The 98562-nt window shown below is 61.3% G+C and carries 81 protein-coding genes, 1 tRNA gene and 3 pseudogenes; 42 read left to right on the forward strand and 43 right to left on the reverse strand.

Annotated elements, in window-relative coordinates; genetic code table 11:
* A pseudogene (locus tag FJ949_RS30555) lies at nucleotides 1-225 on the forward strand (ISNCY family transposase); the annotation flags it as partial.
* 219 nt (nucleotides 226-444) lie between these two features.
* Here the strand turns inward: FJ949_RS30555 and FJ949_RS27765 are convergent.
* The 4 genes and pseudogenes from FJ949_RS27765 to istA form a co-directional block, all read right to left on the reverse strand.
* Nucleotides 445-1488, reverse strand: a complete 1044-nt coding sequence (locus FJ949_RS27765) for a sensor histidine kinase (protein ID WP_140500861.1) — start codon at nucleotides 1486-1488, stop codon at nucleotides 445-447.
* Complete coding sequence (locus FJ949_RS27770) at nucleotides 1485-2972, reverse strand: ATPase domain-containing protein (RefSeq protein ID WP_140500862.1); 1488 nt, start codon at nucleotides 2970-2972, stop codon at nucleotides 1485-1487. The genes FJ949_RS27765 and FJ949_RS27770 overlap by 4 nt, the downstream gene beginning before the upstream one ends.
* A 481-nt stretch (nucleotides 2973-3453) precedes the next feature.
* Nucleotides 3454-4266: an IS21-like element helper ATPase IstB gene (gene istB, locus FJ949_RS27780; protein WP_140500863.1), complete on the reverse strand. Its 813-nt coding sequence runs from the start codon at nucleotides 4264-4266 to the stop codon at nucleotides 3454-3456.
* A pseudogene (gene istA / locus FJ949_RS27785) lies at nucleotides 4256-5778 on the reverse strand (IS21 family transposase). Before istA ends, istB begins: the two are co-directional and overlap by 11 nt.
* Nucleotides 5779-5995: 217 nt before the next feature.
* On the opposite strand from istA, the gene FJ949_RS27790 reads away from it, so the two are divergent.
* The gene (locus tag FJ949_RS27790; RefSeq protein WP_140500864.1) at nucleotides 5996-6331 is read left to right on the forward strand and encodes a hypothetical protein; all 336 of its coding nucleotides are present in this window, start codon (nucleotides 5996-5998) and stop codon (nucleotides 6329-6331) included.
* A 90-nt stretch (nucleotides 6332-6421) separates the two neighbouring features.
* On the opposite strand, the gene FJ949_RS27795 is transcribed toward FJ949_RS27790, so the two are convergent.
* Both FJ949_RS27795 and FJ949_RS27800 read right to left on the reverse strand, forming a co-directional pair.
* Nucleotides 6422-7000: a hypothetical protein gene (locus tag FJ949_RS27795; RefSeq protein WP_140500865.1), complete on the reverse strand. Its 579-nt coding sequence runs from the start codon at nucleotides 6998-7000 to the stop codon at nucleotides 6422-6424.
* A gap of 276 nt (nucleotides 7001-7276) precedes the next feature.
* Entirely contained in the window at nucleotides 7277-8623 is a 1347-nt protein-coding gene (locus FJ949_RS27800; RefSeq protein WP_224646679.1) for a radical SAM protein, read from the reverse strand.
* Nucleotides 8624-8926: 303 nt separating this feature from the next.
* On the opposite strand from FJ949_RS27800, the gene FJ949_RS27805 reads away from it, so the two are divergent.
* Nucleotides 8927-12016, forward strand: a complete 3090-nt coding sequence (locus tag FJ949_RS27805; protein WP_181172176.1) for an adenylate/guanylate cyclase domain-containing protein — start codon at nucleotides 8927-8929, stop codon at nucleotides 12014-12016.
* Nucleotides 12017-12830: 814 nt separating this feature from the next.
* On the opposite strand, the gene trbI is transcribed toward FJ949_RS27805, so the two are convergent.
* From trbI to FJ949_RS30925, 3 genes are read right to left on the reverse strand one after another with little or no spacing between them, the layout of a single operon-like run.
* Nucleotides 12831-14153, reverse strand: coding sequence for an IncP-type conjugal transfer protein TrbI (trbI, locus tag FJ949_RS27815; protein ID WP_140500867.1), 1323 nt, complete (start codon nucleotides 14151-14153; stop codon nucleotides 12831-12833).
* Nucleotides 14154-14165: 12 nt separating this feature from the next.
* On the reverse strand, nucleotides 14166-14630 hold the full coding sequence (trbH, locus tag FJ949_RS27820) for a conjugal transfer protein TrbH (protein WP_140500868.1): 465 nt from the start codon (nucleotides 14628-14630) through the stop codon (nucleotides 14166-14168).
* Between the two features lie 2 nt (nucleotides 14631-14632).
* Entirely contained in the window at nucleotides 14633-15346 is a 714-nt protein-coding gene (locus FJ949_RS30925) for a TrbG/VirB9 family P-type conjugative transfer protein (protein ID WP_246680045.1), read from the reverse strand.
* On the opposite strand from FJ949_RS30925, the gene FJ949_RS27830 reads away from it, so the two are divergent.
* Nucleotides 15266-15775 carry a GGDEF domain-containing protein gene (locus FJ949_RS27830; RefSeq protein ID WP_246680047.1) on the forward strand — a complete coding sequence of 170 codons (510 nt, stop codon included), beginning with the start codon at nucleotides 15266-15268 and terminating at the stop codon, nucleotides 15773-15775. The genes FJ949_RS30925 and FJ949_RS27830 overlap by 81 nt on opposite strands.
* Nucleotides 15776-15809: 34 nt before the next feature.
* Here the strand turns inward: FJ949_RS27830 and FJ949_RS27835 are convergent, their stop codons facing one another.
* The 7 genes from FJ949_RS27835 to FJ949_RS27865 form a co-directional block, all read right to left on the reverse strand.
* On the reverse strand, nucleotides 15810-16688 hold the full coding sequence (locus FJ949_RS27835) for a 3-hydroxybutyryl-CoA dehydrogenase (RefSeq protein ID WP_140500869.1): 879 nt from the start codon (nucleotides 16686-16688) through the stop codon (nucleotides 15810-15812).
* A gap of 119 nt (nucleotides 16689-16807) precedes the next feature.
* Nucleotides 16808-17737, reverse strand: coding sequence for an electron transfer flavoprotein subunit alpha/FixB family protein (locus FJ949_RS27840; RefSeq protein ID WP_140500870.1), 930 nt, complete (start codon nucleotides 17735-17737; stop codon nucleotides 16808-16810).
* Between the two features lie 20 nt (nucleotides 17738-17757).
* Nucleotides 17758-18507 (reverse strand): electron transfer flavoprotein subunit beta/FixA family protein, encoded by a 750-nt coding sequence (locus tag FJ949_RS27845; protein WP_140500871.1) that lies wholly within the window; start codon nucleotides 18505-18507, stop codon nucleotides 17758-17760.
* 190 nt (nucleotides 18508-18697) lie between these two features.
* On the reverse strand, nucleotides 18698-19498 hold the full coding sequence (locus FJ949_RS27850; protein ID WP_140500872.1) for a rhomboid family intramembrane serine protease: 801 nt from the start codon (nucleotides 19496-19498) through the stop codon (nucleotides 18698-18700).
* 31 nt (nucleotides 19499-19529) lie between these two features.
* Nucleotides 19530-20111 (reverse strand): cob(I)yrinic acid a,c-diamide adenosyltransferase, encoded by a 582-nt coding sequence (locus tag FJ949_RS27855; protein ID WP_140500873.1) that lies wholly within the window; start codon nucleotides 20109-20111, stop codon nucleotides 19530-19532.
* A gap of 25 nt (nucleotides 20112-20136) precedes the next feature.
* Nucleotides 20137-20328 carry a twin transmembrane helix small protein gene (locus tag FJ949_RS27860; protein ID WP_140500874.1) on the reverse strand — a complete coding sequence of 64 codons (192 nt, stop codon included), beginning with the start codon at nucleotides 20326-20328 and terminating at the stop codon, nucleotides 20137-20139.
* A 24-nt stretch (nucleotides 20329-20352) separates the two neighbouring features.
* The gene (locus FJ949_RS27865; protein ID WP_140500875.1) at nucleotides 20353-21219 is read right to left on the reverse strand and encodes an SDR family oxidoreductase; all 867 of its coding nucleotides are present in this window, start codon (nucleotides 21217-21219) and stop codon (nucleotides 20353-20355) included.
* 58 nt (nucleotides 21220-21277) lie between these two features.
* Between FJ949_RS27865 and FJ949_RS27870 the strand changes: the two genes are divergently transcribed.
* Nucleotides 21278-22129 carry a YihY/virulence factor BrkB family protein gene (locus FJ949_RS27870; RefSeq protein WP_140500876.1) on the forward strand — a complete coding sequence of 284 codons (852 nt, stop codon included), beginning with the start codon at nucleotides 21278-21280 and terminating at the stop codon, nucleotides 22127-22129.
* Between the two features lie 97 nt (nucleotides 22130-22226).
* On the opposite strand, the gene FJ949_RS27875 is transcribed toward FJ949_RS27870, so the two are convergent.
* Both FJ949_RS27875 and gluQRS read right to left on the reverse strand, forming a co-directional pair.
* Nucleotides 22227-23123, reverse strand: coding sequence for a DMT family transporter (locus tag FJ949_RS27875; RefSeq protein WP_140500877.1), 897 nt, complete (start codon nucleotides 23121-23123; stop codon nucleotides 22227-22229).
* A gap of 150 nt (nucleotides 23124-23273) precedes the next feature.
* Nucleotides 23274-24143, reverse strand: coding sequence for a tRNA glutamyl-Q(34) synthetase GluQRS (gene gluQRS / locus FJ949_RS27880; RefSeq protein ID WP_140500878.1), 870 nt, complete (start codon nucleotides 24141-24143; stop codon nucleotides 23274-23276).
* A gap of 74 nt (nucleotides 24144-24217) precedes the next feature.
* Here gluQRS and FJ949_RS27885 point away from each other — a divergent pair, with 74 nt between their 5' ends.
* Nucleotides 24218-24859: a DNA-3-methyladenine glycosylase gene (locus tag FJ949_RS27885; RefSeq protein WP_140500879.1), complete on the forward strand. Its 642-nt coding sequence runs from the start codon at nucleotides 24218-24220 to the stop codon at nucleotides 24857-24859.
* A 130-nt stretch (nucleotides 24860-24989) separates the two neighbouring features.
* A complete protein-coding gene (locus FJ949_RS27890; RefSeq protein ID WP_023677956.1) occupies nucleotides 24990-25547 on the forward strand; it encodes an HNH endonuclease in 558 nt (185 codons plus the stop codon).
* Nucleotides 25548-25911: 364 nt separating this feature from the next.
* On the opposite strand, the gene FJ949_RS27900 is transcribed toward FJ949_RS27890, so the two are convergent.
* The gene (locus FJ949_RS27900) at nucleotides 25912-26430 is read right to left on the reverse strand and encodes a disulfide bond formation protein B (protein WP_140500880.1); all 519 of its coding nucleotides are present in this window, start codon (nucleotides 26428-26430) and stop codon (nucleotides 25912-25914) included.
* 84 nt (nucleotides 26431-26514) lie between these two features.
* A complete protein-coding gene (locus tag FJ949_RS27905; protein WP_140500881.1) occupies nucleotides 26515-27102 on the reverse strand; it encodes a YqaA family protein in 588 nt (195 codons plus the stop codon).
* A gap of 327 nt (nucleotides 27103-27429) precedes the next feature.
* Here FJ949_RS27905 and FJ949_RS27910 point away from each other — a divergent pair.
* Nucleotides 27430-27514, forward strand: a tRNA-Leu gene (locus tag FJ949_RS27910).
* 6 nt (nucleotides 27515-27520) lie between these two features.
* On the opposite strand, the gene FJ949_RS27915 is transcribed toward FJ949_RS27910, so the two are convergent.
* The 3 genes from FJ949_RS27915 to FJ949_RS27925 form a co-directional block, all read right to left on the reverse strand.
* Nucleotides 27521-28678: a tyrosine-type recombinase/integrase gene (locus tag FJ949_RS27915; protein ID WP_140500882.1), complete on the reverse strand. Its 1158-nt coding sequence runs from the start codon at nucleotides 28676-28678 to the stop codon at nucleotides 27521-27523.
* A 793-nt stretch (nucleotides 28679-29471) separates the two neighbouring features.
* Entirely contained in the window at nucleotides 29472-30158 is a 687-nt protein-coding gene (locus FJ949_RS27920) for a hypothetical protein (protein ID WP_140500883.1), read from the reverse strand.
* 65 nt (nucleotides 30159-30223) lie between these two features.
* Nucleotides 30224-30442, reverse strand: a complete 219-nt coding sequence (locus FJ949_RS27925; protein WP_140500884.1) for a hypothetical protein — start codon at nucleotides 30440-30442, stop codon at nucleotides 30224-30226.
* Nucleotides 30443-30578: 136 nt separating this feature from the next.
* Between FJ949_RS27925 and FJ949_RS27930 the strand changes: the two genes are divergently transcribed.
* Nucleotides 30579-30800: a DUF6471 domain-containing protein gene (locus FJ949_RS27930; protein WP_140500885.1), complete on the forward strand. Its 222-nt coding sequence runs from the start codon at nucleotides 30579-30581 to the stop codon at nucleotides 30798-30800.
* Nucleotides 30801-31476: 676 nt separating this feature from the next.
* Nucleotides 31477-31917, forward strand: coding sequence for a hypothetical protein (locus FJ949_RS27935; protein WP_140500886.1), 441 nt, complete (start codon nucleotides 31477-31479; stop codon nucleotides 31915-31917).
* A gap of 69 nt (nucleotides 31918-31986) precedes the next feature.
* On the opposite strand, the gene FJ949_RS27940 is transcribed toward FJ949_RS27935, so the two are convergent.
* The gene (locus tag FJ949_RS27940) at nucleotides 31987-34428 is read right to left on the reverse strand and encodes a phage/plasmid primase, P4 family (RefSeq protein WP_140500887.1); all 2442 of its coding nucleotides are present in this window, start codon (nucleotides 34426-34428) and stop codon (nucleotides 31987-31989) included.
* Between the two features lie 322 nt (nucleotides 34429-34750).
* On the opposite strand from FJ949_RS27940, the gene FJ949_RS27945 reads away from it, so the two are divergent.
* Nucleotides 34751-35455, forward strand: coding sequence for a hypothetical protein (locus FJ949_RS27945; RefSeq protein ID WP_140500888.1), 705 nt, complete (start codon nucleotides 34751-34753; stop codon nucleotides 35453-35455).
* Nucleotides 35456-35987: 532 nt separating this feature from the next.
* Here FJ949_RS27945 and FJ949_RS27950 read toward each other — a convergent pair.
* On the reverse strand, nucleotides 35988-36431 hold the full coding sequence (locus FJ949_RS27950) for a very short patch repair endonuclease (RefSeq protein ID WP_140500889.1): 444 nt from the start codon (nucleotides 36429-36431) through the stop codon (nucleotides 35988-35990).
* Nucleotides 36432-36495: 64 nt separating this feature from the next.
* Between FJ949_RS27950 and FJ949_RS27955 the strand changes: the two genes are divergently transcribed.
* A complete protein-coding gene (locus FJ949_RS27955) occupies nucleotides 36496-38064 on the forward strand; it encodes a DNA cytosine methyltransferase (RefSeq protein WP_140500890.1) in 1569 nt (522 codons plus the stop codon).
* On the opposite strand, the gene FJ949_RS27960 is transcribed toward FJ949_RS27955, so the two are convergent.
* From FJ949_RS27960 to FJ949_RS27985, 6 genes are all read right to left on the reverse strand, one after another.
* Nucleotides 38061-39761, reverse strand: coding sequence for an AIPR family protein (locus FJ949_RS27960; RefSeq protein WP_224647066.1), 1701 nt, complete (start codon nucleotides 39759-39761; stop codon nucleotides 38061-38063). The two genes, FJ949_RS27955 and FJ949_RS27960, sit on opposite strands and share 4 nt — an antisense overlap.
* Nucleotides 39762-39883: 122 nt before the next feature.
* Nucleotides 39884-40888 (reverse strand): PD-(D/E)XK motif protein, encoded by a 1005-nt coding sequence (locus FJ949_RS27965; RefSeq protein ID WP_140500892.1) that lies wholly within the window; start codon nucleotides 40886-40888, stop codon nucleotides 39884-39886.
* The gene (locus FJ949_RS27970) at nucleotides 40872-43724 is read right to left on the reverse strand and encodes a Z1 domain-containing protein (RefSeq protein ID WP_140500893.1); all 2853 of its coding nucleotides are present in this window, start codon (nucleotides 43722-43724) and stop codon (nucleotides 40872-40874) included. Before FJ949_RS27970 ends, FJ949_RS27965 begins: the two co-directional genes overlap by 17 nt.
* A complete protein-coding gene (locus FJ949_RS27975; protein WP_140500894.1) occupies nucleotides 43721-45220 on the reverse strand; it encodes an ATP-binding protein in 1500 nt (499 codons plus the stop codon). Before FJ949_RS27975 ends, FJ949_RS27970 begins: the two co-directional genes overlap by 4 nt.
* Before the next feature lie 2 nt (nucleotides 45221-45222).
* Nucleotides 45223-47265 (reverse strand): sigma-70 family RNA polymerase sigma factor, encoded by a 2043-nt coding sequence (locus FJ949_RS27980; RefSeq protein WP_181173166.1) that lies wholly within the window; start codon nucleotides 47263-47265, stop codon nucleotides 45223-45225.
* Between the two features lie 425 nt (nucleotides 47266-47690).
* A complete protein-coding gene (locus tag FJ949_RS27985) occupies nucleotides 47691-48227 on the reverse strand; it encodes a hypothetical protein (RefSeq protein WP_140500896.1) in 537 nt (178 codons plus the stop codon).
* Between the two features lie 411 nt (nucleotides 48228-48638).
* Between FJ949_RS27985 and FJ949_RS27990 the strand changes: the two genes are divergently transcribed.
* The 4 genes from FJ949_RS27990 (at nucleotide 48639) to FJ949_RS28005 (ending at nucleotide 54214) form a co-directional block, all read left to right on the forward strand.
* Nucleotides 48639-49763, forward strand: a complete 1125-nt coding sequence (locus FJ949_RS27990; RefSeq protein ID WP_181173167.1) for a hypothetical protein — start codon at nucleotides 48639-48641, stop codon at nucleotides 49761-49763.
* A gap of 30 nt (nucleotides 49764-49793) precedes the next feature.
* Complete coding sequence (locus tag FJ949_RS27995; RefSeq protein ID WP_140500897.1) at nucleotides 49794-52418, forward strand: AAA family ATPase; 2625 nt, start codon at nucleotides 49794-49796, stop codon at nucleotides 52416-52418.
* Nucleotides 52419-52716: 298 nt separating this feature from the next.
* The gene (locus FJ949_RS28000) at nucleotides 52717-53316 is read left to right on the forward strand and encodes a caspase family protein (protein ID WP_181173169.1); all 600 of its coding nucleotides are present in this window, start codon (nucleotides 52717-52719) and stop codon (nucleotides 53314-53316) included.
* Nucleotides 53317-54004: 688 nt separating this feature from the next.
* A complete protein-coding gene (locus FJ949_RS28005) occupies nucleotides 54005-54214 on the forward strand; it encodes a hypothetical protein (protein WP_140500898.1) in 210 nt (69 codons plus the stop codon).
* Nucleotides 54215-54399: 185 nt separating this feature from the next.
* Here FJ949_RS28005 and FJ949_RS28010 read toward each other — a convergent pair whose 3' ends face one another.
* Entirely contained in the window at nucleotides 54400-54603 is a 204-nt protein-coding gene (locus FJ949_RS28010) for a hypothetical protein (protein ID WP_140500899.1), read from the reverse strand.
* Between the two features lie 335 nt (nucleotides 54604-54938).
* Between FJ949_RS28010 and FJ949_RS28015 the strand changes: the two genes are divergently transcribed.
* A complete protein-coding gene (locus FJ949_RS28015) occupies nucleotides 54939-55172 on the forward strand; it encodes a polymerase (RefSeq protein ID WP_140500900.1) in 234 nt (77 codons plus the stop codon).
* Nucleotides 55173-55749: 577 nt separating this feature from the next.
* Here FJ949_RS28015 and FJ949_RS28020 read toward each other — a convergent pair.
* Together FJ949_RS28020 and FJ949_RS28025 are read right to left on the reverse strand one after the other, a co-directional pair.
* Complete coding sequence (locus FJ949_RS28020; protein ID WP_140500901.1) at nucleotides 55750-57030, reverse strand: GNAT family N-acetyltransferase; 1281 nt, start codon at nucleotides 57028-57030, stop codon at nucleotides 55750-55752.
* The gene (locus FJ949_RS28025; RefSeq protein ID WP_140500902.1) at nucleotides 57030-58430 is read right to left on the reverse strand and encodes a lipopolysaccharide biosynthesis protein; all 1401 of its coding nucleotides are present in this window, start codon (nucleotides 58428-58430) and stop codon (nucleotides 57030-57032) included. Before FJ949_RS28025 ends, FJ949_RS28020 begins: the two co-directional genes overlap by 1 nt.
* 337 nt (nucleotides 58431-58767) lie before the next feature.
* Here FJ949_RS28025 and FJ949_RS28030 point away from each other — a divergent pair, with 337 nt between their 5' ends.
* The 3 genes from FJ949_RS28030 (at nucleotide 58768) to FJ949_RS28040 (ending at nucleotide 62696) form a co-directional block, all read left to right on the forward strand.
* Nucleotides 58768-62013 (forward strand): type ISP restriction/modification enzyme, encoded by a 3246-nt coding sequence (locus FJ949_RS28030; protein WP_181172174.1) that lies wholly within the window; start codon nucleotides 58768-58770, stop codon nucleotides 62011-62013.
* Nucleotides 62014-62077: 64 nt separating this feature from the next.
* A complete protein-coding gene (locus FJ949_RS28035) occupies nucleotides 62078-62368 on the forward strand; it encodes a hypothetical protein (protein WP_140500904.1) in 291 nt (96 codons plus the stop codon).
* A 43-nt stretch (nucleotides 62369-62411) separates the two neighbouring features.
* Nucleotides 62412-62696, forward strand: coding sequence for a hypothetical protein (locus FJ949_RS28040; RefSeq protein ID WP_140500905.1), 285 nt, complete (start codon nucleotides 62412-62414; stop codon nucleotides 62694-62696).
* 329 nt (nucleotides 62697-63025) lie between these two features.
* Here FJ949_RS28040 and FJ949_RS28050 read toward each other — a convergent pair whose 3' ends face one another.
* Together FJ949_RS28050 and FJ949_RS28060 are read right to left on the reverse strand one after the other, a co-directional pair.
* On the reverse strand, nucleotides 63026-63523 hold the full coding sequence (locus tag FJ949_RS28050) for a hypothetical protein (RefSeq protein ID WP_140500907.1): 498 nt from the start codon (nucleotides 63521-63523) through the stop codon (nucleotides 63026-63028).
* A 418-nt stretch (nucleotides 63524-63941) separates the two neighbouring features.
* A complete protein-coding gene (locus FJ949_RS28060) occupies nucleotides 63942-64214 on the reverse strand; it encodes a DUF4242 domain-containing protein (protein ID WP_140500909.1) in 273 nt (90 codons plus the stop codon).
* A 215-nt stretch (nucleotides 64215-64429) separates the two neighbouring features.
* Here FJ949_RS28060 and FJ949_RS28065 point away from each other — a divergent pair, with 215 nt between their 5' ends.
* Nucleotides 64430-67015, forward strand: a complete 2586-nt coding sequence (locus FJ949_RS28065; RefSeq protein WP_140500959.1) for an AAA family ATPase — start codon at nucleotides 64430-64432, stop codon at nucleotides 67013-67015.
* Between the two features lie 58 nt (nucleotides 67016-67073).
* Here the strand turns inward: FJ949_RS28065 and secA are convergent, their stop codons facing one another.
* The gene (gene secA / locus FJ949_RS28070; RefSeq protein ID WP_140500910.1) at nucleotides 67074-69806 is read right to left on the reverse strand and encodes a preprotein translocase subunit SecA; all 2733 of its coding nucleotides are present in this window, start codon (nucleotides 69804-69806) and stop codon (nucleotides 67074-67076) included.
* A gap of 259 nt (nucleotides 69807-70065) precedes the next feature.
* Here secA and FJ949_RS28075 point away from each other — a divergent pair, with 259 nt between their 5' ends.
* Nucleotides 70066-70983: a peptidylprolyl isomerase gene (locus FJ949_RS28075; protein ID WP_140500911.1), complete on the forward strand. Its 918-nt coding sequence runs from the start codon at nucleotides 70066-70068 to the stop codon at nucleotides 70981-70983.
* A 64-nt stretch (nucleotides 70984-71047) separates the two neighbouring features.
* Here FJ949_RS28075 and FJ949_RS28080 read toward each other — a convergent pair whose 3' ends face one another.
* Nucleotides 71048-71647, reverse strand: coding sequence for a TetR/AcrR family transcriptional regulator (locus tag FJ949_RS28080; protein WP_140500912.1), 600 nt, complete (start codon nucleotides 71645-71647; stop codon nucleotides 71048-71050).
* Between the two features lie 386 nt (nucleotides 71648-72033).
* Here FJ949_RS28080 and argJ point away from each other — a divergent pair, with 386 nt between their 5' ends.
* From argJ to FJ949_RS28105, 5 genes are all read left to right on the forward strand, one after another.
* Nucleotides 72034-73275, forward strand: a complete 1242-nt coding sequence (gene argJ, locus FJ949_RS28085) for a bifunctional glutamate N-acetyltransferase/amino-acid acetyltransferase ArgJ (RefSeq protein WP_140500913.1) — start codon at nucleotides 72034-72036, stop codon at nucleotides 73273-73275.
* Nucleotides 73276-73304: 29 nt separating this feature from the next.
* Entirely contained in the window at nucleotides 73305-74057 is a 753-nt protein-coding gene (locus FJ949_RS28090) for a GNAT family N-acetyltransferase (RefSeq protein WP_140500961.1), read from the forward strand.
* Nucleotides 74058-74065: 8 nt separating this feature from the next.
* Nucleotides 74066-74488 (forward strand): (deoxy)nucleoside triphosphate pyrophosphohydrolase, encoded by a 423-nt coding sequence (locus FJ949_RS28095; protein ID WP_140500914.1) that lies wholly within the window; start codon nucleotides 74066-74068, stop codon nucleotides 74486-74488.
* A 145-nt stretch (nucleotides 74489-74633) separates the two neighbouring features.
* A complete protein-coding gene (locus FJ949_RS28100; protein WP_140500915.1) occupies nucleotides 74634-74948 on the forward strand; it encodes a hypothetical protein in 315 nt (104 codons plus the stop codon).
* A gap of 109 nt (nucleotides 74949-75057) precedes the next feature.
* Complete coding sequence (locus FJ949_RS28105; RefSeq protein ID WP_140500916.1) at nucleotides 75058-75237, forward strand: Flp family type IVb pilin; 180 nt, start codon at nucleotides 75058-75060, stop codon at nucleotides 75235-75237.
* A 27-nt stretch (nucleotides 75238-75264) separates the two neighbouring features.
* Here FJ949_RS28105 and FJ949_RS28110 read toward each other — a convergent pair whose 3' ends face one another.
* Nucleotides 75265-76137 carry a methyltransferase domain-containing protein gene (locus FJ949_RS28110; RefSeq protein WP_140500917.1) on the reverse strand — a complete coding sequence of 291 codons (873 nt, stop codon included), beginning with the start codon at nucleotides 76135-76137 and terminating at the stop codon, nucleotides 75265-75267.
* Between the two features lie 66 nt (nucleotides 76138-76203).
* Here FJ949_RS28110 and FJ949_RS28115 point away from each other — a divergent pair, with 66 nt between their 5' ends.
* The 4 genes from FJ949_RS28115 to FJ949_RS28130 are packed head-to-tail and all read left to right on the forward strand — an operon-like array spanning nucleotide 76204 to nucleotide 78594.
* The gene (locus FJ949_RS28115) at nucleotides 76204-77004 is read left to right on the forward strand and encodes a ComF family protein (RefSeq protein WP_140500963.1); all 801 of its coding nucleotides are present in this window, start codon (nucleotides 76204-76206) and stop codon (nucleotides 77002-77004) included.
* A gap of 27 nt (nucleotides 77005-77031) precedes the next feature.
* A complete protein-coding gene (gene grxC, locus FJ949_RS28120; protein WP_140500918.1) occupies nucleotides 77032-77301 on the forward strand; it encodes a glutaredoxin 3 in 270 nt (89 codons plus the stop codon).
* 10 nt (nucleotides 77302-77311) lie between these two features.
* Entirely contained in the window at nucleotides 77312-78172 is an 861-nt protein-coding gene (locus FJ949_RS28125) for a carbon-nitrogen hydrolase family protein (protein ID WP_140500919.1), read from the forward strand.
* Nucleotides 78169-78594 carry a DUF1178 family protein gene (locus FJ949_RS28130; protein WP_140500920.1) on the forward strand — a complete coding sequence of 142 codons (426 nt, stop codon included), beginning with the start codon at nucleotides 78169-78171 and terminating at the stop codon, nucleotides 78592-78594. Before FJ949_RS28125 ends, FJ949_RS28130 begins: the two co-directional genes overlap by 4 nt.
* Nucleotides 78595-78598: 4 nt before the next feature.
* Here the strand turns inward: FJ949_RS28130 and FJ949_RS28135 are convergent, their stop codons facing one another.
* On the reverse strand, nucleotides 78599-79084 hold the full coding sequence (locus tag FJ949_RS28135; protein WP_140500921.1) for a MarR family transcriptional regulator: 486 nt from the start codon (nucleotides 79082-79084) through the stop codon (nucleotides 78599-78601).
* A gap of 98 nt (nucleotides 79085-79182) precedes the next feature.
* Here FJ949_RS28135 and FJ949_RS28140 point away from each other — a divergent pair, with 98 nt between their 5' ends.
* Nucleotides 79183-80097 (forward strand): DMT family transporter, encoded by a 915-nt coding sequence (locus FJ949_RS28140; protein ID WP_140500922.1) that lies wholly within the window; start codon nucleotides 79183-79185, stop codon nucleotides 80095-80097.
* 6 nt (nucleotides 80098-80103) lie between these two features.
* Here the strand turns inward: FJ949_RS28140 and ubiG are convergent, their stop codons facing one another.
* A complete protein-coding gene (ubiG, locus tag FJ949_RS28145; RefSeq protein ID WP_140500923.1) occupies nucleotides 80104-80853 on the reverse strand; it encodes a bifunctional 2-polyprenyl-6-hydroxyphenol methylase/3-demethylubiquinol 3-O-methyltransferase UbiG in 750 nt (249 codons plus the stop codon).
* Between the two features lie 256 nt (nucleotides 80854-81109).
* On the opposite strand from ubiG, the pseudogene FJ949_RS28150 reads away from it, so the two are divergent.
* The 9 genes and pseudogenes from FJ949_RS28150 to FJ949_RS28190 all read left to right on the forward strand — a co-directional run.
* Nucleotides 81110-81637 (forward strand): annotated as a pseudogene (locus tag FJ949_RS28150) (putative glycolipid-binding domain-containing protein); the annotation flags it as partial.
* Nucleotides 81638-81845: 208 nt separating this feature from the next.
* Nucleotides 81846-83099 carry an aspartate kinase gene (locus FJ949_RS28155; protein WP_140500924.1) on the forward strand — a complete coding sequence of 418 codons (1254 nt, stop codon included), beginning with the start codon at nucleotides 81846-81848 and terminating at the stop codon, nucleotides 83097-83099.
* A gap of 80 nt (nucleotides 83100-83179) precedes the next feature.
* Nucleotides 83180-85450, forward strand: coding sequence for a phosphoenolpyruvate--protein phosphotransferase (ptsP, locus tag FJ949_RS28160; protein WP_140500925.1), 2271 nt, complete (start codon nucleotides 83180-83182; stop codon nucleotides 85448-85450).
* A 10-nt stretch (nucleotides 85451-85460) separates the two neighbouring features.
* Nucleotides 85461-86540 (forward strand): peptide chain release factor 1, encoded by a 1080-nt coding sequence (gene prfA, locus FJ949_RS28165; protein WP_140500926.1) that lies wholly within the window; start codon nucleotides 85461-85463, stop codon nucleotides 86538-86540.
* Nucleotides 86533-87405: a peptide chain release factor N(5)-glutamine methyltransferase gene (gene prmC, locus FJ949_RS28170; RefSeq protein ID WP_140500927.1), complete on the forward strand. Its 873-nt coding sequence runs from the start codon at nucleotides 86533-86535 to the stop codon at nucleotides 87403-87405. The genes prfA and prmC overlap by 8 nt, the downstream gene beginning before the upstream one ends.
* 304 nt (nucleotides 87406-87709) lie before the next feature.
* Entirely contained in the window at nucleotides 87710-88651 is a 942-nt protein-coding gene (locus FJ949_RS28175; RefSeq protein WP_140500936.1) for a DUF4167 domain-containing protein, read from the forward strand.
* 219 nt (nucleotides 88652-88870) lie between these two features.
* Nucleotides 88871-91477 (forward strand): ATP-dependent chaperone ClpB, encoded by a 2607-nt coding sequence (gene clpB, locus FJ949_RS28180; protein WP_140500939.1) that lies wholly within the window; start codon nucleotides 88871-88873, stop codon nucleotides 91475-91477.
* Between the two features lie 61 nt (nucleotides 91478-91538).
* Nucleotides 91539-91898 carry an MmcQ/YjbR family DNA-binding protein gene (locus FJ949_RS28185; protein ID WP_140500941.1) on the forward strand — a complete coding sequence of 120 codons (360 nt, stop codon included), beginning with the start codon at nucleotides 91539-91541 and terminating at the stop codon, nucleotides 91896-91898.
* Nucleotides 91899-92154: 256 nt separating this feature from the next.
* Nucleotides 92155-93642, forward strand: coding sequence for a L,D-transpeptidase family protein (locus FJ949_RS28190; protein ID WP_140500943.1), 1488 nt, complete (start codon nucleotides 92155-92157; stop codon nucleotides 93640-93642).
* A 113-nt stretch (nucleotides 93643-93755) separates the two neighbouring features.
* On the opposite strand, the gene FJ949_RS28195 is transcribed toward FJ949_RS28190, so the two are convergent.
* On the reverse strand, nucleotides 93756-94388 hold the full coding sequence (locus FJ949_RS28195; protein WP_140500945.1) for a TMEM175 family protein: 633 nt from the start codon (nucleotides 94386-94388) through the stop codon (nucleotides 93756-93758).
* Nucleotides 94389-94570: 182 nt separating this feature from the next.
* Between FJ949_RS28195 and FJ949_RS28200 the strand changes: the two genes are divergently transcribed.
* Entirely contained in the window at nucleotides 94571-96124 is a 1554-nt protein-coding gene (locus FJ949_RS28200; RefSeq protein ID WP_140500947.1) for an MFS transporter, read from the forward strand.
* A 17-nt stretch (nucleotides 96125-96141) separates the two neighbouring features.
* Here the strand turns inward: FJ949_RS28200 and FJ949_RS28205 are convergent, their stop codons facing one another.
* Complete coding sequence (locus FJ949_RS28205; protein ID WP_181168324.1) at nucleotides 96142-98112, reverse strand: M23 family metallopeptidase; 1971 nt, start codon at nucleotides 98110-98112, stop codon at nucleotides 96142-96144.
* Nucleotides 98113-98562: the final 450 nt, after the last annotated feature.

A 98562-nucleotide genomic window follows, 5' to 3' on the forward strand; every position in this document is an offset into this window, starting at 1 on the left:
CGGCAAATACGTCGATATCTACGAGTTCGCCGACGGTCGGCTGGACGTTCGGTGGAGAGCGTGTTCCCTGCCCCACATCGTCTTCGACAAGGAGCAGCGCGTCACGCACACGGCGATCACCGAGAACAAGCGGCTCGGCGAAGTGCTGACCTGGATCAAGGCTCAGCAGGACGAGGCGCGGCCTCCGCCGAAGATCAAGACAACAGCGACCAGAGCGCCTACAAAGCGCCCGGCATGTTCCATGGCTGCGCCGGACCTGTGCGGCCGATTACCGCCTTGTGGAAGCCTAGGCCAAACCCGGCTGGGTTCAGCGGCCCCGATGAGGCTGCCCTTCTGATTACCGCTTCGAATGATGATCGACGATAAAGGTGTCCGCCGGATTTCTCACTAAACATCGCACCTCTGGCGCCTTTATAGATTGCCGGTCCAAACTAATAAGTCGGATTAGGCGTAAGAAGGCACCAGCCGGGTGTCGCGCAGTGGCAGAGCCAGCGTGAAGCGCAGGCCTTCTTGGCGATAATGAAGTTCCACCTGAGCATCGCATTGCAAGGGTACAACCTTTTCGAGCAGCGCTGTCCCAAACCCTCGCCGCTTCGGCGCCTCGACCCTTGGCCCGTTGCTTTCCTGCCAGCTGAGGCTGAGCATGTGCTTGTCCCCGGTGTCGGCTACTGACCAATGAACATCAAGTTGCCCTCGAGGGTGCGACAAGGCGCCAAACTTGGAAGAATTGGAGGCAAGTTCATGAAAGGCCATGCCAATGGGGACGGCGATATCAGCGATCAACGGTACGCTAGGGCCCTCGATCCTAATGCGCGGGCTGTCGCGCGTTTCGTAATGGTCCAACTCCCCCTTGAGGAGGTTATGCAGAAAGGCCGTCTGCCAATAGTCATCCGTCAACATCGAGTGCGTTTCCGCCAGCGAAACGATCCTGGCTGAAAAGTCCTTCACGAACTCCTCAACGGTCCCGCTCGACTTGGCCGTAGCGCCCATCATGGCCCGAACGTTCGCGAGCGTATTTTTGACGCGATGATGCAATTCGCGGATCAACAGGTTCTGCCGTTGACTCACCTCCTGTTTCTGTTCGATGTAGGATCTTACCTCAAGCTGGCGGGAGCGGGCGCGCAACGCAGAGCGGACTGAATTGGCGAGGCTCGATGCCAGAAATGGCCTTTCGAGAACGACAAGATAACGATCGAGGAACGAAAGCCGTTTATCAAATTCGGTTCCTCGCATGGTCAGAAGCACAATCGGAAAATCTGACCATGCTGGCTGGTTCTGCAGCCACACCGCAAACCGGCTACGGTCGCAATTGATCAGGGCCTCCTCCGCAACAACGAGGCACTGAGCATGGTCCAGGAGCAACATCGCGTCCTCCAGATTTGAGCAGATACTTGAATCGATCCCACTGGCCGCCAGGATAGAGGCCGCAATCCGGGCGTCCCGTCCCGTAGGCAAAAGCAGAAGAACGTTGGGCTCGCTCATGATCAAGACGACCCTTGGTCGAGAAGATCGCCCCGCTTGCCGTCAAAAAATGGCACGCCGGTCAGAATGCCTCGAAAATCCTGAAGTGGCTCACTCACAGCCAGCCCATCGGTGCGGATGCTAAATTCACGGATCGTGTCTTCATGCTGGCCGACACGCTTTTTGACCACCGAGATAGCTCGCCTAAGGCGCCCGGCACTTTCGAAGAAGCGCAACAGCATGACGGAATCGCAGAGATATGTCACATCGACCGGGACTTCTATCTGGCCGACCAAGCCATGGTTGGCCAGAACCAGGATGGTCACCACCCCCTTATGGTTGAGGTAGGTGAGTATCTCATGCATCTGAAGCACAAGATGCTGCTCTTCCGACATCGCGTTCAAGTAGCCGGTGAGACTATCGATGACGACCATTCTGGCATTAAGGCGCTCGATCGCGAACTGTATGCGTCCCGAAAGTTCACCGGGCGACAGCTCGGCTGGATCGATCTGTTCCAGCAAAAGCGCCCCATCCTCAACAAACTTCTGGAGACTCATACCGAGACTTGAAGCTCGGGCCATGAAAATTCGCTTCGTCTCATCGAAAAGAAGCACCAAGGCCGTCTCTCCGCGTTGCAGTGCGGCATGACAATAAGCGCAAGCGATCGTCGACTTCCCGACGCCCGATGGCCCGATGAGCAACGTGCTCGTGCCGCGCTGCAATCCTCCACCGGCCAAGACATCAATCGAGGTGTTACTTAGTGCTGGGCGGGCGTCCTCGACAACATTGTGCTCGGCAGCAACGAGCCGCGGAAAGACGGTTACCCCTCCCGGCCTGATGACGAAATCATGGTATCCACCACGAATTTGTACTCCTCGCATCTTGATAACTCGCAAGCGGCGTCGTTCGCCGCCATAAACCGGCGACAACTGCTCCAGTCTAATGACGCCATGGCTGATTGAATGCAAGTTGAGGTCGTCGTGCTCGGCAGTCAGGTCATCGAGCAAGAGAACAGTGGCGTTGTGAAGGAGGAAAAAGCTCTTAAGCGCCAGCACTTGTCTGCGATAGCGGAGCGAACCTTGAGACAACAGACGAATTTCAGATAAGGAGTCGAACACTACCCGATTTGGCTTCGCGCGCTCGATCTCGGCCAGTGCCGCTTGCACGGTCTCACCGAGCTCAAGGTCGGAGGAATGGACCAAGGTCTGCAGCTGCGACGGATCAAGGCTCAGTTCAGGCGGGACCAATTCCAGGATCTCTATGCCGTCCAGGCAAAACCCATGCCTGCTTGCCACCGAGAGCAACTCGCGCTTGCTCTCGGATAGGGTGATATAGAGGCATTTCTCTCCAGTCCGGGCTCCCTCGATCAGAAACTGCAAGCCGAGAGTGGTCTTGCCGGATCCAGGCTTGCCCTCAACCAGGTGGGATCGAAACTTAGCGTACCCGCCTCTAAGCACGTAGTCCAAACCTTCGACCCCCGAAGCAATCGGTGACGCGTCGTCCTTTTCCACGTGGGCCCCCTTGCTTTGGCGACACGGTAACGGACGCGGTCTGCAATGGTTCCGGAGTGATGCTGCGCGCCGTTGCACGTCTCCTGGTGGCGTCAGCCGAAATGAGCTGCGCAACCTCGTACTCGGTTCGCGTAAGGCAAGCGGCGGCAGGGAAAGCCTTGCTGTCCAGACGTGCCTGCGTTCATCCTCGACATCGAATGGTGCGCATGAAGTGCGCCGGATGACGCCTTCACCGTCAATGCCGATACGATTGGCCTGATACAATCAAGGAAGTCGGCCCGGGAGCCACTTCTGCGCACCGCGCACACGCTCGCCCGCTACGAGAACGCCTTCTTCAAGCGGCTGGTCTCCGACTGGTCCTACTTCGAGAATTGGCAGGACAAAGGCAGCCCCGACGCAAGCGCTTCAGCTTCGAGCGGACCAAATATTGTTGATTTCCACCGAGAACTGACCCGGCATTTTCACCGAGAAGTGACCCGTCTCATGTATGTTTCGGTTCGGTGTTGACGGTCAAGGTTCTGGCTTTCTCCTTTGCTTTTTTGGGCTCGTGGGCTGAGCTGTTCTTGAACCGGAAGCTGTCGTTTCCGGTTTCGAGGATGTGGCAATGATGGGTTAGTCGGTCGAGGAGCGCCGTTGTCATCTTGGCATCGCCGAAGACACTGGCCCACTCACTGAAGCTGAGGTTTGTGGTGATGACGACGCTGGTGCGTTCGTAGAGCTTGCTCAGCAGATGGAATAGCAGAGCCCCGCCTGACGCGCTGAACGGCAGATAGCCGAGCTCATCCAGGATTACGAGATCGGAGTGCACGAGGCGATTGGCGATCTGGCCCGATCTTCCCTGTGCCTTTTCCTGTTCAAGCGCATTGACCAGCTCGACAGTCGAGAAGAAGCGAACCCGCTTATGATGATGCTCGATGGCCTGGACACCCAGCGCGGTCGCAATATGGGTTTTGCCTGTGCCAGGGCCGCCGACGAGCACGACATTGTTGGCTTCATCGACGAACTCGCAACGATGAAGTTGCCGCACCAGTGCCTCGTTTATCTCGCTGCTGGCGAAGTCAAAGCCATTGAGATCGCGATAGGCTGGAAAGCGTGCGGTCTTGAGCTGGTAGGCTGTCGATCTGACCTCTCGTTCCGCCGTCTCGGCCTTCAGCAGTTGCAACAGGATCGGAATAGCGGCTTCAAATGCAGGCGCTCCCTGTTCGGTGAGTTCGCCGACAGCCTGCGCCATGCCGTGCATCTTCAGGCTCCGGAGCATGATGACGATTGCGCCGCTGGCAGGGTTATGACGCATGGCGCACCTCCGCGGCCTTCCTCAAAGCATCGTAGCGTTCGACGTTGGCTTTCGGCTCATTGGTGAGCGTCAAAGCCTGAGGAGCACTGATGGTCGGGGGCGTGAGCGATTTGCCGTCGACGAGTCGATGGAGAAGGTTCAGCACATGTGTTTTGGTTGGAACGCCGGCTTCCAACGCCGTCTCCACGGCCAGGAGCACAGCCTGCTCGTCGTGTTGGAGGACAAGTGCCAGGATGTCGACCATCTCCCGATCACCGCCCTGCTTCTTGAGCAAATGTTGCTGTAAATTCCTGAATGCATCGGGAAGTTCAGCAAACGGTGCTCCGTTGCGTAGGGCGCCTGGCTTGCGTTGAACGACAGCGAGATAGTGCCGCCAGTCATAGACCGTCTGTCCTGGTCGATCATGCGAGCGATCGATGATGCGGCGATGCTCACAGACAATCAGACCCTCCGCGGCGACAACGACACGATCCGGATAGACCCGAAGGCTTACGGGCCGATTGGCAAAGGACGCCGGCACGCTGTAGCGGTTACGTTCTAAATGCACGAGACAGGTCGGGGTAACCCGCTTGGTATATTCGACAAAGCCGTCGAAGAGACGTGATGTCGGCATGAGAGCCTGGGCTTCCTCTGCCCAGATATCGTGCCGCGCATTTTTCCATGCGGCGTCTTGTGCCAAAACTCCTTGCATCGAAGCTCCAGCCAGTCGTTCAGGGCTTCCAATGATGGAAAGCGCGGCATGGGTTGCCACAGTCGATGACGCGCATCCTGAACGTTCTTCTCGACCTGTCCCTTCTCCCAGCCAGACGCTGGATTGCAGAACTCAGGTTCGTAGAGATAATGGCTGGCCATGGCCATGAAGCGGACATTGACGTCGCGCTCCTTGCCGCGCCCGACCTTGTCGATCGCGGTCCGCATATTGTCGTAGATGCCGCGCCGGGGAACGCCGCCAAATACACGGAAGGCATGATTGTGGGCGTCAAACAACATCTCGTGCGTCTGCAGGAGATAGGCGCGAACGATGAAGGCGCGGCTGTAACTCAGCTTCGTATGGGCCACCTGCAACTTGGTGCGCTCATTGCCGATGATCGCCCAGTCCTTGGACCAATCGAACTGGAATGCCTCGCCAGGCTCGAACGTCAGAGGCACGAAGGTGCCGCGTCCAGAGGTCTGCTGCTCTCTCTGCAGATCCGCCTTCCACTCCCGGGCGAAAGCAGCAACACGACCGTAAGACCCCTCATAGCCAAGGCTCAGCAGATCGGCATGAAGCTGTTTCATCGTGCGTTTCTGTTTGCGGTTCTTTTTGGCTTCCGTTCTCAGCCAAGCCGACAAACGGTCGGCAAAAGCATCAAGTTTGCTCGGCCGATCCGGCACCTTGAATTTCGGTTCGACGCCATCAGAGCGCAGATATTTGCGAATGGTATTCCGGGACAGGCCGGTCCTGCGGCAAATCTCCCGGATCGATAGATGCTCTCGAAAATGCCAGCGCCGGATTACGCTCAATAACGCCATGTCGATCACTCCAAAGCCCCCGCTAACGTGCAGGGATGGTTCAAACATGGGTCAATTCTCGGTGGAAATATCCTGTGTTGCCGGGTCAGTTCTCCGTGGCAATCAACAGGCGGGGTTCTTCAGCAGAATCCATTCTTCGTTCCCCCAGATCAGTTTCTGGCCGAGCTCCAGGCCCGCAGGACACCCGTGTAACGGCGTAGATCTTGGGGAGTGGATGTTGGACAAGTTGGATCAACTTGATGACCGCGAGCTGCGGGCATTGCGCCGCGCTCTGGGCGACATGGCGGCGCTGTCTTCTCTTCCGGCAATGTGGGTCAACGCCGACGAGGAGCGGATTGCGACGAACCTCGCCGATGCTCTGGTGCAGGTGCTTGATCTGGATGGCGTGCGGGTGTCCTTTCGCACCGAGCAGGGCGAAAGCCGCGAAGTCAGCCGGTTTCCCCAGGGTCAGCCTGTGGATCTGGTTCATCTCCTCCAGACAAGTCCGAATCTTGTCGGGTGCGCCAATAATTCAACAGATCATAAATTAACAACGACAATCCGATCAGATTGATCTATTTTCGTTGCAGGCATGTTTCTGGCGTAACGGAGCGACGCTCGTGGCATCAATTCGCAAGCGCGGAAGCAACTACCATTCCGTGATCTATTTTTTACTTCTCGGTCGTTTTCGCGCCTGTGCCGGTGCGACCAGTCCCATACCGACCACCGGATTCTCTTTAGCGTAATCTTCAAGCTTCTTGGCAGTACTCAAGGACGCAGGCTGGTATTTGAACTCGCTCCGGGATGAATCTTTCGACCAGTAAGTTCGAAGCTTTGTGATCGCTTCAGAAAGGTTAGGCGACTTTCGTATGGCGTCATTCAGACCAGCTATCGCCGATTCTGAATCATATGCCCAAAAGGTCCTGTAATGATATCGGTGACCAATTGACCAATACGTTCCCAAGTACCTCGCACCCTCAACCTTCTCCACGTTTTGCCGAATAAAAGCCTCGTTGTCTTCAAGGAATTGATGGAATGTCGGTACATCCTGGTAGGGGATGCCAAATGTCCACTCAATTAGAATACAACCCAGGGCGTACGAGATTTCCGGCTCGCACGGTGTCAACGGCAGAACCCCATGCGTGCGAACTTCGGCGACGAGTGGCTGAACCGCCGGTGGCGGTGCAATGCCTTGCCGACGTACCAAACGCTTGACCTGTTCGATAGTCGGATTGCGTGCCACTAGCCAGTCCTCCTGATCGCTGAATGGTTTCTTCTGCGGCACATTCAAGCCGGTTCGACAAGCTCTATGACGCCCTGCTGAATGAGATCCTCAATGCCCCGCCGCAGTTCAAGCCGTGCCACTTCGCGCGAGCGCGAAGGTTCAATTGTAGCAAAATAGCGACGTTCCAGCGACCTCCAATTTCGCCCGTCGCACAATTCCATTATAAGCCACGCAGACGCATTGAGGGTGTATAGCCTCGGGTTATCTGGCGTGAACACGATGCATACGCCCATCTCATCGACGGGGCGAATCCGCAGGTTTGCGACCTTTCGAAAGGAGACGCGACGGTAAGACACGTAAGTCGACTCCGTCATTCATTGTCGAGCAGAACGGATCAGGTGCCGCCCAACGACCATGAAAGGCATAGGCGGCCGAGCGGCAACCTCCGCGCGTTCCTTCAGTGGTGTCGCAGTCCGGGCACGACTTTTCGACCACACCGGAGCGCAGCTCTCGGTATAGGGAATGCTGCCAAGTGTCGAGGAACGGCACTTCGCGAATGTTGCCGTAATCGACGTACTCGCGCAGATAAGCGCAACCAATTGATCGGCCGAATGGATCTACCGCAGCAGCCTGCCAGCAGCAATTCCGGTCATTGGGATGCCACGACTTCATCACGGTAAGCTCAGGTGGTGGTGTAAGCGAGTTGAGCACAGCCATCTGCTCTTGCAGGGACATCGCCAACTCATCCCAGCGGGACTTAGCTCGTCCCAGAGGATAGAGGCGCAGAATTCCTGCGCGGGGAACGCCGAGCTCGTGTGCAAGCTCCAAATACTCTTGCAGTTCGTGCATATTTCTCCGGTTCAGGATCGTGAGCACATCAGTATCGATGCCAGCCTCGAGCAGGTAGCGAACCGCTTCGCAGGCTTTCTGGAAGCTCCCGCTAACTCCGGTGAAATAATCGTGCGTCTCGGCTCTCGCTCCCATCAGGTCAATGAGCACACGTCCTATGCCAATCTGCTTTAGGCGATGCGCCATCTCGCGATTGATGAGGGTTCCGTTGCTCCGCAACATGGTCATCATGCGGCGAGCGCAGTGTGCCAAAATTTGAAGAAAATCTTCCCGGAAAAGAGGTTCCCCACCTTCGAAATAAACGGAAATAAAATTATTGTTGACCAAGTAATCGAGAAATCCCAACCATTGATCAGTAGCGACTTCAGCAGACGCTTCGCAGGCCTGGCAATCCGCATAACAGTGCTTACACTCGAGATTGCACGTCTGAGTTATCGACAGTGTTATGCTTAGCGGTGATTTCAGGAAAGGTTGCAAGCTCACGTCCTCCTCAGCAAGAGTAGCACCTCTCATTGGGAAATCCAATGCGCTGCCGGCAAGCGCTCTGACGGGCAACCCTGGAGACAGCGCCTCGTTTTGCGTCAATCGGTGCACCGAGCCTGGTTTCGGCTCGGAGTATGGTCCGAAATTCTTGGGGTCGAGCCAGCCTTCGTAAGGAGCATGACGGAGGCAACGCAGCGGAAAACCCAGGGTGGCCTCGGGTCGTTCCAAGGCCAGCAGACCTGCGTCGTGCCATAGGGCTGAACCAGGATAGACGGTGCTGACGGCAGGTCGCGCGGGAGAAGTCGCCACGCAATTCCACGACGTAGAAGATCGCGTTGATGATTTCACGCGGCGACCAGGCGCGTGGTCGCGCGCGTTCGCACGGTTCGGCATAAACGGCTCGGTCAGAGTCCATTCGGAGTTTCTAACGTAAGCCACCGCGGCTATGATGTCGCCGGATCCACATCGTGGCTCCAAGAAAGCTTTGACAACCTTTGGAGTCGCACGAACCCCGGCCACAAACCCATTTCTCGGGACGGGCACTCACAGGTTTACAAGCTGGAGACGCTCCATATGCGATGTCCTCGGTGTCGGTTCGAGAACGGAGTTGGTATGCGGTTCTGCGGCAACTGCGGAGCACCGCTGACGAACGCACCTTCGCCTCTGTCCGACGACGCCGCACTCGCCTCCGCAGAGCGCAGGCAGATCACTGTCGTGTTTTGCGACATCGTCGGGTCAACTGCCTTATCGGAGCAACTCGACCCCGAGGATCTCCGCGACCTTTTTGCTACCTATCGATCCACTTGCGATGAGGTGGTCCGCCATTGCGGAGGGTGGATAGCTTCATACTTCGGGGACGGTCTTCTCATTTACTTCGGCTATCCCGGTGCAGGCGACGACGATCCGGTAATGGCTGTGCGCGCTGCGATTGAAATCATCTCGCGTTTCCAGCAACGTAGCGCTGAAATGGTCGATTGCGCTGGTGCCAGCTTGCAGGTTCGCATCGGCATCCATACCGGATTGGTGGTTGCTGGCGACCTCCCCAGCGGTTCTGACCGGGAGATCTACTCTATCGTCGGCGAGACTCCCAATGTGGCAGCTCGTCTGCAAGCGATCGCTGCGCCCCAGACGGTACTCATCAGCGATGCCACATACGCCCTGGTCAAGCATCGATTTGAATGTCGCGCCTTAGGAGAGCGCCATCTCAAAGGTATTTCGCGTCCGATACGGGTCTATGTACCGTTGGCTGAATCAGCCTTCACGTGGCAGGACGCATTTGCACTTCGGAACCTTACTCCGCTCGTTGGACGCACACGCGAGCTGGCACACCTCAGAGAGGGTTGGGAGCGCGTACTGCAGGGCAAGGGTCAAGTGGCGTTGATTTGCGGCGACCCGGGAATTGGCAAATCACGCCTCGTACACGCTTTTCACGCCAGCATAGCCGACGACCATTCCATGCTTGCGTGTAACTGCGTGCCGCATTCGTCCGACAGCGCGTTCCTCCCGATTATTGATTTGCTGCATCGGCATCTTGCAATTACCTCGTCGGATGGCGCGGCCGAAAGACTGGCGAAACTTGAAATGTCGCTAAAGCAGTCGCCATTTCGGGAAGAGGCGCTGCCCCTGATTGCTTCTCTGCTATCGCTCCCGGCTCCTGCAGGACTGGACACGACCAATCTGCCGCCTCAAAGGCGGCGGGAGAGGACGATTGAAATTCTGCTGACCTGGTTGCTTCGAGAGACGGAGCGTCGCCCGCTTATTTTTGTCGTAGAGGACCTCCATTGGGCCGATCCCTCAACGCTCGACGTCATCAAGCAACTTCTTCAGCTTGTTCCAACCGCGAAGTTATTTCTCCTCCTGACGTTTCGCCAGGAGTTCGTGCAGCCTTGGATTGATCCTTCGCACGCGATGCGATTTACGCTTTCGCGCCTCTCCTCTGGTGACACCAACGAAATTATTGCCAACCTGACCAAGGGCACCGAGTTATCACCGGCGTTGCGCAGCCAGCTGATTGAACGGGCCGACGGTGTGCCGCTATTCGTGGAGGAATTAACGAAGACCGTTATCGAATCTGCGCAGGTCGGCGGTAGCGCGAAGGCTCCGGCCCCCCTCGACGAGGCTGCTATCCCTGTAACATTGCGCGACTCCCTGATGGCCCGACTGGATCGGCTGAATTCCATCAAAGCGACCGCGCAGATCGCAGCAACTCTTGGCCGCGAGTTTCCGTTCGAGTTGTTGAAGGCAGTCACGTTGGCGTCTGAGACAGAGCTGCTGAGCGCTCTATCCCAGCTGGTCGACCGTCAGATTCTGTTACAGCGTGGTATTGCTCCGCACGCTTCATATTCTTTCAAACATGCACTCATTCAGGAGGCAGCCTATCAATCCCTGCTTCGAAGCTCTCGGCGCCACTACCATCTGCGGGCCGCCGAGGCGCTGGTTGTCCGGTTCCCGGATTTGGCCGAGCGGCAACCAGAGCTGATAGCTGAGCATCTCAACGTTGCGGGGGATACAGAGCGAGCTATCAACTACTGGCAAACAGCCGGCGAACGAGCGCTGAGCCGCTATACAAACCCCGAGGCCGAAGCTCACTTCCGAAAAGCATTGGCTGCGATCATGAGCCTTCCTTCATCGCATCAGCGCCAGCAACAGGAGACTTCGCTCTTGATCGGGCTTGGCACTGCGCTGACCTCGATCAGGGGTTGGGCCGCTTCGGAGGCTGAGCACATCTACGCCAGGGCGCGCTTTCTGTGCCAGACGATCGGAGACACCCCACAGCTCGCGGCTGCCCTCCGAGGTTTGCAGTCGTACTATCAGGTGCGAGGACCTGTTCAGGTGGCTCGAGAAATCGGTGAGCAACTCCTCGAAGTGGCGGACCGGGGTGATGATCGGTCAATCCGAGTCGAAGCGCGACGTGCTCTCGGCTGGTGTCTCTTCTGCCTCGGGGAATTCCCCGCAAGCAGAAGGCAGCTCGAGGCCGCGCTCGGCGGATACGATCGAGCATCGTCGCGCCGAAATATCCTGACATACGGATCCGATGCAGGTGTTGCTGGCCTTGCCAATCTTGCTTGGCTCGAATGGTGCGCGGGTAGCTCCGAGTACGCAGTTGAGCGAAGTCGCGAAGCAATCCGTCTGGCAGAAACGCTCGCGCATCCGCTCAGCCTCACCTACGCACTCTGCATGTCGGCGGCCGTCCATCAAGGCCTCGGTCAGCCAGGAATAGCTGAGGAGCTTGCTGCGAGCACCGTTGCGATAGCTACCGAGAATAGCCTTTTGTACTGGATGTCCTGGGGCACCATTATTCGGGGCTGGGCGGTTGCCGAACAAGGCTCAACTGATGCGGGGATCAATATGTTGAACGAGGGAATCGAGGCGTACGCCGCGACAGGCGCGAAGCTGTTTCGCGGCTATGCGCTTGGCCTGCTCGCCGACGCCTGCGGTAAAGCAGGGAAGCCGCGTGAGGGGCTCCGCCATGTCAACGAAGCGGTCGTCAGCAGCACGGCCGTGAACGTGCACTTCTTCGACGCGGAACTCCACCGGATCAAAGCGGCTCTTCTTCTACAGTCGGGAAGCACTCGCAGGGCAGCCACTGAGGCGCTTGAACTCTCGGTAGAGACTGCTCGAAACCAGGGTGCGAAGATGCTCGAGCTTCGCGCCCTGAACGATCTGGAACAATTGCGCGGCCGAGCCGGTCCGTCCGCCTGACGATCGGACCGCGATCGCGACATTGCTGCCAGACCGCCCTGGTGTCAGCAACGCAGCCGGAAGCGCTGTATGTCCTCGGTCGTCGCGGTGTCGGGAGTCTGGCCAAGGAACGCGGCAAAGCGACGAACATGCCGAACTGGTAGTGCTGCGTATGCGGTCCCAGGCCCCGCATCAGCATGTCTTGCTGCATTCGCTGGCGAAGCGGCGTGATCGGAGCATCGGTCGACAAGGTAGCCATGACAAGTTCCTCTCGTTGAAGGGAACTCCATGGTCAGATCGCAGGCTTTAACTGCTCAAGGCCTATGAATACGCGTCATCTCAGAACCACGCGACTCTCCCGCGAAGCGGGTTCGTGCATGAGGCGCAAAGTTGCCGTTCGAGAGGCCAGGAGCGAGGCTGAATTTAGTATACCAACATATGCCCTACGCTTCGGTGGACTTCCTCCCTACCCTTCCGATTCTGTGGCGCTTCCGCATTGCGGTGCGCGAGGTCTGGAGGATCAAATTGATCGCGAAGCCTATCAGAGATTTTTGCGACCGGATTCATAAAATCCAAGGGGTTCGAGTCCGCGTTTTGGGCCTGCTCGGAAAAACTTAATAATGTCAACGGTTTAATTGAGTATTATGGTGGGCCCGGAGGGACTCGAACCCCGATCAGGCTAGATCTCGAAAATTGCATCCCTATTCACCGCTGACGTTTCCTTTGGCACCTCGTCCGCTCTGGCTGTGAAACCGCCAACCTCGATCTTAGCCGCCGGGGAGGTGTGTTCCTCCCTTCGTTTGTCGTCTTCTTCGGTCGACCCGACGCTTGTGGTTCAGGATGAATAAGCACGAGGGAAGACGATGTCCTGATCGACCAGAATGTTGAACTTATAGCCAGGCCGGATTTCGAGCGTTGGCTGCACGTCGATGTTCTTCGAAATTGTCCGCTCGGCAACGCGGCCGAAGGTTTCGGCGAAAGATCGCCTTGCCGAATTTTCGGCACTGTTTTCGGAGCCGAGTGAATTGCGATCTTCCGGTATCGCCATGTCTACGCCGGCACCGATCGCCGCGATCAGGATCGCAGACCCGAATATTCTGGGATAGTGATTGTTCACTCTGTCCTTGAAACCGCCATAGCCTTGGCCATCCGTGCCGGCCATGCCTCCGATCTGCAGGGTCGCACCGTTCGGGAAAATGATGTCGGTCCAGACGACAAGCACGCGGCGCTGACCGAAGGTGACGCTCGAATCGTACCTGCCGAAGAGCTTCGCGCCTTGGGGAACGAGCAAATGGTGTCCAGTGGCGCTGTCGAAGACGTTCTGAGAGACCTGTGCTGTAATGCGGCCTGGCAGGTCAGAATTCACACCTGTTATCAGCGTCGCGGGAATGACCGACCCCCGTTTGAGTTCATACGGCGACAATTGGGGAACGAGACGGTTAGGTAGGTAGCCGAGATCCTTAATATCCTGATTGAAGAAGCCGGCTTTATCCCCTTGCCGGTTCCCGTCGGATCCGGCCTGGCCGGCCAGCCCAGCGCGCATCGCCGCGGCGTAAAGGTCAGGCGCCCCGGGTCGCGATGAATTTGCGCTGCCGCTATCGGGAGCGCTGCCTTTGTCGCCATCCAGCTTACTTTGATCGCCGATGCCGACGCTGATCGGGGAATCGTACGCTGCGTCATTCGCCTGAACCCGGGCCATCCGCTGGCGATGCCGCTCGCGCAGATATTGCTCTTCCTGTTCACGCTGGAGGCGCGCGCGCCAGATGCGTTCCGGCTCGACCGCCGGTTCCGGCACGGCGGTGGATTGACTTGTCGTGGGTGCCGGCTTGAACGGATTGGCTGGAAGCGGCGCGGCGGTCGCCGGTGGCGGTGACGGTCGAAACAGGGAGGGTTCGACGGGCGCTTCGATGACGCCGTCCGACACGCCGCGCTTGAGTTGGTCGGCGAAGTCGCGCGCGGGCGGAGAGTTCGAAGCCGAGCCGATGCCGTCACCGCCGCGAAAATACAGGCCGCGTTGCGACAATCCGTAGATGATGACGCCGAAGAACAAGATCGCGAGCGCAATTGCTGCGATGACCGGCAACCTGTTGAGGCGGCGAATGCGGGGAGCGCCATCACCGTCGCCGGATGGCTTTGTTGAAATATCGAGTGAGGACATTCGCGCCTCCTCTCAGCCGCGCCGCATGATGGACAGCGGGCTCGAAGGGGTCGCGCCTGATTTCGTGACCGCATAAGCCCTGCCAAGATCAATGGTCGATGTCGACAGACGGGCGAGCACGCTGCCTTCGAAACTGTCCACGACATAGGCGAGATGGATGAGCTTGCTGCCGTGCGTCTTCTGATCTGCCATCGCCACTGCGTAGCCCGAGCTCTGCAAGGATAATTTCATGGCCTCGCCGAAGGGCGAACCATCGGACTTGAGGACAATGGTTCCGGTGCCGGGTCCGACGACGTCGGCGAGCTTGCTCACCATGTCACCGGCGATCGCGTTGGCAGCCGTTGAAGAGAGCTCCGCCTTGTCGACGCTTGCCGTGAGATCGCCCTCGCCCGGGGTCTGGCAAGCAGTGGCGCAGGCGCACATTACGGAAACGGCCGTAATGCGGGCGAGTGGTGCTAACGATCGAAAGCTGGCCATGGTCACCCTCCCCTCTTGATGGTGATCTTCTCCTGCTTCCAGCCGACGCCAGAAACGAGAACCGCGCGGTCCACCATGTAGTCGACGATCATCATCGTGCCTTTCACCCGATAGTTGACGATCCGGTTCTCGCCACCCGAGACGACGAACAGAACCGGCGCGTCCTGCCCGGCAAAAGAAGACGGGAACTGGATGTAGGTCTTGGTTCCATCCGAATAGACGCGTGTCGGCTTCCAGCGAGCGCGGCCGCTCGTCCGATAGCCAAAGTTTAGATTTTCGGCGGGCACGCCGGCGCCCGGGATCGTGGTCGCTTCCATCCGCGCGTTAATCTCGGCGAACTTCTGATTGACCTCGTCCGGATATTCGAACCCGACGCGGGCCATGTATTGTGTTTGATGGGACTTGAGCTGGATATGATGGCCGATGACCAGAACAGCCGCGCCGTCCTCATCCGGCGCGACGAGACGCGCTGCAGCATCCGGCAGGTCGTGTCGCCGATCATGAACGAACGCAACGAATTCTGCGGACTGGTCATCGTCTTCCAGGACTTCACCGATGCGCGCGCGCTGCAGCGCCAGCTTGCCCACGCCGCCGCGCATGATGCGCTGACCGGCCTTGCCAACCGCGCGAGTTTCATCCGCGCCATGGAAGAACTGGTCGATCAGGCCCGCAAGGAGGGGATCGGACATCAGTTCATGTTCATCGACCTCGATCATTTCAAACTGGTCAACGACACAGGCGGCCACGCGGCGGGAGACGCATTGCTCAAGCGCGTTGCCGAGGCCGTGCATGGCGTGCTTGGTCCGCAGGACATGGTCGCGCGTCTGGGCGGCGACGAATTCGCGGTCATTCTGAAGTCGGGCTCGGCCGCCGGGGCCAGAATCGCGGCGCGATCCATCATCGATGCGATACAGGGCCTCGACTTCACCTGGGAAGGCCGTCCCCATTCGATCGGCGCCAGCATCGGACTGGCTCCTATCAACGCAGATTGCGGCGCGGTCGACGAGATCATCGCCAGGGCAGACGCCGCCTGCTACGTGGCCAAGGCTGCCGGTCGCGGATGCGTGTCCATGGCGCCGGAGACCGATGCGAAGGACGACAGGGTCGAAATCGAGACGCCCACGCCCCTGGCCGCCGCGTCGTAAACCCGCGCGGCCAGGCCGTGATCAGTCTGGCGGGTCAGCGTGTCGGAACCGGATGCTCGCCGCGATAATCGTAGAAGCCGCGGCCGGTCTTGCGGCCGAGCCAGCCGGCCTCGACATATTTGACCAGCAACGGGCAGGGGCGGTACTTCGAATCCGACAGGCCGTCATGCAGCACCTGCATGATCGACAGGCAGGTGTCCAGGCCGATGAAATCGGCCAGCTGCAGCGGCCCCATCGGATGGTTGGCGCCGAGCCGCATGGCGGTGTCGATCGCATCGACCGTGCCGACGCCTTCATAAAGCGTGTAAATCGCTTCGTTGATCATCGGCAAAAGGATGCGGTTCACGATGAAGGCCGGAAAATCCTCCGAGACCGTGATCGTCTTGTCGAGCTGCTTCACATAGGTCTTCGCCGCCTCGAAGGTCTGGTCCTCGGTGGCGATGCCGCGCACCAGTTCGACCAGCTTCATCAGGGGAACCGGATTCATGAAGTGGATGCCGATGAAGCGCTCGGGGCGGTCAGTCTGCGCGGCTAGCCGCGTGATCGAGATCGACGAGGTATTGGTCGCCAGTATGGCTTCGGGATTGAGCTGCGGACAAAGCTGGGCGTAGATCTTGCGCTTGACCGTCTCGTCCTCGGTCGCTGCCTCGATGACCAGGTCGGCACCGGCGAGATCGGCCATGGATGGCGCCGCCGCGATGCGCGCCATCGCCTGGTTGCGGAGCTTCTCGTCGAGCTTGCCGGACCCCACCTGGCGGGCCATGTTGCCGCTGACAGTGGCGATGCCCTTCTCGATACGGTCGGGCGATATATCGTAGATCAGCACCTTGTAGCCCGAAAGTGCGGAGACATGGGCGATGCCGCCGCCCATCTGGCCCGCGCCGATGATGCCGATCGTTTCGATCTTGCTCATTACACCGATCCCGTCGAAAAAGGCCTTTGCGGCCTGCTTTTTGTGCGGTGCAAACTAAAAGGGTGGGGCGACTTCGTCTACCCCACCCCTCACAATTTAATACGCTTTGCGGCAGGGCGTCAAAGCGCCTTCTGCAACTCCGGCAGGACAACGAACAGATCGCCGACGAGGCCATAGTCGGCAACCTGGAAGATCGGCGCTTCCTCGTCCTTGTTGATGGCGACGATGACCTTCGAATCCTTCATGCCGGCGAGGTGCTGGATGGCGCCGGAGATGCCGACGGCGATGTAGAGGTCGGGGGCGACGACCTTGCCGGTCTGGCCGACCTGCCAGTCATTCGGCGCATAACCGGCATCGACGGCGGCGCGGGATGCGCCGACGGCAGCGCCGAGCTTGTCGGCGACCGGCAGGATGACCTCCTGGAACTTCTCCGAGGAGCCGAGCGCGCGGCCGCCCGAGATGATGATCTTGGCCGAGGTCAGTTCCGGACGATCGGTCTCCGACAGCTTGTTCTCGACGAAGGAGGAGAGGTCAGGATTGGCCGCAGCGCTGACGGTTTCGACAGCGGCCGAACCGCCCTCGGGCGCCGCCTGGAAGGAGGCGGTGCGCACGGTAATGACCTTCTTGGCATCGGTCGACTGTACCGTCTGGATGGCGTTGCCGGCATAGATCGGCCGCTTGAAGGTGTCCGGCGAGACCACTTCGATGATCTCGGAGACCTGCGCCACGTCGAGCAAAGCGGCCACGCGCGGCGCGACGTTCTTGCCCGACGAGGTTGCCGGCGCGACGATGGTGTCATAGGAGCCGGCCAGCGACACGACGAGCGCCGCGGTCGGCTCGGCGAGACGCTCGGCAAGCTCGTCGGCTTCGGCCAGCAGCACCTTGCTCACGCCCTTCAGCTTGGCGGCGGCGTCGGCTGCGCCCTTGGCGCCCTTGCCGGCCACCAGCACATGCACGTCCGAGCCGATCTGCAGCGCGGCCGACAGCGCCTTGGCGGTCTGGTCGGAAAGGGTAGCGTTGTCGTGTTCGGCGATGAGGAGAATGGTCATTTTATCTGTTCCTTCCGATCTCAGAGCACGCCGGCTTCGTTCTTCAGCTTGTCGATGAGCTCGGCGACGCTCTTGACCTTGACGCCCGCCTTGCGGCCGCCCGGCTCTTCGGTCTTGATGACCTTCAGCCGCGGCTTGACGTCGGCGCCGTAGTCGGCCGGGCTCTTCTCGTCGAGCGGCTTCTTCTTGGCCTTCATGATGTTGGGCAGCGATGCATAGCGCGGCTGGTTGAGGCGAAGGTCGGCAGTGACGATCGCCGGCATCTTCAGCTCAACCGTCTGCAAGCCGCCGTCGACCTCGCGCGTCACCCTGGCCTTGTCGCCGTCGAGCACCACCTTGGAAGCAAACGTGCCCTGCGCCCAGCCGAGAAGGGCTGCGAGCATCTGGCCGGTCTGGTTGGAATCATCGTCGATCGCCTGCTTGCCGAGGATGACAAGGCCGGGCTGCTCGGCCTCGACCACGCCCTTCAGCACCTTGGCGACGCCCAGTGGCTCTGTCTGCTCGTCGGTCTTGACCAGGATGGCGCGGTCGGCGCCCATTGCGAGCGCGGTGCGAAGCGTCTCCTGCGCCTGCTGCGGGCCGATCGACACGACGATGATCTCTTCGGCCTTGCCGGCTTCCTTGAGCCGGATCGCCTCTTCGACCGCGATCTCGTCGAACGGGTTCATCGCCATCTTGACGTTGGCCAATTCCACCGCCGAACCGTCAGCCTTGACGCGAACCTTCACATTCGCATCCACAACCCGCTTCACGGGCACAAGGATCTTCATTTTCCTGTCACCTCTCTTGAGATAGTTGGGGCGCGCTATACCAGCGTGAACCCTGTCAGAGTTGTCGAAAGCCGACATTCCGGATGGAAATTCTGCTCTTCAACCGCCAAAGGCGGGCGGAAACGCTTCCGTAGTTGCGGCGAACCCGCACGTCAATATGCCACGGCGTCGGGCAATTCACTCAATCGGTTCAGTCGGGGCCGGGGGCACTTCCCCGACCCCAGCGTGGCACGGGCTGCGCGGCAATCGGCTCGTTTACGGCCGGATCTACGGCGATGGCGGGCTGGTCGGCGGGTGCGGCCTCTTCGTCCGCGCCCGCAAAAAGCGGCACGCCGCGGCTGCGCAGCACGAGCACCAGCACGGCGCCGGCGATGATGCCGCCTATGTGGCAGGCCCAGGAAATCTGGTCCTCGCCACCGGCGGCGAACATGACGATCTGGAACAGCACCCACAGGAGGAGCGGGATGAAGGCCGGGATGCGCAGCGGAATGCGGGCAAAGGCCAGCACCCAGACCTTCACCCTGGGATAGAGGATCAGGTAAGCGACGACCACGCCGGCGATGGCGCCGGAGGCGCCGATCAGCGGCACCTGCGAGTCCCACGCGATGAGGCCCTGGAAGGCGGCTCCGGCGATGGCGCACAGGAGGTAGAAGATGAGATAGCGGATATGGCCGAGCGCGTCCTCGACATTGTCGCCGAACACCCACAGGAACAGCATGTTGCCGCCAAGGTGGAAAATGTCGGCATGCAGGAATGAGTAGGTGAGATAGCTCAGGCTTTCGGGAATGACGATAAAGCGCGGGTCGAGCTCTGCCGTGTCATGCACCACGGAGGGGATGAAGCCGAGGCCGAGCACGGCGGCATTGGTGAAATTCTCGCCCCCGAGCGCGGTGGCGCAATAGACCAGTGCGTTGGCCAGGATCAGGGCGATCGTCACATATTGCAGCCTGATGTGCCGCAGCCTGTTGGTGTCGTAGAGCGGGATGAACATAGGTGCCTGGCCTCTCCCGCCTTGGCATAGTTCAGCGGTTCTTGCCAGGAACCCATAACACGTCGGCATTTCCATTGTCATTGACCGCCCTGGCGGCGACGAACAGGAAATCGGAGACGCGGTTGATGTATTTCAGCCCGTCGCGGTTGACGTGCTCACCAGGATGCTGTGCGAGCGCCACCATCAGCCGCTCGGCCCGCCGCGCCACCGTTCGGGCGAGATGGAGCGCAGCGGCGGCCGGCGTGCCGCCGTTCAGCACGAAGGATTTGAGCGGCTGGAGGTCGTTGTTGAGGAGATCGATGTCGTGTTCGACGCGCTCGGTCTGCGCGGCAATGATGCGCAGCGGCTCGTAGCCGAGCGGCTTGCCGTCGTCGGGCACGGCCAGATCGGCGCCGAGGTCGAAGAGATCGTTCTGGATGCGGGCAAGCATGGCGTCAATCGCGGGGTGGCTTGGGGCGGTGTGAACACGAGCCATGCCAATGCAGGCGTTGGCTTCGTCGACAGTGCCGTAGGCGTCCACCCTGAGATCGGACTTCAGCCGCCGCTCACCCGTGCCGAGCCCGGTGGTGCCGTTGTCGCCGGTGCGGGTGTAGATCTTGTTAAGCTTGACCACGTCGCCTCCCGAACGGCCGGCGTCCTCATTTGCGGGTGAAATACACCGCCAGCAGGATCAGCGCCAGCGCCACGGCCTGCAGCACGACGCGCGTCTGCATCAGCTTGTTGGAGGTCATGCCGGAACCGCCGCGCATCATGTTGATCAGACCCCGGACCAGCACGATCACCACGGCGACCATGACCAGGATGGCAAGGATGTTGAAGACGGATGCCATTTGCGTTTCCAGTCCTTTTCTTGTTCAGGCGCGTTTGGCGAGCAGGCGGTGAAGCATCGATGCCGGAAGGATGCGTTTGAGCGTGGCGCCGACCTTGGCGGGCACTGTTACCACATAGTGCGGGCGCGGGCGCCGCGACAGAAGTGCATGGCGAAGCGCCTTGTGGACCACTTCCGGCCCGGGCTTCAGCGCCGATTGGCTGCCGCCGGTGCGCATCCGTTCCAACTGCGCCTCATAGTCCGCGCGATGCACGGAATTCTCATGGTCGATATTCCTGAGAAACCAGGCGAGTCCGTTGCTGGCGATCTTCGATTTCACCGGCCCCGGCTCGATCAGCGAGACATGCACGCCGCTGCCGGCCAGTTCCTGGCGCTGACAGAGCATCAGCGCCTCCAAAGCGTGTTTGGATGCCGAATAGGCGCCGCGAAAACGTACCGGCACCAGGCCAAGGATCGACGAGCAATGAACGATCCGGCCACCGCCCTGGCGGCGCATCACAGGCACCACCCGGCCGGTCAGGTCGTGCCAGCCGAAGAAATTGGCCTCGAACTGCTCCCGCAAGGCGGCCACCGGCAGATCCTCGACCGCGCCCGCTTGCGCATAGGCGCCGTTGTTGAACAGAGCATCGATCCTGCCGCCGGTCCGCTCCAGCACTGAAGCCGCAAGCGCTCCGATGGAGGCAGGTTCGCGATAGTCGAGATAGAACGCCTCGATTCCCTCTTTTTCCAGGGCCGCGATGTCTTCGGGCTTGCGCGCCGTGGCGAACACCCGCCAGCCTTCCGCCTTGAGCGCCCGCGCGCAATAAGCGCCTATGCCGGACGACGCGCCGGTGACGATGATGACGCGCAACGCGCGTGCCGACGGATTCGTCTTATGACCAAGGGTTGCCATTTGCCGCATTCCCTTCCCATATTCGCGGCGTCGAGACAATCGAAGGGGAGCGCGGTTCTTGTTGCGGAATATCGTCGCCCTGCGCCGCGTGCTCTACGACGCGATCGGTCATTTCAACACCGATGACGGCTGGGCGATGGCCAGCCATCTGGCAATCACCTCGCTGATGGCGCTGTTTCCGTTCCTGATCTTCGCCACCACGCTGGCGAGCTTCCTCGGCGCGCAAGCCTTCGCCGACACGGCCGTGCACCTGGTCTTCGACACCTGGCCGGAACAAATCGCCAAACCGATCGCGCGAGAGGTGCTGAACGTGCTCACCGTGCGACGATCGGATCTGCTCACCTACGGCGTGCTGCTGGCCGCCTATTTCGCCTCGAACGGCATCGAGGCGCTGCGCACCTCGCTCAACCGGGCCTATCGCGTCACCGAGACGCGCGGCATCATCTATCGCCGCGTGCAGAGCATCTTCTTCGTGCTGATCGCCACGGCAGGCTTCCTGGCGATCAGCGTGCTCCTGGTCTTCGCGCCATTGCTGGCGCGGCTGGCCGAGGCGCATTTCGAGTGGATAAAACCCTATACGGGCACCATCACGCTGTGGCGCTACGTCATCGCCTCGACCGTCATCGTCGGCGGTCTGTTTTCAGTGCATTACTGGCTGCCGGCCGGCAAGCGCCGTTTCGTCTCGCTGATCCCCGGCATCGTCTTCACGCTCGCCGCATGGCTGATCGGCTCGACCATTTTCGCCACCTATCTCGACCATTTCTCGTCCTATGTGACGACCTATGCCGGGCTTGCCTCGATCATGATCGCGGTGGTCTTTCTCTACATCGTGTCCGCGATCTTCATTCTCGGCGGCGAACTCAACGCAGCAATCAGCCGCTATCTCGAGGCACGCGCGCGGGTGGGATGACCGGCTGAATTGAAGAACTGGAGAATTGGAGAATTGGAGAATTGGAGAATTGAAGAAGAAGCCCCCAGCGCCAGATGGCACCATTTTCCTCAATTCCTCAATTCCTCATTTCTACAATTCTTCCCTTGGTCTGCCGCACCGTTGCCAGACCGACACCGAAGGTCGTGATCGCCATGCCGGCAATCTGAAGCGCGTTGAGCTGCTCGTCGAACAAGGCCCAGGCGATGACGGCCGTCACCGCCGGCACCAGATAGAACAGCGAAGCGACCTTCGACATCTCGCCGTCGCGGATCATCACCATCAGAAGGAAGATGGCGCCGATCGACAGCACCAGCACCAGCCAGGCCATGGCGAAGATCAATTCGCCGTTGATGACGACCGTGTGGGTCTCGAAGGCCAGTGAAGCCACGATCATCACCGAAGCGCCGCCGACATATTGCCACATGGTCGCGGCGACGAGGTCGCCGCCGGAAGCAAAACGCTTCTGCCATATCGTGCCGGCGCTCATGCCGAGCACCGAGACGAGCGAGGCTGTCAACGTGGCTGACGTCACGCCGCCGCCGAGCGCGCCGAGCTTTGGCCAGAGCACGATGACGACGCCGGCCAGGCCGACCGCGAGGCCGGCCCAATGGCGCGGCAGGATCGCCTCGCCGAGAAACTTGCCGGCGAGCACCGCCGTGATCAGCGGCTGCAGGCCGACAATCAGCGCCGACAGCCCGGCGGGCATGCCCCTGTGGATAGCCCAGAAGACCGCGCCGAGATAGACGCCATGCATCAGAATGCCGGCCCCGGTGGCGTGCAATGCCTCTTCGCGGGAGGCTCTCTTGGAGCCAAGCACGACCACCAGGCCGGCGAACAACGCCGCCGCCAGGACGAAGCGCGCAGCCAGGAACGTAAACGGTTCGGCCCACGGCATGGCATAGCGGGCGCCGATGAAGCCGGTCGCCCACAGGACGACGAAAGTGGCGGGGATGAGCCGCTTGACGCTGTGCATTTTCCGGGGACCGCGCTTGATGAGAATTGAGCCGTGGCGAAGCTCTAGTCCGGTTCAAGCCGGCGCGCAAAACGAAACGATTGATCCATGCATCACCGGAATTCAACCGGCCGCCTTTTCTGCAAGCTGTCTCTTCGGCCTTCGCCTGCGTCAGAGACCGACCATCCGCCTGACATCGTGAGCCGACACGCCCGCTTCGCGCAAGACGGCAAGGCCGGTGTCCTTCAGGCTTTTCGACAGCTTGCGCCCGTCGGGTCCCAGGATCAGCCGGTGATGGAAATAGGCTGGCTGCGGCAGGCCAAGCAGTTCCTGAAGCAGCCGCTGTACCCCGGTGGCGGAATAAAGATCCTGGCCGCGCACGACATGGCTGACGCCCTGCAGCGCATCGTCGACGACGACGGCGAGATGATAGCTGGTCGGGATTTCGCGGCGCGCCACGATCACGTCGCCCCAATCGCGCGGGCGGGCCTCGACGACGCGCGTCGCGGAAAGCGATTCGTCTGAAAATTCATTCCATGACAAATCCTTGCCGACGCGTGCCATCGCCGCATCGACATCCAGCCGCCAGGCGAAGGGAGCGCCCTCGGCAATGCGGCGCCGGCGTTCCTTCGCCGGCAGAGCCTTGTCGACGGCGGGATAGACCGGCACGCCGTCGGGATCGCGCGGCCAGTCGCGCTTTTCGCTCTCGGTGATGAAAGCCCGGATCTCGCTTCTGCTCATGAAGGCGGGATAGACAAGGTCCTCCCGGATCAGCCGGTCAAGCACCGTCTCATAACAGGCGAAGTGCTCGGATTGCCGTCGTACAGGCTGTTCCCAGGCAAGACCGAGCCATTTCAGGTCGGCAAAGATGCCCGCCTCGAATTCCGGCGAGCAGCGCGTGGTGTCGATATCCTCGATGCGCAGCAGCAGGCGGCCGCCGACCGCTCGCGCCAGTTTCTGGTTGAGCAGCGCCGAAAAGGCATGGCCGAGATGCAGTTCGCCATTGGGACTGGGCGCGAAACGGAATGTCAGGAGTGTCATCTCTTGAGCGGCAATCGGGTTGTGCGGCGGTTTTGCCAATTGCTACCGTGCGGCCGGTTCAGGAACAAGAAAGCATGCAACGTATCGCCACATTGGACGACATCGCCCGGGGGCTCGACGCGCTTTGCGCGATCGACCCAAGGCTGGAGAAGATCCGCGGCATGGCGGGCGAGGTGCCGCTACGGCTTTCCCAACCGGGATTCTTGAGCCTTGCCTCGATCATCGTCTCGCAGCAGGTGTCGCGCGCCAGCGCCGATGCGATCTTCGGCCGGCTGACGAAACTGGTCGACCCGCTGACGCCGCTGGCGATCCTTGCCGCCGGCGAGGATATGTTTCGCGAGGCGGGCCTGTCGCGACCCAAGCAACGCGGCCTCCTCGCCGCCGCCCAGGCGGTGGCGGACGGCCTCGATCTTCATCATTTGTGTTCGCTTGACGCCGGCGAGGCAATCACGACCATGACGGCGGTGCCCGGTATCGGTCCGTGGACGGCACAGGTGTATCTGCTGTTCGCCGCAGGCCATCCCGACATCTTCCCGGCGCGCGATGTCGCGCTCCAGACCGCCGTCGGCCATGCGCTCGGCATCGACCCGCGTCCGCAGGAGAAAACACTGATCCAACTCGCCGAATCATGGAGCCCATGGAGAGGTGTCGCATCGCGGCTTTTCTGGTCCTATTATCGCGAATTGAAGGGCAGGGATGCCGCACCCCCGGCCTGAAAACGCGAAAAAGCATCAAAATCTCGTTTTTTTGTGCCTTCGGACGCGTGACAATCCGCTTCACATCCCTGTCATGTCGGGCTTACAGTATCCGCGCCATTCAGGTTAGAGAACCAAGGAGGCCAACGACGTGACGGTTGCCGTATCTCCGGATGGGCTTCCAGCGCTGGTGCTGAATGCGGATTACCGTCCGCTCAGCTATTACCCCCTGTCGCTCTGGTCGTGGCAGGACGCCATCAAGGCGGTGTTCCTCGAACGGGTGAACATCGTCGCCGAATACGAGCACGCGGTGTCCTCGCCGACCTTCTCGATGAAGCTGCCGAGCGTCGTCAGCCTGAAGGCCTATGTGAAGCCGTCGCGGCATCCCGCCTTCACACGCTTCAATGTCTTCCTGCGTGACCGCTTCCAGTGCCAATATTGCGGCACGCCCGACGATCTGACCTTCGATCACGTCATCCCCCGCCACCGCGGGGGTGCTACGACGTGGGAGAATGTCGTCGCCGCCTGTTCCCCCTGCAATCTCAGGAAAGGCGGCATGATGCCGGCGCATGCCAAGATGTGGCCGTTGCAGAAGCCCTACCAGCCGACGGTGCACGACCTGCACAATAATGGCCGTCTGTTCCCGCCCAACCATCTGCATGAAAGCTGGATGGATTATCTGTACTGGGATGTCGAACTCGAACCCTGAGAGCGTCCGACAATTCGGAACGCCGGCCGTCTGAAGCGATTGTCTCCATGATAGTCTGACATACCCTGATATCGGACCAGCTCGGCCGCGCTCACTTATCAGCGGCTTCGCGTTTTGAGGACCGGCTTCCTCCACTCCGTCGCTGCTTCGCAGCGCCACCTCTCCCCCCTCCGGAGGGAGAGGAAAGGAGCCTGAGGCAATAGGTTCGCGCCATTCCTCTCCCCCGTCGATCGGGGGAGAGGTGGCTCGGCGGAGCCGAGACGGAGTGGGGGTCGACCTGGCTCGGACGTCGAAAGCCGCGCTATCCGACTCGGCCCGCCGGATTTCTGCTCGAACTCTTGTCGTGCCGTTCGGTTGAACGGACTCAGTCGCGCGAAAGCGCGCTGCGGAAGGCGATGGCCGCTAGGACAAGGCTGGCGATGGCGTTCCAGCCGGCGAGCGACAGGCCGAGAATGCGAAGCGCGGCCTTGTCGCAGGACGGGGGCACGAATTTGTCGAGCGCGTCGAGCACGCCTTTGCCGCCGGTGTCGACCGGGCCTCCGCCCGCGGTGCAATCGGCCGGGCCCTGCCACCAGGCCCACTCCACGCCGGCGTGATAGATGCCGAGATACAGCCCATAGAGCATCAGCAGGCCGCCGATGGCCAGCAAGCCGCGCACCACCCATGCCGGCGCGTGCAGCGCCGATGCAAGCAGCGCCAGCAGCATCAGCGGCACGCCGATATAGTAGGGCGTGCGCTGTTCCAGGCAGAGATGGCAAGGGATGTAGCCGCCAATGTACTGGAAGGCGAGCGCGGAGCCGACAGTGGCGGCCATGGCTACGGCAAGGAACAGGGCCGTCATGGTCCGCTGGCGTCCGGTGTTGGCAGTCATGGTCGCAGTCATGGGGTCTTTCGTCCGTTATGTTCGCCGCTCGCCCGGTCTTGTGGTCCATGTCGCCACGCCGCCGCGCGGTTTGGGCGACATGAATCAGAAGGCGTATTTGACCAGGATATAGAGCAAAATCAGGGCGGCTGCCGCCGCACCCGCGATCAGGCCGAGGCGCTTTTCGATGAACTCGCGGATCGGCTCGCCATAGCGGCGCAGCAGCCAGGCCAGAAGCAGGAAGCGCCCGCCGCGCGCCACGATTGCCAGTGCGATGAACAGCAAAAGATTGACGCCGATGACCCCCGAAAGGATCGTCACCACCTTGATCGGCGGCAGATGGGCGGCGCCCGAGGTGATCAGCATCAAGATGATGAAGCCGATGCCCGAAGAGACGCGCAGCGCCTCGAACTCGTCATACTTGCCGTAGAATTCGAGGATGGGCCGCGCCAGCGCGTCGTAGGCGTAGTGGCCGATGAACCAGCCGGCGATGCCGCCCAGCACGGAGGCGACGGTGGCGATCAGCGCATAGCGATAGGCGCGATCAGGCCGCGACAGTGCCATCGGCAGATAGAGCACGTCGGCCGGCACCAGGAACACGGAACTCTCGACGAAGGCGATGAAGGCCAGCCACCATTCAGCGGATTTGCGCGCCGCCAGCGACAAGGTCCAGTCGTACAGTCCGCGAAGCATCGGCTCTCCTAATGTCGTAAATGCCTACCGCACGGCGCCCACATGCACGGCGTGGCCGGCACAAGGGCAGGCAGAAAACCAGGGGCATGGATGAAACAGGTGCATGCGTGAAACCAAGACCCGAAGCGCGCCGCGTTCCTTCTTCCGGACGCCAGGCGCTTCGACACGACGCCTGTCTAGAAAGATTTTCCGCGCCGCACAATGGCAGTGCCCGCAGGAAACCGAAAGGGGCGGTTTGGTCGCGGCTCCGCAGGCTATCGGCAACAGGCCAGTTGACGAACAGGCCTCCAACCGTATAGTCCGCGCCATCCAGGCCGCCCGGCCTGAGCCCCTATGGCGGAATTGGTAGACGCGCTCGACTCAAAATCGAGTTCCGCAAGGAGTGCTGGTTCGATCCCGGCTAGGGGCACCACCACCTTCATTCAGGTGTTGAATTTCCGAGCTTTTTCCTAATTTTCGTCCCACCCTTTGTCATCGACTTTTTCGGTGGGACAATTTTGTCCTGATTTTGTTCCGGAATGACCAAGAGATGGGCGGCATGTCCAGCCATCCGGCGGCGTTGGGCTTTCCTCGTGTAGTGCGTCGTTTGCTGCTTGGTGGTCCATCCGAAGATCGCCATGAGCTGCTCGTCCGTTGCGCCGTTCTCGGCTGCCATAGTGGCTCCTGCCTTCCGTAGGCCGTGGAGCGTACAATGTGGAAGCTCTGCTTGATCGCACCAGTCTCGCATCTTGTTGCCCAGCGAATTAACCGTGAACGGCGTTCCCCACTCTGAGACCAGGAAGGTTAGGTCGCCGCAGGCAGTAGCGTCGATCGTCGCCTGCAACCTCGGAAGCAGGGGAAGTTCCACTTCCACACCTGACGATCTGCTGGTCTTCTGGGGACGGATGTGCAGCCATCCATTCGTCACGTGTTGGCGTCCAAGGATCGCAAGATCCTGACGACGGAGGCCTGTGAACAAACCCAAATGCAGTGCCAGACGTGCCTTGCTGCCAAGGGGATGGCGTGCTTCGAACTGGCGCACTTCCTCGACGGACCATGTATGAAATCCGTCACCCGACCTGAGGCGCTTGATGCCGAGTGCTGGATTGGTCTTGACGATGTCGTTCTCGACTGCCCAGCCGTACATCGCCGAGATGACCTTGACGACCTCGTTTTGCGCGCCCGGCGTCGAACGAAGATCGTCACGAATTTCAAGAACGTGGCGCCGCTCCAGGAGGTCGAAGGGGAGTGCGCCCCTTTTGCTGCCACTCTTATGCTCGCTGTTACAGATCTCATCGAGAACCGATGAACGTCGGGCCAGAATTTTGGGGGAAAGCCTTACTCGTCGCTTGTACTCCTGACACAGCCAGCGGAAGGACCTCTGGGAGACCGGTTCATGTCGATCCAGAGTGCTGCCGGTCTTGGGGGGTGAGTACGGGACGTTAAGCCGAGCGCAAGCCACCTCGGCCTCAAACTCCTGCGTCCCTGGCCTTTCGCGGAGTCGAATTTTCGAGCGACCATGGGTGCGAAAATACAGCCGCACGTTTCCGTGCCGGTCACGATCGTGGGAAACGCCTTTAGGTAATTTTCTCGGCATTAATTCCAAGGGTTGTTGGACGGCGAAGATGGCCCCGTTCTGCTACTCTCGCCGCGATGAGGAATTGCCCTGAAGGCGCTTACAACCTCCTCCACGTCCCAAAGAAGGCGTGAAGCAAGCGGCCGGGGCTCCGGCATTTGGCCGGCGGTGACTAGTTGAGTGAACAGTGAGGTGCCGATCCCGATGAGCGCGGCAGCTTGATCAAGGTTGACCCCAACAGGTGCGAGGTTGTCTGGCAGTCGGCTTGACGGTCGTTTCATTCGGTGCGGGCTCAATCATGTGGAACGCCCTCGATCTAATTCCGCCCGTGTCTTGGTTCTATGGGTCATCTGCGTGGTACTCTAGGGGAAGTTCCTTTTGCCAGCCGGAGGGGCTTGCTGCGGCGAGTGCTATTACCCAAAAAGGCAAATTTTTATGCAGGCCGAGGATAGGTCTATTCCCGCCGCAACCCGGCCCTTCTTCCCCAAAAAAGGTGTACTCCTTCCGCTCGCCGGCCCGAGGCGCGCGGATGATCGAAAGATCCGCGGCCGAGCCGGTTCCAAAAAATCCCAGCCGGCGGCCGAGCAGCAGGACGGAAATGCTGGCCGAAGGCCGCGCCGCCGATCTTCGAGGCTGCAGCTGGACAGCTTGGCCATCACAGCGGCGCCTCTTAGCGACGTAGGCATATGGAGGTACCGCTGCCATCAGCTGACGCGACGATTGCAGCAAGAACTGTAGGCGATCATGGGCGCTGAGGATGGCCATCGGAGATCATCGATGCTTGGGAGGCGAAGAGGTAGAGAGCGTGCGTGGATCATTCGGGATCCTCAGGATCAAACTTCGCCATCCGCTCAACAGCGTCCCGCAGCCTCGCCTCCGTCCGGCGACGACGGTCTTGGGTTATCTCCTGCAAGCGCTCCGGCGGGACGGTTGGGACGAAGTCGACCGACGACAGGCGATCCTGGTCATAGGTGAACTGGAGCTTCACGGCTCCGACCAGTGTCACGTGCTGGGCTAGCTGGGCTGCGAGATCATTGAGCCGAGCAGCGTGGGCGTAGAGCAGAGCAATGGCTGACGGCGACTGCCGAAGGACGGCCGAGCTGGCCATCGTCGCATAGCCCTTCCACCACATCAGCTCCCCCAGGCTCCGCCATGGAACAGCACCGTATGTCCGGGCCGCGTCCACGTATCTGGCTAGGAAGTCCTCGTCGAAGACGATTTCGTGGTCACCTCGCGCCCACCCGATCTCCGCATTGCCCTTTTGATTGATGCGAACGTCCAGAAACGCCCGCGGTTTCCTGTTCTCGTTGCGTACGGCAACGCTCCAGTTGCGCGAGTCGACCAGGATGGCAACGTGCTCCTTGTTGAGCCCGCAGTCATAGGCTTCGTCTTCCAGCATCGATGCCAGCTCCTCGCTTGATCTGGCTGTTCCGGCGTGGCGCTCACGGGCCAGGGCCAGATACTTCGAACTCGGGATGGATAGGTCGAAAGGCTCGGTCATCTTTTTGAAAGTCCTGTGGAGGATGCTGGTTGGCCGCCGTGAAATCCGGCTGTCGGGTTGCTATGTTAGGAACGAGTCATTCGCTCGAAGCGGCCCATGACATGATGGTAGACCTCAGGAGCTTCATGGCCCGCGTCCTTCATCAGGGTAGCGGCCTGTCGCAACGTCTCGATGGTCGGCTTAAGGGCGTGGAAGTCCTCATCCTCGTAGTGGAGGTCCAGCTCCGAGGAGAGTTCGCGCAGGAGGTCGGTCAGCACCTTTGCTGTTGTCTGGTCGAGGGTCATGTAGCGGGTTTCCTAAATTGGCTGAGTGGTCTCTAATATATCTTATTCAGTGTTAAATCTATTGTTGGAGATAGATAAATATGAAGCGTCGCAGCACAATAGGTCGACCAAAATTTATTTCTCGGAGTCTGTCCCAATGACCAAGGCCGAATGGGAGCTGCTGCTCAGCGGGATCGTGAAGGCCGAGCTCAAGCTGCGGGGGCTCAGCTACGCCGATCTGGTCGAAAAGCTGGCCGCCATAGGGGTGGACGAAAAAGAGGTCAACATCGCCAACAAGCTCGCACGTGGAAGTTTCACCGCGATCTGGTTTGCTCAGTGCCTCACCGCGATCGGTTCGCAGAGGCTGAAGCTCGACTAACACGTTGGCGCGCCTGCGCCCGCGCCTCGTCACGAGACCTGGACGCCAAGATCTTCGCGTGGATCAACAGTCCAGATCAGATCAGATCAGGTTCTGGCGCTGGCGGCGACTACGTTGAGACGGTCTCCACTTCCAATCGGAACGTTGCCAGAGCATCATTGGCCTCCGGGCCGCTCCAACCGCTGGTCGGAGTCTGTCGGCCGCCGACGGCGCTAGCGCCTTCACCTGTTCAAGCTCGGCTCCGGTGAGGACCATCAAACGGGTCGTCTCGAAGACTTAGCCGGATCGGGCGGTGGCGCGGGCGGGAGACCGACATTCGGCACTCCGCCAATTTTTCTTCTCGCGTGCGCGTGTGGCGGCTCTGGGGGACCACTCTCGTCCATATGCCCGAGAGGACGACCGAAACCTGCGGCCGGTCGATCGGGTCGGGAAGCCGGCCGGACCAAGGGCTAACAGCCTTGGATCAGAATGCCGTACGTCGAGTGACGTCCAACTTTTCACTCTCTTCTTTTCCACCTTGGTGGGGGATAAAGGGGGTACCAATTCTTGCTGGTTCAGGACTGACAGAAGCAGGAGATACTATAGGATAAAAGTCGCTGTAGTGATTTCAAAAACGGCCTCGCCGGTGGCCCCCAAACACCCCACATGACGGAGACGTTAAACTGCAGAGTGACAAATGGCCCGTCCCAAAGTACCGCTTTCCGTTCGCGTCAGCCGCCTGTCCCGTCTCGTTGGCGGCCACCTGATCTGGGGCGGCCGTTTCAAAAAGGGGCGACCATATCTTAAGGGTGTCGGCAACCCAGTGCGGGTCGCCCTGAGTCTTGTTGATCATCGCGGCTTCCAGGTCCGGAACAACTGCGGCCTGGAGGCGTGCATCGAGCCGCGCCATTACCGGGTGATCGAGGAGAGTTCGTTTAGGTACCACGACAGACCGAAGTCGTCCTGGTGCGACCCGCGGGTGAGGTCGGACAATTTCAGCGACCGAGAGCTAGAAATGATTGAGCTTGAGGTGCAGAGCTTGATCGACGGCGAGGTAACCGAGGACGACGTGATCGCCGTAACATCCAACGCCGAGATGCTGGACGAAATCCTCCGTCGGGCTCGCGCCGCAGCGTAATCGGGTTCCCCTTCCGCCATCTCCGTGCCCGGGGAGGCGCGGATACATCCGCGCCTGCCCTCGGTGTGGTTACCGTGTCGACGACATGACGGTGACGTAGTTGTACACGAAGTCGACGCCACCGTTCCGCGGCTCCCGAACTACCTCGAACTTGAAGGCCTCCGCCAGCCCCCGCATCGCACTGTGGAATTTGGTCGGCGACACCCTCCTGACGCCACCTGCGATCGCGCAGAAGTTCAAGTATTCGTCATAGAGCGCGTACCCCGACGTACGCGCCTTTGAAGCGTGAACACCCTCGTGCTGCAGCTTCCCGACCCGCAGTCGATGACCCCGGGACAAGAAATAGTGGACGGAGCTGTTTTGGTTCGCCATATCTTCGATCACCATCAGGTGGCTGGCGGGGATCGTGTAATCCTTGTTCTTCTTCAGCCGCGAAAGCCCCTGAAGAGCCCAAGCGACGATCTGCTCGCGCTCGGCGGCCAAGATGATCTGGTCGATGTCGATGACCTTCTTCGCGGCTGGGATCCTGCGCGAGAACTCGATGAACAGCCAGCGACGATTGAAGCCATCCGAGGCGTCCCTGCTCTTGGGCACGTGGTTTGATGCGAACCACTGGGCGGCCTTGGAGTGGAAGTCGAACGGCGCCTGGTTCTTGTGCTGGGCAGTCATCGACTCCCCGCACACGATCTGCTTGAAGGTCTCGCCCGCGATCTCACGCTTCTCGGAGATCTCGCCCGCGAAGTTGACCAGCTTATCGGCCATTTGAGCCGGCAGGAACTTGTCGTCCCATTCGGTTGGCGGGATCGACGAGAAGCTGCCGTGGGGCACAAGACCCTTAAGGATTTCCAGGATGCGCGACTTACCGCTGTGAGCTGCGCCAAAGAGGCAGAATGCACGCTGATAGCTGGGAGCCATGCCCATCAGGGTGACCGCCATGGCCTCTTGGAGTGCCATGGCCTTGTCCTCACGGTCGACGTCTTGCCCCCAGCAATCGTCAAGCATCTGGAGAAACTGCGGGCAGCGGCTGTCTTCCTGGTAACGGTAGGGCAACACGTAGGTGCAACCGTAGTCCGGCGAGTGCTTCTTGAGCTCCAGGTCGGTGGTCAGGAAGCCGTTGGCGAAGTTCACGCCGGGCATGGCGATCGTGTGCAGCGGGCGGGCGAGCAAGTTGCCCATCAACGCGACGATCTGGGTGAGGTCACTATAGCGCCTGCAGGCCGGCAAATGGCGATACTCTTCGGCCAGATGATTGACGAAGATCCTCTTTTCGACGGTTTCCCAAGCCGCGCCCTTCCACTGCCAGAACTGGCCCCTGTGAAACCTGATATCACCGAAGACCTCCAGGTCCTTGATCGCCGCCTTGGCGATCTCGGAGTGGTCGGTGCCCATGATGTCGCCGGCGCGCAGCTTCTGAAGCTCCTTGCGCAGCGTGGTGACCGTCAGGGTGCCCTTGGACTGCGAGACGATGAACTTGAGGATGCGCTCCTCGTCGATGTTGCCCAAGTCGTGGCTGCGGGCGATGCGATCGAGCGAGAACTCAATGGCGCGTGTCCAGCCGGCGGTGTCAGGCGTGACATGCCGCTCGAACTCGCTGACCAGATGGGCAACGATTCGCTCGGCGTCCCACGCCTCGTTCTCGTCGGTGAAGACGAGGCCCAGCTTCTCCTTATCGTCGATCGTGAGCCCGTCGTCCCAGCCTTGGGGGAGGGCCTTCCGCTTGTTGCCAAGCACATCACGCAGCAGGAAGTCGACGACCTTGGTCTGCGCCTTACCGACGTCAACCTCATCACCGGCCACCTTCTCCGTGTAGCTCTCGACCCAGGCCTTCATCTCACCCATGGCCTCGACCAGGGTGCGCTCGCCACGGGTCACGGCGCGGGCCAGCAGGCCGGCGTTGTAGACTAGCGCGTTGTCGCGCGCGCCGGCCGGAACGAACGACGTGATCTTGGTGTTGCCCGAGGACGAGAGCTCGAAGCCCTCGGCCTTGAGCGCCTCGCGGAGCATGCTTTCGACATTCTTTGGGAGGGCAGGGAGCGACCCCATGATCTCAGGCAGATCGCAGTTCGCGGTATAGGCCTTGCCTGTATCCGGGTGGATCGACGGCGGAAGCACGATCTGAGTGCCTTTCGAGAGGCATTCCAGAAGCATTTGGCCCTTCGAGTCCTTGATACGGAACGTCCGTTCACCCTCGAAGCGGTAGGCCAGGACTGCACCCTTGCGGCCGACGCGGCGCCAGGGAGACTTGGGAAGAAGCTGCTCGACGATGCGCTGAACGCGAGGATCCTCGCTGTCGATGTCGATCGCGACGACGCCGGAGGCGGCTCCCATAGGCAAGCCGATATTGCCATTGGCCTTCTGCCGCAACCAGTCATGCTGCTCGCGCTCGGTCGGCATACGATCTGCGAAAACCTGCCAGGCGTCGATCCACGGGTTCTTGAAGCCGGCCCGGAGAGGAATCGCGGGCTTGCCAAGGGCCCAATATTTCGGCGCTTCGTCGAAGAAAACTGTCACTCGTAACCTCGTTTGAAAATCCTAGGTGGCGCAGAGGCTGATCCTGTTGGTCGTGCTTCTTCTCCGACGGGTTCAGGGCTGGCCTGAGTTAAGAGCCGGACGGAGAATAAGCATCCTGAGCGACAGGAGGCCTCGCTGTGAGGCCACATATCTGGATGCGATCGCTTTGATTTCCAACTGTATTACTATAGGGTAAGACAATATCGCTATTACTATAGGGTAAGTGAGTCTTTACTCTAGAAACGCTTGTGGGGCGGCTCCATCTCACGTCGCGAAGCCGGCGCAATGGCGCATCGGCGCTTGAGATGGAAAGGTCTACCAATTGAAGCTTTTTGAACGCCTAGAGAAGGCAGCTAATGGTCTGGCAGACGCTTGGGATGCAGATCTGCTTTACATTAACGCAGAAATCGACCGGTATGCGCTTGATCGTGTGATCATGGAGACTGAAGTCCGGAAAAATCCGGCGCCACACTTGTTCATTTTCCTCACTACCATGGGAGGGAATGCCGAAATCGCCTACAAAATCATGCGGTATTTGATGGGCAAGTACCGGGATGCGACCGGCATCTTCGCCTTGGGCCCATGCAAGGGTGCTGGAACTCTGATGTGCGCAGGTGCAAGCGAAATCTGGGTCGGGAAGTCGAGTGAGTTCGGCCCTCTAGACCCTGCCTCGACGTTGGTTGCAAATGCTCCATCAGTCCACGTGGCTGAGAGCGCACTCAAGGCATATGCTGAAAGGCTGGACATGTATCTTCCCACTCTCCGGAAGGCGCATGATTTCGACGCCTTGGAGCGGTTGGTTTCCGGCTATCCGACCTCTGACTTCATCATCGACTGCGAAGAGATCTCGACCCTGTTTAGCAGGGTGTACCATGTTGATGTTGAGTACGCGGAAGATAGAGAACACGACCTCCACAAAGTGGTTCAGTTCGTCCAGCATCATACAGCACACCCTAACTCGGCCGCGTTTGGACAGGATGCGGACGTCTTCTACCTGAACGGCGAATACAATTTGGGAAACGAATAAGCGATAGACGGCTCGCGAAGGGGAGAGCTTTTGATAACGCCGTGCCGAGCTCCAAGCTTGGGGAAGGGTCTTCCTGCGGCGCCGGCCCCCTCCCAGTCCGGTCGGTCGGCGGTTGCTGCGATCGGCCTCTGCAGGTTGTTATCGCGGTGCCGTCGAATGGATCAGGCTAGGCTCGTCGGCCGCGTATCAGGCTCGGAAGGGAGAGGAAAAGCTTCGCCACGCGTCGCTGAAGGAGTTCAGCGAGAAACTTAGTTGGCCCGCATTTCCGGAAATCTCCACAGGTGACCAAAATGGTTACAGGGAAGGTGGGGGCGATACAACCGCCCCAGCCCGTCCGTGCCAGCAAGGTAGATAGGGTCTGCGGCGCGTTCTCAGGGGTGAAGAGTAGAACTGGGGAGACTAGTCGAGGGAGGAGGGCGATAGCCGCCCAGCAGCAGCCCGACCATCGCGAGACCATCTCCAAGGTTCTTCTTCGACTCTCGGCCAAGGCACGAGGTCTGCCGAACGTGTGAGCGTGAAACTTTGCGCTGCTCTAGCCTACTTCCAGCCACGGTTCGTGCGATCCTAACCAACCCCAAATCCGGTCCGCTACTTCTACGACTTGGTTCCGCGTCTTTAGGGCGCACTCCCAGACGGTGGCAACACGCCAACCGGCATCAAGCAGTGCCTGTTCGACATGCCTGTCGCGTGCGATATTGGCCGTAAACTTCTGCTCCCAGAATTCTCGCCTGGTCGAGGGCGTTGTGGAGTAGCGGCACCCCTCATGCCGATGCCAAAAGCATCCGTGAACGAACACGGCAGCATGAAACTTCGGAAAGACCAGATCGGGTCGACCAATTAAGTTTTTCGCGTGAAGCCGATATCGGAGGCCTCGTGCGTGAAGGGCCGCTCGAAGCTCCTTCTCCGGTTTGGTGTTGCTTCCCCTGATCCCCGACATCATCCGGGATCTGGTCGCCTTGTCCACTATGTCGGCCACGTGCCACCTGGTTTCGAACTGCACAAGTGATATATGTGCAAATCAATCTGATCGAGAGTCGATTTTGGCGCGTACCTTTGGAATCGTCGACCTGTTCGCTGGCCCTGGCGGCCTTGGAGAAGGCTTTGCATCCTATGAGGAGGCCGGACGCACTCCATTTCACATCGGCATTTCCATAGAGAAGGAAGGTTCGGCCCACCGCACCTTGCGCTTGCGGGCGTTCCTTCGAGAGTTTCGTTCCCAACATGGCCGACTGCCTCGCGAATTCATTGACCTTCATGCCGGCCTATCGAATGAACCCGACTGGGAACAGGTCGATCCTGCCGCGTTCAAGAAGGCGACCGAGGAAGCCCGTCGTCTCGAACTCGGCACTGACCACGCGACCGTTGCGATTGACAAAGCCATTGGCAAGCTGCGTTCGAATTTCGACGACACCATTCTGATCGGTGGACCACCCTGCCAGGCGTACTCTCTTGTCGGCCGCTCTCGATCCAGAGGAAAGGCGAACTATGTCCCTGAAAAGGACGCCCGCCACTACCTGTTTCGAGAATACATTCGAGTTTTAGAACGCCTTCGGCCCGCAGTTTTTATTATGGAAAACGTCAAGGGCATGCTCTCTTCCACGGTGGAAAGCAGGCTGGTATTCGAGATGCTCATTGAGGACCTCTCGTCGCTTGGTGCACATGGGACGGCTCGCTACGAACTCAGGGCAATTCGGGTTGCCGATGGCGTTGCGCGTCTGGAGGAGGCGAGCCGCCCGGCCGACTTCATCGTGAGAGCGGAGGCTTTCGGAGTGCCGCAGAATCGCCACCGTGTAATTATCGTTGGCGTGCGGTCCGACCAGATTTCCGGAACAGTGGGCACCGCCATCGCTCTACCCCGACCACGGACAGTAAGCGATGCAATTGGCAACCTGCCGGCGCTGCGCAGCGGAGTCAGCCGTGAAGACGGTGTTGAGGCTTGGTTATCCACTGTCATAGCCGCTGCGTCGTCCCTCTCGAACGATGTCGGCGGCTCGTCGGATCTGGGTCGATTGCTCGGCGAAGTAGCCGAACGCCTGCCGGGCAGCAAGGCCATTAGTCGCTCGGCAAAGTCATTGCCGGCCGGTTACGGCCAATCGAACGACGAGCTCTCCCGATGGATCGAGCGACCTGAGCTTTTGGCTCTTGCTCAGCATGATACCCGTGGACATATGCGATCCGATTTGGGGCGTTATCTCTTTGCTGCGGCCTATGGCCAGCTGCACGGCAGGAGCCCGAAGGCCGAGGGGTTCCCGATCAGCTTGGTGCCTAACCACAAGAACTGGCACACGGGTGTCTTTTCCGACCGCTTCCGTGTCCAGATCGCCGGCGAACCATCGACCACGGTCACCAGCCACATCTCAAAGGACGGGCATTACTTCATCCACCCGGACCCGCTCCAGTGCCGCAGCCTGACTGTACGGGAAGCTGCTCGCTTGCAGACATTCCCGGACGACTACCTGTTCATGGGCAACAGGACGCAACAGTATGTCCAAGTCGGCAATGCTGTGCCCCCATTTCTAGCCCGACAGATCGCCAAATTGATCCACTCGGCACTCGATAAGAGCGCGTCCAAGAACCAAGATGTCCGTGAGGAGATCCTTGCCGTCTAAACACCAGGCGTCTGGCGCTGACTCAGCTCGGGGATGCCTTTGCCGGGGTCGGCAAACGTCGCCACGCGGATTTGATCCCAAACGGTGGATCGCTTTGCCACTTCTGAGATCTGCTGCCCTGGAGCAACCCTGTCGAATTCCGCATTGATCGTAACGGACCATTCCCAAAGCAGTTCGCGAAAGGGCTTGGATACGTCTTGCTTCAGCCAGATCTGCTCCAGATCTAACCGGTCGCCAAGTCGGTCACCGACGACCGAAAGCACGTAGGTCGCGATGTTGACCCATCCTTGCCGGAAGATCTCCTTGGCTTCCTTTGTTTTGATCATCTGCTCCACCGCCTTGTACAGAATGACCTTGGCGATCAGTCCCTTGTACCAATTGGCGTCAATTGGGTTCGGTACCAACGACGGATTTTCATCCAACGCAGACATGAAGGCAGCGAAATTCTTCTCACCGGCTGCTGCCACCTGCGAGGGTTTGCCTCGCCAAGCCTCATGATACTTGGCGACATCGGTCTTGCTGAGCTTGCGCTTGGGCGCGATGATTTCCTGCAGCTTTTTCCGCTTAGCCGGTGTCGTTCCATCGCGCAGGAGCATGACATTGTACGCGCCTGCAGCCCGTTCATAGAACCAGCGCGTGGAGCCATCCGGGCACCAAGTGTCGTTAGCCAGCTTCTCAAGCTGGACATGGAATGGCCGATTGGCGGACAGGTCCGAGAGCTTGACCGCATTCTGGCTATTGGCGAATTTCGAGACGTTGCTGATTAGCTTCTCACGCGCGTCGTCGTTGCTGCCTTTTAGAATGATGATCTTCGCGGGAATCATAACGTGGCTGAGATCGAGGGTCTTGTCATCACGGGATGCGAAATAGATCGAAGAGGTGGTCTGACCGCCGTTGACGATCTGCAAGCCCTTCAGGAATGATAGCCCACGACCTCCATCCGCCGTCTTTTCGAAATCCGCCTCATCGCAGACAAGCACGAGACCATTGTTGAACGCCAAGAAGTGCTCTGGCTCCCTTCGCAAGGTCTCTATGATTCCCTTGTTCACGGTCTTCTTCGCCCCAAGGAACGTCCGCACATTTGCTTCTAGCAACTGCGACCCAAACTTGAGGTAGAGGTCGCGGATGACAACACCGGGGATCGCCGTCAGCACGTACTCATAGTCGGCGTCGGGGTCAGGTACGTGGACGCACGGCAGCGCATGACCAATCGATTGGACAAGGCTCAGGGCTAGCTCATCACGCGGCTTTCCATCGGTGTGCCTGAACAGGCGTTCGATATCCATCGCCTCGATGGACACCATCTTGCCTTGCACTTCCTTGCTCGCAAACCGTTTGCTCTTGGTGAGACCATCCGTCATCACGAAAACCCGGAGGCGGTCAAGACCATGCCAGCGGCTGCTGATGGTACTCACCAAGTTCCTGACGGGATGCGTCGGGTCGATTTTGGCTTCAAGGTTACCGCTCGCCGCCTTGAGCAGAAACTTCACGCCCTCGCCGGCAGTGGCTGCGGCCTCAGCATCCTTCAACTCGTTCAGAATATCGGTGCCGAAGTAGTGGGTAACGAAAAGATCCAAGGCTGTCTCGTCCGAGGAGAGAGCGTAACCCGTGATTCTGAGCTTGGCGTTCCCGATTGTCCCGTTCCAGTGACAGATCGTCGGGCTTTCGCTAATGCCAACCTGTGAGATGTGTTCCATCACCATCTCCGCGAAGATAAGTTCTTCGGATGGAAACGGCCCCTCATCGGAGGCCACTCGCTCTGCGACCGTCGCAAGTATGTCGGATCGGTAGTCTCGATGAAAATTGTCTAAGCTCAATGTCAGCTCAATTCAAAAGCGTTGAGAACGTCAGAAAACGCCAGCGCGGGCACGTTCAATGCGTCGAGGTCGAGCACATAGGCTGCGGACCTGATTGCAGCGGGAAGATTGGCTCTCCGCAGTCTGGGCATGTCATCGGTCGCCAGGAAAGCGCCGACTTCCTTTAGGGCCAACACTCGCCCGTAGTGCTGCGCATGCTCGTCGAGATAGCCAAGGATCAAGAGAAGAGCATCAAAGGTACGGCGATGACCGGTTTCTATCAAGCGGTCCCTGAGCCGTTTAACCACGTCCACGAGCGACTGACCATCGTCGCGTTCCTCGAACCGCAGAGCACCCAGAATGAGCGGTGTCCTGTCAGTATCTAGCTGCTCGATGCTGTTGATGCGAGCCAGAAAGCCACCACCACCCGCAGTGCTCTTCACCTCGAGCGCACCACCACGGATATGGAAGTCCTGTGCCGCACGCATCGGACCCAGCCAACAGTGCAAGGCGTCTTGTCCCAAGGAGGAATCCAACAGCCTGTTCAGCATCCAGAGCTCGCCCATCAAGCCGACCTGAGCCTCAGGGGATAGGGGACGGTGACGGCGCGCCATGAACGCCTGCCACTCGGTCACTCTGTCGATGAAGGCGTCCACCACGGTCTCGGCGTTGCCGCCAGCAGTCCTCTCAAGAGCGCGCAAAACATTGACGGCCATTGCCGCAAATATGTCAGGTGCGCCTTCCGCACGACGAACGAGGGCAATTGCAGTGCGGCCAGAGAAAGCGGCCCTGTCTGTGACAAGCACCACGTCGAAACCGGCGCCTTCAGGGAGGCGTGCCGAGTCGATCGGCCAAGACCTTGGGAATGCCACGATCAGTGCTTCGCGGCCCGCAGGAAAATAGCAGCCCGCTTCAATCGACACCTCTCCAAGCGATGTCATGTGGACAAAGCGCCAGTCCTCGTTCGACTCCTGTTTCGCCAACGCACGCCACGATTTGGCGAGTCCCTCCTCAGTCCACCCAAGCATTCACTTCCCCCCAAAGAACGCTGTTTCCGACGTATCTAGAGTTCGATACTCGCCGTTCGGATACACTGGAGGGGAAGCTTATTGCCCAACCGACCACTGGAGCGGCACCCTTGAGAGCATCGACCCCTGATTCTTCTGGATCGAGCAGGTACAGCATCAATAGACCGCGGTCTCTCCGCGGCGGCACGCCCATCTCCGGATATCCGTCGCCCAACACGCGGCGAATCTCAGGGCCTCTTGGCTCCTTGGGCGGTTCCTTTCCCTCGTTCCGTTCGGCGTCTCCCTTGCGCCAAGTCTCCTGACTTCGCGCCAAGGCTCCCTTCCATTGCGCCTCGGAGAGGTCGATAGCTTGGTCACGCGGTGAGATCAACACCTTGATGGAGTACCTATCCTGATGATCGACCGTTCTTTTGCGATCCAGCATGGTAATGGGGTGCCCGGCGATTGTTTTGATCGCGTCACCCTCCTTGCCGATCAAGGCAACGGTCCATCTGATTAACTCGCCGTCCTTGTTCATTTCTTCGATAAAGTCGGCGATGAGAGGGCTCATGATACGAAAGCTGGCACTATGCGTCTGGTACTGCCGGAGGAAGGTGATCACCTCCAGCGACGCGGCAGCTCGCCAAAGGTGACCGTTCCATCGTTGGCCTTCAGGCTTGTAGGCCTGCTGGTCCAAGTCGATAGGTGCGCCAAGCCTAGATAAGAACCGTTCGGTTGCATCGAAATTCGCTTGGACCTCGGGCTTGGTATTCGGGAAGACGATCGTCTGGAGAAGATCACCTGCATAAGTGAGCTGCATCGCCTTCGCGTTTCGCATCTTGGCGCGCGAAGTGATGGTGAGGACCGAATGCGACCGGACTCGTAAGCCGAACTGTTTCGGCGTCGAACCGGCCGCGACCATGTTGTCGAACTCCTGACGCAGTTCCTCCGCCGCGTCTGCAATATGTCCGAACCACTCGATCATCTCGTGGGAAGTGTACAGTCGGCAGATGTCCAGATATCCGTCGCGATAACCAAACCAGCGACCCATCTGCATCAAGGTATCGTACATCCTTGCAGTTCGCAGGAAATAGCTAGTACAAAGACCTTCGAGGGTTAGGCCGCGAGCCAGCTTGTCGCCGCCGACCGCGATTACCTTGAGACCGGTGGCCTCGTTGTCTACATAGTCGAGCGCGTCCTTGGCTGTTCCGTTGATCTCCCGAACACGTATGTCGGAGATGACATCCGGTAGGATCGACCGAACCTCATCCCAGCTGAAGTCCTTCAGTACCTCGCCTTCCACAAGAGCGGTTCGGATGGCGATCATCCCCGGCAGGAATACTTCCGTGTACTCACGACGCATCAGCTCCTCAACCGACGCTAGATCGATGGACCGAGAGTAGCGTCCCTTGAGATCCTGAACGTACGAGGCGACCTGGCTCACGACCGTTGCCTGAATAGCGGTGAATCGGCTGACATGGATCAGCATGGAGGAATGCTTTTTCCCCTGACCTCTCAACTTTCGGACCGCGCAAGCGTAGACAAATGAGCGGACTGCTTCCGCCAATGAATCGGGTATCCGGTCCTCACCGTTCCATCTGGGGCGCCAATGGCTTTTGTGCCTTTGTGGCATCCATGGAAGGTATTCGTCGGCTTTGAGGGGACGGATCAGAGGCAGATTCTCCGGCGTGCTGGACGCGGAGCCGAAGACGCGCCCAGGGCCGACATAGTTCGATGGGGCAGCCAGATTGGTGATGAAGGCAGCTGGAAAAAGGTCCGGCCCATGCTCGTCCGTTTCGCCCCGGTCATGAATGAAGATATTAGCGAACGGAGTGGCGGTGTACCCCACGTAAGCCTTGCGCGAGAAGTGATGCAGAACAGACCGTATCAGTCGATTTATCGTCGTCGGCTGATGTTCGACATCGGGGTTCCCGAACTCGTCGACCACGTCCTCACCCGTGTCAACGGATCCATGGTCGGATTCATCGTCGATCACCAACAGCGGCAGGTTCGTAACCAGTTTGCGGCCGGTCACAGGATCGGTGTGGTTGGCGACACGGTTCCTGATCCAGTGCAGTAGTCGTTCGAGGACGGTCTTGTTCTTCTTGATCACGAAAAGCCACGGGCGCTGCTCCGGGCTAACATTCATCCGAGCCGCCAGCTGCGTATTGAAGTCGCCGCTATCGCTTCGGTTGGTGGCAGCATTGGGACGAATCGAGCTGTCGGCATCGATCAAACCAACGCCTACGGCTGGTAGCTCGTCGCCATCAGAGATCGTTGCGAACCCGAGGAAACCCTCGTCAAGCCGGATCTGAGTCTGCGACCGCAGGTTATTGTGCAGGCCGGCAAGCACGATGATAATCTTGTAACCAGCATCGGCCGCCTTGCAGATCAGCCCCGTGTAGTTCCCGGTCTTCCCGGATTGCACATGCCCGACCACGAGACCACGACGATCCCAAGCCCCCTCGCGTCGAGGGTCCTCGAGCTGGCTGAGTACTTCATCGGTCGCCACATCTAGGGCGTCGAGCGCCGTCCATGGTAGCCGGCTCTCCATGTACTCCGAATAGCGCCGCCAATACGACCAGCCCTTCTTACGGTCGGATGTCAGCCAAGGCATATGATCCTCGCCGCTCGACAGCGTGGCATTTTCACCGACCGTTCGGCTGGATCGACGGATCAGCTCGTCCACCAGGGCGTCGCGATCGATCTCCTCAAAGTCCTCGCCGGCCACGAGTTCCAGTTTCTTCAACTCCCGCTCGATCATCTCCGGGGTTATGGCTGATTGCTCTCGCTCGGAAGCTCGGCGCAACATGTTCTGAGCCATCGAAAGGATGGAATCGAATGCCTTCTGGTTCATGCAATATCCATAAGAGTGAGTGATGAAATGAGTTCAGGGAAGCGCTCGAAGCCGGTGCTTCGACGAAGGCGTTGCCGTGCTTCCTCCTCGCTTAATCCGCTGTAGCGGACCAAGGCATCGAACATGGAGCCAAGGGTTTCTCTGACCTCTTCCGTCGGAGCCTCGGCGAAGCCTGTCCGCGGCGTCTCCTTGTCCTCAGCGGTATCCAGCCAAATGCGCTGGACCGGAACTGTTTCCTCGATCAGGCGGAGCATCGCCACGATGTCAGGCCTGAGCGGACCGGCGCGATCAAGGATCGAGGCGATCAGATCGTTATCCCGAGCAATGCGATACGATGTGCCGTTCGCGGAACGTCTGACTTGCCATGCGTCCTTTACGCCGTCCGAGCGGCCGCCAGAGGCCGATGAAACATGTCCACGGTGGGCAAACACCGTTCGGGCACTCTCCCTCGTCTCTGTAGCCAGTCGGCGAAGCTGATCGCGCAGGCGAACGGGTGGATTCGCTGCGGACTTCAGGACGTTGATCTTCCAATCGCTGTCGACGCTGTTGGGGATATCGAGTCGAATGCGGGCAAGCCGATGAGGTTCATCTCGAACCCATGGACGGCCATTGTCACCAAGTCCGAGCCAGCCTCCAGCCATCAGCAGGCGCTTGTTGCGATAGACATAGAAGCCTTGCTGCAGCGTCCACCCACTGGGACCTGCGGCCTTCTCCTGCTCCGCAGGCCTGAGCATGTCCCTGTGCGGAAGGACATGGCACTGCACGAAGGTCCCCGGTGAATGCAGGATTCGAAATTCAACGCTTTCCCAAGCCTTGGCTGGGTGTCCGGTCAGGAATGGGTCCCACGGCTGGACTGCCTTGGCGTTCAGCGTCAGCCGCATGGGCGCCCCCGGCCCTTCCAAGAGCCGGTGAAACGTCATGGCAATATGGACCTCGACAAGATCGATCAGTTCGATCATGTCAGCCGCCGCGAAGCCGTCAGTGACGACACGATCGAGATCTTCCCAGAGAACGATCGTCCCCTGCTCCATATCGTCGAGCGGCTTTAGCAATGCTTCCGACCCGGGCGCCGGCCCTTCGAATAGCGGCCAAGGTAGTTGTTCCTGGTCGAGCAGGTTCAAATCCCACCGCAGACAGACTATCCGACCGTTCCTGCGACGACTGGCGACCGTGAGCCGGCGAGCCTGCGAAAAGCTTGCAGTCTTAAGCCCAAGTCCGAACCGCCCAAGGTCGGATTTGGCTCGTTCAGCACGTGGATCTTTAGCACCTAGACGCATACCGGCTTCGAGAGCCTCATCATCCATACCTAAGCCGTTGTCGGTGATACGTATCCAGCTTTGCGGGCCCTGCCACTCAAATTGAATGTCCACTTTGCTGGCTGACGCCGCGATAGAGTTGTCGATCAGATCAGCAAGCGCCGTTGATGGCGTGTATCCCAAGCCGCGGAGCGACTCGAACATCGCGCCAGCGTGCGGCGGAATGTTGCGAACACCCACCGTCATGCTCCCACGAGCGAGCGGAGGCGCCTTACGCGCGCGGAATTGGACAGCTTGCGCAAGGCTTTTGCCTCGATCTGCCGAATGCGTTCTCTCGTGACGCCATAGATCTGCCCGACCTCCTCAAGCGTCATTTCCCCTGCCTCATCAAAACCGAATCGCTTTCGAATGATGTCCGCCTCTCTGTCATGCAGTTCGCCTAGCGCTTCGCTCACGACGGTCGCTGTGTCCAGTTCTTCCACCCGAGCCTCTTGGTCCGCAGGGACAGAGAGCCACTCAAGCCCGAGTTCGTCCCAGTCGACTTGCACTCGAGGCGTTTCCAAAAGTTTCTCAACGTGCTGGCGCCTCCACTCACGATCAAAGGCAATTTCTTCGCTTGTTGGAGTTCGTCCAAGAACCAGCTCAAGCCGATCGTGAGTCTCATCCAATGCGGCAAGATCGGAATGCCGGTGGACTGGGATGGGTATCATCGCCCGTTCGTCGGCCCTCCAGCGAGTCACCGTCTGCCGCATCCAGTTGCTGGCGTACAAGGAGAAAGGTGTGCCCCTATCGGGATCAAAGCGGCGAGTGGCTTTCTGCAAGCCGGTGAAGGCCACTTGGAAAACGTCCTCCAGATCCTCGCCGTCTTCGGCATGTCTTGAAGCAAAGCGCCGCGCGTAAGGAAGATGCGCCATGAGCAAGCGCGCCGTCTTGCTATCCATCTCGGCAATGAGTTCGTTCATAGCGCTCGCTGCGTCATGCTGCCCTGGCTGTTCTGACAGGTATTTGCCGATCGCCTTGAAGAATATCGCACTCAGATCGAGGCGTTCGAGTCCCTGAATGGCGACGCGTCTTCGTTTGCCTTCGATAGCCGAGCTTCCGCTGGCGACAACACGGAGGGTGTCGGCAACTTCACGGAGTACCATGCTACCGGGGTCGTTTTCGCGCTCGGGAAACACGGCCAGCAACGTAAGGTATTCGGGCCGCTGCTGCCCGGCCAAGACCATCTCAACGAACCGCAGGATTGCGCCGACGGCTTCCTCATTGGAGACCAGCGCTAGATGCAAGCTTCCCTTCGTTTGGAGCATGGGAGCTATCAGTGCTGCTTGATCAGCGCGATCCATGTGGAAACGACCACTTCCTGGCAGCCGTGTGTGGCGGGTAAGGGTGACCTCCAATGCTTCCGCCAAATCGTCCCCATCGACCGCAACCGGCGCATTCCAAAGGCCTAGATCGTCATCGTCGACCTGCTGAAGGCCGGCAAAATCCAGTATGCCTGCTATGTTTCTCCATAAATCGCCTCTGTCCGCATTACCACGGCATGCCGAGATCAAAGCCTCGAGGTCCGACTGAGGTATGCGGCGATATTCAATCGCCTCTGACGCCCATGCCTCGACATAGGCAGAGTCGACGGACATCCTTGTCCCGACAGAGAGGGTCGCTGTCTTGTTCGACTTACGACCGCGACTCTTGGTAACCAAGAACTCGTCGTCGGCAGCAACGTTTGGCAGCGCAACAACAGTTGAACCTATTCCCTCTCCTGTGACGGGGGTCGCGGAGAGATCGAGATGCCAGTCAGGGGCTCCATTGACCGGTTCAGGCTTAAACGGACTGAAAGCCGCCTGCTTGTTGTCGGAAAAGCCGGGGGGGTCCGGCGTCCGATATGCTTCCGGGTCTGCTTCCGCTTCAAATGACAGATCGTATCCCATATAGTCGGCAACTGCGGTCGCGGATGGCGATGATACGACCGTCGCGGGCGTCTCATGGATCGTATTGCCGGTGTCGATTTCTAGGGCACGCAGAAGCTGCGACAGCCCGATATGACCTTCGACCGCAGCAACTTCTGCAGCAGTTTCGCCGAAAACGTTTCTCAGGTTTGGATCAGCGCCGTGTCGGATGAGCAGGTCGCAAAGAGCGAGTTTGCCGCAGCGAGCAGCAATATGGAGTGGTGTTTCGCTTTTACCATCCAGGGCGTGGAGTCTGGCAGAGCAAGCAAATTCTCGAATCTCCGACACTTGGGCGTCCGTGAGTAAACGGACCTCCGCAGCGTCGAGCGGCCGAAGCATTGCCAGGGTATCACCTCCCCTAGGAGATACCTCTCTGTTCATCAGTCCATACCCTGCAGGCAGGCCGTTGCGGTTCCAATGTTGGAAAGCTTCGACGTACCCCCCAAGAAAGCGTTGCAGTCAAAAACATATAATATTTGCGCCTCAGCGCCGGCATAGTGCTGCACGGCCACAGTGAGGACACGAATACGAGTTCCACGCAATATACGAAGTGCAATGGCATAGGGGAAACGTTGCCATTGTCAATTGATTGGGCCACCTTCCACGCGCATCGACTCAAAGCTGGTGACCCGGTTTTCGGCCCGAGGGGAGCCGTCCGAAGAGCGCCTCATGCCAGCCGTTCAGCGGACTCTCGCTAAGCCCCATGCGCGGACATCAGAGTTAGGGGCGGAGTTGCACCTTCGCCCACCAAAGAACCCCCTTGTTCAGCCGATGTTGGGTTCGGTGACGATTCTGGCCAGATTAAAATTCAACGATGCCGCGTAGCTCACCACATCTGGGCGGGTTGTGGGATTGAGGGGGTAGAATTCGTTTTGGGTGGGATTTCCAGCGAGCATTCGCGGCACCTCATGCCAGCTGGTGAGGTCTGTTCGCATCATGTAATCGGGACCCTTTTGATGGATCGTAGCGTTGTCGTCACGAACAAACAGCACCGCAACGGCACCATACCTTGGAGTAGTCACGTCGATCAGGTTGCCATGGAGATCTTCCCAGACACTATGATGTTCGGCCACGACTATGGATTGGGAGCTTGGGTCGTCGAATCGCCAGATGGCCCAACCATGCACGCGCTTTCCACCATGGACAATTGCGTGGTGCTTTGCCGAAATATGGCATTGCTGAGCACCATAGCCATGGTCTTCATAGGGCACCAAGAAGGGGCTACCCGTGAGATTGTTGATGCTGAGCAAAGTGGCAACCTCTTGCTCGGCAGCGGCTGGCACAATTCCGACGGGGCTCATTTCAGTCGCTTCACCTCTATTCGCACACGACATCCGCAGCATAAGGCTTGCCGGCCCCAGGGCACACAAGCCGCCATTCACTGCGCTCCGATCCAAGGTTTTGAAACCGTCGAGAGGGGCGGACTAACGCCGCCGCATATCGATCTTATCAAAACGCATCAACCTACCCGCACTTTCTGGTAGTACATAGGATTCTTGCGCGCCAAACCGAAGAGTAGCATTCGCCAATCGCCCTTTACCACCGTCGGCAAGGTATGACGAAGATATCAACTTGTGTAAGCATAGTTGGGACCACAACGTCATAGGCGAGTCGAAGTGACACTTATTTCTAGGTTTTTAGGCACTACAACTACAATCCTCCCTTCGCGCCCGCGCCTTTGAACATGATGATGTAAAGCGAGCGCTGGCCTTATGACGAGAACCTTCCTTCACAGCTTTGACCCGCCATCGGCCAGTCCGCTGGCCGGCGCAAGCGTCGACCTCGACGTGGCGGACATTGAGGATGCCGGTATCCGCGAGGTGCTTCAGACCCCCGGCGCTGCCTATGGCGCGTGGTCCATTCTCGACGCGCTCCTGTCGCCGACCGGCGTGGGAACGCCGTTTATTTTCCGTGAGCCCCTCGGCCAGGCGCGCGAGGTGAAGGTCGCCCTGTCAGGTCTCTTCGGGCGCTTCGTAGCCCGCGCCTATCTCGAGCGATATTTCAACCTCTCGATCTTCGCGCATCTCGGCAGCCAGACGATTGATCTCGACCGACGAAGGAAGATCAAAATCAAGCGGTTGTCGCGCGGCGATCTGCCCGACTGGATCGCCTGTGCATCCGATCTGTCGTCTCTTACGGTGGCCGAGGCCAAGGGCTGTCATGATCCCGGTGGACCAGCCAAAGCTTTGAGGCGGGCTTGGGCGCAAGCCGGCCGGATTGACGTGATCGCCCAAGGCCGCAAAGTCACGGTCAAGCGCATCGCCATCGCCACTCGGTGGGGCATGGCAGTCGCCGGCCCGGCCGACGCCCACCTCTCAGTCAAGGATCCGCTCGACGAGGGCGAGCCCATCGAGAAGGACGAAAAGGATGCGCTCTTCATCGGTATGCTTCGGCTTCACATCGCCAACCTGATCCGGCCGCTTGGCCACGCCGAACTCGCGGCCGCGCTCTACCGCCTGACCCAGCAGCCATTCGCGCGTAGACTTCAAGGTGATCTGGACCTGGCACGAGCGGTGCTCGACGCCGCCCCGGCAGGGGAAATGGACAAGACTGACACGATGGGCGGGTTGGTCGGCGGGATCGTCACCCGCGCCGGCCCAGTGATCGAAGCGGGCGTCACACCCAGCGATCAGGAAGCGCTTGCGCGCCTCAATCTGCGGCCAGTGTTTGTCGGCATCGAGCGCGAGCTTATCCGCGCCGCCATCGATGCGGAGCCGCAGGCGGTGCGGACGCGGCTGACCCAATCGGTGCGTTCCGACGACTTCGCACGGCCCGATCGCGCGGGCGGCTGGATCGTGCCGCTCGGGGAAGAGCGGCACATCATCGGAGGGACCTGACCACCGGGCGACAGGGTATGAAGGCGGAACATGGACACACAGGATGGTGATCTTTCCAACGAAGCAGCGGCCCTTGCCGACATCCTCAGATGGTCGGCGGACATCCCTGCTTGGCAACGCGATGCCCTGCGGCGGCTGTGTGGCCAAGCCAAGCTAGAGCCAGCCGATCTGACGTCGCTCGTGGCAATCTGCAAAGCCGTAGAAAAAGACGTGCCGCTTGACGCGACCCACGTCCGAGATCCCGCCGCCAGCCATGCCGTCGTTAGTCTCGGGGCGCTCCACGGCTTGTCCAACGTCAACGCGCTCGCTCCGGGCGAACGACTGTCTTTCGGGAGGACCGGGCTCACGGTCATCTACGGTGACAATGGCGCAGGCAAATCCGGCTATGCCCGCGTCCTAAAGCAACTCTGCCGGGCGCGCTCGCCCAAGGGTGACGAGATCCTGCCCAACATCTACTCTGCCGCCTCCGGCACGCCGTCTGCCAATGTGGAATTCTATATCGGCGGCCAGAAGCGAAACGCCTCCTGGACACAAGGCAATACCACCGACGCAATGCTCTCTGCGGTCAGCGTCTTCGATTCACGCACCGCCAACGTTCATGTCGAGAACACTAATGATCTCGCCTATACGCCCCTGCCTTTACGCATCCTCGCCGGCCTCGCCCAAGCCTGCCAGGACGTGAAGGCCAAGCTGGCCGCCGAGATCAAAGCCTTGCAAGAACAGACGCCGGCCATTCTCTCCAAGCCTGAATGCAAACCTGAGACCGAGGTCGGCAAGCTGGTCGCGGCCCTCTCGGGCAAGACCGAGCCGGAAATCGTCGAGAAACTCTCTGGTCTGAACGCCGAGAAGGAAGCCCAGCTTCAGACCCTCGTAACGGATCTCGCCAGCAATCCGACGCGCACAGTGCGCCAGCTCCAGGCGCATGAGTCCCGGCTCAAGACCGCCATCGATCAGCTCGAGCGGTTGGCGGCGATCGTGACCGAGGAACCGCGGACCCGGCTGCGCGATGCCCATGCGCGCCTTAGCACCGCACGCAGGGCCGCCGCAGCCGCTTCCGCGAACCTCTTCGCAGACGAGCCGTTGCCCGACATCGGCTCGGACGTGTGGAAGTCGCTCTGGGAGGCAGCCCGAGACTACTCCCGCGCGTCAGCCTATCCCGACAAGAACTTTCCTGTCACCGACGCCGAATCGAATTGCGTCCTGTGTCAGCAGCCGCTCAGCGAGGAAGCCTCGAAGCGCTTGACTAGCTTCGAGGCCTTTGTTCAGGACGAGAGCAAGCGTCGAGAGGAAGAAGCAGAGACCGCCTATATCGAGGCCTTGCAGGAGGTCGCCTCGCAGGCCATCGCGATGAAGGACTGTCCGGCCATCGTCACGCTGATCCGGGATGATCTCGGGCAGGAAAAGCTCGCCACATCGGTTCGTCGCGAGATTCTCGTACTGGCTTGGCACCTGCGCGCTATCCTGCGGACCCACCGTCTTGAAACCGTGCCGGCCCTGCCACCGGCCGTCCCGGTGATGCTCGATCCCCTGCGAACGGCCCTTGCCGGCTTGACGACGCGCATTGAAGCGTTGCGGTCGGAGGCGAATTCGCCCCTGAGGACCGCGCTTGTCGCCGAACGGGACGGACTCGCCGATCGCAAATGGCTGGGCGTGGTACAGACAGACGTCCTCGCCCACATCACACGCCTCACGGCCATCGAGGCCCTCGAAAAGGCGAGCAAAGACACGATCACCAACAAGATTACTACCCAGAGCGCCCGGATTGCGCAGGCCCTAGTCACCAATCGGTTGCGCGGGCGTTTCGCCATCGAGGTGGATAAGCTTGGCGTCGCTGGGCTCGCCATCGAACTCCAGCAGGCGAAAACAACTGCCGGCGTACCGTTCTTCCAGGTTCGGCTGATCAACAAGCCGAGCGAGCCGGTTGGCAAGGTGCTTAGCGAGGGCGAACACCGCTGCGTTGCGCTTGCCGCATTCCTGGCCGAACTCTCAACGATCGATGCACAGTCAGCGATCGTGTTCGACGATCCTGTCTCCTCGCTCGACCACATGCATCGCGACCGTGTCGCCGCGCGACTGGCGGAAGCCGGTCAGACCGGCCAAGTCATCGTCTTCACCCACGACATGGCGTTCCTCCTGCTGCTGGACGAAGCATGCCGCGCGACCAAGAATCGTGAGGCGACGCCCGTCACTTATCGCCTTATCAGCCGCGGCGGCGAAAACTCCGGCTTCTGCCATCAGGATCCGCCCGCTAGCGTCATGCCGCTCGATAAAGTGCTCGAAGGCATGAAAGCGCACCTAGCCAACGTAAAGATCCACCATGAGAGCGGCGATCAAGCCAAGTGGCTGCGCGAGGTGACCTCCTTCCAAGACCAGTTGCGCACGACGTGGGAGCGCGCCGTCGAGGAAGTGGTCGGGCCGGTGATCCGCCGACTGTCGCGCAAGGTCAATACGACCGGCCTCATCAAGCTGACGGTCCTTACCGACAGCGATTGCGCGGCCATGCGCGAGGCCTTCGGCCGGTGCTCGGCGCTGCTCCACAGCCAACCCGGCGAGATCAACCCACGGCTGCCGGCTCCGAACATCATTCGGGCAGAGATCGAGGCGCTCGAGATGTGGATTGTAGATATTCGGACTCGGCAGGAGAAGGCGGCATGACGAACTTCGCGGCGATGCGCCTTCTCCCCGAGCGACGGCCCCCACCGGTCGATTCGACCCTGTTAGCGCGCCAGCGTTTCGACAATAATCTCGCACGTCGACCGCAGCGGCGGCGGCACGAGCTGCAGTTGGGCCCAATACAGTCGGCGTGTCAGATCATGCCGATCTCAGAAACGCTATCATTCTAGCCCGGGCGCCCGCGACCTAGCCCGGGCGCCCGCGACTTCGGCTCCCAAGTTCCACCCGCGCGAGATCGTGGTAAACGGGAGGGGAGGATCGTTATGCTTAGGGAGAGAACATGCTGCGCACCAGACCTGACGTCTTCATAATCGAGAGCCTCGATCCCGACGATGAAGGGAACGGTCGGTTCGAGGGCAGCATCATCTCAAACATGCTGCGCCTCCACGGCAAGGAGCCGAAATACCGATACGTCCGCACCCGCGAAGAATTCGAGGACGCGGTCGACGAATTCGGTCGCTCTCGTTACCGTTACCTGCACATATCGGCCCACGGGGATCCCGAGGGAATGTGCACGACGAACCAAGAGCCGATCGATTACGACGAATTAGCCGATCTGCTGAAGCCGCATTTCAAGAACAAGCGCCTGTTTCTCTCGGCCTGCTCGATGGTCCATCAGGAGATGGCGGGCTACCTAATCCCCAAGACCGAGTGCTTCTCCGTGATAGGCCCGATCGACGACATCGAGTTCCACAAGGCCGCGATCTTCTGGGCCTCGCTTTATCACCTGTTGTTCTTCAAGGACTCAGAGAAAATCAATCGAGCCCGACTGAGGGACACGCTGTCGAAGACAGCCGACCTGTTCGAGGTGAACATGAAGTTCTTCTACAAGACCGACGATGGCTTCGCCGAGGACGTCGTGCTCACCGCCAGCAGCTAGGAGCGCGACCGTGGGTCAAGTGGCACACCGTGCCGGCACTGGCGGATGATCGAGGCCGTCTCGGCGACCGACGAGGGGTGGGCGGCGCGACTTGAGCATCCCTTGTCGGGCAGAATGGCAGCAATCTAACCGTTGCTGCCTGATAGCAGCCTGTCAGCATACTACCCCTTTAAACCATTCCGATGCTGTGATGTTTGCAGCGGCGCGGTTGAACTTTCGACTTAGGCTAGCCGATCGATCGCTATCGATTGGTCTCGGTCAGGCATCGAAGACGTTCTGTCTTGGCTCGGTTTTGGTGAGACAACCTCGACGGAAAAGATAAGGATCGTGATAGGCCTACTCTGTCCCACTTCCAAAATTGAGCGTTGAAAACGTTCAAATCTTGCTTCCCGGCTAGGGGCACCATTTCAGTCGCCGCTTCGATACGTCTGCCGCTAATTCCCGATCGGCGTTTCGGCAAATGCGGATATGGTGTTCGAGTTTGTCGTGCGCCGTTTAAAGCCGATATCGCAAGAGCGACATCCGGGAGCGGCTCGGCAGGGTGCAGGACGGCCTGTCCAATGCGGTAGCCGCTTTCACGCTTCAGGACCTATGTTGGCCGCCTGACCGTTCCTCGGTGTGGATATATCAGGCCTTGAGATTGCCCCTTGCATCAGTTGTTGCTTATTTATCTGAAAGGGAGGAACTCATGCCGATTCGTCAGAAAGCTCAGGAGGCTGGCGTCTTCGATTCCTCCGAAGTGGCCCTGCTTGGCCGCGTGTTCGACAGGCTGAAGCTCGACGCCCGATCGGCCCAGCAACGCGAAGCGATTTCATCCCGCATAATCGCGAATTACATGGCCGGGATCAGGGACGAAGACGAATTGGTTTCGGCATCCAGACAGCCGCTGGGACGCTAGCGCAATTCTGGTGCAAGTCGGGTCAAAACGGTTTCATCGACGAGCTTCGGAATCCACGTGAAAACAAACGGTTAGGGTGAGCCGGCGGTTCCATCAACGCCGAACCGCGCCAATGGGTCGGCTTAGACACCGGCCATAGTCGCAAGAAACGCCACTCGTGCCGTCCCATCCGACGACATCCGGGTTCAACAAGGAAATCCCGCGAAGCTGAATTCGGCGACCGTGCCGTCCTCCGATCTGGTGACCCGAACGAACAGCGCACCTGGAATGCGGGGTTGCATCGGATGACCGGTTGCCCGTCTGGCAGCCCCTGCGGGACTTGAAGCCGCCACCTCGTGCGTGCCGATAATTCTCTCGCCCAGGATTTCCTCCACCTTGTAGCTGGTCATTTTCCCTGTTGGGCGACGATCTTGACTATCGACAGAAGGAGCCCGGCCTGCTTTTGGCGGTAGGTTCGGCACTTGGCGAGCAGGCCGGGCTGTGCTCCCGGCTGTCAGGTACCTTGGTGGAGGGCTTAGCCGGTGCGAAAGGCAGACTGTCTCCTTCTCCTCGGACCCGCAATTGGGACTGAAGTCCGAAGCATCGACGCATTGGTCCTAAACCCTGAACATAAGCCGCCGTTCCTCATTGGCGTGGAAGCCGTCGAGTAAAGTCCCTTCATCGACGGTCCCTGGACGCCCGCCGTTGCTGCGAGCGGCGGGTGTCCGACTTCGGGGAGAAAGACATGCAGCTTGGCGAGATCATCGCGAACACCTTCGCCGTCCTGCTGCTGATTTGTTTTCTCGCGATCGTGTTCTTCCTGTTTGGAAAGCCGCTGTGGCCGGACCACTATGCTCGCATGTCGATTATTCTCCCGGTCGACGCGATGACCACGGCTTCGGTGAGACGGACCGGCGCGCATCCTCACCTGCCGGACACTTTCGACATGGCGCTCGCTCGCCCAAGACCGTCCCCGTAGGGCTCCGTGGCGGGCTTCTACGCGTCCAGGATTCTGGCGCCGGCAGCTTTCCCATTGGCGGCTCCCCCGCTGGTTCCGGCAGGTGGATTTCTCGCGTTCAGCGCCTGTTCCTCGCAATCCGCGCGCCACCGCCGAAAGCGACGGGGAAGAATGAGGACGAGTGGCTCAAGTTAGATCTGGTCGGCCGTTTCAAGTTCCTGAAGAGCAATGAAGATTAGCCTCATGCTCGCTGCCGGATTTCGTGAAGGCGGACCAAAGTCCCAGGGTCTGGTCCCAAAGGTCTTATGTTACCACTTAAGTTCCGTGAATGTCCTTTATATGTTCGAATGAATTAGCTAATTCTGATGTCCGCCACGAGGAAAAGTGCTGAAGAAAAACGGATGCGCCGCCGGCAAGCGACATGAATTATACCCAAAATCGTATCACCTTTGTCGCGCTTTGTTGAAAGATTGTGACTGTTGCTCAAGCAGGCGCTGGCGAATAAACGCTATCAATACAGTGACTGTTTATCTCATGAAGCAACCAAATGCTCAGGCTTGAAGCAAGCATCCACGCGCTCCAGAAGATGCGAGCGCGTCTATCGTCTCTTGAGCAGGCTCTTCATCCGGTTGCGCAGCAGGCGGGCCATGTTGCGGGTCTCCCGGTAGAGATGCAGTTGCGAGGCCGCCTGGCGGGCGAGACGGTCGGCGTCCGGCGTCAGGCCGATCACCAGCGTGCCCATCGGCTTGCGCTCGGTCCACAGCCTGCTCATCACCGGATGGTCGGGCACGGCACAGGAATCGGTCATCATGATGTTGGGGTCGTCGAGATGCTGCCTGGTCACCTCGATCATCAGCAGCGTGCCTGGCGAATAGCCGGCCAGAGTTTCGTCGTAGGCCGTCTTCCAGGTGTAGGCAACGCCGGCTTCGACGAAGACGATCAGGCACGCAATGGTGCGGCCGTCGAGCGTCAGCGAATGGATGCGGCACAGGTCCTGCTCGGCCAGCCTGTGCACGGCCTCGCGGGCGAAGGCGGCGCGGTAGCGGTCGATCGCCATGGCCGTGCGCTCGCGGCCCTTCCAGCCGGCCGCCTCCAGCGTCAGGAAGCTCTCGATGGCGTGACGGATCTCGTCGGGGCCGCGCGCCACGACATGTTCAAGCTTGCCGAGGTCGCCCAGCCGCCGCTTGAGGCGGCGGAACTCGCGGTAATGGTGCGTGCGCAGCGAAGCCTTCAGATAGTCCTCGGCGTCGCGTTCGCTCTCGAGCAGCGGACGCTGGGCGTGACCGGTGGTGACCAACATCAGGCCACGCGTTTCGGCCACAGTGGCAACCAGGCTCGCCACCGCGCCGTCGAGCCTGATGTCGGGCAGGACGAACACTTTCGGCAGCTTCAGATGCGGGCGCGACAGCATGGAGAAGAAATCCTCGAGGACACCGACCGGATCGTCGCGGTCGACCAGCGGGGTGCCGAGCGGGCCGAACGGGCTCGACCATGTGCGCATGACCGGAACCCCGAGCGGCACCACCGGCCGCTCCACCGAGAACGGCACCAGAAGGCGTAGCCGGTTGCGGTATTCATCGCCGTCACGGATGACGGCCAGACGCACCTCGCGGTCTTCCAGCCGGGGCATTGCGGGCGCGAGGAAACGCGGGTTGAAGAAGACGTTGGGCTCGATGGTGCGGGCGCACAGATAATCCAGCTCCTCGACGAGGTCGAACCCGGCCGACGCCGGATAGATGGCCAGTTTCCGCTCGGGCCGGTTGTTGGCGAGGATCTCGATATGGGCCGGGTCGGTGTCGCGCCCCAGTCCGGCAAGGCCGGACACCATGGCGCCGGCGGGGCCGCCGCTGGTTTCCTCGAGCAAGGGGATGGCGGCCATCACGCGGCTCCTTTGAATGGCACGAAGATCGCCATGACGATGCCGAGCTTGCGCCAGACCGTGAAGGACAGCGCGCCGGCCTCGAAGATCATGGCGAAGGCGGTGGCCATTGCGGCGCCCCACAGGCCGAAGAGCGGGATCAGCACCACGTTCAGGCCAATGTTGAAGGCCAGCGTCATGGCATAGACGGCGGCGCAGACATTCTGGTTGCCGCTCATGGTGAGCAGGCTTTCGCACGGGCCCACGGCGGCGCGCGCCACGACGCCGAAGACGAGCAGGAACAGAAGCGGATAACCCGATGTGAATTCGGGACCGAACAGCATCAGCATCGGTTTGCCAAGCGCCAGCACCAGCAGCGCCATGGCGAGCGATGGCCAGAAGGTCCACGACACCGTCTCGCGGGCGAAGGCGGCGAGCTTTTCCGGCTCGCCATGGGTGAACTGGGCATAGCGCTGAGCGACGCCTGCCTTGACGGCGAAGTAGACGAAATGCACCAGCGCCAGTGTCTTGACCGTGGCGAAATAGACGGCGACGTCGTTGGGGTCCATATAGGCGCCGACCATCAGCACGTCGGCATTGGTGAGCAGGAAAAAGAAGCTTTCGACCAGGAAGATCGGCAGCGAGACAATGAACCATTGTGCGAAATGCACCTTCATCGGCCCGGCCGGAATCTGCTTTTCCATGCGCCGGGTGACGCCGATAAGCTGGGCGAGCGTGGTGACGTAAGTGGCGGCGATCGAGGCGAAGATCGCGGTCTTCGCGTCGGGCGCGTAGCCGGCGAAAAGCATCAGCGCCATGAACAGCAGGATCAGCACGGGCCGTATCAGATAGGTCGGCGCCAGGGCGAACAGCGCCCAGCTGTTCGCCCTGGCCTGGCCTTGCAGCAGATCCGACAGCGCTATCATCGGCAGGCAGATGACGCCGAGGATGAACGGCAGGACATAGTAGTTTTCAGTCCATGACGAAGCGAGCCACACGCCGAGCGCGCCGAGCCCGGCGATGACCGTCGAAGCGATCAGGACGAACAGGCGGCTGGCCACGACGATACCGCGCAACTCGTCGATGAGGCCGCGCTCGCGGTATTCGGGAATGAAGCGGATGACCGAGGTGTGGAAGCCGAGGCAGGCGAGATTGCCGACGATGACCATGGTCACCCAGACAAGGACGAAGATGCCGTATTCGAACGAGCCCATCCAGCGTGCCATCAACACCTGGCTGACGAAGGCGATGACGGCGCTGACGATGCGGATGGAAAAGGCAATGACCGACATGCGGCCGGCCTCGCCGCGCTCGTCGGCGGTGAACAGCACGGCGTCGACGCGGCCAAGCAACGGCTCCACGCGCAGCGCCAAACGCTGCGGCAAGAACCGCCCGGCTGTCGTGGCCGCGGAAAAGCGCACCCCGATTGTTCTCCGTTTTCCGCTTCTTTTCAGGCTTTGGTGTAGCGGAGACACCTTAAGAAACGGTTGGGTGGGGAGTGTGCGTCCCAGACGAAAGCCAGCGATTTGGCCTTTGGAGTGACGAGTGGTGAAGGCCCTGGTCCGCCTTCGGGCGGATCAAAAGGTCCAGTGGATCTTTTGAAGGGCCGAACGCCCGAAGGGCGGGGAGGAGTAGCGGAGGGCGCATTTACGTCGTTGAACAGATGCAATGGCTTGGTGTCAGCAGCGACGAAGAATTTGCTATCAACGCTTGCTTAGGGCGCCAGTTGTGGATTCATTGGCAGAATCGGGGGACCGCATGGACATTCGTTTCGACATCTATCTGAAAGCGCTGGCGGCCAACTATCGCGACGGCGGTACCGAACACACCGGGCGAACTGCTCTTGAAAACCTTCTTAATACATTCGCCATCGATGCGATGGCGACCGGTATAGAGGTACAGCATGAGCCGAAACGGGACGTGGATAAGGGCGCGCCTGATTTCAAGGTCAAGCGGCTCGGCATGATCCTCGGTTATGTCGAGGTGAAGGAGATTGGCGCCAATCTCGACAAGGTCTTGAAATCCGAGCAAATCATCAAATACCGCAAGCTATCGAACAATATTGTCGTCACCGACTATCTCCAATTCATCAGGATCGACGGTGACGGCAAGATACTTGACCGTCAGTCGCTGGCCTTTCCAAGTGATATTGAAAGTCGCGCGATCCGGGTCAACGCAGATAAGGCGGAAGCAGTGTCAAAGCTGCTGTCGGCGTTCTTCTCGTCCCCGCCGCAGGGCTTGCAAAGGGCACAGCAACTGGCTGTCGCGCTGGCGACACGCTCAAAGCTGCTCCGCGACTATCTTACGGAAGAACTGGTTCGACAGACGAAGATGCACAGAGAAGGTCGGCTGCATGCGCTCTATGACGTTTTTCGCGAGCAAGTCTTTCACGAACTGACAGTGCAGGAATTCGCTGACGCCTTTGCGCAGATGCTTGCCTATGGCCTCTTCCTCGCCAAGCTGAATGCCAGTGACGACGAGGTGATCAGGCTCGATAATGTGCGTGGGTTCATTCCCGGATCGTTTCGGCTGATCCGTGAATTGGTCCGCTTTCTGGAAGAGATGCAGGAAGCTGAGTATGACGAGGCGAAATGGGTAGTTGATGAAATCCTTTCGATCGTCAACGGGCTCGCCATAGCTAATATCCGCGAAGACCTGTCATTCCGCCAACGGAAGGCGATCAGCCGCAAGGTTCGCGCTGGCGATGAAGAAGAGCATCGACTCTTTGAGCGCGACCCGTTCATCTATTTTTATGAGGATTTCCTCAAGGCCTACGATAAGGAAACACGCAAGAGCCGCGGCGTCTACTATACACCGCCGCCCGTTGTGAACTTCATCGTGCGCGCAGTGGACGACATCCTCAAGGATGTCTTCAAAATCGGCGACGGCTTAGCTGACCATAAGCAGGTGACGGTGCTGGATTTCGCTGCCGGCACTGGCACATTCCTGCTTGAGGTTATGCAACGCATCTTCGACAATATCGGTGGATCTGATGCCGGCAAGGCCGACGCGGTAGTGCGTGAGCATATGCTGAGAAACCTATACGGGTTCGAGTATCTGATCGCACCCTATACGATCGCACATCTAAAACTTTCCCAATATCTAAAAGATCAGGGACACACGCTGCACGACGATGAGCGGTTACAAGTTTTCCTGACCAATACCCTGGAACCAGTCGAGCCGCAGAAAAACCTGCTGATGCCCGCCGTGGCGGCAGAAGTTGAGGCGGCACAGGGCGTAAAAAAGAAGCCCATTCTTATTGTTCTTGGAAATCCACCATACTCGGGTCATTCGAAGAATCCCAGCAAGCGGATTATTCAAGAAACGATTTCTACTAAGAATGTTCGTGGCAAAATTGTTCCGCTAAAGGAACCTAAAATCGTTAGGCGCGAGGTAAATACTTTTGCGGGGGACCTCATTGATCCTTACAGATTCGTAGATGGCAAAGAGCTCAGTGAGAAGAATCCTAAATGGTTGAATGATGACTACGTCAAATTCATTGGCTTCGCGCAATGGAAAATGGCTCAGGTTGACGAAGGTGTCGTCGGAATCATCACGAACCATTCATGGCTCGACAACCCAACATTTCGGGGAATGCGCCAGAGTTTGATCGATAGCTTCGACCAGATATATTTAGTTGACCTCCATGGCAGCACGAAGCCGAAGGAGATGGTGCCGGAGGGAGAAGAGAACGAAAATGTATTCGACATTCAAAAAGGGGTGGCGATCGCGCTGCTCGTGAAGAAGAAGGGCGTCGAACGTGGGGTATGGTACACAGATATGTGGGGAAGCCGTCTGTCCAAATACCAAGAGTGTGCTGCGGCAGAATTTGCGAAAATCGAATGGGTTCAGCCTAAGCCGTCCTCACCCTACTTCATGCTTTCACCACTCGATTGGACCGGGTGGGATGAGTATGGGCAATGGTGGCAGATTGCGGACAGTCTCAGCGCTGCGGATGACAAGAAGCAAATCTTCACAGTGAATGTGCTCGGTTTTCAGACCCACAGGGATCATTTCGCAATAGCACTCAAGCGGGATGAAATGATCAAACGCGTTAGCGATATGCGCGATGTCAGCCAGTCGGACAGCCTTCTGCAAGAGCGCTATTCCATCAAAGATAATCGTGATTGGCGGCTCGCAAAGTCGCGCAGGGAACTCCAGAGTTCGGAGAGACCTGAGCGCGGGATCATCGATTGTGCGTTTCGGCCGTTCGACGTCAGATCTTGTTACTTCGGTCCTGAGTTTATGGATTATCCGCGTAGAGAACTGATTGACCATGTCGCTGGACGAAAGAACCTTCTGCTATTGGTGTCGCGCCAGATCGGCACTGGAAAATGGCGACATGGGTTCGTTGCCTCTCAACCCGCTGAAAGTTGCTTAATTTCCGATGGATCAACTGAGCAAAACTACTGCTTTCCGCTTGTGCTCTTCAATGATTCTACAAGGGTTATCGAAAATTTTAGCTTCGATTTCCGCACCTTTCTCGACACCCGCTACGACCATCACTATTCGGCGGAGGAAATTCTCGGCTATATTTATGCGATTCTGCACGCGCCGACCTATCGCTCCCGCTACGCCGATTTCCTGCGCATCGACTTTCCACGCGTTCCCTTCGCCGAAGACGCCGCGGATTTCGAAGCGCTGTCAGCGCTCGGATGGTCGCTGGTACAGGCACATCTGTTGGTTGATCTGCCACGGCTTGGGTTGGCAAACTATCATGGCAAAGGGGCTAACGACATTGAGCATGTGCGCTGGTCGGCAGAGGACGAGCGTATCTCGATCAACAGGACGCAGAGCTTCTCGCCGGTGCCAGAGGCGGTGTGGAGTTTCCATATTGGTGGCTATCAGGTGATCGACAAGTACTTGAAATCACGTAAGGATCGGGTCCTTTCGCTCGACGAGATCAACCATGTTGGGCGTATCGCCGACGCGTTGGCCTTCACGATCGAGCAGATGTCGCTAATCGACGCAGCTTATGCACAGGCTTTTCCTAACGGGGGATAAGTAAGCCGATTCCACTCGCATCTGTCATGAACCTTTGCGATCATCGCCGTGATTCGAGGCGATAATGGCAAAGCAAAACGACCCCGATCTTTTCGGAAACACCGACCCGCAAGGCGACCTGTTCGGGGCGGTGCCGGTGCAGCCTACGTGGCAGCCCGACCCGGAAAAGGTGCGGCGGCGCCTGGAGCGCATTCTCGCCGAGGCTAGGGCGGCAGAGTCGATGCCGTGGGACTGGTCTAAGCAAAGCCTCTACCGGACAATCTTCCCGCAGATGGCTGGGCTGCTGCCTAGCGAGGAGGCGGCGCAGTATTGCTTTCAGTTCGAGCAGGAATGGGAGCGGCTTAAGGCGGCTTAAAGATAAGGCGTAGTCCGATAAGATCGAATCCGCGTCCGTGGACATGGCAAGAAATCAACTCGACCTTTTTGGCGCCGAAGAACAGTCCGAGCTCTTCGATGAAGACGCGCCGACCGTTTATTATCATGGCGATCCCGACCGGGTACGCGCGCGATTGCATAGGCTTATCGCCGAGGCACGCAATGCGGAAACGCTGCCGTGGGATCAGGACAGCACCCGGCTTTACCGAAAGATCGTGCCCCAGATGGTGCTTTGGCTGCCCGAAGAAGAAGCCGCGCAGTTGAAGTTCGAGTTCGAGGCCGAAATGGTGCGGCTGAAGGCGGCTTAGTCGGCGGGACAGCGCCCCCCTCTGGCCTGCCGGCCATCTCCCCCTCAGGTGGGGAGATCGGCCAAGCGCGACCGCCGGCGCCGCCCCTCATCCGCCCTTCGGGCACCTTCTCCCGTATAGTGACGGGGAGAAGGAAAGCGCTGCGCCTTTACGTGAAAGCCCCCGTGGCAGTGCTTGTATTTCTTGCCGGAACCGCAGGGGCAGGCTTCGTTGCGGCTGGCCTTGCCCCCTGGTGCGCAGCCTTGCCAGGAAGATACCGATCTCAATCATAATTTCTCCTCGCGACGCGTGAAAGGCCTGCCGGCGCGCCAGACCGGCAGGCGGTGCCGTCAGTCGGCCTTTTTCATGGCGTCGCATGAGACATTCGGGTTCATGTCGGCGAAGGCGCCGGTCGGGTTCTGCTTCCAGGCCCAGACATGAAGTTCGTAGAAGGGGCCGAGGCCGTAGCGGTTGGGGGCGCTGTCGAAGTTGAACAGCTGGCCTTCGAGCGACGCGGGACCCTTCGCGGTGATATATTCGACGGCCACCAGCTTCAGCTTGCCATCGGCCATCGGCTCGTACATCACGGCCTCCGGCTTGGCGAGGTCGACGGCATCATCCTTGAGATAGGCGCCGTTGACGTAGTGAATGCCCATCGCGCCGCCGGTGATGCCGCTGGCGCAGGGAATCGGCGCATAGCCCTCGGCGGTGGCCGCCGCGACATTCACGAAGCGGCCGTTGGCCGCCCGCACCTCGGCGGCCAGCCGATTGCCACTCTCCGCAGATGCGGCAGTGGCGGTGATCGCCATGATGGACAGCGCGGCAAGGCGCCAGAAATTGACGTTCATTTTATTCTCCATTGGTTGTTGGTGACGCGCAGGCGGCAGGACCGGCCTGTAAGGCCCTGCTGCCATGCCTGCGCGTTGGATCGTCAGTTGCGGGACGGGTCCGATCCGTTCCTCTCTAGCCGGGCGGCGGTCTCATTGATGCCACCACCAATATTCCCAGTAGTCCCGCCGCATCTCGTGCTCCGGCAGGCCGACGTCCCGCCTTAAATAATCGTCTTGCGGTGGCAGGCGCCTGCGCCGGCTTCGCAATGGCGCGAGCAGCGCGGAGACAATCCGCGATGCGAGACCACGCCGGGAGGGTGCATGGTCGAACGCCACGACGGCGGCTGCCGTTTCGGGAGGAAACAGCACGGAAAGCCGACACCCATCGCTGCCCAGGACGATCTCACGCTCATTGTTCCATCCTTGGTCCATAGGGTCAGCGATAAAAGTAAGGGTCCAGGACCCTCACCTCCGTGATCTTGTCCACCGGTAGCGAATTCTTCTGCGCCGTGCTGCGGATCGCCTCCGGCGAGGGGGCGTCGTAGATGCAGAAACTCTTGTTCCTGTCGGGCGACACGAAGGAGTGCAGCCAGGTGACCCCCTTCTCGGCGTTGCGCATGATGATGCCGCCGAGCGCCGTCGCGCCGACGTCGTTCGTCGGCACGTTGAGCCCGTCGGGGAATGTCCGTTCGATCAGATAGCGAGGCATGGAGTGGCTTCCTTTTGTGACTGATTCACGCTCGAAATGAGCGCGGTTGGAGAAAAATCACGATCGTCGAAAGCGCACATCGGAGCCTTTCCCCATATTGCGCGGGACGATTCCCTATGTTTTCGACGTTTGGTCTGGGAGCCACACTGCGGATACCGAAGCGGGGGTATTTTGGAGAAGGGTCGAGGGACGACGATACTTATGGGCCAGTGACGATGCTTCTGGAACGGCAGGCACAACTCGATCAGTTGGAGGAACTGCTCGCGGAGGCCGCGCGCGGTCGCGGCCGCGTGGCGGCATTGCTGGGCGAGGCCGGCGCCGGCAAGACGGCACTCGTCGAGGCGTTCGTAACCCGTGCCGGGCAGCACGTTTCCATATTCCGCAGCGCTTGCGAGGACCTGTCGATTCCCGATCCGCTGGGACCGCTCTATGATCTGGCCCGGGACGCGCAGTGGGCACTGCCCCGGGCAATCGACGACCGCCAAGGTCAGCGGCTGCCCCTGTTTTCAGACGCTCTCGAGGTTTTCGAGGCGAGGTCTCGGCCGGGTTTGCTGGTCATCGAGGATATGCACTGGGCCGACGACGCGACCCTGGATTTCGTCCGTTTCCTGGGCCGGCGCATCACCAACACGCATATGCTGGTGCTGTTCACGGCACGCAGCGACCGCAGCGAAGGGCAGATGCGCGCGCGCCGGGTGCTCGGCGAAATTCCAGCCGGCAACGTCCAGCGCATCGAAGTGCCACTGCTCAGCGAGGCGGCGGTGTTGTCGCTTGCCGAAGCAGCCAACCGCGACGGCAGCGCAATCTATCGCGCCACCGCGGGCAACGCCTTCTTCGTCACCGAATTGCTGGCTGCCGAAAGCGAGATGATCCCGCCGGCCAGCGTCCGCGACGCCGTGCTGGCGCGTGCCGAGCGCCTGTCGCCGGGAGCGCGCTCGATGCTCGACGCGGTGTCTGTGTTTCCACGCCGCGCCGATGCCTGGGCGCTGCGCGGCCTCTGTGGCGTCGCCAGCGCCGGCCAGCTGGCGGAATGTGTCTCGAATGGCTTGCTCGACGATCTCGGCGATGGCTACGCCTTCCGGCACGAGATCGCCCGTCGCGCCATCGAGATGGCGCTGACCTCGAGCCGTCGGCGCGAATTCAACCAACGCGCGCTTTCCGCACTGCAGGAAAACGCCGAGGTGACTACCGCAAGGCTTGTGCACCATGCGGTGGAGGCCCAGAATCTTGAGGCGGTGCGCGAGCTTGCCCCGCTCGCAGCGCGCGAGGCTTCCCGCGTCGGCGCGCATCGCGATGCCGCCGGCTACTACGAGGTCGCCTTGCGGCATGCCGACAGCCTGCCGATGAGCGACCGGGCGAGGCTTTACGAAGGATATGCGTTTGAATGCCATCTGATCGGCCGCATCGATGCGGCCATCGAGGCGCAGAGCCAGGCGCGCCGGCTACAGCAGGCGCTGGGCGACACGCTCAGGGAGGGCGACAGCCTCAGATGCCTGTCGCGCTTCGCCTATCTGGTGGGTGACCGCGAACAGGCGGACCTGTTCGGGGCCCAGGCAGTGGAACTGCTGGAACAGGCGCCTGCCAGTCCGGAGCTTGCCATGGCCTATTCCAATCTCTCGCAGCTGGCGATGCTGGCCGAGAAGCTCGATGAGACGCTGCTGCTTGGCGGCAAGGCAGTCGCTCTGGCCGAACGGTTGAACAAGCCGGAGATAATCTGCCACGCGCTCAACAATCTTGGCTCGGCCGAGCAGTGGCTTGACCTGGCCAAAGGCCGGCTTCACCTCGCCCGCAGCCTTGAAATCGCGCTCGTGCAGAATTTCCAGGAGCACGCGGCACGCGGCTTCACCAATTGCGCCTGCGCCGAAATGAACCAGCTCGATCTTGTGCGCGCGCAATCCTTTCTCGACCGCGGCATTGCCTATTGCGTTGAGAACGACCTCGCGACCTGGCGCGACTATATGCGGGGCGTGCAGGCGCAGCTGCTTTTGCGACGCGGCCTTTGGGACGATGCGGCGGCCATGGCTCTCGACGTCATCGACGATGCTGCAACGACAGCCCTGGTGCGTTACCCATCCCTGGTCGCGCTGGCGAAACTGCGCATAAGGCGAGGCGATCCGGCTGGGCCGGTGCTGGAGGAAATGAAGCGGTTCCTGGACAGGGGAATGGAGCTGCAGCGGCTGGTGCCTTACACGGCGTCGATGGCCGAACTGGCATGGCTTGGGCAAGGCGACGCCAGTGAGGCGCTTCGCCTGATCGAGCTGGCAGAAAGCCTGTCGCCGACGAGGGCGATGTTCGCCGAACTGGCCGTCTGGCGGCTGCTCTTGTCGCCTGAAAGCGACCCTGGCGATACGACCGGCATGGCGGAGCCCTATCGCCTGCTGCTCGCCGGCGATTGGCACGGTGCCGCGACGCTGTGGGCCCGGCTGGGTGCTCCGTTCGAGCAGGCGCTCGCCCTGCTGCGCGGCGACGAGCCGGCCCTGCGCCTGGCCCTGGATATATTCGAGGGGCTCGGTGCCCGGCCGGTCGCCCAGCACGTCCGCGCCGTCATGCGGCAGAATGGCGTCAATAACATTGCAAGGGGACCGCGGCAGAGCACGCGCGCCAATCAAGCTGGCCTGACGCTGCGCCAGATGCAGGTCCTGCAACTGATCGAACGCGGTTTTTCCAACAAGAGAATAGCCGAGCACCTGACCATCTCACCGAAGACCGTCGATCATCATGTCTCGGCGGTGCTGGGCAAGCTGGACGCCATTTCGCGTGGCGAGGCGACCGCCGCCGCGCGCGATTCCGGGCTGATCTGAGCACGTAGGAATCGCGCCCGGATCAGAAATCCGGGAATGTGAGCCCTGCAGGTTTTCCTTACGCGAAAGCGCCGTGGCAGTGCTTGTATTTCTTGCCGGAGCCGCAGGGGCACGCTTCGTTGCGGCCGACCTTGCCCCAGGTGGCGGGGTTGTTGGGGTCGCGGTCTTCGGGGGCGACGATGGCGTTGCTTTCCTGGCGCACCAGAAGGGCGGTTTCGCCGCCTTCGAAATCGTTCTCGCCGGTGGTACCGTCAATATGCGTGCCGAACATGTCGGGGGCTTCCGGCGGCGGGGCCTCGGCAGCCTGGCGGACCAGTTCGACGCGCATCAGCTGCGCGGTGACGGCCTGGCGCAGATTGCCCAGCATCGCCTGGAACAGCTCGAACGCCTCGCTCTTGTATTCCTGCAAAGGATCGCGCTGGGCGTAGCCGCGGAAGCCGACAACCGAACGCAGATGGTCGAGATTGACGATGTGCTCGCGCCACAGATGGTCGAGCGTCTGCAGCACCACGGAGCGCTCGACATAGGTCATCACCTCGGGCCCGAAGCGCTCGGCGCGCTCCTTGGCGGCGGCGTCGGCGGCTTGCGTGATGCGCTCGCGAATGTCGTCCTCGGCGATGCCTTCTTCCTTGACCCATTCCTCAATCGGCAGGTCGAGATTGAGGAACTCGGCGACCTCGGCCTTCAACCCGGCGACATCCCACTGCTCGGCATAGGCGTTCTCGGGAATGGCCTTGGCAACGATCTCGTCGATAACGCCTTCGCGCATCTCGGCAATGGTCTCCGACAGGCCTTCGCCGTCCATCAGCTCGATGCGCTGTTCGAACACGACCTTGCGCTGGTCGTTGGAAACGTCGTCATATTTCAGAAGATTCTTGCGGATGTCGAAGTTGCGCGCCTCGACCTTCTTCTGCGCCTTTTCCAGCGCCTTGTTGATCCAGGGATGGATGATGGCCTCGTCTTCCTTGAGGCCGAGCTTCTGCAACATGCCGTCCATGCGCTCGGAGCCGAAGATGCGCATCAGATCGTCCTGCAGCGACAGGAAGAATTTCGAGCGGCCGGGGTCGCCCTGGCGGCCGGAGCGGCCACGAAGCTGGTTGTCGATGCGGCGTGACTCGTGGCGCTCGGTGGCGAGCACGTAGAGGCCGCCGGCAGCCAGCGCCTTTTCCTTCAGGCGCTCGACGTCGGCATAGATTTCCTTTTCCCGCGCCTCGCGCTCGGGCCCTTCAGGCATGTCGCCCAGTTCCTCGGCGATGCGCATCTCGGCATTGCCGCCGAGCTTGATGTCGGTGCCGCGGCCGGCCATGTTGGTGGCGATGGTGATGGCGCCGGGCTTGCCCGCCTGGGCGACGATCGCCGCCTCGCGCTCGTGATGGCGGGCGTTCAGCACCTCGAAATCCTTAAAACCTTCCTTGCGCAGCCGCTCGGCCAGTTGCTCGGACTTCTCGATCGAGGTGGTGCCGACCAGCGTCGGCTGGCCCTTGGCGCTGGCTTCGCGGATCTCCTTGACGATCGCCTTGTATTTCTCCTCGACCGTCCGGTAGACCTCGTCGTCCTCGTCCTTGCGGATGACCGGCAGGTTGGTCGGGATCTCGGTGACTTCGAGGCCGTAGATGTTGCCGAATTCCTCGGCCTCGGTCAGCGCCGTGCCGGTCATGCCGGAGAGCTTCTTGTAGAGGCGGAAATAGTTCTGGAAGGTAACGGAGGCGAGCGTCTGGTTCTCCGGCTGGATCGCCACATGCTCCTTGGCTTCAAGCGCCTGGTGCAGGCCTTCCGAATAGCGGCGGCCGGGCATCATGCGGCCGGTGAACTCGTCGATAATGACGATCTCACCATTGCGCACGATATAGTCCTTGTCGCGCTGGAACAGGCGGTGCGCCTTCAGCGCATTGTTGACGTGATGGACGATGGCGACGTTCTCGACGTCATAGAGCGACTCGCCCTTCAAGAGGCCGGCGTCGCGCAGCAGGTTCTCGAGCTTCTCGGTGCCTTCCTCGGTGAAGATGGAGGTCTTCTGCTTCTCGTCGATCTCATAATCCTGCGGCTGCAGCTGGATGATGAAAGTGTCGATGGTGTTGTACATTTCCGAACGGTCCTCGAGGGGACCGGAAATGATCAGCGGGGTGCGCGCCTCGTCGACCAGGATGGAATCGACTTCGTCGACGATCGCGTAGTTGTGACCGCGCTGCACCATCTGGGCGCGCTCGTACTTCATGTTGTCGCGCAGATAGTCGAAGCCGAGTTCGTTGTTGGTGGCATAGGTGACGTCGGCGGCGTAGGCGACGCGGCGCTCCTCGTCGGACAGGCCATGGACGATGACGCCGACCGAGAGGCCGAGGAACTTGTAGACACGGCCCATCCATTCGGAGTCGCGGGTGGCGAGATAATCGTTGACGGTGACGACGTGGACGCCATTGCCGGCCAGTGCATTGAGATAAACGGGCAAGGTCGCGACCAGCGTCTTGCCCTCACCGGTGCGCATCTCGGCGATGCCGCCATTGTGCAGCACCATGCCGCCGATCAGCTGGACGTCGAAGGGGCGCATGCCGAGCACGCGGCGCGCCGCCTCGCGGGCGGTGGCGAAGGCCGGGATCAGCAGGTCCTCGAGGCTGGCGCCGTTGGCGATGTCTTGGCGGAACTTTTCCGTGCGGCCGGCGAGCTCTGCATCGGAGAGCGCCCGCATCTCGTTTTCCATGGCGTTGATCGCCTCGACACGGGGCCGGGTCGACTTGACCCTGCGGTCGTTGGAGGAGCCGAAAACCTTACGGGCGAGACCGCCGAGACTGACCATCCAATGGTCCTTTCGATAGAATTCTCAAACTGAGACGAGCGCCGGCCGGCCCCATCAAATCCACGTGAATGCGCCGCCTGTATACGGGCAACGCAAAAAGCGCCCGGAAAACGGTTCTGGACGCAAAGTCGTTGGACAGATAAGAGGGGGCTCAACTGATGTCAACGCCGCGCTGGCCCTGCCGGTCGCGCCAAATTCGGCCACAATCTGGCTGATCTGGAAGCCTCCCGTCCTTCACATCCTCATCGGAGTCATCTTAATGTCCTTGTTGTTCCGCCGTGCGTCGCTCGCCAGCCTCGGCCTGGCCGTCGGCCTGTCGGCTCTTTGCCTGTCGCCGCTGATGGCGCAGGAAACCGCACCAGCCCAGCCGGCACCACCAGCGGCACCGGCCGCACCGGTCGATCCGAATACAGTGGTTGCCACCGTCAACGGCCAACCCCTCACCGAAGCAGATCTCGTGCTTGCCGAAGGCGAGCTGTCGCAGCAGTTCGCGCAACTCCCGGCAGAGCAACGCCGCGCCGCGGCGCTTTCGGCCGCAATCGAGATCCGCGTCATGGCCGCCCAGGCCGTCTCGACCGGTCTTGACAAGGATCCCGATTTCCAGCGCCGCATGGCCTTCCTGCAGCAGCGCGCGCTGCATGGCGAGATGGTCGAGAAGGGCGTCGTCGACAAGGTCACCGACGCCGAGATCCGCGCCCGCTACGACCAGGAGATCGCCAACACGCCGCCGGTCAACGAGGTGCATGCCCGTCACATCCTCGTGAAGACGAAGGAAGAGGCCGAGGCGATTATCAAGCAACTCGACGGCGGCGCCGATTTCCAGAAGCTCGCCAACGAGCACACCTCGGATCCGAGCGGCAAGACCAGTGGCGGCGATCTCGGCTGGTTCGGACCTGGCCAGATGGTGCCGGAATTCGACAAGGCCGCTTTCGCGCTCGAGGTCGGCAAATACACCGAGCAGCCGGTGCAGTCGCAGTTCGGCTGGCATGTGATCAAGCTCGAGGACAAGCGCACCAAGCAGCCGCCGGCCTTCGACGACGTCAAGGACCAGGCCAAGCAGGCGGTCATCCGCGACAAGTATTTCGCGCTGGTCAAGTCGCTGCGCGCCGATGCCAAGGTCGAAATTCCCGACGCCAATTTGAAGAAGGCCGTCGATACGCTGGAAAGCGCCAAGTAAACCAGAACGGTCTCGAAAAAGGGGCGCGGTGGCCAAAGGGCGCCGCGCCCTTTTTTGCGTCAGTTCAGCCGTCGGGCCCCTCTATGCCTCGCAGGAGATAGCGGACCACCTTGCGTATCGTCGCCTCGTCTTCGTCGAGCCGGTTGGTCAGGAGCTGCCGCCACGCATAGGAGGCCACCAGGTCGGCGGCCACAGCCGGATCGACATCGGCCGCGACCTCGCCCCTTGCCTTGGCGCGCTCGATGATCTGGCCGGTGTGGGCCCGGCGCCCGCCGGTATAGCCGGCAAGGGCCGTGGCCGCCGTTTCGTCCGACTGCGCCTCGGCGATCAGCGACCTGAACACGCTGCCCGACGACGTCTCGCGCCAGTGCGCGAACAGGTTCTTGAGGAAGCCGACGAGATCCTCTTCCAGTCTTCCCGTATCGGGAACATCGACGTGTTTCTGGCGCTGGTAGACCTCCAGCAGCAGCGAGGCCTTGCTCGGCCACCAGCGATAGATGGTCGGCTTGCCGGCACGCGCCCGCCGCGCCACGGCCTCGATCGAGAAGCCGGCATAGCCGGCCTCGACCAACACCGCCTCGGCGGCATCGAGAATGGCTTCCGCGCTGTCGGGATTGCGCCGCGCACCAATGGATTTACGCGTCGTATCCGCCTCTTCGGCCATCCTGTCGCCCTCGCGTCGGTTAGGCCGGCAATATAAGTGATCCGACGATGGAACGAAACGGCCCGTTCTTGGCGGCTGACGCAGGAGACATTTTGCCTGCCATGTCCCCCCGCACGATGCGCAGGCCGCCATCGGTGCTGACCAACTCTGCCCGCGCTCCCGCGCCGAGTCGCAACGGCTCCCAGAAATACCAGGGCCAGGGTCAGAAGCTGCCCTCGGGAGAGATCGCAACCTGGGCAGGGCGGTGCCAGCGAACTGCAACGGAGCCGGCTGCGAACCGGTCAAGGCCAATTCCGGTTCTCACGCCGCCACCAAAACGCCTTGCGCGGGCGCGCCGTATCGGGCAAACCGGCGTTTCTCCGCCGATTTTTCCCGTCCGAGGTTCCATGTCCACGACGATTTCGCCGCTCGCGCCGAAGAAATACCCCAAGATGCCTGAGATCGAGGGGGTGCGCATCGCCACCGCCGAAGCGGGGATAAAATACAAGAACCGCACCGATCTCCTGGCCATGGTCTTCGAGCCCGGCACGGCGGTCGCCGGCGTGTTCACAAAGTCGAAATGCCCCTCGGCGCCAGTCGATTTCTGCCGGCAGAACCTTGCCGCGGGCAAGGCCCGGGTGCTCGTCGTCAATTCCGGCAACGCCAATGCCTTCACCGGCAAGAAGGGCCGGGACTCCACCGCGCTGACGGGCGAAGCGGCAGCCAAGGCTGCCGGCTGCACGCCAGGCGAGGTGTTCCTGGCCTCGACCGGCGTCATCGGCGAGCCGCTTGACACAACCAAGTTCAGCCACCTGCTGGCTGGTCTGGTCAGCAACGGCAAGCCCGACCTGTGGACCGAGGCGGCCAAGGCCATCATGACCACGGACACTTATCCGAAGGTGGCGACGCAGACCGTCAAGCTCGGCGAGACCGATGTCACCATCAACGGTATTTCCAAGGGCGCCGGCATGATCGCACCCGACATGGCCACGATGCTGTCCTTCGTCGCCACCGATGCGCCGATCGCCGCCCCCGTGCTGCAGGATCTGCTGTCGCGCGGCACGGCCAAGACCTTCAACGCGGTGACCGTCGACAGCGACACCTCGACCAGCGACACGCTGCTGCTCTTCGCCACCGGAAAGGCCGCCAAACGCGGCGCGCCGGAGATAACCGATCCCAAGGATGCCCGTCTGGGGGCGTTCCGCCGTGCGCTCGGCAAAGTGCTGAAGTCGCTGGCGCTGCAAGTGGTGCGCGACGGTGAGGGCGCCCGCAAGCAGGTCGAAGTCACCGTTACCGGCGCGAAATCGGCGCGCTCGGCCAAGCGCATCGCGCTCTCGATCGCCAATTCGCCGCTGGTCAAGACCGCGGTCGCCGGCGAGGACGCCAATTGGGGCCGCGTCGTCATGGCCGTCGGCAAGGCCGGCGAGCCGGCTGACCGCGACCGCCTGTCGATCTGGTTCGGCGACAACAGGCTGGCGCATGAGGGCGAGCGCGATCCGGCCTATTCGGAGGAAGCGACCTCGGCGTATATGAAGCGCGACGACATCCGCATCCGCGCCGATATAGGCATCGGCCGCGGCAAGGCGACGGTGTGGACCTGCGACCTCACCAAGGAATACGTCGCCATCAATGGCGACTACCGGAGCTGACGGACTTGGTTTCCAAACATCCGGCCAGCATGCTGGCGACAGTGCGCCGCTATGAGGCGGCCGGGTTCCGCGCCTGGCCCGCGGCGGCAGTCCATTATGACGGCACCTGGGTGGTGCGGCTGACGGCCGGACATCCGGCCAAGCGGCTGAATTCGGTCAATCCGCTCGATCCCGGCGACACCCAGCACATCGCCGACCGCATCGGCCGCGCCAGCCGCCGTTTCGATGCCTATGGCCGTCCGCTGACCTTCCGCATGTCGCCGTTATCGGGGCCGGATCTGGCCAGCCATCTCGACCGCGAGGGTTGGAGTCGGTTCGACGAATCGCTGGTGATGCGGCTGCCGCTGGCGGATGCGCAACTCGACGCCGCCATGGACCAGATCCCGTTGAAGGACATCAGCCGCTTCATCGGCGCGTCGCTCAAGGTCAGCGGCTCGGACGCGTCGCTGCGGCCAGGCCTGTCGGAGATCATCGGCGCCATCCAGCCCGAGGCCGGGCTGTTCGCGCTCGAGGCTGGAGCGGAACCACTGGCGACGCTGATCTGCGTCCATGACGGCGATCTCGCCGGCCTGTTCGAGGTCGCCACCGACAAGTCGGCACGCAACAAGGGCCACGGCCGCAACCTGATCCTGTCGGCGCTGAAATGGGCGCGGCTGCGCGGCGCGCGGGAAGCCTGGCTGCAGGTCGAGGCCGGCAATGTGCCGGCGCTGGCGCTCTATCATTCTCTCGGCTTCGACGAGGTCTATCGCTACCACTACCGCCGGCCGCCTGTTCATGGGTGAAATCGGGCATGAATGATGTGACGATCGCCGGCAAGCGCCTGCTCCTGGTCGCCGCCTGCGCCCTGGTCGACGCCGACGGGCGCGTGCTCCTGGCGCAGCGGCCCGAGGGCAAGCAGCTTGCCGGGCTCTGGGAGTTTCCCGGCGGCAAGGTCGAGCCCGGCGAGACGCCGGAGCAATGCCTTATCCGCGAGCTCTATGAGGAGATCGGCATCGAGACCGAGATCCCGTGCCTGGCACCGCTCACCTTCGCCAGTCATAGCTACGACGATTTCCATCTTTTGATGCCGCTTTTCATCTGCCGCCGCTTTCGCGGCATCGCCCAGCCGAAGGAGGGGCAGGCGCTGAAATGGGTGCGGCCCAGGCAGATGCGCGACTACCCGATGCCGCCGGCCGACGCTCCGCTGATCCCGTTCCTGATCGACCTCCTGTAGGCGAACAGAACCGCTAGCGGCCTGTGGCTGAGCGGAGCTGCGGGGCGCATAAACCAGCATTAATGGAAGATTTATCTCATCATGAAAAATTGATGCAAGGCTGCCTCGTCGCGGCCGTGCCGGCGATTTTCTGGGGAGCGACAGCATGAGCCTAGACAGGGATTGGGATTCGATCCGGCCCGACCGCAGTTTTCGCGCCGCGGATGCGGGCATGGGCGTGCTGCGCGTCACGCTGCTGTTCGGGTCGGCCGCGGTGGCGCTGGCCCTGATCGCAACGCCCTTCCTCGAGAGCCAGACGCGCTCGCAATCGGCTCGGAATTTTGCCAGCGGTCTCGACATGACTGCCACTGGTTCGATCACTCGTCGCGATACCTATACGGTGCGCCGCAGCGTGCTTCAGCCGCAGCCCGATTCGGTCTGCATCATCCGATCCGACGGCCGGACCAGCGGCGACTGCTGATCGGGTCCAAGACATTTTCAGAGGCGGCGGTTTCATCGCCTATTAAGCCTGTGCCGTTAACCTTTCTTAACAGGTCGGCGGTATGGTTCCGGCAAGAGGGATCGACGTGATGAAAACAGTGCTGCTGCGTTTCCTGAACGATGAAAAGGGCGCCACGGCCGTCGAATACGGCTTGATCGTCGCCGTACTGTCGCTGACGATCGTCGGCGGCATCAGCCAGGTCTTCAACGCGATCACCTGGCTGTTCAGCGACAATGGCAGCAGGCTTGCCAACGCTTTCGCACCCTGATCTGGCTGTCCGCGTCCGCGGACACTGTCATTGCCCCTTGGGCTGCTCCAACACAGTCTTCAGCGAGATCTTGGCCGAACCCGGCTTGAGCGGCTTTTGCTGCGATGCATCGGGCGCCCAGCCGGACATCCAGACCATCGAAAAGCTTGCGCGGATGCGGCCGTCGGGATCCGAAAACCGCTCGGCGTAGATTTGCGCGGCGCGGGCGAACAGCTGGCGTGTGCCCGGCCGCCGGCTGCGATCGGCAAGCGCGCTGGTTTCGCCCATGGCGCGCAAATCGGCCATCAGGTTGAAAAGACTGTCATAGCGCACCGTCACCGTCTCGACATCGGCGACCGGCAGAGCGAGGCCGGCGCGCTGCAGCAGCGCTCCCGCGTCGCGAACGTCGGTGAACGGAATGACGCGCGGGCTGGCGCCGCCGTGAAGCTCGGTCTCGGCCGCCAGCAGGCTTTCACGCAATTCGCCGAGCGTGCCGGCGCCGGCGAAGGCGCCGAGGAAAAGCCCGTCCGGACGCAGCGCACGGCGGATCTGCACCAGCATGCCGGGAATGTCGTTCATGGCCTGCAACGAAAGAAGCGACACCGCCAGGTCGAGGCTTTGCGGCTCGAAGGGCACGGTTTCCAGCGGCGCGACCATGCCGGCGGAATCGCCCAGGAAAGCCGCATCCGCCTCGACACGGACGATGTCCGCCACCTTGCCGCTCGCGGCGAGGATGTCGGCTGCGGCCGACGTCTGGCAAAACAGCACCGCTGCCTTGCTAAACCTGCGCTCCACGGCACCCAGCCGGTCGGCAAGATCGTCGGCACTGCGCCGCATCAGGAAGTCCGCGCCGCCGACCGGATGATCGAGCGCGCGCCGCTTGTGCGCCAGCCACAGTGAGGTGTCCATTATCGGCAGCAAACGGGCAGATCCTTTGTTTGTCCATTCCCCGATGGAGTTGATATAGTGGCGCACAGCACCCACCACGTGGCCGATCCCATGCCCAAGATCAAGCCTCTGGACATCAGGAACCTTGCACGGTCGGCGGCGAACTGGCCGGCGCGCATCCTGTTCCCGCCTGTCTGCGCCGGCTGCCGCAGGCATGTCTCGCAGCCCGGCGTTCTGTGCGGCGCCTGCTGGCCGAAGTTGCGCCTCCTGGAGCGGCCCTGGTGCCCGGTGATGGGCACGCCGTTCACCCACCATATGGGCGAGGGCTTTCTGTCCGCCGAGGCGATCGCCGATCCGCCGCCCTTCGAGCGGGCGCGGGCGGCCGTCGCGTATTCCGGCGTCGCCCGCCAGATGGTGCAGGGGCTGAAGTACCAGGATCGCACCGACCTGGCGCCGTGGATGGCGCGCTGGATGCTGCGCGCGGGCGCCGACCTCATTGCCGAGGCGGATGTGGTGGTGCCGGTGCCGCTGCACTGGCGCCGCTTCTTCAGGCGGCGGTTCAACCAGTCGGCGGAATTGGCGAGGGCGGTCTGCGAGCTCAGCGGCCTGTCTTTCGCACCCTCGGCCATGCGGCGTGTCAAGCTCACGCGCCAGCAGGTCGGGCTGGAGCGCAAGGACCGCGAGGAGAATGTGCGGGCCGCCTTTCGCGTGCCTGCCGAAGCGGAAATCGAGATCGCCGGCCGCCGCGTGCTTTTGATCGACGACGTCTACACCACGGGTGCCACGGTTCGCGCCGCCAGCAAGGCGCTGAAAAAAGCAGGGGCCGGCGCCGTCGATGTGCTGACCTTCGCACGCGTGCTGCCGGGGGACTTTCGGGCCGACGAGTCCACGACTATATAAGTCGGCAACAAACAGTGGAAATTCGTCATGGTCGACGTCACCATCTATACACGCATGATGTGCGGCTACTGCACGGCCGCCAAGCGGCTGCTCGAGCGCAAGGGCATCGCCTATACGGAGCATGACGCGTCGTTTTCACCGGAACTGCGCCAGGAGATGATTTCGCGCGCCCATGGCCGCACAACCTTTCCGCAGATTTTCGTCGGCGACACGCATGTCGGCGGCTGCGACGACCTCCACGAGCTGGAGGCGCAAGGCCGACTGGACAAGTTGCTCGCCAATGGCTCGACGAATTGAGGATATGACGATGGGTGTTTTCAAGGCGGCCGCGATCCAGATGCGTTCGGGGGAGAGGCCAGAGCGCAACGCAATCGAGCTCGAGCGCCTGGTGCGCGAGGCAGCCGGCCAGGGGGCCACCTACATCCAGACACCGGAAATGACCGGAGCGCTGGTGCGTGACAAGAAGGCCGCGTCTTTCACCTCAGAGGACAAGGACATCATCGTCGGGACCGCCCGCCGACTGGCCCGCGAACTTGGCGTCCACCTGCATATCGGCTCGACCGCCATCCTGCGCGCCGACGGCAAGCTCGCCAACCGGGCGCTGCTGTTCGGCCCGGACGGCGCCACGCTCGCCTCCTATGACAAGATCCATATGTTCGACGTCGATCTCGACAATGGCGAGAGCTGGCGCGAATCCGCGACCTACGAGCCCGGCACGGAGGCGGTCGTCACGACCATCGAAGGCGCCAAGCTGGGCTTTGCCGTCTGTTATGACCTGCGGTTTCCGCAACTGTTCCGCGCCGAGGCGCTAGCCGGCGCCGACCTGCTTTCCGTGCCCGCCGCCTTCACCCGCCAAACCGGCGAGGCGCATTGGCACGTGCTGCTCAGGGCCCGCGCCATCGAGAACGGCGCCTATGTCGTGGCCGCTGCGCAAGGCGGCCTTCACGAGGACGGCCGCGAAACCTATGGCCATTCGCTGATCGTCGATCCGTGGGGCCGCGTCATCGCGGAGGCGGCGCACAATGAGCCGGCGGTGATCGTCGCCGAGATCGACCCGGCGCAGTCGCTGGCGGCGCGCAAGAAGATCCCCAATCTGAAAAATGCGCGGGATTTCGCTGTCAATGCCGGTTCGTCCGAGACATCGCGTCTCAGGGGAGCGGCCTCTTGATCCGCTTCTCCCTGATCTGCGAAAACGAGCACGAGTTCGAGGGCTGGTTCCGCAGCAATGACGATTTCGACACGCAAAAGAAGCGTGGCTTCGTCGATTGCCCGAGCTGCGGCTCGCACAAGGTGGAGAAAGCCCTGATGGCGCCGGCCGTGTCGACGGCGCGCAAGCAGGAAACGATAGCGCTCGCCATGGGCGAGGCGCAGAAGCAGGCGCTGGCGCAACTGAAGGCAATGGCCGAGAAGGTTCGCGAGAATGCCGATTACGTCGGCGACAAATTCGCCGAGGAAGCGCGCAAGATCCATTTCGGCGAGACCGACCCGCGCGGCATCTATGGCGAGGCGACGCTGGAGGAGGCCAAGAGCCTGGCCGAGGACGGCGTCGAGTTCATGCCGATCCCGGTGTTTCCGGAGGATCGGAACTGAGCGGTCAGCTTACGCTGCCGATCAATTTTTCAAGCAGGCGCGAAAGCGTTTCCCGTTCGGCTTGCGTCAGGCCGGAAAGAATCTCGTGCTCGTTGGCGACGTGGGCAGCAATGGCCTCGTCGATCAAAGCGAGGCCTTTTTCAGTCAGCCGCACGACGATGCCGCGCCGGTCGTTGGGATGCGGACCACGCACGATCAACCCTGAGGTTTCGAGCCGGTCGAGCCGGTTGGTCATGGCGCCCGAGGTCACCATCGTCGCCTCGTAAAGGGCGGTCGGGGTCAGCGCGTAGGGCGCGCCCGAGCGGCGCAACGTGGCCAGCACGTCGAATTCGCCGGCCTGCAATCCATAGCGCGCAAACAACGGCGCGAGGCGCTCGCGGGCAATCAGCGAGGATGCTTCATTCAACCGCCCGATCACGCCCATCGGCGAGACGTCAAGGTCCGGCCTCTCCCTGTTCCATTGTTCGATCGCCTTTGCCGCCCTGTCCATCTATTCTGCCATGTATCTTGACGTTAAGAATCTTTTCGTTATCTTATCGGAAAATGAAGTGGCGGCCAAGTGCCGGCGACGATGACGAGGACCATCAGATGAAATTTCTCTGGGATTCGGCGCTTGGCCTGCTGGTCGTGACGGGCGCCCTGCTTGGCCTGACGCTGCCGTTCGGCAAGCTTGCGACCGCCGCCGGCGTTCCGGCCATGGTCTGGGCCTTCGTCATCTCGCTCGGTGCCGGCGGCGTGCTGTTGCTGGCTCTCCTGCTGCGTGGCGAGCGCATCAAGCTTACGGCGCGCAAGCTGCGCTATTTCTTCGTCACGGCGGCGGTGTCCTATGCCTTTCCCAACCTCTTGATGTTTTCGGCCATCCCGCATCTCGGCGCGGGATATACGGGCATCATGTTCACGCTATCGCCGGTGATCACGCTCGTGTTCTCGATCTTGCTTGGCGTTCGGCGCCCCAACCTGCTCGGCGTCATCGGCATTGCGGTCGGCTTCATCGGTGCGGTCATGGTCGCGCTTACACGCGGCGAAGCTGGCCAACCGGCCGATTATTTCTGGGTAACGATCGGGTTGTTGATCCCGGTCAGCCTTGCCGCGGGCAACATCTACCGCACCGTCGACTGGCCCGAAGGAACCGGCCCGATCGAGCTTGCCGTGGGCAGCCATCTGGCGTCGGCGACCTTGCTTCTCCTCGGCATCCTGACGCTTTTCGGCTGGCAAGCGTTTGTTCCGCTGGGCGCGGTACCGCCTGTGGTCGTCGCGCAGATGGCGTCGGCTTCGGCAATGTTTGCCTTCTTCTTCCGGCTGCAGGCGGTGGGCGGCCCGGTCTATCTCAGCCAGATCGGCTATGTGGCGGCGGCCGTCGGGCTGTTCGCGGGCACGATCTTCCTCGGCGAGCACTATCAGCTGCTGACCTGGGCAGGCGCTGTCATCATCACGGCCGGCGTGTTCATCACCACCAAGGCGCAAAGCGGGACCAGCGCGAGGGCGCAGAGTCAGGCGGTGTGAGCCGGTTCAGACCGTGCCCTTTTCCGCCAGCACCATGTAGTTGACGTCCATGTCTTTCGACCGCTGCCAGCGGTCGGCGAGCGGGTGGTAGACGACGCCGGTGCGGTCGATGACGGTCAGGCCGGCGCCGCCGAGCGCCTTTTCCAGCTCTTCCGGGCGCACCAGCTTGCCGAACTGATGAGTGCCGCGCGGCAGCCAGCGCAGCACATATTCGGCGCCGATGATGGCCAGCCCTAGCGCCTTCAGCGTGCGGTTGATCGTGGCCACGAACATGATGCCGCCGGGCTTGACCATCTCGCCGCATTTGGCGACGAACAGGTCGATGTCGGCGACATGCTCGACCACTTCCATATTGAGGATAACGTCGAATTTTTCGCCGGCGTCGGCCAGGTCCTCGGCCGTGGTGGCGCGGTAGTCGATCGGCACGCCGACTTCGGCGGCGTGCAATTTGGCCACTTCGATATTAGTGGCGGAAGCATCGGCGCCGACCACTTCGGCGCCAAGCCGCGCCATCGGCTCGCACAGCAGGCCGCCGCCGCAACCGATGTCGAGAAAGCGCAGGCCCTCGAATGGCCGTGCCGCGCGCGGATCGCGGCCGAAGCGCGTTGCCACCTGGTCGCGTATGTAGGCAAGCCGGATGGGGTTGAACTTGTGCAGCGGCCGGAACTTGCCGTTTGGGTTCCACCATTCGGCGGCAAGGGCGGAAAAGCGCTCCACTTCTCCGGCATCGATCGTCGATCGTCGGGGCTCTGGCATCGATTGGTCTCCTCGGACGCTAGCAAGTCGGGCGTGGGGGAGGGAAAGTCAAGGCTGCATTTTCGCCTGCTGACAGTGCGAGGCCGGCACCGCCGACAAGCGCCCTGCATTGCCGGCGGCGCTCTGTCAGGACGTGTCAGCTCAGGGCATCTCGGCCGAAACAAAATCGCGGCGGTGTGCGAAAAAGGGAAGATCGTGTTGAAAAAAGGAGATGGCCGTGGCTCAGACCGCATCGATCCTTTAGCGCAGGCTCGACTTTGAAGGTCACGATTCCTGCATGCTCTCGCAGCGGCCCGGCGGGCACCGCCTGAAGGGGCAGGCCATCTTCCTGCAAGACGACAGGCCGTGTTGCATCGCCTACGAGGTGGATTGCGATGCCGGCTGGCACACGCGCTCGGCACGGGTCGAGGGCTTTCTCGGCCCGCAAGAGCTTTCCCTGGGGATCGAACGCCGCGCCGACGGCTCCTGGGCGCTGAATGGCGAGCCGCAGCCGGAGGTGGCCGGCCTGATCGACGTCGATCTCGGCTTCACGCCGGCTTCGAACCTCCTGGCGATCCGCCGGTTCGCGCTCGCCGTCGGCGAGGCGACGCCGGCACCGGCCGCCTATCTGGCCTTTCCCGAGCTCAGAATGATGCGGCTCGAGCAGACCTATCGGCGCCTCGACGCGGCCCGCTACGCCTATGCCGCGCCGGCATTCGGCTATGAGGCGGTTCTGGAGGTCTCTCCACTCGGCTTCGTGCTCGACTATCCACATTTGTGGAAAAGCATCGTGCGCCTGGGCTGACGCCCGTCGCCGTGTGAGCCTTGCCGGTTGGGCCCTGCGCAAAATGAAGTTACCGTTCAGCCCGCGCGGCGCTCTTCTTATGAGCCGTCGCTTGCGAAGCCTGGATGTTTTGGCTAAGGAGGCCGCGCATTCAGCGGCCGGCGCCAGCCGGGCGCTTTCCTCGGTTTTTCGGCGCAGAGCCGGCTTCAGTCAAAGGCATTTCGCTTCCATGGCGCGCATCGTGATGAAATTCGGCGGAACCTCCGTCGCCGACATCGCCCGCATCCGCAATGTGGCGCGTCACGTAAAACGGGAGGTCGATGCCGGTCACGAGGTGGCGGTGGTGGTCTCGGCGATGGCCGGCAAGACCAACGAACTGGTCGGCTGGACGCGCGAGGCCTCGCCGATGCACGACGCGCGCGAATATGATGCCGTCGTCGCGTCCGGCGAGCAGGTGACGGCAGGCCTCCTGGCGATCACCTTGCAGAACATGGGCGTGCACGCCCGCTCCTGGCAGGGCTGGCAGATCCCGATCAAGACCGACAACGCGCATGGCGCGGCACGCATCCTCGACATCGACGGCGCTTTCCTGGTCAAACGCTTCGGCGAGGGCCAGGTGGCCGTCATCGCAGGTTTCCAGGGCATCGGACCGGACAACCGCATCGCAACGCTTGGTCGTGGCGGCTCCGACACCAGCGCGGTGGCGATCGCGGCCTCCGTCAAAGCCGACCGCTGCGACATCTATACCGACGTCGACGGCGTCTACACCACCGATCCGCGCATCGAGCCGAAGGCGCGGCGGCTGGCCAAGATATCGTTCGAGGAAATGCTTGAAATGGCCTCGCTCGGCGCCAAGGTTCTGCAGGTGCGTTCGGTCGAGCTTGCCATGGTGCACAGGGTGCGTACCTTCGTGCGGTCGTCCTTCGACGATCCCGACGCGCCCGGAATGGGGGATTTGCTCAATCCGCCCGGAACGCTTATTTGCGACGAGGAAGAGATCGTGGAACAGCAGGTCGTCACCGGAATTGCCTATGCCAAGGACGAGGCGCAGATTTCGCTGCGCCGTGTCGGCGACCGGCCGGGCGTTGCCGCCGGCATCTTCGGGCCGCTGGCCGAGGCCAACATCAACGTAGACATGATCGTCCAGAACATTTCCGAGGACGGCAAGCTTACCGACATGACCTTCACGGTGCCCTCCGGAGACGTGGACAAAGCGCTGGCCGTGCTCGACCGGCTGAAGGCCGATGTCGGCTACGACGTCGTGCAGTCGGAAGCCGGCATGTCGAAGGTCTCGGTCATCGGCATCGGCATGAGAAGCCATGCCGGCGTTGCCGCCACCGCCTTCAAGGCGCTGGCCGACAAGGCGATCAACATCCGCGCCATCACCACCTCCGAGATCAAGATTTCGATACTGATCGACGGTCCTTACACGGAACTCGCGGTTCGCACTTTGCATTCCGTCTACGGTCTGGATAAGCAGTAGCAGACTGAATCAGTTGTTGCGTGCGTGCCGGCGGCGGCCGAAACTGCGCCGGCAAGAAGCCTATTGGAGAAGAAGCCGCGATGCGTGACCCGGCCAGTGGCCCGCGCGTTCTGCTGAAACGGCTCCGCGAGCTCATGCAGGAGCCGCTGGAGCCGCAGGAGCGGCTCGACCGCATCGTGCGCGACATCGCCTCCAACATGGTCGCCGAAGTGTGCTCGCTCTATGTGCTGCGCGCCGATTCCGTGCTCGAACTCTACGCCACCGAAGGCCTGAACCCGAACGCGGTGCACCTGGCGCAGCTCAGGCTGGGGCAAGGTCTGGTCGGCACGATTGCCGCCAGCGCGCGGCCGCTCAACCTGTCCAATGCGCAGGAACATCCGGCCTTCGCCTACCTGCCGGAAACCGGGGAAGAGATCTACAATTCCTTCCTCGGCGTGCCGGTGCTCAGGGCAGGGCGCACGCTGGGCGTGCTGGTGGTGCAGAACAAGACCATGCGCCACTATCGCGACGACGAGGTCGAGGCGCTGGAAACCACCGCCATGGTCATCGCCGAGATGATCGCCACCGGCGATCTGGCGCGGCTGACGCGGCCCGGCCTCGAGCTCGACCTGCGCCGCCCGGTCAGCTTCACCGGCCTGTCGTTCAACGAGGGCGTCGGGCTCGGCCATGTCGTGCTGCACGAACCGCGCATCGTCGTCACCAACCTGTTCAACGAGGACAGCGAAGAGGAAGTCCGCCGGCTCGAGGCATCGCTCGGCTCGCTCAGGCTTTCCATCGACGACATGCTCGAGCGCCGCGACGTCGCCTTCGAGGGCGAGCATCGCCAGGTGCTGGAAGCCTACCGCATGTTCGCCAACGACCGCGGCTGGGTCCGGCGGCTGGAAGAGGCGATCCGCAACGGCCTGACGGCGGAAGCTGCGGTCGAAAAGGTGCAGAGCGACATGCGCGCGCGCATGCTGCACATGACCGATCCTTATCTGCGCGAGCGGATGAGCGATTTCGACGACCTCGCCAACCGGCTTCTGCGCCAGCTGATGGGACGCGGGCCTGACGATGTCGCGGCCTCGCTGCCGAAGGATGCCATCATTGTCGCCCGCTCGATGGGCGCCGCCGAACTGCTCGACTACCCCCGGGACAAATTGCGCGGACTGGTGCTCGAGGATGGCGCCGCCACCAGCCACGTCGTCATCGTCGCGCGCGCCATGGGCATTCCCGTCGCCGGGCAGATGAAGGGCGCCGTTTCCATGGCGGAAAACGGCGATGCCATCATCGTCGACGGTGAGGAAGGCGCGATTCATCTTCGTCCGCAGTCGGATCTCGAAGCCGCCTATGCCGAAAAGGTGCGGTTCCGGGCGCGCCGGCAGGAAGTCTACCGCGAACTGCGCAAGAAGCCGTCGGTGACCAAGGATGGCATTGCGGTCGACCTTTTGATGAATGCCGGGCTTGCCGTCGACCTGCCGCAACTGGCCGAGTCGGGTGCCGCCGGGATCGGCCTGTTCCGCACCGAATTGCAGTTCATGGTCGCCTCGACCTTTCCCCGTGCCGAGGCGCAGGAGCGGCTCTACCGCGACGTGCTCGATGCCGCGCGCGGCAAGCCGGTGACCTTCCGCACCATCGACATCGGCGGCGACAAGGTGCTGCCCTATTTCAAAGGCGCCATCCAGGAAGAGAACCCGGCGCTCGGCTGGCGGGCGATCCGCCTGACGCTGGACCGTCCGGGATTGCTGCGCACCCAGATCCGCGCCCTGCTGAAAGCCTGCGGCGGGCGGGAGCTCAAGCTGATGCTGCCGATGGTCACCGAGCTCGGCGAGATCGCCCAGGCGCGCGAAATCATCGACCGCGAGGTGCGGCATCTGTCGCGCTTTGCCCATCATTTGCCGACCAGCCTCAAGCTCGGGGCAATGTTGGAGGTGCCGTCCCTCCTGTTCCAGCTTGACGAGTTGATGAAGGCGGTCGACTTCGTCTCGGTCGGCTCGAACGACCTGTTCCAGTTCGTGATGGCGGTCGACCGCGGCAACACGCAGCTTTCCGATCGCTTCGACACGTTGTCGACGCCGTTCCTGCGGGTGCTCAAGACCATCGCCGATGCCGGTGCCCGCAACCACACGCCCGTCACACTCTGCGGCGAACTCGCCGGCAAGCCGATCTCGGCAATGGCGCTGGTCGGCCTTGGTTTCCGTTCTATCTCGATGTCGCCCGCTTCGATCGGTCCGGTCAAGGCGATGCTGACCGAATTGCCGCTGGAGGCGTTGAAAGCGTTCTTCGACGACAATCTGATGGCGCCGGCCCAGGGGCTGCCGATGCGGGCGCTGCTGCAGGCCTTTGCCGACGACCGCTCAATTCCGTTATAGCACCTTTGCAATGATCTCCCTTCCCCGCGACCGCATGGATCAAGTCGTCAAGCGTTTCGAAATGCTCGAAGCGCAGATGTCGGCCGGCCCGGCGCCGGATGCCTATGTTAAGATGGCATCGGAATATGCCGAGCTCCAGGAGATGGTTGCCAAGGTCAGAGCCTTGCGCTCGGCCGAGCAGGAGCAGGCCGATCTCGAGGCGATGCTCGCCGACAAGGGCACCGATGCCGAGATGCGGGCGCTCGCCGAGGCCGACCTGCCAGAGGTCGATGAGCGCATCGAAGCGTTGCAGAAGGACATCCAGATCCTGCTCTTGCCCAGGGATGCGGCCGACGACAAGAACGCCATCCTGGAAATCCGCGCCGGCACCGGCGGCGACGAGGCAGCATTGTTCGCCGGCGACCTGTTTCGCATGTATGAGCGCTATGCCGCTTCGCGCGGCTGGCGGTTCGAGACGGTATCGGCCAGCGAGGGCGATGCCGGCGGCTATAAGGAAATCATCGCCACGGTTTCCGGCAAGGGGGTTTTCGCGCATCTGAAATTCGAGTCCGGCGTCCACCGGGTGCAGCGCGTGCCCGCGACCGAGGCCAGCGGACGCATTCACACCTCGGCGGCGACGGTAGCCGTGCTGCCGGAGGCGGAGGAAGTCGACATCGACATCCGGGCCGAAGACATCCGCATCGACACGATGCGCGCGTCGGGCTCGGGCGGCCAGCACGTCAACACCACCGATTCGGCAGTGCGCATCACCCATTTGCCGACCGGCATCATGGTGGTGCAGGCGGAGAAATCGCAGCACCAGAACCGGGCCAAGGCCATGCAGATCCTGCGGGCCCGGCTCTACGACCTGGAACGCAGCAAGGCCGATGAGGAGCGCTCGGAATCGCGCAAGTCGCAGGTCGGCTCCGGCGACCGCTCGGAACGCATCCGCACCTACAATTTTCCGCAAGGCCGCGTCACCGATCATCGCATCAACCTGACGCTCTACAAGCTCGACCGGGTGATGATGGGCGAACTCGACGAAGTCATCGACGCTCTGATCGCCGATCACCAGTCGAAGCTGCTCGCCGATATCGGTCTTGATGGCTGATCCTTTGCCCCAGGCGCTGGGGCCGCTGCTGCGGGCAGCGCGAGCGCGCTTGGCGGCGGTCGATAATCCGGCGCTCGATGCAAGACTGATCGTGGAGCACTTTTCAGGTACGACCCGCACGCAGGCCATTGCCGATCCCGAACATGCGGTCGATGCCGCCGCTCTTGTCCAGATCGACCGCGCCTTGAGGCGCCGCGCGGGCGGCGAGCCCGTGCACCGCATCCTGGGCTATCGGGAGTTCTACGGGTTGCGGCTGTCGCTGTCGCCGGAAACGCTGGAGCCGCGGCCCGACACCGAAACGCTGGTCGAGGCCATACTGCCCTTTGTCAGGGCAACCGTCATGCGCGAGGGCGAGTGCCGCATCCTCGATCTGGGAACCGGCAGCGGAGCCATCGCGCTGGCGCTGCTCAGCGCCGTGCCGGCAGCGATTGCCACCGGGGTCGACTTCTCGGAAGGGGCGTTGAGGACGGCAACGCGCAATGCCGCGCAATTGGGGCTTGGCGACCGGTTCACGGCGCTGCTGTCCGACTGGTTTGAAAAAGTTTCTGGTCGATACCATGTAATTGTCGCAAACCCTCCCTATATACGATCGGAGGACATCGGAAATCTGCAGGATGAAGTCCGGGATTTCGACCCGCGCCTGGCCCTGGATGGCGGCGCGGATGGGTTGGCCCCTTACAGGGTCATCGCCGCTGAGGCGGCTAAGTTTCTAGAAGCCGGAAGCAGGATTGCGGTCGAGATCGGCTACACACAGCACATCGAGGTCACCGCTATATTTCGCTCGTCCGGCTATGCGGTCGCTGGTGCGTTCGGCGACCTCGGCGGAAACGACAGGGTTCTTGTCTTTCAACGGGGAAAGCCTTGACGCAGTGCGAAAAAAACCGCTTGGCAATGCCGGGGAATGCGGCTAGGGTCGCGTTAACCGGATGAGACGAAGCAGGCAGTGCTCTTAGCGATTCGGTTTTCCTTGGAAATAGCTGCCTTCTTGCGCAAACGACGCCCAAGCTTCGTGCGGGAATCGTCCGGCAAGTGATGTAACCGGAACAGGATGGCACGTGGCGCCAACGCAATTGATGCGGGCGAACGCCGGTGAAGAAACGAAACGGCTGGCTGCATGAGCGCCACCGTTCGTGAAGAGTTTTCGAAAATTTCAATATGAAGAGAGTCGAATGAGGCCACAACAGCAGAACAGGCGCATGCGCGGTCGCAACAACAATGGCGGCGGCGGCAACAACAACAATAACAACAACCGCAAGGGGCCAAATCCCCTGACGCGCAACTACGAGAGCAACGGCCCGGACGTGAAGATCCGTGGGTCTGCTCAGCAGATCGCTGAAAAGTACGCCACCCTTGCCCGTGATGCGCAAAGCTCCGGCGACCGGGTGATGGCGGAGAACTATCTCCAGCACGCCGAGCACTATAATCGCATCATTGCCGCCGCGCAGGCGCAGATGCCGATCCAGAACGTCCAGCAGAATCGCGACGAATTCGACGATGATGGCGATGAGGATCGCGACGAGTTCGACAATGTCGGCAACGCCGGCAACAACGTTGCGGATGCGCCGGTTCCGGTGATCAACCACGGCGCGGGTCCGCAGCCGGTTATCGAAGGCATGCCGGCCGAAGTCGCGCTGAACCGGGAAAACGGCCGCGATCGTGATAATCGCGATCGTGATAATAATGGCGGGCGCAACAGTGGCGGCCGCGACAATAATGGCGGACGCCATCGCGATCGCCGCCCCAATGGCGGCTATGGCCAGAACAGCCAGCGCGGCGATTATGGTTCGTCCGCCGAGCAGGGTGCCCAGCAGCAGCGCAACGAGACGGCCGAACAGGCCGAGGCCGTCACGCCAGCCGAATCCGCCGCGCCGGTCGAGCAGGCGGCGCCGCTGTTCGAGAACCTGTCGCCGGCCGGGCTCGCAGCCCAGGCCGAACTCAATGAGACGGCCGCGGAGACTAGTCCCAGCCGTCGTCCGAGGCGTCCGCGCCGCCCGCGCGGCAATGCCGACCAGATCACCAGCGGCAACGACAATGCCGACGCTGGCGAGGTGGTCGCGGCGCCGACGGACAATGGCAACGCCGACACCGCGGTCGCCGACATCGACAACTGAGCGGCGACGCTTCCATGCATTGAACGGCGGAGAGAAATCTCCGCCGTTTTCGTTTTGCGCGGCCGTGGAATATTATGCTTTCGCAGCCATCGAGACGTCTTGAGGGTTCGCGGGTTGCGCACCATATCAGCCTCAACTGGATCCGGCTCTCACGGGCGGGTCCGTCACCGCAAACTGATCCGGTGCCGCAAAGCGGGCCGGTGATGGAAGGAGACAGGTATGAATCTCGAGAAATACTCGGAGCGCGTGCGCGGCTTCATCCAATCCGCGCAAACCATGGCGCTCTCGCGCAACCACCAGCAATTCACCCCCGAACATATCCTGAAAGTGCTCGTCGATGACGACGAGGGTCTGGCTGCGTCGCTCATCGAGCGCGCCGGCGGCAGCGTCCGCGACGTCAAGCTCGGCATCGAGACGGCACTCGAAGCGATGCCCAAGGTGGAGGGCGGCAACGGCCAGCTCTATCTGGCACAGCCGTTGGCCAAGGTGTTTTCGACGGCCGAGGAACTGGCCAAGAAGGCCGGCGACAGCTTCGTCACGGTCGAAAGGCTGCTGACGGCGCTTGCAGTCGAGAAATCGGCCAAGACATCAGACATACTGGCCAAGGCCGGCGTTACCGCGCAGGCGCTCAACCAGGTGATCAACGATGTCCGCAAGGGCCGCACCGCCGATTCGGCGAATGCCGAACAGGGCTATGACGCGCTGAAGAAATACGCGCGCGATCTCACCGCCGATGCCCGCGCCGGCAAGCTCGATCCGGTCATCGGCCGCGACGACGAGATCCGCCGCACCATCCAGGTGCTGTCGCGCCGCACCAAGAACAATCCGGTGCTGATCGGCGAGCCGGGCGTCGGCAAGACGGCGATTGCAGAAGGCCTGGCGCTGCGTATCGTCAATGGCGACGTGCCGGAATCGCTGAAGGACAAGCAGCTGATGGCGCTCGACATGGGCGCGCTGATCGCCGGCGCCAAATATCGCGGTGAGTTCGAGGAGCGGCTGAAGGCCGTGCTTTCCGAGGTCACTGCCGCTGCCGGCGGGATCATCCTGTTCATCGACGAGATGCACACCCTGGTCGGCGCCGGCAAGGCGGACGGCGCCATGGATGCGTCCAACCTTCTGAAGCCGGCGCTGGCGCGCGGCGAACTGCACTGCGTCGGCGCCACCACGCTCGACGAATACCGCAAGCATGTGGAGAAGGATGCCGCACTCGCCCGCCGCTTCCAGCCGGTCTTCGTCGAGGAGCCGACGGTGGAGGACACGGTCTCCATCCTGCGCGGCCTGAAGGAGAAATACGAACAGCACCACAAGGTGCGCATTTCCGATTCGGCGCTGGTCGCGGCGGCGACGCTGTCCAACCGCTACATCGCCGACCGGTTCCTGCCGGACAAGGCGATCGACCTCGTCGACGAAGCCGCTTCGAGGCTTCGCATGCAGGTCGACTCCAAGCCCGAAGCGCTGGACGAGATCGACCGCCGCATCATGCAGCTCAAGATCGAGCGCGAAGCGCTGAAGGTCGAGAAGGACGAGGCTTCGAAGGACAGGCTTGCCCGGCTCGAGAAGGACCTCGCTAGCCTTGAGGAGGAATCGACCGAGATGACCTCGAAATGGCAGGCAGAGAAGCAGAAGCTCGGGCTCGCCGCCGATCTCAAGAAGCAACTTGACGAGGCGCGCAACGAACTGGCCATCGCCCAGCGCAAGGGCGAGTTCCAGCGCGCCGGCGAGCTTGCCTATGGCAAGATCCCGGAACTGGAAAAGAAGCTGAAGGAAGCCGAGGCCCAGGACGGCAAGGCTGGCATGGTCGAGGAAGTGGTCACGCCCGATCATGTCGCCCACATCGTCTCGCGCTGGACCGGAATTCCGGTCGACAAGATGCTGGAAGGCGAGCGCGACAAGCTGTTGCGCATGGAAGACGAGATCGGCAAGCGCGTCGTCGGCCAGGGCGAGGCGGTGCAAGCGGTTTCCAAGGCAGTGCGGCGCGCTCGCGCCGGCCTGCAGGATCCGAACCGGCCGATCGGCTCGTTCATGTTCCTCGGCCCGACCGGCGTTGGCAAGACCGAACTGACCAAGGCGCTGGCGAACTTCCTGTTCGACGACGAGAGCGCGATGGTGCGCATCGACATGTCGGAGTTCATGGAGAAGCATTCGGTTGCCCGATTGATCGGCGCGCCTCCCGGCTATGTCGGTTATGAGGAAGGCGGCGCGCTGACCGAAGCGGTGCGGCGCCGGCCCTATCAGGTCGTGCTGTTCGACGAGATCGAGAAAGCGCATCCCGACGTGTTCAACGTGCTCCTGCAGGTGCTCGACGACGGCCGGCTCACCGATGGGCAGGGCCGCACGGTCGACTTCCGCAACACGCTGATCATCATGACGTCGAACCTCGGCGCCGAATACCTGGTCAATCTCGGCGAGGACCAGGATGTCGACCAGGTTCGCGACGAAGTGATGAACGTCGTCAAGGCGTCGTTCCGGCCGGAGTTCCTCAACCGCGTCGACGAGGTGATCCTGTTCCATCGGCTGCGCCGGCAGGATATGGGCCGCATCGTCGAAATCCAGCTCAAGCGGCTGGAAAACCTGCTGGTCGACCGCAAGATCACGCTGTCGCTGGACCAGGAGGCGATCGACTGGCTGGCATCCAAGGGTTACGACCCTGCCTATGGCGCGCGGCCGTTAAAGCGGGTGATGCAGAAAGACCTGCAGGATCCGCTGGCTGAGAAGATCCTGCTCGGCGAGATCCTCGACGGCTCGACCGTCAAGGTGACCGCTGGCTCCGACCGGTTGAATTTCCGTTCGAAGCCGACGGTCGTCGCGACCGAAGCGGCAGCCTGATTGAACGCCGCGCGCCCAGGACGGGCGCGCGGCTTTTCCGCGTCTTTCGGCAGGAGCACGCATGACGCTGGACGACTATAACGGCTTCTGCGCCTCGCTGCCCGCCACATCGCATGTCGTCCAGTGGGGCGGCGCCCATGTCTGGAAGGTCGGCGCCAAGGTCTTTGCCATCGGCGGCTGGAGCGAGGGCCGCGATCCTTTCATCACCTTCAAATGCTCCGACATTGCCTATGATGTGCTGAAGGAGCAGCCGGGCTTGCGGCCCGCACCCTATCTTGCCTCGCGCGGCATGAAATGGATCCAGCGCCAGACAAGCCAGAGCATGGATGATGGCGCGCTGAAGGATTACCTGCGCGAGAGCCATCGTCTTGTCGCCCTGAAGTTGACGAAGCAGGCGCGAAAGGAACTGGGACTTGCCTGAGGCTAAAGCGCGTCACGCTCGACGGATTCAGGCGACGCGCTTTAGCTTTTTGTTCTATGCATATCTTTCGCCCCAAACCGGGCCGCTTTTGGATAATATGCATTTAGCTGATATTCGTCGAGGCGCCGGAAAACCGCCATCTTCATGCCCGGTTCATATTGGAACCTTATGGTCGGGCGGTGGTTCGCTGGCGAAGGACTCGCTACGCGCGAAAGCCGCCGGCGACGGCAATTACGGACCGGAGAGTTTGCCCACGATGTTGCGGACGATCTTCACCCTTTCGGCACTTGCGGCCGGACTGGCGTTTTCAAGCGCGTTCGCCGCGCCGACCGAGGACGCTTCGCCGCGGGTCGTCCGCCCCGCTGACGGCGGCATCCTGCTGGCCCAGGACGGCAATCTCGACATCTATTACGACGCCAGGGGCAACCGCGTCATCGTCGATGCGGACACGGGCAAGGTCATCGCCATCCAACCGCCGCAGACCAGGCTCGACCGACGCGCGCTGCGCCGCGAGACACGGCTGCGCGAACTCGGCCGCGTTCCCGCCGACGACGACCGCTACTATCTCGACGATCCGGAAGACATGGCACGCTTCCGCCGCAGGCAGATGGAAGACGAAGGCCGGGTCATCGCGCCGCCCGTCCAGGGATATGATCCCTATGGCGACAATTCCGTCGAGGCCTACCCGCCGGCCCCCGGCGGCGACGGCGTCTACGACAACTATCCGGAAGCGCCCCAGCCGGCAACGCCGCCCTCCATCAAGCGCCAGCCGCTGAACGAGGCCTCGATAGAGCCGGTCGAGCCCACGGCTCCCGCCGCGCAGCCGGCGCCCGCAGACGAGGCGGGATTACCGCCGAAAGCAGGCGGCAAGACTGTGGTCGACCCGTCGCTTTCGCTCGGAGCACGCCAGGATGTCGCGGCTCTGCAGGTGCTGCTTGATCGCGGCGGCGCTTCGCCTGGCGTCATCGACGGGCGCTTCGGTTCGAATGTCGACAAGGCGCTGGCTGCCTACAACCAGATCACCGGCAGCAATCTGCGATCGACCGACGCCGTCGGCATCCAGGCGGCCCTTGCACAATCGGGCGGCGATGCCTTGGCCAACTACACGATCACGCCGGAGGATGCGGCCGGTCCCTATGTTGCGTCGATCCCGGAAGATTACAGCCAGAAGGCGCAGCTCGACCGCATGGGCTATACGTCGGTCACGGAAGCGCTTGCCGAGCGCTTCCACATGGACGAGAACTATCTCAAGGCGCTCAACCCGGAGGCCAATTTCAACCGTCCCGGAACGATCATCAAGGTTGCCAATTTCGGCAGACTGGTGTCGTCGCCGGTGGCTCGTATCGTCGCCGACAAGGGCAAGAAAGAGGTCTTTGCCTATGATACGGCGGGCAAGCTGGTCGCGGCCTATCCCGCCACCATCGGCTCGTCCGACACGCCGTCGCCGTCCGGCATTCATGCCGTGTCCCGTGTCGCGCTCGATCCGAACTACACCTACAACCCCAACATCAATTTCAAACAGGGCGAGAACAATAAGGTCCTGACCATTCCGCCCGGCCCGAATGGCCCTGTCGGCTCGGTGTGGATCGCGTTGGACAAGCCGACCTACGGCATCCATGGCACGCCGGATCCCTCGAAGATCGGCAAGACCGAAAGCCATGGTTGCGTGCGACTAACCAATTGGGATGCCCGCGAGCTGGCCAAGCTGGTTTCGCCCGGCGTGACGGTGGAATTCGTCGACTGAGACGATGCGGCGTTCGTCGCTGGTTAGAGCGGTTCAGTGTTCGATGGACTTCCGAGCCGCTCCGGCGCTGCGCGCTTTTCCCGGGAAACCGCCACGTTTTTCCTGGAATTGCTCTACCCGATCATCCTGCGCAACCATTTCGCGCTCGGTGTCGCGGCATAAATCAGCTGCACCATGAGAATGAAGCCGACGCTGAGCAGCGGGGTGACCAGACAGAGCAGGGCGCCGACCGCCCACAGAAGCTGCGCCTTGACGATGCGAAGGTAGACCGTGCGTTTCGTTTCGAGGTCGACGTCATCCGCCAGAAAGCCATTTTTCTCCGCATAGCGCCAGCTGGCGATCAGGGTGACGCCGAGCATCAGCAGATTGAGCCAATAGACGGCGACCGCGGTTCTGAATTCGAGGAAGTCGGCCAGAAGATCGGTCGAGAACGGCAGCAGGGCGATAAAGGCGAGAAAGCACAAATTGAGCGTTGCCAGCCGCCTGTCGGATCTGGTGATCAACCCATGCTGCGCCTGCTGGCCGAACCAGAAGATGGTCAGCGTCAGGAAGGAAAGCGCATAGGTCAGGAAGCGCGGCGCCAACGCCAGGACGGCGTCGAGGAGATCGCCTTCGGAATGGATCGCCTCGTGCGTCGGTACACGAATCTCCAGAACGATCAGGGTCAGCGCGATGGCGAAGACGCCGTCGGTCAGCCCGACGACGCGGTGGAGCCCGGACTGGGATGGTTCGAGCGGTCGCTTCATCGATTTTCTCCCCTGTCTGATCGGCTCCGTCCGATGCCGCGTGAAAGCTTAGCATGCCGGCGCTTGTTTGCACCTGCGTGGGCCGGCACCTGCCAATGCGGCCAGGTGGCTGCGCAGCTGGTTTCAACGACCGGGACCGCTGGCTGGTTGTTGCAGGCGCGCCGCGGGTTTATGCAGGTTGCATGCATTCACCGAGCAAAGCCGCTGCCGTCCCGCCGCCGACCGCCAACGGTACGTTCTGCCCGCAGTCGCAGCGGCGCTATGTGCTGATCGCCGCGATCCTGGCTTCAGCGCTTGGTTTCATCGACGGTTCGATCCTTGCCATCGCCACGCCGGCAATCCGCGTCGATCTCGGCGCCAGCCTGGCGCAAGCGCAGTGGATATCCAATGCCTATGGGCTGACGCTTTCGGCGCTCATCCTTGCCGGCGGTGCTGCGGGCGACCGCTTCGGCCTGCGCCGCGCCTTCGTCGCCGGCATCGCGCTGTTCATCGCCGCTTCATTGGCCTGCGCGCTGGCGCCCAATCCGGCGGTGCTGATCGCGTTTCGTGCAATCCAGGGCGTCGGCGCTGCGATCATGGTGCCGGGAAGCCTTGCCATCATCGCCAAGGCCTATCCGAAAAAGGAGCGCGGCCGCGCAATCGGCATCTGGGCCGCCGCTTCGGCGCTGACCACGGCACTCGGTCCGGTGCTGGGCGGTTTCGTGTTGTCGACCCTTGGCAATGGAATCTGGCGTGCGATATTTGCCATCAACCTGCCGCTTGGGCTGGTTTCGATCTACCTGCTGCTCGCCAAGATCCCGGCGGATCGGCCGACCGAAAAGCGCAGCCTCGATCTTGGCGGCGCGGCGCTGGCGACACTGGCCTTCGGGTTGCTGGCCTACGGGCTGACGGCGATGAACGCGGAGGCTGCCGGATTCATGTCGGGTTCGGCAATCGTTGCCGGCGTGGTCCTGCTTTTTGTCTTCATTTTCTACGAGCGCCGGCAGCGCGAGCCGATGATCGATCTCAATCTGTTTCGCATCGGCGCCTTCGCCGGCGCCAATCTCGCGACCTTCTTTCTCTATTTCGCGCTGTCGGCCAATCTTTTCTACCTGCCCATGCTTTTGATCGCCGGCTGGGGGCTGAGCACGGCCGAGGTCGGCTTTATCTTCCTGCCGCTGTCTGCATTGATCGCACTGCTGTCTGGGCCTGTCGGCCAGTGGTCCGACCGGATCGGACCGCGTTTTCCGATCGCCAGCGGCAGTCTGGTGGTTGCCTTCGCCTTCGCCGGGCTTGGCTTGTTGACGCATGCCGGTATCCACAATTTCTGGACCGGAACATTTCCGCTGATGGCGCTGATGGGGTTCGGCATGGCGCTGGTGGTGTCGCCGCTGTCGACCGCGATCATGACGGCGGTGGAAGACAAGGATACGGGCGCGGCCTCCGGTATCAACAATGCCGTCTCGCGCATAGGCGGCCTGATTGCGGTTGCGGCTATGGGGTCGCTTGCCGCCTGGGTCTACGCGAAGGCCCTGGATGGCAGCGCCTTGCCCGGCGTGCCGGGGTTCGGTGAACCGGCGACGACCGGACTGGCCCCGGCTGTCGACGCCGCACGGCTTGCCGCCAGCGACGCCGCATTCTCGGCTGTTTCCTTTGTAACGGCGCTGCTTTGCCTGCTTTCGGCTGTCATCGCCTGGATGACGATTTCAGGCGAATCATTGCCATGGCGCCGGCCCGCCGAAAACCCTCGCGACTGACGGGTGGATCGAAGGAACTATCCTTCGATCTTGGCGCTCGCGACCTTCAGCGAATCACTGTCTTCCTGCTTCAGCAGGTCGTCGATGCGCTCGCGTTCACGCTTGAAGGCGACAAGGTCCTCGCCCTTCAGCACCTTGCCGACCGGCAGGCGGACGCGCATCGGATCGACCTTGGTGCCATTGACGATCAGCTCGTAGTGAAGATGCGGGCCGGTGGCGAGGCCGGTCTGGCCGAGATAGCCGATGGTCTGGCCTTGGCGGACGTGAACGCCCGGTTCGATGCCTTTGGCAAAAGCGCTCTGGTGATTGTAGGAGGTCTCATAGCCGTTGGCATGGCGAATGATGATCTGCTTGCCATAGCCGCCGGCCCAGCCGACCTTCTCGATGACGCCATTGCCCGCGGCGATGATCGGCGTGCCGATGGGGGCTGCCCAGTCGACGCCGGTATGCATGCGGACATAGCCGAGGATCGGGTGCCTGCGCGCGCCAAAGCCGGAGCGGAACTTTCCGGCCGGCAACGGATTGCGCAGCAGGAACTGCTGGGCGCTCGAGCCGTCCTCGTCGAAATAATCCGTGCTGCCGTCCTGCATCTGGAAGCGGTAGAAATTGCGCGTCTGCCCGCCGAAGGTCGCCGAGACGTAAAGCAGTTCGGAATTGTCCGAGGTCTGGTCGTCGCCGTCGGGCTGCGAGAACAGCACTTCGAGACGGTCGGCCGGATTGAGGCGGGACTGGAAGTCGACATCGGAAGCCAACAGCTTGATGAGCCGCTGCGTCATGGCCTTGGACATGCCGTAGGAATAGGCGGCGCGGTAGATGCCGTCATAGACGTTGGGCAGGTTGCCGCGCACCACCACTGGCGCCGACGAATCATCGAACGCCGTCAGCAACTCCGGATTGGGCTCCGGTTCCTGCGCCGGCACATACTGGCCGCGATCGTCGAGCGCTATGGTGACGATATGCTGGGTCCGATCGTAGACGCTGGTGCGCACGACCTTGGCGGCGTCGCCATGGACCTCGAGACCAACACGCAGCACGGTTCCAGCCTTGAGCGCCGGGGCGTTCAAGAGCTTGGTGATCGCCTCGGCCATGCCGGCGGCGTCCTCGCCCGTATAGCCCGAATCTGCGAAGGCTTCCGTGATGGCGAGATCCTTGGTGAAAGGGATGATTTCCTCGGCGAAGGCCGGTGCCTGGTCATCGGCGTTGGCACGTGGCGCGACCGAAACGTTCTCCGGCACGATCCTGACGTCGTAGGAGCCGGCCATGCTCTCGGCAAACGCCTCGCCAAATCGCTGCGGGTCGACATAGTGGAGCGAAGCGACCTGGACGGCGCCGTCGCTGAGATCGGTGCCGGCCTCGCGCACTACCTTTTCCACCTCATCGGCGGAAAGGTCGCTCTTTTCATCGAAGGAAGCCGTTTCAATGGGGAAGTCGACGGTCTTCAGGCTCATTTCGCTTTCGACCTTGGTGCCGTAGATCTGGCCCGGCGCAGCGGCGGCCGTCGCCGGTTGCGCCGATGCATCGTCACCGTCGTCGCCGAACACCTGCATCGGATCGAAGGGCGGGTAGGGCCGGTTGGTGGTATGGCCAGCCGCCAATGCCATCTTGATCTGCACGAAAGGCATGGTGTGGATGACATCGCGGTCGCCGACCTTGGTGACCATCGACACTTCCATGCGTCGACGGTCCTTGGCCTTGGCGATCTGGCGCGGCGCCACCAGCCTGGTGGTCTTGGCCATCTCGCCCGAATCGCCATTGCCGGCAAGGCCGATCAGTTCGGCGATCTCGGGTGGCGTCGCCAGTTGCTGGCGCCCGTCGAGGGCGGCGAACAGCGCCACGCCCATCAGCACGCTTGAGGTCACGCCGGTCAAGAATGTCCCCGACAGCCAGCGCGCGGAAACCTCGCGCCGGTCGGGTGGGCCACTGCGGCCGTCCGCGATAAGCGGCGGCTCGTTGCCGAGTTCGGCTATGACATCTTCCGTATCTGGCATCCAGAAAGGCTGCTTTTTCCCCGGGCGGAACGGCTTGTCGCTTTTGTTGTGGCCATGACATTTGCCTGTCACGGCAGGTTAAGTCAACGAAGCCTCGGGCCCCGGTCGAATTCCCCTCGCGCGCTTCTCTTATAGAACGCTCTGCAAAGAGGGCGGCGTTTCCCTCTCTCGAGGGCTCATCGCACACCTCTATATGAGGCTTTCAAAAGAGGCACCGCGCCGCTGCGCCGCGCCCGCTTTGTTGGTTCTGGTGTCGAACGGCAATGCGGCGGCAATAGGGCTCCTCCGTGGCTGGATACTCCCTGGCGTCCTGTTCCCCAACGGCAGCCGGCTATCGACAAATCGGGCCTGAAATTTCTGTCGCAAAAAATTCAAAAACATCTGAGATCGGTGTTGACAGTTTGTCGGGGTGGCGACTATATACGCCTCACGAACGAGGGCGGTGCGCCG

It is taken from the genome of Mesorhizobium sp. B2-4-1 (assembly GCF_006442185.1).
In the GTDB taxonomy this organism is placed as follows: Bacteria; Pseudomonadota; Alphaproteobacteria; order Rhizobiales; family Rhizobiaceae; genus Mesorhizobium.

Excerpts from the sequence above, each read along its gene's own strand:
- FJ949_RS28105 (WP_140500916.1), top strand. The coding sequence starts at position 75,058 with ATGAAAACAGTGCTGCTGCGTTTCCTGAACGATGAAAAGGGCGCCACG.
- clpB (WP_140500939.1), top strand. The coding sequence starts at position 88,871 with ATGAATCTCGAGAAATACTCGGAGCGCGTGCGCGGCTTCATCCAATCC.
- FJ949_RS28195 (WP_140500945.1), bottom strand. The coding sequence starts at position 94,388 with ATGAAGCGACCGCTCGAACCATCCCAGTCCGGGCTCCACCGCGTCGTC.
- trbI (WP_140500867.1), bottom strand. The coding sequence starts at position 14,153 with ATGTCCTCACTCGATATTTCAACAAAGCCATCCGGCGACGGTGATGGC.
- ubiG (WP_140500923.1), bottom strand. The coding sequence starts at position 80,853 with ATGCCAGAGCCCCGACGATCGACGATCGATGCCGGAGAAGTGGAGCGC.
- prfA (WP_140500926.1), top strand. The coding sequence starts at position 85,461 with ATGATCTCCCTTCCCCGCGACCGCATGGATCAAGTCGTCAAGCGTTTC.
- FJ949_RS27965 (WP_140500892.1), bottom strand. The coding sequence starts at position 40,888 with ATGCTTGGGTGGACTGAGGAGGGACTCGCCAAATCGTGGCGTGCGTTG.
- FJ949_RS27865 (WP_140500875.1), bottom strand. The coding sequence starts at position 21,219 with ATGGCAACCCTTGGTCATAAGACGAATCCGTCGGCACGCGCGTTGCGC.
- FJ949_RS27850 (WP_140500872.1), bottom strand. The coding sequence starts at position 19,498 with ATGTTCATCCCGCTCTACGACACCAACAGGCTGCGGCACATCAGGCTG.
- FJ949_RS28125 (WP_140500919.1), top strand. The coding sequence starts at position 77,312 with ATGGGTGTTTTCAAGGCGGCCGCGATCCAGATGCGTTCGGGGGAGAGG.
- FJ949_RS27860 (WP_140500874.1), bottom strand. The coding sequence starts at position 20,328 with ATGGCATCCGTCTTCAACATCCTTGCCATCCTGGTCATGGTCGCCGTG.
- FJ949_RS27985 (WP_140500896.1), bottom strand. The coding sequence starts at position 48,227 with ATGAGCCCCGTCGGAATTGTGCCAGCCGCTGCCGAGCAAGAGGTTGCC.
- grxC (WP_140500918.1), top strand. The coding sequence starts at position 77,032 with ATGGTCGACGTCACCATCTATACACGCATGATGTGCGGCTACTGCACG.
- FJ949_RS27905 (WP_140500881.1), bottom strand. The coding sequence starts at position 27,102 with ATGCTTCGCGGACTGTACGACTGGACCTTGTCGCTGGCGGCGCGCAAA.
- FJ949_RS28175 (WP_140500936.1), top strand. The coding sequence starts at position 87,710 with ATGAGGCCACAACAGCAGAACAGGCGCATGCGCGGTCGCAACAACAAT.
- istB (WP_140500863.1), bottom strand. The coding sequence starts at position 4,266 with ATGCGTCATAACCCTGCCAGCGGCGCAATCGTCATCATGCTCCGGAGC.
- FJ949_RS28030 (WP_181172174.1), top strand. The coding sequence starts at position 58,768 with ATGGACATTCGTTTCGACATCTATCTGAAAGCGCTGGCGGCCAACTAT.
- FJ949_RS28075 (WP_140500911.1), top strand. The coding sequence starts at position 70,066 with ATGTCCTTGTTGTTCCGCCGTGCGTCGCTCGCCAGCCTCGGCCTGGCC.
- FJ949_RS27920 (WP_140500883.1), bottom strand. The coding sequence starts at position 30,158 with ATGACCGAGCCTTTCGACCTATCCATCCCGAGTTCGAAGTATCTGGCC.
- FJ949_RS27925 (WP_140500884.1), bottom strand. The coding sequence starts at position 30,442 with ATGACCCTCGACCAGACAACAGCAAAGGTGCTGACCGACCTCCTGCGC.
- FJ949_RS28050 (WP_140500907.1), bottom strand. The coding sequence starts at position 63,523 with ATGAACGTCAATTTCTGGCGCCTTGCCGCGCTGTCCATCATGGCGATC.
- argJ (WP_140500913.1), top strand. The coding sequence starts at position 72,034 with ATGTCCACGACGATTTCGCCGCTCGCGCCGAAGAAATACCCCAAGATG.
- trbH (WP_140500868.1), bottom strand. The coding sequence starts at position 14,630 with ATGGCCAGCTTTCGATCGTTAGCACCACTCGCCCGCATTACGGCCGTT.
- FJ949_RS27990 (WP_181173167.1), top strand. The coding sequence starts at position 48,639 with ATGACGAGAACCTTCCTTCACAGCTTTGACCCGCCATCGGCCAGTCCG.
- FJ949_RS27995 (WP_140500897.1), top strand. The coding sequence starts at position 49,794 with ATGGACACACAGGATGGTGATCTTTCCAACGAAGCAGCGGCCCTTGCC.
- FJ949_RS27970 (WP_140500893.1), bottom strand. The coding sequence starts at position 43,724 with ATGAACCAGAAGGCATTCGATTCCATCCTTTCGATGGCTCAGAACATG.
- FJ949_RS28005 (WP_140500898.1), top strand. The coding sequence starts at position 54,005 with ATGCCGATTCGTCAGAAAGCTCAGGAGGCTGGCGTCTTCGATTCCTCC.
- FJ949_RS27885 (WP_140500879.1), top strand. The coding sequence starts at position 24,218 with ATGCAACGTATCGCCACATTGGACGACATCGCCCGGGGGCTCGACGCG.
- FJ949_RS27835 (WP_140500869.1), bottom strand. The coding sequence starts at position 16,688 with ATGAGCAAGATCGAAACGATCGGCATCATCGGCGCGGGCCAGATGGGC.
- FJ949_RS27845 (WP_140500871.1), bottom strand. The coding sequence starts at position 18,507 with ATGAAGATCCTTGTGCCCGTGAAGCGGGTTGTGGATGCGAATGTGAAG.
- FJ949_RS28135 (WP_140500921.1), bottom strand. The coding sequence starts at position 79,084 with ATGGACAGGGCGGCAAAGGCGATCGAACAATGGAACAGGGAGAGGCCG.
- FJ949_RS28040 (WP_140500905.1), top strand. The coding sequence starts at position 62,412 with ATGGCAAGAAATCAACTCGACCTTTTTGGCGCCGAAGAACAGTCCGAG.
- FJ949_RS27960 (WP_224647066.1), bottom strand. The coding sequence starts at position 39,761 with ATGGAACACATCTCACAGGTTGGCATTAGCGAAAGCCCGACGATCTGT.
- prmC (WP_140500927.1), top strand. The coding sequence starts at position 86,533 with ATGGCTGATCCTTTGCCCCAGGCGCTGGGGCCGCTGCTGCGGGCAGCG.
- FJ949_RS28020 (WP_140500901.1), bottom strand. The coding sequence starts at position 57,030 with ATGGCCGCCATCCCCTTGCTCGAGGAAACCAGCGGCGGCCCCGCCGGC.
- FJ949_RS27805 (WP_181172176.1), top strand. The coding sequence starts at position 8,927 with ATGCGGTTCTGCGGCAACTGCGGAGCACCGCTGACGAACGCACCTTCG.
- FJ949_RS27935 (WP_140500886.1), top strand. The coding sequence starts at position 31,477 with ATGGCCCGTCCCAAAGTACCGCTTTCCGTTCGCGTCAGCCGCCTGTCC.
- FJ949_RS28000 (WP_181173169.1), top strand. The coding sequence starts at position 52,717 with ATGCTGCGCACCAGACCTGACGTCTTCATAATCGAGAGCCTCGATCCC.
- gluQRS (WP_140500878.1), bottom strand. The coding sequence starts at position 24,143 with ATGACACTCCTGACATTCCGTTTCGCGCCCAGTCCCAATGGCGAACTG.
- FJ949_RS28060 (WP_140500909.1), bottom strand. The coding sequence starts at position 64,214 with ATGCCTCGCTATCTGATCGAACGGACATTCCCCGACGGGCTCAACGTG.
- ptsP (WP_140500925.1), top strand. The coding sequence starts at position 83,180 with ATGCGTGACCCGGCCAGTGGCCCGCGCGTTCTGCTGAAACGGCTCCGC.
- FJ949_RS27840 (WP_140500870.1), bottom strand. The coding sequence starts at position 17,737 with ATGACCATTCTCCTCATCGCCGAACACGACAACGCTACCCTTTCCGAC.
- FJ949_RS28205 (WP_181168324.1), bottom strand. The coding sequence starts at position 98,112 with ATGCCAGATACGGAAGATGTCATAGCCGAACTCGGCAACGAGCCGCCG.
- FJ949_RS28140 (WP_140500922.1), top strand. The coding sequence starts at position 79,183 with ATGAAATTTCTCTGGGATTCGGCGCTTGGCCTGCTGGTCGTGACGGGC.
- FJ949_RS28080 (WP_140500912.1), bottom strand. The coding sequence starts at position 71,647 with ATGGCCGAAGAGGCGGATACGACGCGTAAATCCATTGGTGCGCGGCGC.
- FJ949_RS28065 (WP_140500959.1), top strand. The coding sequence starts at position 64,430 with ATGCTTCTGGAACGGCAGGCACAACTCGATCAGTTGGAGGAACTGCTC.
- FJ949_RS28090 (WP_140500961.1), top strand. The coding sequence starts at position 73,305 with ATGCTGGCGACAGTGCGCCGCTATGAGGCGGCCGGGTTCCGCGCCTGG.
- FJ949_RS28190 (WP_140500943.1), top strand. The coding sequence starts at position 92,155 with ATGTTGCGGACGATCTTCACCCTTTCGGCACTTGCGGCCGGACTGGCG.
- FJ949_RS28095 (WP_140500914.1), top strand. The coding sequence starts at position 74,066 with ATGAATGATGTGACGATCGCCGGCAAGCGCCTGCTCCTGGTCGCCGCC.
- FJ949_RS28035 (WP_140500904.1), top strand. The coding sequence starts at position 62,078 with ATGGCAAAGCAAAACGACCCCGATCTTTTCGGAAACACCGACCCGCAA.
- FJ949_RS28200 (WP_140500947.1), top strand. The coding sequence starts at position 94,571 with ATGCATTCACCGAGCAAAGCCGCTGCCGTCCCGCCGCCGACCGCCAAC.
- FJ949_RS28015 (WP_140500900.1), top strand. The coding sequence starts at position 54,939 with ATGCAGCTTGGCGAGATCATCGCGAACACCTTCGCCGTCCTGCTGCTG.
- FJ949_RS27915 (WP_140500882.1), bottom strand. The coding sequence starts at position 28,678 with ATGCCGAGAAAATTACCTAAAGGCGTTTCCCACGATCGTGACCGGCAC.
- FJ949_RS28185 (WP_140500941.1), top strand. The coding sequence starts at position 91,539 with ATGACGCTGGACGACTATAACGGCTTCTGCGCCTCGCTGCCCGCCACA.
- secA (WP_140500910.1), bottom strand. The coding sequence starts at position 69,806 with ATGGTCAGTCTCGGCGGTCTCGCCCGTAAGGTTTTCGGCTCCTCCAAC.
- FJ949_RS28100 (WP_140500915.1), top strand. The coding sequence starts at position 74,634 with ATGAGCCTAGACAGGGATTGGGATTCGATCCGGCCCGACCGCAGTTTT.
- FJ949_RS27900 (WP_140500880.1), bottom strand. The coding sequence starts at position 26,430 with ATGACTGCGACCATGACTGCCAACACCGGACGCCAGCGGACCATGACG.
- FJ949_RS27980 (WP_181173166.1), bottom strand. The coding sequence starts at position 47,265 with ATGCTTCGGCCGCTCGACGCTGCGGAGGTCCGTTTACTCACGGACGCC.
- FJ949_RS28155 (WP_140500924.1), top strand. The coding sequence starts at position 81,846 with ATGGCGCGCATCGTGATGAAATTCGGCGGAACCTCCGTCGCCGACATC.
- FJ949_RS27930 (WP_140500885.1), top strand. The coding sequence starts at position 30,579 with ATGACCAAGGCCGAATGGGAGCTGCTGCTCAGCGGGATCGTGAAGGCC.
- FJ949_RS30925 (WP_246680045.1), bottom strand. The coding sequence starts at position 15,346 with ATGATCGAGGTCGATGAACATGAACTGATGTCCGATCCCCTCCTTGCG.
- FJ949_RS28010 (WP_140500899.1), bottom strand. The coding sequence starts at position 54,603 with ATGACCAGCTACAAGGTGGAGGAAATCCTGGGCGAGAGAATTATCGGC.
- FJ949_RS27875 (WP_140500877.1), bottom strand. The coding sequence starts at position 23,123 with ATGCACAGCGTCAAGCGGCTCATCCCCGCCACTTTCGTCGTCCTGTGG.